Raw genomic sequence first — 113,429 nt, forward strand, 5'->3', positions numbered from 1 at the left:
ATGGACGAGCGGGTAGCTGTCTTCAAGAAAGCCGAGGAAATCATCAAATTCCGCATAACTGAATTGACTATAATCCTGGCGGGAAATGGTGGGATAGGTAATCGCCTTGGAAAACCTGGCAACCGCACCCTCTCCAGGCACGTCGATTTTCACCGGTTGTGGTTCAGGCTGTTTACTGGTCAAGATGAACGTTTTGAAACCTGTTACAATAGTAAATAAAACAAACAAACTTGCTAAACCAAGCAAAACCATTTTCCATTTTTTCATCCCCCAACCCCTTGCTTTATTTCTTTATTATTGTCTATGTTCACATCTTTCCTTTGTTCAGCACTCACACTATAATATGTTTGTTTTTAAGCTGCCATTCCCCCATAAACCAAGCTCCTGCAGAACATATGTCCACAGGAGCCCTTTGCAAAACGCTTGTTATTCGAGGGTTATTTCTTTTCAGCAAGCTGCCTCCCCTTCTGATAAATCACTTCCCGTTCCGAATCAGGTACTAATGCCCCGCCTGTTGCCCAAGCGACATGGACTCCATCCGGCACTGTGTGCGATAAACGTGAATCTTCCTGTATCCGCCTTGGTCCTGACAATCCCGCCGCTGCCGACGGCTCCAAAAAAATACCTTCCTCATTCCATAGCTCATAAGTCAACCGATAAAAAGTATCATCGTTTTCGGTGTAAATTCCGCTTACCGTGTGCTGACTGACAGAGGAAGCAAACCTGGACGGCCTTCCTACCGCAAGGCCGTCCGCTGCGGTCCGGTTATCCAAGCCGAAATCCTGGACAGAAATACCTTCATGAAGACCAGTCGATAGTCCAAGCAAGACTGACGGTGCATGGGTCGGTTCGACAAATAGGCAATGAACCAATCGGCCAAACAGTTGTTTTAAACCATATGCAATGCCTCCCGGCGCCCCGCCGACACCACAGGGCAAATACACAAAAAGCGGTTTTTGTTCACTGATGAAAATATTTTCTGTTTCCAACTGTTGTTTTAATTCAGCTGCTGCTACGCTGTAGCCTAGAAACAAATCTTTCGAATCTTCATCATCGATAAAATAAGCAGCAGGATCCGTTTCTGTCAGCTGTCTCCCTTTTGTGATGGCTTCACTGAAATCTCCTGCATATTCGTGCACATGGGCACCATGTTGTCGCAGCAAGTCTTTTTTCCACTGCTTTGCATCGTTCGACATATGCACATGCACCTGAAAGCCGAGCGCCGTTCCGACAATCCCTATACTGAGAGCTAAGTTACCGGTCGAACCGACTCCAATAGAATGCCGGTTGAAAAATTGCCTGCAGGCTTTGGAAGCGAGTTGACGATAATCATCGTCGAGCTTGAGCAACCCTTTCTGAAGCGCAAGTGATTCGGCATGTTTGAGTACCTCATACATGCCCCCCCTCGCTTTGATCGATCCGGCCACTGGAAGCTGGTTGTCACATTTCAAATAAAAAAGGCAGTCTTCTGTCAGTTCCTCCATGCAGTTCGACTGATACCGTTCCAGCCTGTGGAGCGGTGATACAATTTTCCCTTCTGTTTCTTGCAAGGAAGGGAATAGTTTTTTCAATAAGGGAGCGAATCGCTGCCATCTTTCCGCCGCATCGGTTATATCCTCTCCGTTTAACTTCTCCATTTCTGGAAGGTCTCCACGGACTCTTTTGTTTTCCCAGTATACGGGTTCATATTGTTTGACTTGTGCCAGTAAAGGAATTCGGTGAATCCAGTCACTGATTGTCATTCCTGCAACTTGTCTATCCATTTGTCACCCTCCTCTATTCTTATATTAATCTAATGCCTTTCCCGGTTTCATTTCAAACGTATGCATGATCGTTCTGATAATATGGTTAAAAAAATCCTATGGTCCGACGTTTAAACGGTGATTGAGAATATCCGGGCTTATAATTCAATTGCAAGCATTTTTACGACTATGGCAGTTTTTTCATAGATTGTATGCTTATGCTCGGCCCCCCGCCCCTTAATCTTTATTGATTGGCTGAAGAGCTTTATCGTCGTGCCTTTCTTTCATTTTGATCTTCATCAATCGAATGATAAAGCTTTTTTTACTCGTTTCTTTCGCTCGCTGAAAAAAATTAAAAATTGGTTGTGAGACCGGAATCACAAAAATGCAACCAGTCACTCAGACTTATGCAACTTTTTTTTATTACCTTTTTCGGGTATAACATCAAAGACTGGAACAGACGATAGCAGAAAAAACTCCAGAAGAAAGGATGTAATCCATGAAAGCAGTCATTTTCGACTTTGACGGAACACTGGCGAACACACTTCCCGTCAACATATACGGATTTCAAGAGGTGTTCAAAAAATATGATCAAAAAGACTATTCAAAAGAAGAAATCAAAGAAATGTTCGGCCCGCCGGAACCGGAATTGATCGAACAGAACTTGCAGAGCAATGAGCTGGAGGAGGCTGTCGCTTTTTATTACCAGCAGTATGAAGCAAATCATGACCGGTTGGTCGACAATAATCAGGAAATCGTGCAGATGCTTGCCGAACTAAAAGACAGGGGGGTGAAGCTGGGGGTCGTCACCGGGAAATCCCGGAAAAGCTTTGAATTTTCTCTCGCAGAACTTGATATGAAAAAGTACTTCGATGTACTGATCAGCGGCGATGATGTCAAGGATGCCAAGCCGGCGCCCGAAGGGATACAGCAAGCGTTGAAAAAATTGAACGCCGCACCCGACGAAGCCATGTATATCGGGGACAGTGACGATGATATGAATGCCGGCAATGAGGCAGGCGTTCACATCGGCGCCGCAAAATGGCTGCCCGAATACCAGTCATCGGAATATTCCGTGGAGCCTGAAGCGGTATTCCATGAAGTTTCCGGCCTGATTGATTTCTTGGAAAAAAAGGATGTCGATTGATCGTCGGTCTTTACCAAACCAGTACACTTTTGCATAAAAATACCTGCATTGGGGGAAGGCTACCTTCGACAAACTCAAAAGGAGATGATTCCCCTGAAGCAGCTTTTTTGGATTGCCTTGCTAGGACTCGGCTTGTACTATTACCTTGGAGAGGACGAGCCGGAACGACAACAGCAAACCAGTCCGGCGGATACACCCCCTGTGGAAGAGGTTACTTCCCTTGACGCACGAAGCGAGCAGAAAATCGCAGATGGTGTGGGGAAAGTACTGGAAGTCCTCGAGGAACTGGCAGCCGCTGTCAACAATCAACCTGAACAAACGGAAACCATTAACCAATTGGGGAAAACCCTGTCTGAGGAATGGGACACTATCGAAAAATCAGTGGAAACCAACTTCCCAGACGATTACAAAAACATCGAAGATAGTCTCTATCCTTTGATTGCACATGCACAAAAACAAACACCGGATGTGGACCAAATCAAACAGTTGATTTCAGAAGTGAAAGAAAAACTGACAGCTTTCAAGCAAAAACTGTCTACCTGAGCCAGAGAAGAAATTCCCGCCAAGGCCATAAAATGGTCCGTGGAGAATTTCTTCTTTTTTCGCCTTAGCCTTTTTAGATCACCCGTCTTCTCCCCCCTTTCTATTTTCCTATTCCCCTACTATCTTTCTTACTATTTTTCCATTGAAAGTACTATTTTGCTAGATTTTTCACTATAAATAATAGAAACCGTGTTTAAAAGAATTGCAGACTGGGTAAGATGGTGAAATATCGCGCTAGAAAGCTGCGGCAGGAAAATAGTTTGATAGAAAGGGGTTTTTTGATGAAACGATTAATCACTTTGACAACAGTGGCGGGGTTGATGCTTCTCTTCTTGTTGCTCGCTCCATCGGTGATGGCGGCGGACAACGAGACTTATATGGTGGACGTGGTGGACGGTTCTTCCCTTTTGATCCGTGACGAGCCTTCCGGCAATGGAAAAGTAATCGGGAATCTGCAAAATGGCGATATGGTCACCGTGTTCGATGAAGCTTACGGATGGGCGAAAACTTATTATGACAATCAGGTAGGCTGGGTAGCCTCCCAATACCTTGTCCCGCTGGAACAGGGTCATGATTCTTTACATAAGCGCAAGCAAACAGCAATGTATAAAAAACAAAATGTCAGCAAATCGGCAGAAAATAAAGCAATGCAAAAAGAGAATTCTGACGCTGTCAAAAATGAGCAGGAGCAAAACCAGACAGTCGAGCCATTGACAGGATACACCATCGTCCTGGATGCAGGGCATGGCGGCAAAGATCCTGGCGCCATCGGGTTCGACGGGACATATGAAAAGGATTTAACGCTGACAACGGCTTTCAAAGTGGCCCAAAACCTGGAAGCAAGCGGTGCCAACATTGTCATGACCAGAGAAGATGATACGTATATTTCGCTGGAGAACCGGATCAAGCTCAGCAATCGTTCGAGTACAGATGCATTTATCAGCTTTCACTATAACTCATTTCCGGTCAGTACAGTCGGTGGAATCAGCACCTATCATTATACAGACAGCGAAGACTTGGAATTGGCAGAATACATTCAATCAGGGATAGTCGACCACGTCTCTCTCAAGGACAAAGGAACGAAACGAGCAGACTATCGTGTGCTTAAGAAAAACAGCGATTTGTCGGTTCTGATAGAGCTTGGTTTTATCTCCAATCCTGCAGAGCTTGGGGTAATCAAGACCGAAACCTATCAGGATAAGGTGGCTGCCGGCATCAGCGAAGGAATTCAGCACTATTTCAGCAACTGACACAACAAACCCTCCGGTTTTATGCCGGAGGGTTTCCTGTTTAACAACGCACAGACCTAATTGGCGGCCCCACTCTTCTTTCTAGTCCGTACCAGCGCAAGAGCGGTAATCCACGAAGTGATCGGAATGACGATAGCCACTCCCATCCCCGCACAGAGTATGCCGATCATTTCTTCCGCGAACACCTTGGAGTTGATAATCTCGCCAAGCGAATAAGCCAAATCTTTATACCAAATCAATAGAGCCAAATATCCTCCCATAAAAGCAAAGAATACTGTATTCGTATTGGTGCCCAATATGTCCCTCCCGATACTTATACCAGACACAAACAGCTCTTTTCTGCTCATCGAGGGGTTGTGGTAAAATATTTCCCGCATCGGCGATGAAATCGAAATGGCAACATCCGTTATTGCCCCGATTGTACTCATAATGATGACCGAAGCTGCAATCTTCACATAATCCACGCCAATATGCATCGTAAATACATATAGTTCGCCCATTTCTTCATCACTGAACCCTTGGATCATCGATCTGTCCGTCAGGAAGACAATAAGAAACAGCAACAATACAATGGTGATAACAGTGGAAACAAAAGCCGTTTTGGTCGTGATATTGACTTGGTTAATAAAAAAGAGTGTTATGCAACTAATAAGGGTACTGGCAATGACCGTCAAAATAATCGGATCGTTATCACGCCCGAGCATCATGAACAAGATGACAATCAGCACGCCAAAGTTCAACATGATGGCGAAAAATGATCTTGCTCCCTTTTTCCCTCCAATACCAATCATCAGTAAAAACAATATAACCGCCAGCCAAACTAAAGTGTTCATGATTTCGCCCGCTTTCGATTAACAAAAAATATCGCAGTGTAAAGCCCGATGGGAATGGTCAGTACGATTCCTATTCCACCGGCTAAAGCCCTGGCTAATTCCAAGGAAAGATTCATGGAAAACGTATAGGACACTGGGTACTCATTTTTCAAATACAAAATCATGGTCGGAATCGAGCCACTGATATAAGCAAAAAACAGGATGTTGGTCATCGTGCCCATAATGTCTTTTCCAATCTCCATCCCGGAAGTTCTCAGCGCTTTGACTGCAATGTTTTTATTTTTCTCATACAGTCCGAAAATGGAGGAAGACATCGTAATCGCCACGTCCATGACTGCTCCCAAAGAACCGATCAATATGCCTGCCATGAACACTACTTGTGGCGGTCGTGTCAAAAAGCCCATTTCCTCGTAACGCAGCCCTTTTTCAGCAGTGATCCACATGACGAAATAAGTAATCAGCAAAGAGGTCAATGTTCCTAACAGGGTTGCAGCTATTGCAGCGTATGTTTTTTCGTTAAAGCCGTTGACAAGCAGTAACGAAGTCAAGGTAAATAAAACAACACTGCATGCACACATCAACAACAAGCCGAAATTTGCGTACTGGATATACATATCCAAGGCGTAGGAAATCAACACCGCATTGACGGCCAAGCTGATGACAGAATACAAGCCTTGTTTTTTGCCGACAAGCAATAAAATGAACACAAACAGCCATGCTACAAGCAGGATATACTTGTCTCGTTTGACATCCAGAATAGTTCCGGTCAACTCTGCATTGTCGTCTTGGCTGGCAGGATCGATGGAAACAAATAAATCGTTTCCTTCCCGGTATGCCTGACTATAGGTGGCCGAAGAAGAATATTCATTTGTTAAGCGAAGCTGCTGTCCTTTTTTATCGCCATTCATGATTTCTGCTAAAATCTCTTGTGTAAAAACTTCATCCTTGTTGCCGTGCTCTGCTGTTACTTCTTTGTGATCAATCTGGTTTGTTTCCGTTACTTTGGCAATCGGCCGATCATAAAAGGAATAGTTATGATAAACAAAATACATAGAGCAGGCAACAAGCACAGCAAACAGGACGACAGCCAAAACATTGCTGTATGTAAGTTTCTTCCTTGCCGTTTCTATTACACGGACCATAATACTACCTCCTACATTCTATACGGCATCTCGTGTAAGAGGGTATTTCCGTTTTTCTCAGAGAAGATAAAAACGTGATGAAATATCATTGCACAGGATACCCTATCCACAGGGAAATAATGAAATTAGCATAACAGTCAATCTTTCAGGCCGTCAAGTTAACGCCAACCCCCGGTGCACACGGTATTTGGAGATTATGCGAAAGGTATCTCTGACCCTCTTCAAGGGAGAAATCGCCAACCGGCACCGTTCTTCTATCCTGCCTGGTTATATACTGACCCGCCAGCTTTCTTCGACGCTGAACTGTTCTCCTGTCAGGACAATGACGTCTTCTTTTGGATTTGCCGCTTCCAAAAGGGATGGAAAAAAATTGTCCATATATTGTCGGTGAGCGTATTCGCTTTTCCAGCCTGATAACACAAGAAACTGACTATCAACCTCTCGGGAACGACTGAACACACCACCCAGCATCCCCTCGGCCTGTTGCATGCCAGGATTCCATATATCCTGTTGGTTTTTTATGAATCGGGGAATACATTCACGTTTCACTGTAGCTAGCGCAATCCGTAAAAAATCGGCTTCTGCCAGAACACGGCGGATCGGTAAACCCTTCTCCGATAAAGTGAATTGCTCTTCATACAACTCAATCGTTATGGAATTATATGGTTTTTCTTGAGTGGTTCCGACGATTTGGTCATGGCAGTGATCCATAAAATACTGGTAAGCATGGAACGTTTCCCAAAACGAGTAGATGGAAGCCTTAGATGAATCCGTTTCTTCCCAGCCGCCAAGCTGGCAAAGGAAACCATCACATCGTTTCATGGTATGCCACATGGTTTGTTGTTCATCAAATGACTTTTTCCTTTCAGGAGGTACATGGCATGATATCTTTTTAATAATCAAGTTGGACACCTCTTTTTATCATAATGCTGCAATAGAAGTGGACTGAACTGACGAGCCTGCTTTATCTATTGCTTTACCCAAATTTCTGGTGACGTATATCCTCTGAAGCCGGACATTCATCCGCTGTATTTTAATAAGTTTTGGCAAAACCACCAACTTATAACTCCATATTCATCGTGATGGTCTTTTCTGTATATCCCAGCTTCTTATAAAGGTCGATTGCTTTGTTTTCCGTATAAACACTCAGGCGCACTTCCCTGAACCCATCACTTTTAAAATGGTCACGGACAGTATTCATCAATTGTTCGGCAATTCCTTTTCCTCTATAATCCGGAAGGACAAACAGTTCATAAACAAAGCCGAATGCCTTGTCCGTAAACGAATCTTTTCCGCTGCCAACTAAAGCCCAACCCAGCAATTGGTCTTTTTCAAATGCGGCGCAATAGCGACCACCCTTTTCCAGTACATGCTCAATCAATTTTTTCGTCTTAACTGCATCTGGTGTTGATTCCCCTGTCGTCCCTTCCTTTATCGCTAGTGGGGATAAAGTAAAAATCCATTCCAGCTCAGACTCGTCAGGTTTTCTTATTTCCATCTGATTATTCTCCTTCCCTCTTTCCACAATCGACCTTATGCTGTAGATCACTTCTGTCCTGGGTCGGTCGGCCGTTAACACTAAGACTAGTTTTAATCTTACCATAACCTTCCATCACTCCAAACCACGTAAATCATGATAGGAAAATTCCATTTCTTATCTGCTCATTCCCTTCCTCCCAAAATATGTTAAACTAGAGTTATCAATAGAACAGAAATTAGGCAAGGAGGGGTAGCTTGCTTCAAATCTTTCTCACTATACTCACTGTGATTGCACTTGTTTTCTCTATCAGCATGAACGTAAAAAAAGAAGGAAAGCAGGGGTAACCGGAATGAAGGCCGCATTGACACCGATTTGTTTTTATTTGATCGCTGTCACACAGCTGCTGGCCTACTGGTTGGACTTTTTGGGCATCATCAGCTGGACGATTACCGTGTTATTATTGATAATTGGAGCTTATTTCACAAAATATTTACCGGTCAAGGAAGATGGCGAGATACAGTTTTAACCCTTAGATAAAAAGAACACTACCGAAGAAACCCTATAATAAAAAAACGGAACGAATTCGTTGGAGATAGAATTCGTTCCGCTTTTGTTTTTGTTCCGGACTCTATTCGTTTTCATTTATTGTTCTAATAAGTCTTCGAGACGAACACTTTGTTTTGATTCCGGCTCCTCGAGCGGATGGATGGTTGCCATTCCCGCTCCTTGATCGACGTGTTCAATATACACTTTTCCTCCCTTGTAGGTGACATCCACCATCATCTCGGAGGAAGTGATTTCTTGGGCACGCTGTACATCCATAAATGGACCTCCTTTCCTTTACGTTTTTTGATAGAAGAGGATTTTGTGTTAAGGCTTCAAAACGACTTTAATACAGTCTTCCGTCTTCGTATCAAATATTTCATACCCGTGTTTTGCTTCATGCAATGGCAGCGTGTGCGTTATAATGTCGCTTAAATCAACTTTTCGTCGGGAAATAAGCTCGTGAAGGTATGGCATATAGTGGATGACAGGCGCTTGTCCAGTTCGGATGTTTACATTTCTCTCAAATATATCTCCGAAAGGAAATGCATTATATCTGGCAGAATAGACACCTGTGACTTGAATATTACCACCTTTTCGTACAGCCTGACTGGCCATTACCAATGCCCCCATCGAGCCACCTTGCAGTTTCAATCCGGAAGCGAGAAATTCCAGATCAGTCATTTTTCCATCCATACCCACACAATCTATGACGACATCCGCCCCGCCTTTGGTCATTTCATGAAGATAAGCACCGGCATTTTGATGGTCTTCAAAATTGACGATTTCCACCCGGTTCGTCCGTTTCGCATGTTCCAGTCGATAACCGACGTAGTCAACGGCAATCACTCGTTTTGCCCCTTTCAGCCAGGCGAATTTCTGAGCTAAAAGTCCGACCGGACCACAGCCTAAAATGATGACTGTATCTCCTTCCTTCATGCCGGAGTTATCGACACTCCAGTACGCCGTAGATCCCGCATCCGATAGCAATACCAGGTTATCGTCGTCCACTTCACTATCTTCGGGGATTTTAAACGGAGTGAAGTTACCATAGGGTACCCGCATGTATTCTGCTTGTCCACCAGGGTAGCCTCCAGTAGTGCCTGAGTATCCGAAATAGGCACCCATCTCGCCATTATCATTGGCGTTGTCGCATTGGCTTTCCAACTGGTTTTCACAAAACCAGCACTTTCCGCAGCTGACGTTGAACGGTACCACGACACGGTCGCCTTTTTTCACCTTGGTGACCTCTGGCCCTGCTTCTTCCACGATCCCCATCGGTTCATGTCCTATGATGTAATTTTCTTGGGTGTTGGGAATCATGCCATGTATCAAATGTAAATCGGAGCCACAGATGGCGGTATTGGTCAGTTTCACTATGACGTCATCGGGTTTCTCTATTTTGGGAGCCTCGACGTCTTTGACGACAACATTTTTCACTCCCTGATACGTTACTGCTTTCATGGTCTCTATCTCCTCCGTTTTCCTCTTATTGCGGTGGTGTCGGGAACAGACCTTTCCGGTTATTATTTTCAGGAAACAGGTCGAGGCCGGCAATATCGACCGCGGTCTGAGCGGATTTCAAATCAAGCATTTGCTGTTCGGCAACGTCATATGGATGGAACCATTTTTTCCTTACCATCAAATCAGTGACTTCCGTTTGAAAATCGAGGGCAGCTTCCATTTGGTTCCGAATGGTCGTGCGTACCTCCGGACTGGCAGCCTCCGTCAAAGCTACTGCATGGTTGCGAATGGCTTCCTTGATGGTGATAAGCAAGTCGAGCGCTATCGCTGAATCGATTTTCTCCGGCATGCCGACCGAATTGATTGGATCTAAGTAATCATTCATTTATTACACCTCCATTCACTGTGTCTTTGCGTATGGATAAAGACGCTGAATCTGTTTAATGTCCATAACCGACATTTCGACGTTTTTTTCCAGCAGTGCGCGAAGATCCTGGTCGAATACAATTCCCTGCATCATTTTGGCTTTTAACAAGGCAACAGTCTTTAAATTCAACAATTCATGCAAATCCATGGTTTCATGAAAAGCTAAGTCTTCCTGTCCCATCGGAATCCTCCTAGAATGTAATAAACTAAGTGATAGTTTCTCTCAAGCCGCTAAGTTTATACGCTGAATAATTGCGGTAAAGTGATGCAGTCTAAAAAAAACAAAAAAGATGGGAAGTGAACAAATGACGAATCAATTGGCACTCCATGAACGGTTAGAACTGCATGAAATACTTACGTTCAAAAATTTGTGTCTGACAAAGTCTTCCACCATGCATGGATTGGTAGGATGTAAGCAGTTGAAATCGATCTTGGAAACAGATGTCAGTGAAGGAAAGGTGCATATAGAACAATTGAATCAGTTGTTAGAACAAGAGGGGGAAGGGGCATGACAAACATGCTGCAGAAAGTGGCCGGATTGAGCGGGATGACGGATCAGGTAATCGCAACCGATTTTTTGATTACCACTAAATCCGCTGTACGGAATATGACATTCGCGTTGACTGAGGCCGCAACTCCGGAAGTAAGAGATGTTTTGCGGACCCAATTGAATTACGCCATTGAAGCCCATGAAAAAATCAGCCACTATATGATGGATAAAGGCTACTATCATCCAAGCGATTTGGAAGAGCAGCTCGAGGTGGACTTGAAGACCTCCAAAGCGGCATTAAAATTGGCGGATTGAACGAAAGGACTACAAAAAAGGACCTAGTCTCTTCTATATAGAATTCGAGTGCGCCTGTTTAAGGTGCGCTGGCTAATTCCGCCAGACCTTATGGCAACCTTTTCCGACAAACTTATGACGTGTCTCGACCCGACGTGTCGGTCTTTTGCCACACAGAGACTTAGCTGAAGAACTCAAAGGAATCAGTGCTGAGGCTGGATATCTCTGAATTTTATTCTTATCTTTTAAAAAGTGGCTGGGACAAAAGCTTGGCCACCAAAACAAAAACCGAACGATTCGTTCGGTTTTTATGTTGGTAACGATGCATTTGTCCCAGTTTCTTTTCTTTAAACACGTTGCCCCTTCAGTAACCGGAATCCTCTGAAAAAATATTATCGAAGAAAGTATGTTCATCTTTTTGCAGCGGCTTTTCGGCTGGTCCTTCCACCACTTCTCCCGTATAAGAAAATCTGGACCCATGACATGGACAATCCCACGTGCGGTCACCATGGTTCCAATTCACTTCACACCCCATATGGGTACAGGTCGTATCCACGACATGCACTTCTCCTCGGTCATCCCGATAGGCACCTTTGCGCTTGCCATGGATGGTGACAGCCGCTCCCTGGTCCCTCGACAAGTCATGGACTTTTTTCACCGGCAATTCAAGCTTCCCCTTGATTAAGTGCTTGGCCACGTCTACATTCTCTTTGATGAATTTTCGCGCTCTCGGATCGGCTTGGAAACGTGACGGGGCAAACAAGGAACGGTATGGTGATTTTTTATCCATCACGATGTCCCTCAGCAGCCTCGCTGCTAAAGTGCCGCTAGTCATCCCCCACTTCCGGTATCCAGTGGCGATTAGTACGTTCGGCTGGCCGGCGGTCACCTCCCCGATATAAGGAATTTTATCGAGCGTTGTCAAATCCTGTGCCGACCAGCGATAGAGGATTTGCTTCGAGTGCAAAACTTTCTCACTGAAGGAAACCAGCGCTTTATAATATTCCAGCGTGTCCTTTCCCTGTCCGGTTTTATGACTTTCGCCTCCTACCAGCACGATGTTTTCTTTGCCCGCAGTTGCGGCGCGAAGAGAACGGCTCGGCTGATCGACGCTCAGATACATACCGCCAGGATAGTCTTGTTCCGACTTAACAGCCATCAGATAAGAGCGATCCGCATACATTCTTGTCGAGTATAGGCCTGTGCCCTCATAAAAAGGGAAATGCGTGCAAGCCAAAACATGATCACCTGTCACACGAAAACCGTCTCTTGTTAAAACAGCGGTGCCTTTGTCTGTACGTTCTACATTTACAGCGGTTGTCCTTTCATAGATTTGACCACCTGATTTTTCAGTTGTTTCCAAGAGTTTTACCAGGTAATGCAACGGATGATATTGCGCCTGATTTTTCATGGAAAGGACATTCTCCACCTTTTGATCAAACGGAATTTCACTTTGCAGCTCGCCACTGATTCCGAGTTTTTGATAGGCATCGTATTCTTTTTCCAGCTTTTTGGCATAGTCTGCGCTGGTCGCATACAGATAAGCTTCCTGCCGGATAAATCCGCATTGGATATCATGTTCTTTTACCGTTTCAGCGATAAATTCAAGAGCATCTGTGTTTGCTTGGTAATAATGCCCGGCTGCCTCTTCTCCGAAATGACTGATCAATTCATCGTAAATCAAATTATGCTGGGCCGTTATTTTGGCAGTGGTATGGCCAGTCGTTCCATTCAACAACCGATCGCCTTCCAGCAAAGCGACCTTCACTCCTTCCTTGACGAGCAAATACGCGGCTGTTATTCCAGTAATTCCTCCGCCAACGATGACGACATCGACCTGTATATCTTCTTGTAAAGGAGAGTATTGTGGGATTTCCGAGCTCTCCAGCCAATAAGAGTCCGGAAATTTCGGCAATACCTTTTCGCCTTTCTTCACCATGGGTATCCCTCCAAGTAAAAACTATTCACCTGTATTGTTCACTTGGGAAGGGAGATTATACCATTTTTTACGTTAAACATGATTCACCCATACCAAAGTGGCTTCATTCGATTAAAATGTTGATGGTCCTCCTGGACAACCGCCAACCGCTCGAGCATGTTTTCCAGTTAAAAATATATCAAACCGCTAGTGAAAAAAACGGAAATGAACATGTGAAAACAGAAGCGGGCTGGACAAAGGTCCGCTTCTGTTTTATTCGGATTGCTTGCACTTACATTTGTCACTACGTCGATTTCTGTCCCCTTAGCCTAAGAAGCAGTTACTTGACAAATAGTTTTCGCGGAAAATCGGTCAACGTGGCGCTTCCTGTTTCGGTGACCTGGAACGTCTCACTGATTTCCATCCCGTAGTTGTCGAACCAAATGCCGGGAATCAAATGAAAGGTCATGTTCGGCCGGAGTATCGTTTTGTCGCCTGCACGGAGACTGGCAGTATGCTCGCCCCAGTCAGGAGGATAGCTGAGACCAACAGAGTAACCGATCCGCGAATCTTTGATGAATCCGTGTTTTGCGATGGATCTCCTCCAAACTTCCTCTATTTCCTCACAGGTGAATCCTGGCTTTACAGCGTTCAGGGCGTCATTCAACCCCTCCACCACTACTTCTGCCAAGTCCTTCACTTTTTCCGTCGGCTTTCCAAGACTCACAGTCCGGGCTAACGGAGCGTGGTACCGTTGATAACAACCTGCTAGTTCGACGATTACCGTATCTCTTATCTTGTAAGGCTGATCTGACCAAGTAATGTGCGGAGAAGAGGTCCTTTTCCCTGCCGGAAGAAGCGGAACGATTGCGGGATAATCGCCGCCGAAGCTGGAAGTACCGCTGATTTGGGCATGATAAATGTCGGCCACCGCATCATTTTCCCTGCGTCCGGGCTCGATTGCTTCCACCGCCTTCTCCATTGTCTGCCCGGCAATCATTGCCGCTTTTTGCATGAGGTGAATTTCTTTGTCCGATTTTACCATCCGTAAATAATTGACCAAAAGTGTAGCATCGTGAAATACCGCGTTTGGCAGCCCTATTTCCAGTTGGATCAGCGCTTTGGCGGTGAAGTAATAGTTCTCCAATTCCACACCGATACGGCAGTTTCCTTTTCCCATTTTATCCAGGACCCTGGCAATCGCATCCATCGGGTGCAATATCGCGGATTGGATATAATCCTCGTTATAAAATAAAATATGCCGGTGCTGAAGCCAGGTGGTTTCCTTCGCTGCATTTGCATCCTGCTTCCGGCCAATCCAGCGTGGTTCTTCTTCTTCAGGCAGGACGACCACCATTTGGTGAACGTAAAACGACCATGCATTATAGCCGGTCAGGTAATTCATATTGGATGGATTAGTGACCAGCAGCACTTCGATACCGTCAATCGCCATTTGTTCCTTTGTCCGTTTTAGACGTTCTTTATATTCTTCCTTCGTGAACACAGCCAGCCCCCCTGCCTTCGATTTTCAATAAGTCGTCCCTGCGCCATTTTCAACAAGCAATTGATAGGCATAAGCAGCAATCATTGTATCCTGCACACCTGTTCCAGTTAAATCACAAACAGTGATGGTGTCTAACTCCTTTCTTGCCGGGCTCACTCCCGAAATTATCGCCCCTAATTCCTCGATAGGTGTTCGTCTGTCCAAGGCATTGGCTTTATCGGCATGATGGAGCTCGCCGAGGCTGCGGCACTGCGATTCGCTGTCACAGACAATTCTATCCGCTTTTTTAAAAATAGCAGGATCCAACTCATTCTTGTGCGGGGCATCTGCTCCTACTGCTGTAATATGCAGTCCGGGATGGAGCCATTCTGCCTGAACCAAAGGAGACTCTGCGGATGTCGTGGTGATCACCAGACTGCTCTTTTGGACTACCTCTTCTGCCGTGCCGCAGACAATCACTTCCCCCTCGTAAAAACCTCTTACATCTTCAGCAAATCTACAAACATTAGCAGCATTCCGGCCGTGGACGAACAACTTGGAAAACCGTCGGACTAACTGCAATGCTTCCAGCTGATAGCGCGACTGGGCACCTGTTCCGATCATTCCTACTGCCTCCACTGCCTCATTGGCCAATAAATCAGCTGCAACAGCTCCGGCCGCTGCAGTACGTAAATGTGTCAGATAACCATTGTCCAGCAGTACCGCCAACGGCATGCCTGTTTCCGCACTGAATAGAAGCATCATCCCGTTTCCGCTCGGAAGTCCTAATTGACTATTTTTAAAGAAGCCTGTCGACATTTTCACCGCAAACTGCTCCACACCGTGTATGTAGGCAGATTTAATATCGATTTCTCCATGCTGTTCCGGAAAATCGATACGCATGATGGGCGGCATGGACACCTCCCCTGCAAATAAGCGGGAGAATCCTGTCTCGACAGCTTTCATTATTTGCAGGTTTTGCTGGACATGAGCACGAATTTGGGCTTCCGTACAAACAATCATTCCTGTTCTCCCTCCCTTGCCTTCCTAAATTGTTGCCAATCCAGATTATTGCCGGTAACCATGATGGCAGTGGACTTTTTCCTGGCCGATCGTTCCTTCAACACAGCGGCAACACCTGCCGCTCCCGCCCCCTCCGCCACAATCCGCTCCTGTTCAAGCAAAAAGGTCATCGCCCTGACGATGTTCCGTTCCGAAAGAAGGATTAACCGATCCATATATTGCTGTACCATCGTAAATGTATAAAGATTATCCAGATTGATTCCTCCCAGCAGACTGTCCGCTACCGTTTTTTTCTCTGGCAAGTCGATTGGCTGTCCCTCTTTAAGACTCTCATACATGGCGGATGCCCCTTCGATCGATACTCCTGTTACCAGTACGTCTGGCTTTAGTTGTTTTAATGTAAATCCGATTCCGGCTATCAGTCCTCCCCCTGATACTGGAATAATCACCTCTTCCAGTTCCGGCAGGTCGTCTAACAGTTCAAGAGCGATTGTTCCCTGGCCGGCGATAATGTCCCGATCGTCGAAGGGCGGTATGATCGTCAGGCCATCCTGTTCCTGCAATTGCTGGCAACGTCGGGCCGCATCGTCCTGACCATCGCCGACAATCTCGATTCTCGCCCCCAGCCTTTGAAGGGCTGCTATTTTCGCTTGCGGGACTCGATTGGAAATACAAATCACAGCCGGGATGGACAGCTTCCGGGCGATAAATGAAACAGCCATGCCATGGTTGCCAGTCGAGTAGGTCGTGACCCCCTGCCTGCGTTGTGCTTCTGTAAGCTGCAGCATTTTATTTGCCGCTCCCCTTATTTTGAAAGAGCCAACCTCATTGATTGTTTCTAACTTTAAATATGCGTCCATCCCAGCATGCTCCGAGAGTACAGGTGCTTTAAGCAGCGGAGTTTTTGCGACAAGCTTCGAAATCCGTTCTTGGGCAAGACGTATATCGCTCAATGCCACTTCATGATTGCTATTCATACAGGACCTCCCTGCAAATGGTCATTTCTACATTTATATATCGCGTTCATCCCGTCTATGCTTGTGAATCGATTTTACGCCGGTTCAAATTTTTCTCGTAGACGATAGAGCTGTGATAGGATGAAAACGTTAGGGAATCATTAAAAATACCTGGTGATAAAGGAGTCTTTCATGATGCGAGTGATTACAGTCAAAAAGCCGGGCGGCGCAGAGCAACTACAGCTGAGTGAACGCGAAAAACCAAAATTGAATTCCGGTGAGCTATTGATCAAAGTGGAAGCTGCAGCCATCAATAGGACGGATATTATCAATCGTCAATCTTCTTCGGGCTATTTAAACCTGGATGTATTGGGAATTGAAGTAGCAGGCATCGTGGAGGAAAGCGGCAGCGATACAGCAATCGAGCCTGGCACAAAAGTAATGGGGTTGGTAAATGGCGGAGGGTATGCTGAATATGCCGTGATGCCTGCCGATCGTGCAATGATCATCCCGGACAACCTCTCTTTCGAAGAAGCGGCAGCTATTCCGGAAGTATATTTAACCGCTTATCAAACGTTATTCTGGCTTGGGGAACTGCAAGAGAAAGAAACCGTTCTGATCCACGCAGGCGGAAGCGGTGTCGGAACCGCCGCCATTCAATTGGCCAGACAGCTGGCAGATGCGCATATCATCACGACTGCAGGTTCAAGTGAAAAACTGGATTTTTGTAAGTCCTTAGGCGCTGACCACACCATCAATTATAAACTGCAGGAGTTTGACAAAGAGGTACTGGCTGTTACCGACGGGCAAGGTGCAGCGGTCATCCTCGATTTCATCGGTGCCTCTTATTATCGAAAGAACTTGAACAGTATCCAGATGGATGGCAGGTGGATCTTAATCGGCTTGCTAGGTGGCGCTCAGCTGGAAAATGTGAACTTAATGGAAATGATGAGCAAACGCATCCAATGGAAAGGTACCTTGCTCACTCCGAGGTCTGATCAATATAAGGAAAAACTCACAGCGGACTTCGCAGGAAGAGCTCTTCCCTTGTTTAAACAAGGCAGATTAAAACCGGTCATCGATAAAGTGTTTCCGATGGAAGAAGTCCAAGAAGCACACCGTCGCATGGAGAGCAACCAAAACATCGGTAAGATTATTTTGAAAATGGATTAGTCCATAAGTTTTGCTTCGAAGCGAATCCCCAGGGGTTCGCTTTTTTCCTAAGATTATTTCGCATGGATTGATGCTCTTCAACACTTGGAATAGGTATTATTTACAAAAAAGCATTTGCAGCATACTTTTTCATAAAGGGACACTGGAAAATAAACTTGTGAAATTTTCAGATTGGCCACTGTTGATTCCGGGATTAGAATCGGTCGTGCCTGCGGGAACAGCGCGAGCCGATATCCACTTGGTCAAGTGAACTTCTTGATCTTTTGGATCCGTAGACTTGAAGTATAGAAGCTTGTGCCTCTTCTAATCAAACAGATTATTGGACGGTTTAATCGATTAGCCGTATCATTTAATGGCAGTGATTTACAAAAGGAGTGTAACTATATATGACTACCGATCAGGCAAAGCTTTTTAACAATATACCGTTGTCTGTCCTTGACCTTGCCCCTATCAATGAGGGAAGCGATGCCGGACAATCCTATAAAAATACAGTCAATCTGGCACAGCACGTCGAAAAGTGGGGATACAACCGCTACTGGCTCGCTGAACATCACAACATGCCGGGGATTGCCAGCTCAGCCACTTCTGTCGTAATCGGCCATGTGGCAGGTGCCACCGACCGTATACGGGTTGGCTCAGGAGGCGTCATGCTTCCAAACCATGCGAGCTTGGTAATAGCCGAACAATTCGGAACCCTTGAATCTCTTTATCCGGGACGGATAGACCTGGGTCTGGGTCGTGCCCCGGGTAGTGACCAGGCAACTGCATATGCTTTGCGTCGTACCTTGAACACGACACCAGAGGATTTTCCGCAACAGGTGGAAGAGTTGGAGAGTTACTTTGACGAAAATTCTTCAGCCAGAGTGCGTGCCTATCCAGGGACCGGTTTGAATATCCCGATTTGGCTGCTTGGTTCCAGCGGATTCAGCGCCAGGTTATCTGCCGTGAAAGGATTGCCGTTTTCTTTTGCCAGCCATTTTTCACCTGATTACACTTTGCCAGCTTTAAAAATATATCGGGACAACTTCCAACCTACGGCATCCATGGAAAAACCATATGCCATGCTTGGGGTCAACATCGTGGCAGCCGATACGGACGAACGGGCGCAGTACTTAGCCACTTCGCAGCAACAGCAATTCCTGAGCATTACACGCGGCCAACCGTCCAGACTGCAGCCCCCAGTGGAAAACATCGACGACTTATGGGCTCCACATGAAAAGGCAGCAGTCGCAAAAACGCTCGAATCACCGGCTTCTATTATAGGTGGTCCGGAAACAGTCAAACAAAAGCTGGAAGCATTCATCAAAGAGACCGATGCTGACGAACTGATCATCAATTCTCAAATTTTCCATCACGAAGACCGGCTGCGTTCTTACGAAATTGTCAGCGAATTAATGAAGTAGGCAATACTAATAAATAGCCGGACGGGTTATTTCCCGAAAAACATCAGTGTTCTTATCATACACTGATGTTTTTTCATGCCTGGCCACCGAAGGACATGTGTTTTCTTCTTGGTATATGCGGCTGTTCATGTCGAGCTTGTTTACAGCACGCCTTCCTGCATGGCTTCTATTAAAAAGGGACCAGGATAAAAATATAGCCCAAAACTAATTTCGAACCAAATTCCAAATTGCTAATCGAATACGCTCGGTTAATTTGGCCACTATATTTTTGGCACAGCCCTGTTCCGTATTACGCTACTTATTGTTGCCGTTTAAATTTACTTCCTTTTGACCGGGAACGCACCCGATTCCTTAACATTTCCGACTTCTCTTGGCGGTTTGACGACTTTTGCTTGTCGATTTGAATGTTGAAAATATCTTCACCGTGGACATTAAATTCCAGCCAATCGTTTACTTGTACTCCGTCAGGCAGCCGCCCCTTATTTATTACAAATTCTTTCCCCGCTTCTTCGGCAAGAATGACAGCATACTTTCCTTCTTCGATTCGGTCCAACATTCCTTTCATGCATTCTCAACCTCCTATACAAGCCATTGCTTGGTCTTTAATGTCTTGAAGCCTGGCAGGCCCAATCCCGTTGATTTTGGTCAACTCGTCGATCGATCGAAACGGCCGCAAATCGATTACATCCTGTGCCCGCTCCGGACCGATATGAATAATTTCCTGCACTTGTTCTGAATCGGCACTATTAATATCAATGCATTGTCCAGCTCCGTTGTGACCCGCTTCAGCCGGCTCTGATTCTTTTTCCCGTTCTGACTGCTCCTGCTGGTCGGACTGACCTGCTTTTATCGCTCCATTTTTATGGGTGGTCACCTGATATGACATTCCATCCGTCGTCACCATGATCGTCCCATGCGCATCGGTCCCGTAAAGATCCGCGTCAAAACTCCTAATTCGTTCCAGCACTTCTTGATGTGGATGACCGTATTGGTTATCAGCTCCAGCACTATAAATAGCTGTTTCTGGAGAGACTGCTTCCAAAAAAGCTTTGCTGGTTGAAGTATTGGATCCATGATGGCCCAGTTGAAGAATTTCCGCATCCAAGTCCACGCCGCTTCCGATCATATCTTGTTCTTGTTCACTTTCCGCATCACCGGTGAAAAGAAAGTCAATGTCCCCATAAGACATTTTAAAAGCGAGCGATTCCTGATTCGTTTCTCCGGATATCGACGCTGGATAAAGCACTTCCACCTGTAAATCACCAATATCAAACATATCTCCCATACGTGGTTCTTCATAACCTGTTTGATTGGCATTGATTGCTTTCATGACCCGTTGATACGTATCAGATGAGCTCGTATTGCCAGACATCCACACTTCCCCTACTTCAAATTGGTTGATCACTTTATCTAGCTGTCCGATATGGTCGGCATCGGGATGCGTTCCAATCGCAATATCGATGTGAGAAATGCTTTGAGAATGTAAATAATCAATTACGTCCTGACTATCCCAGTCTCCTGCATCCAGTAGAATCGTATAAGAATCGAATTTAAGCAGCGTCGCATCCGCCTGCCCGACATCGATATAATGGACCTGCATTTCTTGAAGTGAGCCGGACTCTTTGTTTTCTTCATGCACATCATCTTCAGCGTCTGCTTCCTTCAGTGTAGTGTTTTGTCCTGCCTCTGTATCATGTGATGTCTTTTCTTCTGTTTGCTGGTTATCCTGTTTGTCTTGGTCCGTTAAAGCAGAATTCTGTGCCCCCGTACCGCACCCCCCGGCAACCAGCAAAAACAGCAGAAAAATTATGTACAAGAATTGCTTTTTCAATCCTATTCCCCCTTAAACCAGCATTTTACCACTCTTTTTGTCTTTTCTCTATTAAGTATCGTGGAAAAATCCTTATCCTTCAGCTCTGCTTTTGAAGTTCTAACGCCGAACGCCTTCTACTTAAGGATATCATAGCCTTCGCTTTCCGCTTCCCCGCCTTGATTTTGGAAACATGTCCGCTTTTTATATGTTTCCGCCAAACATTTTCCGTTTTTTCTCTCGTCACAAGGGTAAAGTCTATTAGAGTGCCATCGTACTTATTACAAATTCGTGTTGAAACCAGTGTAAGGAAAGGAGCCATGGAGTAAAATGTGGAAAAGGTTTACGCCAGTATTTAAAATATCCGCTGGCATTATGTTAGTATTAGTTATTTTAGGAGTAGCTTGGCCAGATGGACTGGAAACGGCTACCACCAATATTCAAGCTTTTATTGCAAACAAATTCGGCTGGTATTACTTAATCGTGGTAACTATATTTGTCATTGTTTGTTTATTTCTGTTGTTCAGCCCGGTCGGCAGGATCAAGCTGGGGAAACCGGATAGCAAACCGGAATTTTCCCGACCGACTTGGATTGCCATGCTGTTCAGTGCCGGGATGGGGATCGGGCTGGTTTTCTGGGGAACGGCAGAGCCAATTAGTCACTACGCCACCAGTTCACCTACAGGAGAAATAGGAACGGAACAAGGGATAAAAGATGCGTTGCGTTTTACATTTTTTCATTGGGGAATCCATGCCTGGGCTATTTATGGAATTGTGGCCCTTGTACTTGCCTACTTTAATTTTCGGCATGACCGCTCAGGATTGGTCAGTTCGACATTACAGCCGTTAATCGGAAAAACTGCAGAAGGAAACACCGGGAGGGTCATCGACATTCTTGCTGTCATCGCGACTGTCATGGGGGTTGCTACCACTCTTGGATTCGGGGCAGTTCAAATAAACGGCGGGTTGTCTTACTTATATAATATACCGGTAAACATCGTCATCCAGTTTATCATTGTTGCGATTGTCACCGTGTTGTTCATGATTTCCGCCTGGACAGGACTTAGTAAAGGGATTCGTTACCTGAGTAATGCCAACATGGTACTCGCAGCCATCTTGTTCGGAATGATTTTTATTATGGGACCGACTTTGTTCCTCTTGAACATATTCACCAATACACTCGGCTCATACGTGCAACATCTGCCGGAGATGAGCTTCCGGATCGCACCACTTGATCCGGATATCCGCGAATGGATCAATGATTGGACTATCTTTTACTGGGCATGGTGGATCGCCTGGTCTCCGTTTGTCGGAATTTTTATTGCCCGTGTTTCCCGCGGCCGAAGCATACGGGAGTTCGTGTTCACTGTACTGCTTGTCCCATCCGTGATCGGTTTTCTTTGGTTCGCTACTTTTGGAGGTACTGCCATCTCACTTGAACACGAAGGAATCGCCAAGATTTCCGAGCTGGCTACAGAAGAATCCTTGTTCGGAGTTTTTGCCAACTATCCATTCGGTATGATAGCGTCGGTCGTGGCCATGATCCTGATTGGCACGTTCTTTATTACATCTGCCGACTCCGGTACATTTGTACTGGGTATGATGACAACAGGCGGTTCACAGAATCCTGGACACTTCATCAAGCTTACCTGGGGTGTTTTGCTTTCAGCCACCGCACTTGCCCTTTTATACACTGGCGGCTTGCAGGCTCTGCAAAATACAATGATAATAGCAGCCTTGCCATTCTCGATTATCATGCTGCTCATGACGGCAAGCTTTGTCAAATCGCTATACCGGGAGTCACGCGAGCTTGGTATCGGTCGCATTAATCAGGGAAAGGGAAAGAAAAATAAAAAACAATAAAATCAATATAACCGGCAGCTGAACGTGATCAACTGCCGGTTATATTTATGTTGGAACCACCGGAAGTAAAATGTGCGATGGACGATATCGGTCATGGTAGATAACCTGATTGGCAGGAAACATTTCTTTTGAATCAATTGTAGTTTTTCCCGTATTCGGATTGACGTCATACCGCGGAAAGCTGCTTGAGGATATTTCTAAGCGAATGGAGTGACCAGGAAGAAAAACATTGCTGGTGGCCCACAGGTCCAGTCGATAACACGTGCCCTCCGTCTCCCGTTCATAAAAGGGTTCTCCTCGAATGATGCCCTCTGTTAGGTTGTAAGCCTTTCCGTCCGGACAAACATCGACAAGTTTTGCGGTGAAATCAGTTGAAATTGCATCGGTCGATGCCCATAGCACTACCTCTATAGGCCCCGTCACTTCCATCGCCTCTTTCATTGCTTCAGATGTATATACCAGGACATCTTCTCTCTCCTCTACTACATTCTGGTCACATGGACCTGCATTCTCCCCATTATAAAACAAGCCGTTCCCTCCCACAGTCGGGACAGGGTGAGACGGATCATAGAAGAAATGATCTGAGGGCTCTATAAGTGGTTTGACGGTCGAGAGAGTACCAGATTCCGATCCCGCCTTGCCATCGCTGTGGAGATAATAAGGGATAAAGTCTGTCCGTGCAAGCGGCCATTCCCATTCTTCCCGCCATTCATTGATACCCATTACAAATAATTGTACAGGTGCGCCATCCTCGACAAGTACAGAATCGGTTTTCTTTAACCATTTTTCAAACCAGTTCAAGTGCAAGGAAGTAATATCTCTTTCCTGATCCATCCAGTCTCCCGCTGCATGCCCTCCAAAGAACCGCTCCCCTTGAACAGCAGAAAAATCGCCGTGTCCCCAAGGGCCGATGATCAAACGTTGTTCTTCCCCGGCTTTGCACATTTCCTGGTAATTTTCCAAGGTAGACCCGAGAAAGCAGTCATACCAGCCGGCTAAATGATATGCGGGCAATTTAAGGGAAGATAATCGATGTTTTACATTGGCTTTGCCATTAGCTCCATCTGATATTTCCTGGGTAATAAATTGCTGATACAAGATTTGTGCCGGAACGTGATTCATCAAAGGCGGCCACTCGGATAGCGGGACATGATGGAAAGAATCATTGATATGGTGCAGTGATGACTCTATTTCTTTTCTGGCACGGGAGTACTCTTCCGGCCTGTGCCTGCGGATTAAATCCGGGGCAACCGAATCAAGCATCCACGTTGCAAATAAACCATATTCCAACGCACCTTGCCGGAACAGCATATCTTCTTTCAAGCTGCTTCCGGTCTGAGCTGGAAAAATCGCTTTTAAAGACGGCGGTGATTCCGCAGCGGCAAACAGCTGGGTAAAGCCATAATAGGATAAACCGAACATACCTACATTGCCATTACTATATGGTAGGTTTGCAGCCCATTCCACCGCATCATACCCATCTTCCGCTTCATGTATGAATGGAATGAATTCCCCTTCGGAAGAGAAACGCCCGCGCACATCCTGGATGATTACTACGAAACCTTCCGCTGCCAAGCGGAAAGGATCCACATAACGGTGAGAAAAATCGGCGAGATTCTTATTATATGGATGCCTTGTCAGCAAAACTGGATAATTGCCTTCCTCGTCTGGTCGATATACATTTCCATATAAAGTAACACCATCCCGTAACTGACAGGGTATATCTTTTTCAAATAAGACTTGCACTGTTTTTGGCAAAGCTATCACCTCTATCCTAAATTCCACACAGAAAAAAGGCCTGCTACGGCAACTGCCGGGACAGACCTCTTTTTCGCTTATTCACCAGTCATTTCATTTACCTTGTCCTGGTTGTTTTCAATCCACTCACGTGCCACTTCTTTAGGATCCTGGTCTTCTTCTTCGATTTTCACGATCATTTCTTCCACATCGTCAATCGATATGTTCCAGTTGCTCAAGAACTCATATGCTTCTGGTGCATTTTCTTTTAAATCCTTATTGGTTACAACATGGACAGAAGACGTTTCGAAAAAGCCTTTGTCATTCTTCAATACTTTAATATCAAATTTATTGAACATGGTGTGCGGGCGCCAGCCAAAGAAAATGACCGGTTCCTCCTGACTCATCAAACGTTGAGCCTGAGCCAGCATACCGCCTTCTGAGGAAGCGACGTGCTCGATATCAAGACCGTACTCTTCGATCATTTCTTTTGATTCTTTCGTTGCACTGGCACCTTCTTCGATGCCGTACATCTTATTGTCGAATAAATCTTCTTTTCCTTTTAAATCTTCCATGCTATTGATATCTTCCATGTATTCCGGAACGACCCAACCAGTTTCAGCTTCTGGATAGCTTACTGCTGTATCTTCGACAGAATCGGAAAATTTGTCCAGATGAACTTTATGCATCGGGAACCAGGAATCCATGAATACGTCAATGTCGCCGCGGGAAAGTCCCATGAAAACACTGCCCACATCGGCATCTGTTTGTTCTACCGTATAGCCCATATCCTCCAAAATCAAGCTTGCGATTTCGGTCGGAGGTACTGTGCTTGTCCAAGGCGTTACCCCGAATGTGATGGTTTGATCTTTACTCTCACTTGCTTTCTCACCGCTCCCCTCTGATTTATCGTCAGAAGAACATCCGGCAATCACTGCTACAAATAGTGCGGCCATAAGACCTAATAAAAGTTTTTTCATGCTAATTCTCTCCCCTGTTTTATATTTTTAGAATCCGGCCAGTATATAAAAGCTGGCTTAAGATTCATTAAAACCTTTTTCCTAATCCTTGCGTAATGCGGTCTAAGATGATGGCAAGGACCACAATTCCAAGTCCGCCGGTCAAGCCGAGTCCGACGTTTACCGTGGAAATACCGGAAAGGACAGTCGATCCTAAGCCTGGAGCTCCAATCATCGAAGCAATGACAGCCATCGACAGCGCAAGCATGATCGTTTGATTGACTCCGGCCATGATCGTCGACAATGCCAGCGGGAGTTGAACTTTAAACAGAAGCTGCCATTTGGTTGTGCCAAAAGCTCTTGATGCTTCCACCACATCTTCCGGAACTTGTTTGATTCCCAGACTCGTCATGCGGACAGCCGGCGGCGTAGCAAAAATAAAGGTGGAAATAACTGCGGGAACGCCACCAAGGCCGAATAGAAGAATTGCCGGGATTAAATAGACGAAACTTGGCAATGTCTGCATAAAATCCAATATGGGACGGACAATCTTGTCCATGATGGAACTGGTAGCCGTCAATATTCCGACAGGAACACCGATGATTACCGATAATAAAGTCGAAACGAGCACGATCGCCACCGTTTGCATTGCCGCTGGCCACAATTCCACTGATCCTAGATAAATGCATCCGATCAAGGTGAAAAGAGCCAATCCTTTGCCGGCAATCCGCCAGGACAGCACGATCAGAATGAGGACGATCACCTCAGGTGGAATGGCAATCAAAAGGTTGGTGACCGCTTCGATAAAAGCTCCCAGCACATCGCTTATAGCATTGAAAAATCCACCCATGACCGGCAACAGCCAATTATTCACAAATGAATTCGTCCAGTCTTCTAACGGGAAATGGAAGTAGTTCATGATGAAGTCACCTCATCTTTCTCTTTTCCGAGCACCAGACCCGACAGAATCGATACTCGGGAAATGATCCCCAACAGCCTTCCGTCTTCCATCACCGTGATCGGATATTTGGCCTCGACGGCAATTCCGATCAAGTCATGGAGCGGTGTGTGCGGAGCAGCTGAAGCTATCTCCGTAATCAATACCTCTTCCAAATCGATTTTTTCTTTATAAGCTCGGATGGCGTCATCGATGGTCAGCAGCCCTTTGAAATTCTTCTCTTTGTCTACGACAAAAATACTCGACGCTCCGGCTTCTTCCATTTTATGGACGGCAACACGGGGACCGTCTTTATAAGTCATCAGCACTTCCGGCTTTTTCATGACATGGGACGCTTCCAGGACCTTGGACCGGTCTACATCCTTCACAAAGTTGGAGACATATTCATTCGCGGGGTTTTCAAGAATTTCTTCAGAGGTTCCGACTTGAACGATCCGGCCGTCTTTCATGATGGCAATCCTGTCTCCAAGTTTTAACGCTTCATCCAAATCATGCGTAATAAACAAGACCGTTTTTCCGAGCTTGTTTTGCAGATGGAGAATCTCATCCTGCATTTCTTTTCGGATAATCGGATCGAGCGCACTGAATGCCTCATCCATTAAAAGAATATCCGTGTCGTTGGCCAACGCTCTGGCAAGTCCCACGCGCTGCTGCATTCCGCCGCTCAACTGATCTGGATAACTTGATTCATAACCTTTCAATCCTACATCTTCGATCGCTTTCTCGGCTTTCTCGAATCGTTCCTGCTTATCGACTCCTTGAATTTCCAGCCCATAAGCCACGTTATTTAAGACTGTCCGATGTGGCAGCAAGCCAAATTTCTGGAAGACCATACCGAGTTTTTTACGACGGGTTTCGATTAAGCTCGTGGTATCCATTTTCGTGATATCTTTCCCGTCTATCAGAACTTCTCCATCTGTCGGTTCAATCAAACGATTGATCAAGCGGATCAGCGTCGATTTCCCGCTTCCGGATAACCCCATAATCACGAAAAATTCACCTGGTTTTACAGCGAAAGTCGCTTGATTCACACCGACAGTCATACCCGTCTTTTCTAATATTTCATTTTTTTGCTCTCCATCTTTCAAACGTTTCAGTCCCTGTTGGGGATGGGAGCCAAAAATCTTGGTCAGATTATTTACTTCAATCTTATTCACAAGCATTCTCCTCTCCTGAAACCACCGGGCGGGGCAGATCAGCGTTTTATGCCAATGCGCCTGCCCGCTTGTTTCGGTATTGATAATTGTTGCTGAGCCTCGCGCAGACGATCGATGGCAGCAGCGACTGGGTCCGGGAACGGAGCAGCCCTCCCCTGTTCACTATTGATTCCCATCAGCATTTGCTCGCTAGTTGCAAGCAAATCACCTTCAGCATTTTTCATGGTGAAAAATACATGCAGGCGCTTTGCATCATCATCCAGCAACTGAACGTCAAGTGTCAGTTCCTGACCGCGATGTGCTTCCTTCAAGTAGCAAATATGTGTTTCTAAGGTGAAAATGGTATATCCCCAACTGGAACGTGTTTCCTCATCCAGCCCGATATCAACGATAAATGCATCGACGGCCTGACTGAATGCTTTCGCGTAAGCTGCATCGTTCATATGGCCGTTATAATCCACCCACTCATCATGCACACGGTTTTGATAATGAAACGGCTTGTCTCCCACTTTACTCACCTCTTTTTGCAATACTTTTTGTTTCCGGCCAGTAATCCTCTACTAAATCCAGTACTTTTACGAGGAATTCGTTCCGCCTGCTTTCCAATTCAGCAATAGAAACATCACCGGCATGTGATTCACAGCCTTCGATAACCCTTTCTTTCAACGCATCGGTCAGTTCTGGTGCAATCAGTTTTGTCCACGGCTGCTTCAATGCCGGTCCGAATTGCTCAAGCATATGGCGCATACCTTGTTCTCCACCGGCAAGATGGAACGTCATAAACGGCCCCATTTGTGCCCAGCGCAGACCTGCTCCATATATGATGGCGGCATCCACTTCCTCCGTTGTGGCCACTCCGTCATTCACCATGTGAAGTGCTTCGCGCCACAATGCTTCCATCAAGCGGTCGGCTAAATGACCCTCGATTTCTTTCCGTATGACCAATGGCTTCATTTGGATAGCAGCATAAACTTCTTTCGCTGCATCGATTGTTGCCTGACTGGTGGCGTTTCCGCCGACCAATTCCACTAACGGTAAAATATATACCGGGTTGAATGGATGAGCGACAACGAGGCGTTCAGGATGCTGCAAACCTTCCTGCAAGGTCGATGGCATAATGCCGGAAGTACTCGAACCGATAATCGCATCTGTTTTGGCATGCCGATCAATGCTTGCCAACACACTTTTTTTCAGTTCTTCCCGTTCAGGAACGTTTTCTTGAATCAAGTCTGCTTCTGCAACTGCTTCTTCGATGGTAGGCACAAAGCGCAAGCGGTCAATGGTTGCCCCTTCAGCCAAACCGATTTCCTCCAGTGACGGCCATGCCAATTCCACTGCGCGGCGTGTTTTCTCTTCCGCGCCTTCGGCTGGATCAAACGCTACAACCTCGTGACCGTTAGCCAAGAAGCGGGCAACCCAACCGTTACCGATCACTCCGGTACCAATGACTGCGAACTTTTTAGGTGCTATTGTTGTCTTATTCATGATTTATCTCCCTCCGTTCGGGTTTCTCAATCCGTACTGCTCACGAGCTTCTTGTGGTGTCATTACTTCCATTCCGTTCCCATGCAGCATAGTGATTGCCTTTTCGACAAGCTGGTCGTTACGGCCAAAAACTCCTTTGCTTAAATACAGATTGTCTTCCAATCCTACGCGGATATTGCCGCCTAGCATCGCTGCTTGAGCAGCGATCGGAAGTTGCATTCTGCCAATGCCAAATGCGGACCAATGAGCATTTTCCGGCAATCGATTTTTCATGTACGCCATGGTTTCGATATCGGCTTCTGCTCCCCAAGGAATACCCAGGCAAAATTGAAACATTGGATCACCGTCAATCAGCCCTTCACTTATCAGCTGTTTAGCAAAACGAAGGTGACCGGTGTCAAAGCATTCCAGTTCCGGCTTCACTCCACTGTCCTGAACCAGTTTTGCCTGTTGGCGGAGCCAGTCTGTCGGACTAAGGTAAACCATGTTGCCAAAATTTGTACTGCCGCAGTCCAACGTGCACATTTCCGGGAGCAGTTCTCCTACGGGTTCGTGTCTCTCTTCCGGGGTTTGCATATCGGTTCCGTTCCCTCCGGCTGCCGGTGTGTCAAGGCTAGGGATGAAGTCTCCGCCCCCACCCGAAGTAATGTTGATGATCACATCTGTTTCCGACTCGCGGATACGATCTACAATTTCTCGATAATGCTCGACATCATGACTGATTCCTCCGTTTTCCGGATCACGAGCATGGACATGCGCCACTGTGGCTCCGGCTTTCGCGGAAGCAATGGCTGCTTCTGCAATTTCTTTCGGTGTAACAGGTACATGCTTGCTTTTTTTCGTCGTATCACCTGCGCCGGTAACGGCTGCAGTCAATAGAACTTTATTCATGAAGGATTCCTCCCAAACGTAGTTTTCGATTTTTACTATACTGTCCGGACGGTTTAAAACACGATTTAAACTATACCATCCAGACGGTTATCTTTCAAACCGATCATCCATACGTAAGGGGTTTCATATAATTTTTTCATAGAAAAATTTCTGCTCAATCCCTTGTCAGGATTGGGATGAAGGAGAGGGAAGAAATTTTTGAAATTTGTTTTGATTGGTCGAAATACGCAGAAGGAGAGAAAGACTTCAGGAAGCGTTAGATGTAAAGAACCTGGCGGACAATGAAAAACTTAATCCAAGAACGAATAAATACAGGATAGGCCGTGTTAGGAAAGGAACTTTTAATGGGGGCTTCTCTTATGAAAAGCGCGACTATAAAAATTCGCGGATATCTGGAGCGGAAGGAAACACAAATCAACAAAAGAATAAAAAAAGCGGGCGACCTCATTCGTTCGCCCACTCCAATAGTGTCTTGTAAACCTCTGCTTTTTTCTCCGGCTCGATATGATAAATATCAAACAACTCCGCCAGCCAAATACCATCTGAAGCAAGACGGATGATGGTTGCCTTTACAGGATCAAGTCCATCCTCTTCTATCTCTTGCTGCCATTCAGCATACAGCTCCCGGATGGGATCAAGCAGTTTTTCATTGACTGCTTTTGCTGCCAGCAATCCGGCGTTCATATCTTTATTTTGATATACTTGATTAAACGTGACGTTTACATAGGCACGCACCCACTGCCCTTTTTCTTCCGGGTCCATTTCTGCATTGTTAGCTATTTTCTCCCGATAGTTATTGGTCAAATGTTCAACCATCCCTTCTACCAGGGCTTCCTTGGAAGGAAAATGGTACAATAATCCTCCCTTACTGATACCTGCTTCCTCCGCTACAGCTTCCAGAGTCAGGTTAAATATCCCTCGCTCGCTGACGATTTTGGATGCAGCAGTAAGTATTTCTACTTTTCTAGAATGTCTGCCCATGAAACTCTCCTCTTGCTTATCAGATTTTATGCCATTTACTATACTACCTGGACGGTTCGGTTTCAAATAAATTTTATGAAGCAACTCAAATTTCCTCCTTGCCAAAAACGCTAACACCCCTATCTACGATGCCTTTCGCTAAAGAGGAAAATTCTTTCATTTTCAAATGCCAAGAGCCGATTCGATAAATGCTTCCAATCGTTTTTGAAATTCAGCGGTGGCAGCCGCGTAAGCATCCGTATGCCCCGCCCCCGGTACAATCCATAACTGTTTTTCACTATCGGCCGCTTCGTACAGGCGATGCGCCATTTCGGTTGGCACGAGTTCATCTTGGTCTCCATGTATAATAAATAACGGCCGGGTATTGTCTTTGACCTGCTCGATCGCCGAGGCCTCCCCGAACCAGTAACCAGCCCGAAGTTTAGTCATCCCGCTGGTGAGAGATATCAAGGGAAAAGCAGGAAGATGGTACAGGTGCCGAAGTTGATGGGATAATTCTTCGCTTGCATCCGTGTATCCACTATCCGCGATGATCCCCTTCACTTGAGAAGGCAAATCTTCTCCACTGGTCATCAAAACTGATGCCGCTCCCATCGAATTTCCATGTAAAAAAATGCTTTTCATTTTATAGTCATCGATCAGTCGTTGAATCCACCCCTTAATGTCCAGGCGATCGTGCCAGCCATAACCGATATAATCTCCTTGACTTTCCCCATGTCCCCGGGCATCCGGCATAAGAAGCGAAAATCCATGATCATAATAAAATTTGGCCAGATCACCCATTTGCTGACCATAACCCCGGTAGCCATGTGCGAGGATAACCGCTTTACCCGAAGCTTGAGGATGTTGCAAATAATAAGCGCGCAGTTTCAATCCATCATGGGATGTCATTTCGATTTCTGCCAGGCTCTGGACGGAAAACCAGTCCTGTGCTTCTGCAAGTAATTCCTGATCCGTTTCGCTGTTTGGCAGCTCCACAGGTTCTTCACTATAAAGTTCTACTTGTTCCCCACGCTTTATGCCTTGGTTATAAAAGTAATTACTGGCTCCAATGAGCAGCACAGCGAGTAAAAAAACTACACTGCCAGCAATCCAAGCTATCTTCTTTTTCATTCCATCCCCTCTTTTGTCTGTTTCTTCTATCATTATAGCGAAAATAATTTGGAAGCGCAGTCATTTTCTTCTTTCCAAGAAAAATGGAAAAACTATTGTTTTCCAGAACGATTTGGTGTATGGTTAATGACAATCAATCTCAAAATTTAATCATTGCTTATCAAGAGAGGTTAAGGGACTGGCCCGAAGACGCCTCAGCAACCAGCCTGAACGGCATGGTGCTAAATCCAGTAGACATCCGTGTCTAGCAGATAAGGAGAATGTGAATGAAAAGAGCCTTCTTCTTAGAAGGCTCTTTTTTGTTTTGAGATCGCTTCTAAACAGATAAAGAAGATTTCCCCTTTTCTTTCGTTCTGTTTTACGAATGGGGGGCTTAGTGTTTCAAGGAATATCATCGAACCGAAATCGTCCTCAGGCTCATAATTATGGTGCAGGAGCGGCAGGCTGGCGATTGTTCAAAGAAAGAGATCGAGCAAATCCCTCTTTACGAAAAAGCAACAATGCTGAGAAAATTATTTTCAATCACTATTTGAAAGGAAGATTTTTATGGAAAAAAAGCAATTTGATCAAGCTGTAAACGTGCTTCAGAACCCGCCTTTTAAAGGAGATCATGTCGGCAGTCTGCTGCGTCCGGAAAGGCTTAAACAGGCACGTTTGCAACATCAAAATGGAGAAATTACGACAGAAGAACTTCGATACGTGGAAGACGAAGAGATTATCCGGGTAGTGGAAAAACAAAAGGAAGCATGCCTTCAAGCTGTGACAGACGGAGAATTCCGCCGTTCCTGGTGGCACTTCGACTTTCTGGAACAACTCGATGGGGTGGAAGGTTACGTGCCGGAAAGCGGGATTCAATTCCATGGCACAAAAACAAAAGCACGCGGAATTAAAATCACAGGAAAAGTCGGTTTCAGCGGGCACCCTATGGTCCAAGATTATAAATTTTTACATAGCATCGCCGGGGATCATACCGCCAAGATGACGATACCAAGTCCGAATATGCTGTATTTCCGCGGAAAACTGGAGTATCCCCCTTATGAAGACCAGGAAGTGTTTTTCACTGACTTAACCCATGCTTACAAAAAAGCGATCAAAACTTTTTATGATGCCGGCTGCCGTTATTTACAACTCGATGATACTTCCTGGTCGTTGTTTTTCTCGGAAGACGGACGCGCGCGTATACGGGAAAACGGCCAGAATCCAGACGAACTCAGCCGCTTTTTTGCCCGATGTATCAACGAATCGATTGCCGACAAACCAGATGATCTGACAATCACCATGCACATTTGTCGTGGAAACTATCAGTCCACTTGGGCCGCCTCCGGTGGTTATGACGCTGTGTCGGAAATCATTTTCGGCGGTCTGGATGTAGACGGTCTGTTTCTTGAATACGATGACGACCGTTCCGGAGGATTCGAGCCGCTTCGTTTTGTCAATCGTTCAGATTTGCAAATTGTCTTGGGACTGGTCACATCCAAACACGGTAACTTGGAAGACAAAACGTTCATCAAAAAACGGATTCGACAAGCAGCAGAGCATGTAGACAAAAATCAGTTATGCTTGAGTCCGCAATGTGGGTTTGCTTCCACAGAAGAAGGAAACCTGCTGACGGAAGAAGAACAATGGGCGAAATTGCGACACGTCGTAAACATTGCCGATGAAGTATGGAATAGCTGACAACAGAGACTGCCTGCTAGCGCAAAAGCCGTAACCCATTTAAAATAACCAGGATCGTACTGCCTTCATGGCCGATTACTCCTAGAGGCAAGTCGAGAACCTGTATGAAATTGGTCATGATCAATAACAGAATGACTGTGACAGAAAAGAAAACATTTTGTTTAACGATTCTGTTCATTCGACCGGAAAGCGACACGGCGTCGGCGATCTTGCTTAAATCATTTTTCATCAAGACGATATCTGATGTTTCCAAGGCTACATCTGTACCTGCCCCCATGGCTATCCCCACATCAGCCGTAGCCAGGGCGGGTGCATCATTGATGCCGTCACCGACCATGCCGACCGTTCCATACCGGTCTTTCAATCGGTCGATATACGTTAACTTCTCATCAGGCAGGCATCCTGCCGCATAATCATCGATTCCACATTCCGCTGCTATTGCTGCAGCGGTTTTTTCGTTGTCCCCGGTCAGCATAACGGTCGTAATGCCATTTTTCTGCAAGGTGTTTAGTGCTGCCGCTGTTTCCTTCCTGACCGTATCCTTTAGGGCTATCACCGCAGCAATGCCTCGCTCGTCGGCAGCAAAAACAACCGTCTTTCCCTCCGCTGCCAGACTGTCGGCGATACCTTTCCGGAATCCCGCTGCCTCTTCCCTTCCGACGAAGTCGGCACTGCCGATTTTCCAACTCGTTTCTTCCAATACTGCCTTTATACCATGGCCGCGTTCTTCTGTGACCTGTTCCGGCAGAGAAGTGGCATGCCCTTTTTTTGATTCTGCATACCTTACAATAGATTGAGCCAAAGGATGATTCGAGTTCGCTTCTATCTGCCGGATGTTTTCTAGAATGCTGACATCGTCGTCACGGAAATAGGCATCGGTGACGTGAGGTTTCCCTTCTGTCAGGGTACCTGTCTTGTCGAAAGCTATTGCCTTCAAACGGGACAATTTTTCCAAATGGATGCCGCCTTTAAACAGAATGCCGTGGCGGGCACCATTGGAAATCGATGAAAGCATCGCAGGCATGATGGAAGCGACCAATGCACACGGTGATGCTACTACCAGTAGCACCATCGCACGATAAATTGCTTCCTGCCAGCTCCAACCAATGATAAAAGGAGGAATCGTCATCATTAATAGAACAGCGATCAGGACCGCTTTCACATAAGTACCTTCAAACCGCTCTATAAAAAGCTGGGATGGCGACTTTTCACTTTGAGCGGACTGGACTAGATAGATGATTTTTTGGAATAGCGTCTTATCAACAGGCTTGCTGACTTCCACCGTAATGGTGCCATTCATATTGATTGTACCCGCAAATACGTTGTCGCCTTGCTGTTTTCCGACCGGAAATGCTTCACCAGTTATCGCCGATTCATCCAATGAAGTGTTTCCTCTGCTTATTTTTCCATCAGCCGGTACCCTTTCGCCTGCTTTGATGAGAACAAGATCACCCACTGCCAACTCTGATACTGCTACTGCCATTTCTTTTCCGTTTACAAGCCGTACCGCTGACTGAGGCTGCAAATCCATCAAGCCTGAAAGCTCCTTTTGACTTTTATTCATCGTATAAGTCTCCAGGGCCCCGCTCAAAGCAAAGATGAAAATCAAAATGGCTCCTTCTGTCCAGTAACCAATTGCCGCTGAACCTATTGCAGCAAACACCATCAGCATTTCGACATTCAACTTCCTGTCCTGAATGGTTTCAGTCAAGCCTTCCTTCGCTTTTGCATATCCGCCAATCAGAAATGCCGCAAGATGAAGAAAGATAAACATTGGCTCTGTTATTCTCTCCTCCAACGACCAGGCAATCAACACCAGAAATCCACTGCTGATGGCTGCAACAAGTTCACCATGATTTTTCAAACCATCAACCAATTTGCTGATGGGAGTAGACGCTGTTTTTTCTTTAGCCGTCCCTGCCTGAACAACTTCGGAGCTCATCTCCACCACTCCCTCTCTCTTTACAGGATTTATTATTTTATAATTATTATTATCTAACTAATATTATAAATTAAAACGAGAGGAAATCAAGCTTAAACGCTCATTTCTTTATCTTGTGCTTATCACAACTGCTTGTTCATTACCTAGTTTATTTAGATTAAATAACAAGAGTTCGGGCTCTACTGTTCACAATCCAACTAAAAAAGCTGCCTGCAGCATTTTTGCTGCAGACAGCTCACACGGCAATTTTCAAAGAAAAAATCAACCAACCTTTCTTTTTCTTTATTAATCAATCCTGTTACTTTTTAGGCAAATATGCCATCCTATTAACTGAAGTATATCTCCATTATTCAGCGCAAATGATTCAGTTTAATTGCATCCACAATCAAAGAAATGAATCCCAACTGTCCATCTGTTCCGTTTCCTGGGTATGAATCCATCTTGGATTGTTACGATAAATTCCTGCGCCGATCACAACCATCACTTCTTGATCCCTTCTACTCACTAAGCTCCCCCTTTGTAAATGGTTACGTTACTCCAGTTTTGTTTCCATGCCTTGTTTTCCATCCGTTGGTCAAATACCTTTAGCAGCTCTTTATCGAGAAACTTTGGCGTTGGTTTCACTTCAAGGTTTAATAAATCCTCTATTCCATGCGGAGCGGAAAGGACCATATCTCCAAGCTCGTTGATTTTCACCCCGATTGCTGTTGCAGTTTCCGGAAAGTTGGCCATTGCATCCACCGAAGACGTATAGGGAGGAAGTCCATTGATTAGATGCATCCGCGCCTGATTTTTCACCGACCATGGCAGACCGGGAAGAACGAGTGATAACTGTTGCTCCAATTGCTTCTCGTACGCTTCTTCCGGGTGCTCTGGGTCAAAGAAAATTACATCTATATCGGAAAGCGGTGTTCTCCTATTAAATTGATGCAACGTGTCCCAAATTTTCGCCCGGACAAATCCGGCACACACCCACCAATCCGGCAAATGAAGTGTTGCAGCTGCATGGATGACTTCCATCATCCAGCTATCTTCCTCTATCAAACGGATGATATCGCCTTCTGTCTTCATCACTATTTCCCCTTTCCTTTCAGCATAGCCTCGGTGGTTTCGACAAGAAGATCAGGCCTGTCAAGATGAATGGCGTAACTGGCAGTTCTTTGCATCAATAACCTTTTTCATTTCTTCAATGTTTTCCACCATGCCAAATTGTTTCTTCACCTTACTTGTAAGAAACAGCTGCCACTTAAACGATACTCTTACAGTTCCCTGTATTGATCACCATCCTTTACAATGATGCCAACACCATTCGCTTCTCCGCTTTCAATGTATTCTTTCATCCGGGAAGTGTCTATCTCGGCCTCCAAATCCACCCATCTTTCTTCGTTACCCTGCAATGTTATCGAATAAGGAGCACGATTATTCATCAAGGAAACCATCGGCGGACGGTCAAATGGCGGTTCAGTAAATGTCAGCTGATAGGTTACAGGGTCACTGCTGTAATTGACGAAAAAAAGCTCGCACTTTCCTGACAAGTGCGTCTTATCCAGCATTTCAAATTCGCACTTGCTCCGCTCTTTTTCATAATCCAGTGCATAAATCCCCGTAGCCATTGTTCGTTGAAAAGCATGGATAAAAAACGGCGGAGTGAATATCAGGATAACAATGGTCAGCAAGATGAATCGGATTTCGTACTTTTTTAAAGAATTGCTCAAGAAAAACAAACTGCTTGCGAACAAAACCAATAGCAATATTCCTAAATAATGAATCCCTGTGGAAGACCTGGCCGTTAAACCCAGATTAGAAATTAGCACTTCGCCCAAAGGCATATCGTGAGGGAAAGACAAATTCAGAAAATAGACAATCAAGAACAATATCAGTGACAGGATGAAAAACTTTTTTCGGACAATCAAAACCAGACCTCCCCGACTTGATGTCTGTGCGAGCATAGGGATCAGCACCTGCCATTTTGTATTTCTTACCAAAACGGAATAGCAAACTTCCTTATTTAATATTTTTCTGTTTTCCCTATTGAAAACCCTGCGAACAGCCTCCCGCCATACGGCTCCATGACACGGTCGACCAGCTCGATGACCTTTTCTTTCCTGTTATCACGATAAAAGGTTTCAAAAGCCATAATAAAGCACTCAGTAAAAGCTGGGTCATATTGCCGCAAGGCGCGTACGGTCCATTTAGAAGCACCGACCCATTGTCCATTCACGCGCAAGTAAAATTCACTTGTCAACTGAGCTAACGTGTTGGCAATCAGCAAATCTTCCTCGCGAAGCGTACTACCGATAAAATCGTCCAGTGCATCGGTCAAAAAGTATCTCTTCCGTTCTAAATCTTCCTCCGTCCAAGGATTTGGGCCAGCTGCCAAAAGCTCTGCTGCTTCTTTTTTAATCGAACCTACCAAGCTACAACTGTCTTTCAAAATGATTCCTTCTGTAACCATACGAGGCAAGGATGGCCTGGCACGCTCTATATCCTGTTGGAAAAATGCCTTATAAGTATGAAAATTATGTACAAAAGCCTCGATCGGCCAACCAAACTCCATAAACGATTCTCGAAATGAACCAGAATAGCGGGAATCGAAAATCACGATATCCAAATCGGAAGCTGATGTTGCTTCCCCTCTGACAACACTGCCCGCCAACAATGCTCCCTCGCAATGAGTAAAGTACTTCCCGATAAAATTTTTTGCCGCGGTCACAGCGGGCTGCTTCGTTTTTGCCTCCATGTGAATACCTCTCCTCTTCATTCAATCAACGTCACAAGAAAAAGACCAATTAAAGGCTAGCAAATCCTTTTCCACAATCGGATTTCCACCAATTTCCACACATTGATTGGCCGCATTATTGATTTGTAAGTGATTCATGACGGAAGTAGAAAGCAAAAGTAAGATGCCGAGGGAAAGCGCTAATCCGGCTAAAAGATAAACCATTTTTCTTTCAACAGTTCTAGGTTGTTTTTTCATTAACATCCTCCATTTTCTAGTCGTATGTCTGTCCCGTTGTTTTTGCCGTCCAGGTGGTTATTGGAAATTTCTGATAAGATAAGGCTACCATAATCGGGCTTTTCCGGAAACCTTTCATTTTAGAAAAGCAAGAACATGGACGCTTGATATAGAGGAGACGTATGGTCATAAACGAAACAGAATGACAAATGTTAAGGAAGCGGACAGACTGTTTTTCCTGCAACATAAAAGGGTATAACCAAAAAGAAATCAAATGGAAACCTACAAGGAGGCAATAGATATGGATGAATTAAGTAAACAAACTCCCCTGTCTGACGGCATTCCTACCCAGCAGCAATCCCGCCAGCCAGGATTGGAGTCAGAAATGGATCCGAAGCCGATTTATGAGGTGGAAAGCCATGTTGGCAGCGGAAAACTGAAAGACCGTGTTGCACTGATAACTGGAGGCGACAGCGGAATCGGCAAAGCTGTCGCTATTGGGTATGCAAAAGAAGGGGCCCATGTGGCCATTGCCTATTTAGATGAACATAAAGATGCCGAAGCCACCAAACAACGTATTGAACAAGAAGGGGTTACATGCACGCTCCATCCGGGAGATATTGGGGACGAGAATTTTTGCAACCAACTTGTCGAAGATGTTGTCAATCAGCACGGGAAACTGGATATCGTCGTGAACAATGCCGCCCGGCAGGAAGTGAAACAAAACGTGCGTGATATCACTCCTGCGCAATTGCGCAGGACGTTCGACGTCAACTTTTTCTCTATGTTCTACATCACACAGGCGGCCATACCGCATTTAAACACTGGCAGTGCGATTATTAATACCGCTTCGATCAATGCTTATGTCGGCAACAAACAACTGGTCGATTATACATCCACCAAAGGAGCGATAGTCGCTTTCACTCGTTCGATTGCACAAGAGCTCGCACCACAAGGCATCCGTGTGAACGGAGTAGCACCAGGTCCAATCTGGACACCGCTGATTCCAGCGACTATACCTGAGGACCAAATAAGCGAATTTGGATCCAGTACTCCACTCGGGCGCCCGGGACAGCCAGCAGATCATGTAGGCAGCTATATCCTGCTCGCTTCGGACGAAGGGGCCTATATGACCGGACAATTCGTCCATATCAATGGCGGGATGTACACTTCATCATAATCGGAAGTTGTTATTCACACTAAATATAAACTGCGACATAGTTTGGGCGCGTCTTCCTGAACTTACTTTTGTTGAGTTGGAATTCGACGCTGCGAAAATACCCTGCGCTTTCCGCGGGCGGCTGGTGAGCTTCCTCGAGCTAACGCTCTGCGGGATCTCACCGAGGCCTTTCCTCCCGCAGGAGTCTTCGGGTATTTTCTTCGCTAGGAACAGCTTTCTGTTTAGAAACGCCTCGAAATTTTTATTCATGGTACTCTATGCACCGTATCATCAAAAGACATTGCCAGGGAACAAGCAGAAAGTCCAAGAACAGGATAATAAATGGAACTTCAACTATCTATTTATGAAAAGAAGTACACATTTCCTGACAAAAGCTTTTAAGATGGCTTGTTGGGACTCAAAGAAAAAGTCTCTAGGTTTGCGATAACACCATGCTTCTTAGCGTAGGTAGCATGCGTAGACTCCAGCGGGAACAGCGCGAGCTGAAGATCCACTAGGTAAAGCGGTTTTCTTTACCTAGTTAGCTGAAGCCGTGCCCGCGGAAAGCGAAGTATGCTGCCGAAGCGGTGGTTAGCACGCTTTTTGAATAGGCAACGGAGCTTCCCATTACAGTTATGTCGCAGTTTCTATCAACGATGTCGGTTATCCTGTAGTAAGAAAGTGGAAAGTGAAAAATCCCCTGTCACAAAGACAGGGGATTTCTTTCATTCAAAAAGCCAGCCCTATGAAGGACTGGCTGTTCCATATCATGTTTAGAGCCACATTTGCCGTAACCTCTCGTAATAAAGTTTTAAACCACCACTCCTCAAAGTGGGTGTTCGCAGAACCCTTCCTGTCTTCCTCTATCGTGGAGGCTTGACATTCCACATTCAATTTAAAACTCCCTATTACAGTTTAAAGGTTAAAACTTATTATCATTACGAACAACGTAGCTTGTATTCATATAATACAGCAGCATAGCAGAAATTGCAATAACATTGTTTACCAATTTCCGTTTATTTGCTTCCCTCTTTTTTTAGACGCTCATACTTCTTTTGTTGCAAGATAACAATCAATTGATCCAATTGTTCACTGCATCTCAACACTTCTGCACTCGCAATTCCTTTTACTTGAGCTAAATCGTATAGCTCCTTGCGCTTTTCATCTATTTTCGTTTGCATTTCCCCAATCGTTGCCTCATATTTGCGCATATGTAAAACCATCCTCCGGGAAAGTCTATTATGACATTATCTCAGTTTATTGTGGCAAAAGAATGGAAAATTCACGCATAATGTTACAAATTCCCAACACTTGTCTATCTAAGTGCTTTACTCCGATTCTTTCCGTAAGCGGGACGCCAGCCGTCAGTGAAAAGCGAAGGGGCATTTCGCAGCGCCGCCTGAACCCTGCATTTATAAAACATGGACGGCTTTTGCCGTCCATCCTCTTTTAACGTTTCCCGTTCATCCAGCTTGCGCCTTCTTCCATATGAACGAACGGAATGTCAGTATTTACTTCCCCATGTATCCGCTGTTTAGGATAATCTTCCCCATCCAGCCATTCTTTTACGTCTATTTCTGTCGGCTCCTGATCTCCCCCCAATGCAAACCACGCTTTCATCTCCCGGGGGAAATAGGCAGATGTATGGATAGTACCCGCCCAGTTGCGGTACTGATCGGAAAATACCCCCTTATCCGAGTCATTCATCAGTCTGAAAGCATCATACCCGTTTTTAAAAGCTTGTCTTTCTCCGTCAATGATTCCCTTTCTGCGTTCCGAATCCACCAAATAGTTACGGTTTTCCTGTTTCATGATTTCAAAATGATTCGTGCAAACATTGGATTGACGTACTTCCACCCCTCTGGGAGAAGCCTCTACGATAAATGTTTCTCCACCGGCATCATAGACGATATAACTAAACGAATGGCGATGCGGAATCTCCTTCAACATTGCGACTGCTTCCTTCACATTCTTGCATGATTCGAGTACGAGTCTTCCAATCATGGCACATATAAAACCATCACCGGGTTTTTTACGATGCATGAAATTGTAGCCAAGCACCAGCCCCTTTTCGTTCATCCCATCGGGACGCCCGGTTATCCTCTGTGAAGGTCCGACGATCGCATACCCTCCATCGGTCGGCTGGAACATAACATACCGCCCTTCGTACGTTTTAGGATGATAATCATAATTCCGGACAAGATAATTGTCCCCCGTCACGATCGAGCAGCCCGATTTTTCATATTCAACCCGATAGCCGCCAAACTCCATCAATACCCGTTCCATCGGCCAATCCAAAGCATCACGTAGTGCCTGCAGTTCCTTCCACACACCCGGTGAAAATCGGGTGATTGCTTGTTCTGCCTCTTTTCTATCCACTGTAAAACGCGGTTTCCTTACCTTCCATTGCTTTTCACGGTTTTGGACGGTCAAGGAACCCTTCAGTTCTTTTCCTTGCTTCCGGCCGAACTCATAATGAGTGCCACGGTATTGGATGATGTTACTGTAGATTTGTTTCATCTGCTGCTCCCTCTTTATCTGCTATTTATTCCATAAGGATAACGGAAACTAGCAAAACGAGAAAAGGAAAAAGGATTGATTAACCAATAAGACAATTTACAGATATCAGTCTTCCTCATAAGGACTTCTGTCAAAAATCGTCTGATCCTGTTCAGTGATCCATTCCAGTTCATGCTGGCTGCTTCTCTCTTCTGCTTCCATTTTCGCTTCCATCGACAGATAATCGTCGATATCATAATCTTCTTCGCTTTCAGGCTCATACCTTCTTGGCTTGGAGGGCTTGGTGAATACTTCATAGACCTTCTTCAACTTTTCACCACACGAAGGACAAGCGAACTCATCAAACAAATACTTGGTTTTGTTGAATATGCCGACCTCTACAGGAATATGTCTTCCTTGGATATACGGACTGTATTGTTTTAAACGGTCCTCCATAAGGAAATGCCGGGGCAATGGGTAATAAAACGCGCAGCAGTTCTGGCAATATCGCTCATTAAGCCCTGCAGTATATACGACATCCAAGGTACGGTTAAACAATAAGAAATACTCGGTTTGATTGCTGTTCCTCAGCTTATTTTGCTTTTGCAACTGGTCTTTGGCCAGCACGCCCTCGGTAAAGCTCGAACAAACGCTGTAACGAAGCCGCCCCGACTGATACTTCCCGCCAAATGCCGGAAAAACATAATGGTGGACAGCAATGTAAGGATCTTCCTTATCTGTGTCCAGTGGAACAATCACTTTACGACACAAGTGGTCTTCAGCTTTGTTTTCCGTCCACCATTTCCTGTATTCATGCTCTAGTTTATCTTTCAGGACTGTTTCGTCTCCGTTTTTTTCCACCCATTGAACATGATTGCCACAGAGGAGCAACCCCACATAGGTTTTGCCCTCCTCCGGCCCTGTTCCCCGAAGGTGTTCCTTTAACTCAGGCAGCTGTAAATAATCAGCCGTTATTTCTTTTACATCAGGAAAATCCAGATTGGAAATGTACAAGGTTTGGATTGTTTGTTCAGTACATTCTCTGGCAGATACTATTTTATGTCGATAATCTGAATTGTTTTCATATAGCCAACGTTGCACCTGTTCGCTGTCCAGGCAGTCGAACTGCTGATTGACATCATCCACCCTATGTTGTATTTCTTCCGTACTCGGCGTCTGTATCGTATCTTTCTCGTGTCCTATGTAAAACCGGACAGCTTTCAGGTTGCTGACAATCTTCCCCAGGTTTTCCTGTATCACGGGTACCAGACGACCATTCATCCCCGGGCCTTCCAGCTCAAAATCATCTTTCAGAAAAAGTTCGCCAAATGGTGTTCTGGAAGGAGGAAACACCTCCATTCCAGCAATGATGAGAAAATCATCTTTTATTCCCAGCTGCCCAATGTTTTCTGTGACATTCCCGTTTCGAAAATCAATTACCTTGATGCTTTGCTTCTGTAAATTTTTCATGACTGCTCTCCCGTATTCATTCTCATGCTTTTCACCTATTTTACCATACCGACATCCTTCCAGGTATTGTACGAGCTATAAGGGCAAAGTTTTCAATAAGGGCACAAGATATGATAAGATTCATCCTAGTTAACGAATAATCATTCAAAGCAAAAGGAGAATCACATGAACGACTACAAGGTTTTGTTTTTAGACATTGATGGCACAATTCTGCGTCCTGATCATACCATCCAAGACTCCACCAGACAGGCAGTGCTCGAGGTCAAAGAAAAAGGCGTGGAAGTTTTCCTGGCAACTGGCCGTCCACTCCATGAAATCGCTGATATCGCCACGGAGCTCGACATCCATTCCTTTATCGGTTATAACGGCGCTTTTGCCATCTACCGGGATGAGGTAATTGTCGATGAACCGCTGAAAGCAGATACGGTTCGAAAATTCACTGAAACGGCCAGCCGCCATGGACATGAAATGGTGCTTTATACTAGTGAAAGAAATTACTACACCTCGATGGAAGCAGAGGTCGTAAAACGATTCATCGATGTTTTCGAATTAAAGAAAAACGCACTGTTCGGACCGGAAGTGATCGATGATATTTTGGGTGTCACCCTAATGAAACTTTCGAAAACAGATCCCTCTCTTTACAAAGTTGAAGATGACATTGATTTTTCTCAAGTGAACGTAAGCGGACTTGACCACTGCTATGATGTTATCAGAGACAGTGTCAATAAAGGAAAAGCCGTGGCCAAGTTACTCGATAGACTGCAAATCCCGAAAGAAAGCGCGATTGCTTTTGGCGATGGCATGAATGACAAGCAGTTAATGCAGGCAGTCGGCGAAGGGTTTGCCATGGGAAATGCCCACCCTGACCTTTTCCAATATGCCAAGCATCGGACAACGACTGTAGAAGATTCCGGCATTTATAAAGGCCTGCAAAGCTTGGGACTGATAAAATAAGGAAATTGAAGGTGTGGTAAGCTTTTCCCCAAAAAGGGAGCGGTCCGTCTGTTCACGACGATCCGCTCCCTTGTTTTATGTCACGCATGTTCAATCTTTATGGACGGACTTGACCCTTCCAACCTGTCCATCTTCCAAACGGACTTTGATCCCGTGCGGATGCTCGCTTGAATTGGTTAGAATATCCCGCACAACCCCTTTGGTCAAATTTCCGGACCGCTGGTCTTTCTTCAGCACAATATCTACTGAGTCTCCCGGGTTAATAGCACTTCGTTTTCTTCCATCCATCAAAGTCACTCCTTCCAGTATTGCTGTTAGCATCTTACCATTAAAAGCCTGTCGTTTCCATGAAAACCTTATCATTTTCATTCTCTGAATTTTTTTGATTTTTACCAATTAAAATACATTGACAAACATTTATCAGCCAATTATGATAGAATCTATCTTACTTACAAATTACATATCTAATAAATCTTATCCAGAGTGACCGAGGGAACAGGCCTGTCGACGTCACAGCAACCTTCCTTGCGGAGTGGTGCTACCTCCTGCAGAATGGTGATTCATTCTGAAAGATAAGGATTGAATAGTATTTCTTCCCTCTTTCTGAATGAAAGAGGTTTTTTTATTTTTGTACGATGTTTGGGGGGGAACAGGATGATTACAATTGAAAATGTAAGTAAGATGTTCAAAACAAAAGCTGGTTTAGTGACCGGCGTTGATGAAGTTTCCCTGGACATCAGAAAAGGGGAAATTTACGGCATCGTCGGTTACAGCGGAGCCGGAAAAAGCACATTGCTCCGCTGCATGAATATTTTGGAGCGTCCGACTACCGGCAAAGTATGGATCGACAATGTTGATCTGTTGAGCTTATCCAGCAAGGAACTTCGGGAAGCGAGACAATCGATCGGGATGATTTTTCAGGGATTTTACCTGGTTTCATCAAAAACAGTCTTCGAAAATGTCGCTTTTGCCTTAAAAGCTGCCGGAGTCCCAAAATCCAAACGGAAAAATCGCGTCTTGGAATTGCTTGAATTAGTCGGTTTGCGCGAGAAAGCGAACGACTATCCGGCCCAATTGAGCGGCGGCCAAAAACAGCGGGTAAGCATCGCCCGGGCACTCGCGAACAACCCGAAGGTCCTGCTTTGTGATGAAGCCACTTCCGCCCTCGATCCAGGTACGACGAAATCGATATTGAAACTATTGAAAAAAATCAATCAGCAGTTTGGAATTACGATTGTCATCATTACCCATGAAATGGAAGTTGTCAAAGAAATCTGCAACCGTTGTGCGGTCATGCAGGAGGGACGCGTGATCGAAGAAGGATCTACATATGAAATTTTCGCCAATCCGACCGAGCCGCTCACCAAAGCGTTCATTCAAACTGTCCTTAGCTTTGAGCTGCCGGCCAAATTATTGGAAAACTGCACCGGAACCTTGATGCGCCTCCAATTCCGTGGTGACATCGCCGGTGAAGCCGTTGTTTCCGATATGCTGCAGACTTTCTCGGTAAGCGGGAATATCCTGCACGGAAAAGTCGAATACATCGGCGAAACACCACTCGGCATTTTCATTATGGAAATGACCGGTGAACGATCCGAAGTAGACAAAGCGGTTGCTTACTTAAAAGAGCGTGTCAATCAGCTGGAGGTGATTCAGCATGCTTGATCGGATTATCGAACTTTTGCCGGAGTTGAATACAGCTTTTTTGGAAACGATGCTGATGGTGGGGATAAGTCTGCTGGTGGCCGTTCTTATTGGCTTGCCGATGGGGATTTTGCTATACGTCACCGACAAAGGACTTTTTCTGGAAAACAAATTTGTAAAACTGGTTGTCGGAATCATTGTTAATTTAATCCGCTCGATCCCATTTATTATTTTACTTGTTTTCCTGATTCCATTTACGAAGCTGCTGACCAATACAACTATCGGGCCACTGGCTGCATCCGTTTCCTTATCGGTGGCCGCCATTCCGTTCTATGCCCGTATTGTCGAATCGGCCGCCAGAGAAATCGATAAAGGTGTTATCGAAGCTGCTGTTGCAGTCGGAGCTTCCCCATGGATGATTATCAAAGATATCATTTTCCCGGAAGCAAAGCCCGGTTTGATCAGTGGCTTGACCATCACAGCCATCAGCCTTATCGGTTACTCGGCGATGGCGGGAACCGTCGGCGGCGGAGGTATCGGCGACTTGGCTATCCGGTATGGCTATTACCGCTATGACGATACCGTCATGTTCACTACCGTTATCGTATTGATCGTATTGGTCCAATTTGTGCAGTATCTCGGTGACTTCATCGCAAAGGCGGTCAACAAGCGCTGAGAAAATATAAAAAGTTTATCAACGAAGAATGAGGGGGAACAAAAATGAAAAAATTATTAACCTTGCTGACGATTTTATTGCTAACAGTGTTGGCTGCATGCGGCTCAGATGAAGATGACACCGCCAGTAATGGAGAAGGAAGCGACAGCGGCAAAAAAGAGATAACCTTCGGAGCAACTACCGGGCCATACAGCGACATGGTAAACAAAGCCATCGCTCCACTCCTTGAAGAAAAAGGCTACACAGTGGAAAACAAGGAATTCACCGACTATATTCAGCCGAATAATTCTCTGGCAAACGGCGATTTGGACGCCAACCTGTTCCAGCATAAAATTTACATGGAAGCTTTTGCAGAAGAAAATAACATGGATTTATCCGAAGTGATCATTGTACCGACAGCACCGATGGGTCTCTACTCCAACACTTTCGATAGTATAGATGCTATCGAAGACGGCAGTACCATTGTCATCGCCAATGATCCAACAAACTTGGCGAGAACTCTGGTCATGCTTCAGGATGAAGGATTGATTACGATCAGCGAAGACGTCGATCCTTTACGTGCTTCCGTAGATGACATCGCCGAAAATCCTAAGAACCTGAAATTTCAGGAAATCGAAGCCGGTCAGCTTCCACGAGCCGTGGAAAGTGAAGACTTGGCAGCCGTACCTGGGAACTACGCTCTGGCAGCCGATATGGATTTGCTGGATGCCCTGGCGCTAGAAGATATGCCGGACGATTACCGAAACCGGGTAGTGGTGAACACTGAAGATCTAGACAAACAATATGTCAAAGATATAAAAGAAGTAATCGAGTCAGATGAATTTGAACAGATTATCGATGAAGAATTCCAAGGCTTCGGAAAACCGGAGTGGATGAAAGAAGATTAAAAGAAAAGCATCGTGACCAACCAATAACCGAACGATATTCGAACTGCCAAGCACTCGGATTCGTTCGGTTATTTTTATTTTCCTATAAGGGGGAGCCCCTTAGATAGATTTCCTGTTATGCGGCTGTTTGATGGCCGCTTCGCATTGTAGCGGGTACTGCTCCTTTCTTTACTGGCAGTATCTTACGCCGAAATGGAAGGTTGGCAGTTTTCATCGGATTCTGAATACTTTTTCATCCATATGTAAAAGGGCAATGGCACACTGCCGTTGCCCTTTCCCTCTACCGTTCAGCATCTTTCCTGGATGGAGGAGTGAGAAGCTGGCTTATATTGTCCGTTTTAGATACCAAGGGCAGCCAAAACAGCAATTAATAGAATAATTGGTGTAAATACTACAAACCAGAAGAACAACAATAGGATTGCAGCTACGATAGCCATGCCATATCACCTCTATTCTATTAAAAAGTTTTTCGGTGAGGCCTCACATTAACAACCTATGAAATTTTAAAAGCTTGGTATAGACGAAAAAGCCATTCCCGCGCGGAATTACGTAAAAATAGTCAAGTGAACCGTCCAGTCAGGGGGACTAACATCTATTTTCAAAAAAGGCTGTTTCTACTAGACATTCACACGGACGAAACCATTCCCGCTACGTAATTATGTATAGAAAGTATAATTGAAGGATGGTGAAATAATGGCAAAAAGCACTCTTTTTTTCGAAAAAACTTCCGCTGGTTACAGACAAATCACAGATCCGGAAAAACAACGTGCAATGTTGAAAGAAGAAACCGATAACAGCGAGGCATCAGAAGCGGTATTGGTCGACTCCGGATTTTTTCTGGACCGGTTGAAAGCGGAATGGCAGGCAAAACGACTCAACACCGATTCATTGGAAAAACTGCAGGGCTTCTATCAGGCGCTCAATACACCTCAAGTAAGAAACGGACTGCGTCAGGCCTTTCAATATGTGCGAACTCACTTTCCGAAAAACTTTTTGAATGGAGTGGTAGGACAAATGGCAAACAAAGACCTGGGTGAACTGCTGAAAAGCTTCACTTCTAGTGGAGACAGCAGTAAAATGATGGAAAAAGTGCTAAATGATCCGGAGCTTTCCAAACAGGCTTTCGGAGCGATGAAAGACATGCTGAATGACGAGGAAAAGTTCAAGTCGATGACCAAGATGTTAAGTGATATGATGGATGACGAAAGCAAGGAAAACTAGTTTTCACCCCTCTTATCTGCTGGCAATTATAAAAAATGGTTGTATATTCTAGTAGAAACATACTAGCAAACCAGCATTCCCTCCATAAGCTATATTATGAAAGGGGGGAATCAATCATGTTACCAGAAGTAAGCAATCACCGCGCAAAGCTGAAAGAATTGCATGAATCGATACAGGCGAAGAAGCAACGCCTTACCAGCTCAGCGGCCAGCAGAAAAACTAGCTTGAACAGCCTACGCGAACGTGCGGCAGGAGTCGTTCAGGCAGTGAAAAAACAACAGTAGGTATCGGGATTCACAGGCGTTCTCCAATTTTAGTCTCCTTTCTATTATATAAAGGCGAAAAGGCTAGCTCGGGATACTTTCCTTTTCGTCTTTTTTTGCTTTATTCGCTAGATTTCCCCTAACAGGAAAATTGGCGTATAATGGCAGGGTACTATACCCGAAAGGATCGAATACCATGTCAGAAAGAAAACAGTCCGGAAAACTGGCCGGACTTCATACCTTAGTCGCACTTTTACTTCTATTTTTAGCATCTGTTTTTCAATCGGTATCACCGTTCACTTATCTAGCCATATTTTTCTTTTACCTGGGGCTTGTGAATTTGGTAAGCCACTCCAAAACGCTGGTGCCCGTGATCGGAAGTTTGATCATCGGAATTTTTGTATACTTGATTGGTGTATGGATATAGAACTACATTGTATGGTTCCATCGACAATTCTATTTTCAAATATATTGCAGAGACAGAGGCTGAGGTTTTTCGCATGAAAGTTATGTTGAAAAGAATAATCGCTCAACATGGGAAGTGCTTCTTTTCTCCGTGATTCGATCACTCTTATCGACTCTTACCAAGAAATGGGAGTGTCTTCTTCTAAAAAAGCGTCCCTATAGAAAGGAACGCTTTTTGCTTACAGTTTTTTTAATGCCTCTGGAATTTCGTCTTCTCCTTCTATTAAATCAAAGGACTTATGATACGTGTTTTTTTGTTCGAGAGAAGTGACAATCACGTCTGCCACATCGCCCCGACTGATGGAGCCTCTTTCGACGTCTTCAGCAGCCTGCACTTTCCCGGTCGGCTCTTCGTGTGTCAATCCGCCCGGACGGACAATGGTATAAGTTAAACCACTGTTGCGCAAGTGCTCATCCGCCTCCCCTTTCATTTGCAAATAATAGCCGAACGGCCCTTCAGCTACATCGGGCTGGTCAGCGAAAATCGAACTCAACATAACAAAACGGTCGACACCTTGTTTTTTCGCCGTATCGATTAAGTTGATTGCTCCGTCACGATCGACATCTTTGGTCTTTTCCGGTCCTGTTTTCGAACCGGAACCCGCTGCAAAGATGACAGCGTCCATCCCTGTTACAAGATCGGATAAATCTTTTTCCAAATCTCCGGTTACAACATGAGCGCCTATATTTTTAAGACGGGGAGCCTGTTGTTCATCGCGTACCATCCCGTACGCTTCATGTCCACGTTCCACCAAGTATTGCAAAATCAGGCGTCCGGTATGTCCATTGGCACCTGCAACTAATACTTTCATGAGATCAACTCTCCTTTTTATCGGTTTTGGCACGTCATTCAAATTCTTACCCCTCCATAAAAAGAAGGCATACGTTCCATACTCAACTATTTTTCCCCAAATACACAATCGGTAAAACCGACAAGGGTTTTCCGGCATTCATGTAAGCAGATTAAACACGAATAATGGTCGGCGACTATCAGGCTGTTTTCTCAAAAAGAATCGTCACCCATTCATTGGCCTGCCGTTTTTCCTTAATGGAAAATCCCTTCTTCTGAAAATCGGCGACGACACTATCTGCATTCCATTCGACAATGCCGGAAATGAGAAATTCACTGCTTTTTTCAGGCAAAAGATGTCTATCCATTATTTTTATTGTTTCCTCTGCCCCAATATTGATGATGATCAGATTGTAATGTTCTTTTATTCGATAGTCACCTGTTAGCAGATCTCCCTTTACCACCTGCAACGGCTGCTGCAAATCATTCAGCTCGGCATTCAAGCGAATTTCTCTTTCCACCGGTTCATAATCGACAGCGGTCAGTGAACCAGCACCTTTCAACCCAGCCGCAACAGACAATACGCCGGAACCAGTTCCCAAATCCAGTATCGTCCGACCGGATAAATCCTTTGACAACAGGATGCGCAAACAGTCCTGTGTTGTCTCATGAAGGCCGGTCCCGAATGCAGCCTGCGGTTCAAATTTCAGTACTTGCTTGTCTGGATACTTAGCCTCGTTACCCGAATAACAGAGGATCCAGCCATTTCCCAAATCTATATCTGCGAAGGCAGTATCCCACTGCTGCTCGTCCACTTCCCGATGAAGGATGGCTTCTTTCGGCACCTCCAATGCCTGCTCTATCCGCTTGAAATAAGCTTCCGGAAGACCGGGAACACTGTCCTCTTCTGCATACACTTTCAACTCGGCATACTTTTGTTCGATTTCGCGATAATCATAACCATTGTCGACCTGAAAAATTTCAATCGGAGGCTCATAATATAGATTGTAAACACCGAACGCATTTAATTTTTCAATTGCCTGATCGAGACTGTCTGTCGCAATCCGTACTACAAATTCATGTAACATAGTCAAATTCCTTTCCTTTCCAACTTCTATTTAAGTATACGGACTTCTTTCCCGGCTTTTCAACCACCCTGACTTCCTTGAACTTCACAAAAATTTTTCTATAAAAAAGGAAGGAAAACTGATACACTATAATACGGCAATTCTATCAGAAAAATTGATTTTAGGAGTGTTATTTTGCGAAATGCAATCATATATATCCCCATGTTTCTGACAGCGGTCATGGCTGGCTGTCAACCGAGTTCCACCGCCGAAACCCACTCGGAGGATGATCAAATAGAAAGTCAGCTGGAACTCTCTGTAGATGCTGCGAAGCCGGAACAACGCAGTGAAAAGGAAGAAGAAAAGTTGACAAAAGAATTGAATGACTTATACAAAATGGAGGAATTCGGATGGGGCAATTCCGGGCTCCCTAGCATGGAATTCGGACTGGGATCTATCCATTTTCAAAAATTAAACCGTTCAAGTAATGATAGGGAAGCGGATGGGCTGACAACCTTTTTCATGGATATCCGTGAAAAAAATGAAAATACTGTGCTGGGTGATATCGTCAAAGCTCCTGAAGACCGTCCGGAATGGAAAGGAAAAGCTGCCAGTCTGGAAAAAATCGACGAGACCACTGCAGTGCTGACCATTGACGGTGCAGCTTCCTATACGTTTACTGCTTTCGATAACCAAGAGCTGGGTATGTTGTATGGGGACTGGAAAGAAACAGAGTCGGGTGAAACAATCACTTTTACAAAAGGGCTAACTAGCAACCTTCATATTACCACCAATAATCAAGAGCAAGTCCTGGCCGTGAACGATCGTTCTGAGAACACATTCTCCGGTGTACTGCTGTACCGACCAGAGGAAAACGGGAAAACAACCATCTCCACTGAAGTAGGTTTAGAAATTATCGATCAAACCCATATAGTGGTACATAGCCAGGAAGGTGACTATGAGTTGGAAAAAGAGCAGTAAGGCTGGACAAATGCATAGTGACTAAGATAAAAACCGCGCGAATTCGTTTAGCATTCAGAATTCGCGCGGTTTTATTTTGGCCGCCATGCACTACCTTTTCTATCTTGGATGCTGGTTATGATCCTTTGATCTTTTTGAGCAACAACCATTCCTTGTAAGGCAAGCTAGGCACTGTTGTCGTGCATCCGGACTGCTTCGCTCACACTATGTATTGACTCCCCTTTTTCTCTCTTATCTGATAACAATGTAACATAACCTTTTCTTCCTCCCTAATCTATTGTGAATATTTCTGACAAGCTTTTGGATTGGCCTCTTCCTCCTAAAATCAAATCTTTCTGCTAAAAAAGATTACAAATTAGTTAAAATGATGCCAGACTAGTTTTATTTCCTTTTTTGCGAGGTATCGTAATGCAAATTTATTTGAAGCAATCGTACTTCCACTGCCCTGGGACCAGTTCAACATTCAAGGAGGACAACATCATGAAATTTTACAGCTTGCTGAGTACCTCGATCATTTTGGAAACGACCGGTGCCTCGTTCATGAAGTTGGCAGACAACAGCTGGATGGCAGCGGTCATCGTCGCTGTATGCTATGCCATCTCATTCACTTTGTACATCACGATTGCTTATCATTCAGAAATAAGCGTGGTCAACGCGATTTGGTCCGGTGTGGGAACTGCCTTGATCGTCAGCGTCGGAATCTTAGCTTTCGGAGAATCCAATTCTTCTGTGAAGATGGCAGGCACACTGCTTATCATCGCCGGCGTTATTGGATTGAACGTCAGTACAAGACAAAAAGCTCCTACAGCCGGGGAGGGAGCATGATGGCGTATGTTTATTTAATAAGCAGCCTGGTTCTGGCCTTTTTATCGAATTTATCGGTCAAGCTGGCCAGAGGTTATACAAGACCTGTTCCTACTGTTTCGGCCTTTTTGTGCTACGCCCTCTGTCTGACCTGTCTAACGCTGGCTGTCCAACACTTCGAAGTCGGCTTCGTTTATGCGGTCTGGTCTGGAGTCACGGTGGTCTCTACAGCGGTAATCGGCATTTTGTTTTTCCAAGAAACATACAATCGGCTGAAAATCATATCGATATTCATGATCATAGCCGGTGTTGTCCTCCTTCATTTGGAGACAGGCTGAACACACGAGGAATGAATCCGCATCTGGATTGGTGCGGATTTTATTTGGTTATAGTTCTCTACATAAGTTATGTCACAAATGTTTCAATGAATTCCTGGAAAAATTCGCCCTTCCGGTTTTTTTCTCCCGGTATGACATCATATTTTATGGTAATATTGAAGTTTAGCGACTGATCATGTATTTGAGGAGAATGTTATGTCTAAAACAAGTTCACTTCCATTTACCGTTGACAAGACGGAAAATTTTTATGATCGCCTCGGCGACTATGTAGGCGACGTTTTTTACGATATGTTACCGGAACAAGGGTACGAATTGAGAGATGAACAAATTTACATGGCTTTTCAATTGGAACAAGCCTTTAAAAACAAGCGGACCATATTTGCAGAAGCAGGCGTCGGTACGGGAAAAACGTTTGTTTACCTGCTTTATGCCATTTGTTATGCACGCCACCAACGTAAACCTGCTATCATTTCCTGTGCGGATGAAACGTTGATCGAACAACTGGTCAAAAAGGGCGGCGATATCGAAAAGCTGGAGGAAGCTCTCGGTCTCAGCGTCGATGTACGTCTGGCCAAATCCAGGGAGCAATACGTCTGTGTGCGAAAACTGGACGCCCTGGCAAATCGGACCGATGATGAAAGCGTATTGGCTGTCCACGATCAAATACCGGACTTCGTTTTTGACCAGGGGGCATCCATGCAGGCATTCGAGCGCTATGGCGACCGAAAAGAATATCCGTGGGTCTCCAACCAAACATGGGAGAAAATCGCCTGGGATCCTTTACAGCAATGCTCTACTTGTGAGTGGCGACACCGGAGCGGCCAGACACTGAACAGGGAATATTATCGCCATGCCACTGACTTGATTATTTGTTCCCACGACTTCTACATGGAGCATGTCTGGACAAAAGAATCGAGGAAACGGGAAGGCCAAATGCCATTGCTGCCAGAAGCCAGTTGTGTAGTGTTTGATGAGGGACATCTGTTGGAGTTTGCTGCACAAAAAGGCTTGACGTACCGTTTCCATGCCGACACGTTGACCAAGGTGTTGACAGGTTACATGAGTCAGGATGTACGGGAAGAAACCCTTTATTTGATCGAAGATATTCTTGCCCTTCATGAGGATTGGTTTGACCTTTTATCCGAAAAGTCGACGATAGTGGAAGGATCCTCCCGTAAAGAGGTCACGCTTTCGGACAACCTAATGCAAATGGCGCGCACTTTGAATGAAAAAGTACAACAGGTTCTGGAACAGCTGGTGTTCGATTCTGAACTGTTTACCATCGATCCCTACCACATCCGCATCATTGAAGAATATTTGGAGTTTTTCTCTTATGGGTTATCGATTTTGTTAAAAGACGATGAAGGAATATATTGGCTGGAAGAAACCGGAACAGATACGACGCTGGTTATCATGCCGCGTTTAGTGGAAGATGTACTGAAAAAAGAAGTCTTTTCACAAAGCATTCCGTTCATCTTCTCGTCGGCCACCTTATCGCAAGGAGGAGATTTCTCCCACTTGGCAGACAGTTTGGGGATTGCGTCCTATGACTCTTTTTCTGTCTCCTCCCCATTTGATTATGAGAGACAAATGGGTATTTTCGGACACGTCGACAAGGAAGACAAGTGGAGCAGAATCAGGAAACAACTACACGAAAATGAAGGGCGTTCTCTGCTTCTCTTCTCTTCCAAACAAGAGATGGATTTGTTCCGTTCCTGGGCGGACAAGCAAGACTGGACCTTCAGCATGCTTTATGAAGGAGATCGGGAAATCAGTGAAACAGTCCGTAAGTTTCAATTGGATCCGTCTTCGGTGCTGTGTTCCTATCACTTATGGGAAGGGTTGGATGTCCCGGGGGATGCTTTGACGCAGGTAATCATCGTTTCTCTTCCTTTCCCGCCGCATGATCCTGTCTTTCAGGCCAAACGAAAGCATGCTGTCAATCCGATTGAATCGGTTGATGAGCCTTATATGCTTCTCCGGCTTCGGCAAGGGATCGGCAGGTTGATCAGGTCGAGTGACGATAGTGGCACCATCCACATTTGGTTAAAACCAGAAGAAGCCACTAGCTACCAACCAGCTATCGAAAAGGTCCTCCCGGTCGAAATACAATGGTAAAACAAAAACCAAGCTCTAAATTGGAGAGCTTGGTTTTTTTAATCCTGGGAATCATTCTTGCGATATTCCTTCACTGTGCCAACTACCCAAATGAAGCCGCAAACGAGACACAAGATGCCCATCGCCGTATTTCCATCACGAAAAAACATCCAGGTTCCAATCGCGCCAGGGAGAATGACGGCAAAATCTTTCCATTTCCACGTCAAAAAATCAACCCCTCTCATTTTGCAAAACATGCCGGGCCCGGGCTGCATATCTTTTTTTCACCAAAAAGTCATACTGGGTTAAGGTTTCTCCCGTCTTGATCGGTTGAGCCGTCCCGATTGGTACATGGTTTTTCTGGTGGGACGTTATCTTGAAGTGGATTCCATTTTGCTCAAGCCGGGAAGCGATCCTGCTGTATTCTTCTAAGGAGAACGCAGAATGAACTACTTTGAAGCCGATTGCCTTTCTGAATTTCATGGCAATGCTTGCTGCGATAATCAGAAACAGCACTACTGCGGTCAAGGTACCCTCCATTAAAATCCACCTCTCTCTGCAATCTTGCCTTTGGTTAGAAGAAGCGCACGAAGCGGAGTGATTGGTAACGCTCTTCCTGGGAACTTCCATAGTCCGCCTGTCGGGAATGGAATTGAAAACTTCGAGCCTCGTAAAATGGTATCGCCTTTTGGTTACCTTCCGCTACGGACACCCATTGCTTGATTGCACCCAATTGTTTTTGCTGTTCCGTAACTGCCTCTAACAACATGGTTCCAATCCCTTCATTACGCCGTTCCGGATCTAGGTAAAGTACATATATCTCGGCTTCCTTTTCTTCCGTCATTCCCCCGCCCGCTGCTCCGATTACGTTCCCCTCTTCCATCGCTACAAACCAGCCTCCCCAGGATCTGCTGGTTTGTTCGATTTCCTTGAGAATACGCGGCTCGTTATAAAATTCTTCAATGACTCTTTCTATATATGTCGTACTCCGAATGTTCCTGTATGTGGCCCAATTGGCTACCGTACACACACGGGCAATACCCGCAGCATGTTCCGGCTGGGCTTTTTTTATGGTAATCAAATTGCTTCTCCTCTTTTCTTTCAATAACTGATAAGATTTTTTCCGCATCAAGGGTGTAGGATTTAGTGCATAGGGAAATAGAATGACATAAAAGCTTTTAAGGAGATGACTAGCATGCCAGATATCCAGGAAATAGCGAAAACCTTCGGGGACATCCTGGGAGTAGAAACCGAAGTCGAAGACGGGATGTGCGAAGCAGAAAAAGAACGGGACTTGGACGTCACGGTTCAAGGGCGTCCCTTCAAAAGCGAATTATCGATGGAAATTCATTTTGAATCCCTGGAAGAAGACGGTACAGCCTTGAATCATGCTGAAATCGTGGTACTCCCGGAAGAAATACCCGACTTCACCAGGGCACTCGGTAAAAACGATCTTACGATTACTGCTTTGCATAATCACTGGTTGTTCGCTGAGCCGAATATCAAATACCTCCACGTTCAAGCCGTGGAAAAACCGGAAGATTTTGCCCAGAAGCTATCAAACGCCATTTCCGTCTTAAAAGATTAGAATTGTCAAAGGGTTTTCGAATATCTCGAAGACCCTTTTTTAATGGTTTTCACATATTTTGTTGCACCAACATGCTTTCGATACAAATCCTCAGCCCTGTCCATGACTCGAATGCTAACTGATGCTACAACATCCCACTCGTTAACGTGGCACAGCCAGGGTGTTGTATGAACAATATCCGCTGTAGAGAGGTATTCCTCTTATAATAGCTTAGAAGTCCTCGTTCATGTGATACTGCAAATACTGTTCTATATCGGGAGTGCCGGCTGGATTGTTTAGCACCGCCATCACCCAGCAGTCCCTTTCGAAATTCAAAACCTTGAGATCCCACGTACAGGCTATCAGTCCTTTTGGTGTGCAATATTCAAACTGCGGTTTCTCTCCATGTTTTGAAATATACACATGATGGTTTAGTTCATTTTCATTGGACCACCAGTCGATGAAAATAAAATCTGAATCCTTCCCATCGTGCACGCCGATGAACCCGACGCCGTAACGGTCGCTGTTCATCGCCGGAAAAGGCACTGTCTGCAATGCTAATGTTCTGGCTGTATCGACCAGTTCTTTCCTCGGTTGCCCTCCCTGATAGGAAATACCGTAAACCTTCATCCGCCAACCTTGCTTTTGCCAAATTTCCAAAAAGCGAATCGAACGTTTTTTATAGTCCTCAGCCAATTGAACCATCTTACTCCCCCTTCATCCTCTCATTACTCTGATATTTCCTTCTGTTAGAACCAATGACTGATTCTTAAAATAACAACCAGCATCATCGTCTATGCCATAACCAGTGGGAACGGCCGTTTTCCTTAGTGCTTTTTGCAGGTTTGCTTCTTCCTTCCACTTCGTAAAATGGGCACTGATGATAGTATCTTCGATTAGCTTCAAACCAGGAAGAAATAAATGTTTTCCTTCCCGATTGTCGACAGGAGGTATGACACAGTGCTCCGGACTGATCAACGCTCCTGCAGAAAATCCGGCGACCGGCACTCCCGACAGGTAACGCTTCCTTATCCGTTCACCAATCGGCGTATCCACTATGTAGTCACGGTAGCGAACGGTATCTCCTCCGCCGATGACGATTCCGCTGCATGCGTCCAACTGTTCCAATTCACTAGTTGAGACGCGGGGGTGAAGCGGCATGTAAAAGAAGTCCTGCAGACCATGCTCCTTTAACACCGAAGTATACTTCGACATATACTCCCGCCACCCCTCTCTCTCCAAGAATAAAATGGCAACTTTTTTGTTTGCCTGACTGGCAGTTTCAGCAAAAACCTTGCCCAACTCTGGCGTAAATGGCGGGCTGCCGCCGAAAAGAAATAAGTGTTGCATAGAATCCACCGACCTTTTTAAGATTTATAGGTTATCTGGCAATATGGTAAAATAAGACGAAGCTTTTAGATGAAAGGAGATATTTATGCCATACGAACTCGATCACGTTGGAATCGCAGTCCGTGATTTAGAAGCAAGCATTGGATTTTATCAGAACGTTTTGGGCGGAAAACTCATCGACCGTTACCGGAGTGAAGCAAAAGGTGTCGAAAGCGAAATTGCCATTATGGAGGTGAACGGAAGCCGCATCGAGCTGCTAAACCCGACGAATAATGAAACCTCCCCCATCGCCCGATTCATCAGGCAAAAAGGTAAAGGAGTCCATCATATCGCCTATCACGTCCATGACTTGGAGAAAGCCCTGGAGGATCTAAAGGAAAGAGGAATTCGCACTTTGCCCGACAGTTTGCGCGTCAACAAGCATGGGCGGCGTTTGGTATATTTAAATCCAGCTGATACAGATGGCACCATCATCGAATACTGCGATTATCCTGAGCAGCAAGAAGAACATTAGCCACCGAACCCACCACCGGGCGGCAGCTTGTCGAAATGGCTTCTCGCCCTTTCCTCCGCCTGCATTTGAGCAGCCGATTTAGTGGAATCTGGCGACTTCATGTTAAATTTGAACTTTAAAATAATGGCAGCGACTGCTATCAGCGCGATCGCTCCCCAAAAAATCCAGCCAAACATCGTCATGCAGAGTCCCTCCTAATAAATGATTTTAGGTAAAACAATTTATCCATTTCTATACTCCTTGTTACTACTTATACGATCACCCAGCCAAAAAGTTCCAAAAAAATGGAGGGGACAGTCCCCGAAACCGTTTGAAAAACAGTTTTCTGCTTTTATGAGCGTTTCGGGGACTGTCCCTTCTTCTGGTTATTTCGCAGAAGAAAGCGGTTTGGGGTCAGACCCCAAACCGCTCCACACCCTGTCACTCCAATATTTCTGCTTCTCTTTGTCGTGTTAATGAGCAGTTTGGGGTCAGTCCCTCCAAGCGGTCATTTTTTGATTCTGACCGCTTGGAGGGACTGACCCCTCTTCTAGTTCCCCTCTAATAAGATCGCAAGGTTCCTTTGTACAGTTTTTTTCTGGTTATCGGGATGTTTAGCTGGCTGCTATACCGTTTGAGTTTCTTTTCTTCCGGTGCTGTTATGATGGACAGGACTTCTCCACCAGCAGTACCGAGCCTGCCAGTTCGTCCGGCTCGGTGGATATATTGATCCGTCTCTCCAGGCAGGTCGATGTTGATGATATCGGTAATATCCTTGATATCCAGCCCTCTTCCAGCTACATCTGTCGCCAAAAGAAGATCCAATTCACCTGAGCGGAATGCCTTGATTGTTTTCTCCCGTTCCTGCTTCTTAGAATCTCCGTGCAGGATACCAGCGTTGATTCCCTTGTATTCCAGCTTCTCGGCAAGGACGGTGAGACTGCCGATATCATTGCCGAAGGCCAACGCTTTTATATGGTCCTTCCGACGAATCAGTTTGCGCAGCACTTCCAGCTTTTCTCGCGCCTCTACTACTAAATAGCCGTGCTCGACAGGAGGGGTATCTGTTTCTTCTCTGCCAACACGAATAATGGATGGTTCTTCCATCATGTACAAGGCAGCTTCTTCCACTTCCTTGGAAATGGTAGCGGAAAATACCAGCAGCTGCCGTTCGTTCAAGGTGCTTTTGATGATGGACTGGATTGTTTTCTCATGTTCGGAGACCACCAACTGATCTGCTTCATCCAATACGATTGTTTTCACTTCATGCATCTTCAATTTCTTTTTGTTGATTAGTTCTTGCACCCTTCCCGGTGTTCCTGCAATGATTTGCGGCCGTTTTTTCAGCTTTTCCAGCTGGCGTTTAATGTTCGCTCCGCCGATAAGTGATGCACTGCCGATTCCGCTGCCGGCAGCCCAGGTTTGGATTTCCTTATGGATTTGCATGACCAGTTCATGAGAGGAAGCAAGAATCACTGCCTGTACATGCTTTTTCTCAGGATCCACCTTTTGTAAAAGCGGCAATATGTAAGCAAGCGTCTTCCCACTGCCTGTCGGTGATTCTGCAATCACATCTTTTCCTTGCAGTATCTCCGGAATTGCTTTTTTCTGGATTGCTGTCGGCTCTGTGAAACCAGCCTTTTCCCACGCTGAACGCAAATACGGCCGAGGCTCTGAAAATAACATTTCGATTGCTTGTGACATTTATAAAAAATCCTTTCCGTTGTCTCTATTCATTTCGTTTCTAGTATGAGTGCTAAACTTCCACCCTACACTTGTCTATTATAAGCTATAATACAAGCAAACCGTTAACAGGGGGAATAAAACTTGAAAATCCATGAAACCCGCGACTGCCAATCCATCGCAAAACTGAACGAAACCGTACACCAGCTTCACAGCAAGCTTTATCCCGATATTTTCGCTGAATACAATGCCGAAAAAGCGCTTGATTTCTTTGAAAGCATCGTCGATAAACCGGAATTTACCTTTTTACTCGTTGAAGAGGACCAACAGCCAGCCGGCTTTGCCTGGATTGAAAAAAGAACCTATCCTGGCATTGCCTATCTGGAAACACACCAATCCATTTATGTCCATCAAATAAGCATAGAAAACGCTTATCAAGGTAAAGGATTTGGTTCCAGGTTAATGGAAGAAATATTCGACAGGGCCGCGTCTGAAGGAATTAGCCGCATTGAACTGGACTACTGGACCGCCAATGAATCGGCCAAGACTTTTTATCATAACAAAGGCTTCCAGCCATACCGTGAAAGTGTTTATAAGCAGTTATGAATAGCTCCACCTATAGAGAGAATTCCCGCCGTAAGCACATCTTCCTAAGACTAACAAAAACCGGCAGCTTACCTGCCGGTTTTTCAACTTGTCGGATGCTTGCCGAACTCTTCCCGGAGCCCTTTGATCAACGACACAATCATCACGAGAATGATCACTGTGAACGGCATCGCCGTCATGATCGCCACTGCGCGCAGTGCTTCCAGTCCTCCGCTTAGAAGCAAAACCGCTGCCGTGATCGAGATCAGAAAACCCCAGGAAAGCTTCGTCAGCGTCTTAGGATTCAGTGTACCTTTTGAAGACAAAACACTTAACACATAACTTGCAGAATCAGCTGAAGTAATGAAGAAAATCGTAATCAACAAAATACCCAATATATTCAACACCAATCCAATCGGAAGGTTGCCGAGCATCATGAAGAATGCCACTTCCTCATGCTGTTGCGCTCTGGAGGCAATGTCGATGCCTTCGCTGATTTGCATATGCAAGCCGGTGCCGCCCATGATGGAAAACCATATCGCCCCAAGCAAAGCCGGGACAAACAAGACACCGAAAACGAACTCTCTGATCGTCCTGCCTCGTGAAATACGGGCAATAAACGTCCCGACATAGGGTCCCCAGGCAATGACCCAGGCCCAAAAGAAAATCGTCCATTGTCCCCGCCAGGAACCATCCGAATAAGGGGACAACGATAAGCTTAGCGGGATATATTGACCGATATACTGCCCGACCGCCGTCGTAAAGCTTTCCAGCAAAAAGGCGGTCGGGCCGAGAACCAGTACGAAAACCATCAGTACCCCTGCGATGATAATATTGCTTGTGCTTAAGTAGCGCATGCCTTTGTTTACCCCGGAAACCGCCGAGGTGATGAACAAGCCGGTGACAACTGCAATGATAATCAACTGTGTCACTTTACTATTCGGCGTTCCGAAGACTTCGGAAATTCCGCCGCTCACTTGCATGGCGCTGAGTCCAAAGGTGGTGGCCACTCCGATTGCAGTGGCAAGCGTGGCAAAAATGTTGATCACTTTTCCCACTACTCCATCCGTCCGTTCGCCAAGCAAAGGATAAAAGGCATGGCTGATCAACCCGGGCCGATTTCTCCTGAATTTAAAAAACGCCATCGATAAGCCGATGATCGCAAATACTCCCCAGGGCTGGAGCGCCCAATGGAAGACACTGTAAGTCAATGCAGCTTTGGCTGCTTCATTTGTTTCCGCCTCGTAGCCCGGCGGCGGTTCTACATAATGCAGAACCGGTTCTGCCACGCCCCAGAAAACGAGACCGACACCCATCCCGGCCGCGAACAAAAGCCCGAGCCAGGTGAAAAAGGAGTAAGAGGGCTTGCTGTCAGGCTTGCCCAGCTTCAAATGCCGGTAAGGACCGATGGCAAGATACAAGCAAGTCAATACAAAAATGGTCGTAGCCAGCATGTAAAACCAGCTGAAGTAATTGCGCATCCAATGTAGACCGGCTGTCGATGCCTGGCTCAACTGCTCCGGAAAAACGACTCCCCAAGCGACGAACAATACGATGATGCAAAAGCTGACGTAAAAAACGGCACCAGGCGCTTTCTTTTTCGCTCTGTCCATATTTCCACCTCTTTTCTTCGGTACAGCTCATTCTTTATGCTGTACCCATTCCCGAAAAGAGATAAAACAGACGAACATAGTCAACAAAAGAAGTAAGCAGTTATACAGATACACATCACCCCCTGCCCATTCATATAGTGAAACCAACACAACTTACCGGAGGTGCTGTTATGCACATTCTTCCTGCAGCCGATTTGGGAATCATGGCCGAGCACTTATCTGCGCACAAGGGAATCATCCATAAACTGAACGTTTACCAGCGAATGGTCCAGTCGCCACAATTGAAAAAAATCATCCGTCAGCAGGCCAATGCCATGCAGGGTCATGTCCATATCATGCTCGCTTTTATTGATCCTGCTTATCATGAACCAATTGAGGTACCGCCTTTATATGTATTCGAGGAAAAAGGATATGAAAACTGGCAAAATGGAGAAGCGGGAGAAAACGACCAGTGGATTGCCTTGGAGGTCCACTCCACGGCTAAGCAAATGGCTGACGACAATTTTTCTTCTGCTTTGATGATGAAGGACATGGCGGTGAGAAATGCCCATGTAGAGATGGCTCTGCAGCAGACAGAGCTACTTAGAAGATATGACGCCTTTCTGGAGGAAATGGGCTGGATGTATGTTCCACTTTCGGACATAAGATCGCAACAAGACACCTACCGGCATTTCTATCAGGCTTTTTACTCGTAAAAAAACAATCAATCAATTCATATGCAGCAATCGGTAAATCGTTTGCTGTTCACCGAAACGTTCGACTGATCGTGACTCTTCCATTCCCAACCTTTCCAAAAGCCGTCTTGATCGTTCATTTTCCGTTTGTGTTTCTGCCACTATTTCTGGAAGCCCCAAAGCAGCAAACCCATGATCGATTACGGCTTTGACAGCTTCTGTTGCATAGCCCTTCCCCCAAAACACAGGGAGAAATTGATACGATACCTCGGTAGCATGCCCATCGTGATGGAGATCGAGCGAAACCGTGCCGATAAAGCTCTCCGTTGATTTCTCCCTTACCGCCCAATGGCAAGAGGGCGTACCAGAGGCAAATAACTGCTGAAAGTTTTCGCTGATTTTATGTTCCGGTACCGTGCCGCCAAGATATTTTCTCACTTTCTCATTTCGGTAAAGCTGCAGAATCCCTTTGTAATCACCAGGCTGTAACAGTCGCAATATACAATGATTTGTCACTAACACTCCTTGTCAACTCCTTATAGACCGCATAATCGGGATGTTGGCGGCATACATATAAAGCCATACATCAATGGAAGGAACGTGATAGGAATATGGAAGAAAACGATCGTTCCCAGCTGAACACCGAATCAGAAGCACGCAGCGGAACACCTGAAGAAACCCCTGTGATGCTGCAGCCGATTGTCCAGCCGGCATATATCAACCAAATGCCCTCCCCTACCACTCCCGTTTACTCAGTCCCGGCTTTGCCCCAGCCTACACAGTATATGGCCCCTTTCGAACCCGTCTATGTCGATCATCTAAGCCGGCACCAAGGCCAGCAAATCAGCGTGATGACCACTGCAGGAAAAGTGGAGGGGCTGCTTAGTGGCGTTGCTGTGGATCATATCCAATTGAACATAAGTAAAACGCGGGCACTTCATATCCGGATTTCGCAGATTGTATATTTTGAAGGGCTGCCGATTACGTACCGTTAATGCCCAATCGGCTTCTGTATCCATCCCTCCTGCTCTCCTTACAAAATTACTAGTAAAATCACCGAAAATCCTGCAAAATAAAGAAAATTTTTAAAGGAAAGCAGCAGGTTAAGTCGAATTAAATCAGGAGGCAACTATTCGGAATAGAGGTGATTACATGTGCACAACTAAAACCCCTAAACTTCCGCTGACAGCAGAAGAGAGAAGCTGCTTACGAAAAGCGAAGATAAGACTCAATCAGATTGCCAATTTAGAGTTAAAAACGCTATCTGATTTAATGGATATCACTTATGATCGAGCCCGATTGTTAAAAGGATTGGCAACCTTCCAGCAAATACCGTCGATTGGCTGCCGGATGGCTGAAAATCTGGTGCATTACCTCGGGAAGTACTCGTTCGAGGATGTACGTGGCGAAAATCCGGCTGAATTACTGGATTGCCTGGAAAAGAAGCTCCGTACACCAGTTGATCCGTGTGTAGAGGATCAGCTTCGCTGTGTGGTATATTATGCAGAAAACCCGGACAGCAAGAAACAGTGGTTTGAATTTACCGCTGAAAGAAAAAATTATCGTGAGAGACATGGTTACCCATCCTCAAGGCCCAAGCCGGTCGGGTAATCGTCAAGGAGGAATATCTTGAAAATACGTCCATCTTTGCACCAGGATTCACAGCAATTAATGCAGCTGAACAATCTAATCTGGAATGTAGAAAACACACCACACCCACATAAGTGGGAATCGCTTGCCGCTTATGAGGAACGCTGTCCGCCCGGCAGTCAATACGTTGCTGTAATCGATGAATCTGTTGCAGGTTTTATCAGTTATCGGAGTCCTATACCGCTAGATTCCAACCGACACGTTTGGGAGTTGGTGATTGGCGTCCATCCAGACTTTCAGGGACAAAAAGTTGGTTCAACCCTTTTGCGGTTTGTCGAAAAAGAAGCAAAAAAACAGGGCATCCATAAACTATGTCTGCGTGTAATGACAACCAATCTCTCAGCAATCCACTTTTATGAACGCAACGGATATAGAGAACAGGGAAGATTGGTAGATGAGTTTTTTTTAGATGGAATGTATGTCGATGACCTGATGATGTACCGGATACTGAACTGATTTTCACTTAGAAAGAGATAAACAAAAACATGCCAGAGGATTCGACAATTGAAAAACTGAAGGTCTTTGAAAAGTAGAATTTTAAAAAAGTGGTCAGTATGGAACTGAATTTCCATACTGACCACTTTTTATCTAATTTCAAGTGATTTATGCCATCTATTCCTTCATTCGTTTAACGATTCGTTTCACATTAGCTGTGAAAATCGCCATCGATCTTACATCGAATCCCTTCCTTTTATGTATTACTTTCCTGGTACAAGAAAAAAGAGTGACTTTCTTTTATAAATCAAAGAAAATCACTCTTTTTCGTTTTACCATCGGTTGATTCCACGATGAGCGTTCGGTGGTGACGCCTGCGGGAACAGCACGAGCCAAAGATCCACTTGGTCAAGTGATTTTCTTGACCAAGTTAGCTGAGGCCGTGCCCGCGGCAAGCATCCACCGATAAGCGATTCGGGAGAATCAACAACAAACTTTAACAGCTCTCTTAGATTAGAAGGGACTTTTCAGTGTCCTCGAGGATTCCGGCATGTTTTTTCAATGGAATAGATTTTTATATTTTTATGTCACCAAAGCCTGAATCCAGGCGATCCCGGAGGAGCATTTTCGATAATTTCCATAATCGGGATGGTATAAGCGAACAAGATCAATGCGACGCAAACACCGATCCACAGCTTCCAATTTTCCAGGATTGCCGGAGTACGTTCTGCCTGATCCGCCACTTCGCCGATAGGGTACGCTTCCACCCCTTTTGGTGCAAAAAAGCTCAAATGGACGACAATGTAAATCAAGACGAGAATGCCGATAAACAAGAAGCTCCCTCCGACAGCCATTGCCACTTCATAAGGAATCCACCCCAATGCATCGGGGTAATCACCATATGTCGTATAAGCGGTTCTTCTCGGGGCCCCTAACAATCCGACCGTATGCATCGCCCCGGACATCATCGCCATCCCTACTACCCAAATGATTGTCTGGATGTTGGCAAGCAAGTTGATTTTCTTTGTCAAAGTCCGCCCTGTCAAATGCGGGATCAGCCAATAAGCAATTCCGAAAAAGGTCAAAGCGACACTGGTTGCTACCGTCAAGTGAAAATGACCGGTGACCCAAAGCGTGTTATGAATGACTTGATTCAGTTGGTTACTGGCATTGATGATGCCCCCTGCCCCGGCAGGAATGAATATCAGCATTCCCATAAATGGTGCAAAGAACCGTGCATCCTTCCATGGCAATTTTTTCACCCATCCGAACAATCCTCTAGCACCCTTCTGCCTGCCGCTCAATTCAAAGGTGGCAAACAAGGAGAAGGCTGTCATCAACGAAGGGACGATGACCATAAAGGTCAGGGTTACCTGGATAAACTTCCATGTATGCGATACTCCGGATTCGAGCAATTGATGGTGAAAGCCGACCGGGATCGAAAACAGCAAGAACAAGACAAAGGACAATCTGGCCAACGAATCACTGAAAATTTTTCCGCCAATGATTTTCGGAATGATGACATACCAGCAAATATAAGCAGGCAGCAGCCAAAAATAGACAAGCGGATGGCCGAAATACCAAAACAGAGTGCGGCTCAACAGGACATTGATGGTGTCCACCCAGCCGAATGACCATGGAATCAATTGCAGGACGACGGTAGCTGCCACGCCCAGTGTGGCGATCAGCCAAAGCAGCATTGTCATCACTGCCATGAAACTGAATAACGGAGAAAGCTGACCTGGATTGGCTTTTTTCCAATTACGGTACTGACGGAACATGCCGGCTCCGCTGATCCAGCTTCCGATCACGACAAGTGCAAGCCCAATATAAAACCATGGCGAGGCCTGAAGCGGCGCGTAAAATGTGTACAACACACTGGCATCGTTGGTCAAGATCATGATCGTGGTGATCACGGTTCCTGTTGTCATGACATAATAGCCGGCCCAGCCAAGTTTTCGCGGTCCTTCAGCCAGCGTTCCCGTTGTTTTGCTGATGCCCGAGTACAAAAATCCAATTATAAAATAAGTAGTGAATACAAGTGCTAACAGAACGCCATGGGCGGTCAACAGCTGATAATAGCCAATCCCCGCTGGCAATGTGATCGCCCCGCTGCGGACGAAGGTTTGCAGCAGTCCGGCAATCCCTCCAAGCAATACGGCGATAAAGCCTACATAAATGTGGGCAAGACTCAATTTCGCATCTTTCCGATTGATCAACGTGGTTTCCATTTAATTCACCTCTATCCTTCCGCTCATGGCCTGATGTCCGACTCCGCAATATTCATTGCAAATGATCAAAAACTCACCGGCTTCGTCGAACGTGTGGGTAATCGTATTGATATGCCCTGGTGTGATCATCATGTTCACGTTCGTCCCCGGAATCGAAAAACCATGAACCACATCCGCGCTCGTCACCTTGAAATGAACGGTCGCCCCCTTCGGCACTTCTAAGGGTTCCCCGAACATGAACGCCTGGGCAACCATCACCGCTTCATATTCATTGTCCCCGATTTTCTTCAGACCAGGGTCATCGAAAGGTGCTGTTTCCTTCACTTTTTCCGGATCGATTGTCGTCATGTCGCTTGGCGGATGATGTCCCATGGCAAACGCGCTGACGCCGATTACCGACAGGAATACAATCAATGTGATACCGCCAAAAATCAGCCATATTTTTTCATACTTGTGCATGTGCATCTGTTACTCCCCCTTTTCCTACCTGGATAGATAAAGCGCGTACACCCCGATCCAGGATAATATGATAAATCCTCCGACGAGCATGACGGACAACAAGGTTCCGTTAAGCTTCGGTTCTGTTTTCCCGGCGTGCTCTTTTTCGGCTTCGAACGATTTGGCAGAATCCAATTTCGCCATCGTGAACGCTCCCTTCCCTTTAATCTAATTTGATTGTAGCGGAACATGACAGGTCGATTCTGTGATAAATATCACATCCTTTTCAATAAGTCGGGAATGTGACTTCCATTACAGTTTTGTGTTTTCAAAACAGTTATGCTGAACAGGAAAAAACAAGGGAGGGGAAAGGATGAAAAGCGGCATTATAATAGCAGATCGAAGCATCCATCCATATGCGGAAGAAATTGCGTTACAAACGCTGGCCGGTGAAAGACTGATCAACCGGCAAATCAGGGAAATGCAGCAATTTGTCGAAGAAATTGTGCTCGTCACCGAAAATCCGATGACGTTTTTGCCACGGGTCGGATCAGATATCCGCATTGTCACCGTTTTCCACAAAAACAAAGGGGTATTAGGGGCAATTCATGCCGGGTTCTCCCTTGCCAGCCATCCTTTAATCTGGCTGGTCAGCTGTGATATGCCCGCTTTATCCTCTCAAGCGGCAGCAGCGATGAAGGAGAGACTTCAACAAACGGGTCATTCGGCAGTCGTTCCGTATTTCCAAAACACCCCGATTCCGTTTCATGGATTATACCGACGTCAGCAGACGCTGAAAACGGTTTGTGCATGTATAGAAAAACGGAAGCCTGTATCGTTCTACGAATGTTTTCAATTGTTGGAATGGATGGGAATGGATGAGACGGAATTGCAGAGGTATGGATTGAACAGCCAGTTTTTCAGACGATATCCCGATGATAAGCTGTACAAACCCCTTTAGCGTTGAATACTGTAAAGGAGGATGAGGATAAAACGAAGAATTATAGAAAGCTCGCTAGTAGGCTGGGATTTCTATAAGTTTTAAAGATGGTAAAATGAATATCCACCTGTATATCAATTCCTTTTTATCGCTTCTCTTACAACAAAAATGTGATAGAATCAATCGGTAGATAAGCTTGAAAAAGGGGGGAGGTTTCCATTAAAAAAGTAGTTACGCTTGTTATTTTCGCCGCACTCCTCTGTACATTTGTTCTTTCCTGGCCCAGCATACGAAAAAATTACTTTCCGGAAAAGAAGCAGAACATATGATCAATCACTATTACCAATCCCTTATCAATGAAGAATATGAAGAAGCCTTTGAAGTTTTATATCTCTACGATTATCAAGAAAATACGAACGAATACTTGTCTACCGGAACAAAATTAACGAAAGCAGAGGCGAAGGACTTTTATTTGAAAAAAACTGCCTTTTTAGAAGAGCAGAACTACGCCCTCAAAGGCTATGAGATTTCAGAGGTGGAATATGCGGATGGTCATACTTTCTGGTTTCATATTTTAGTAACTGCAGAGGTGAATGGAAAAAAGAAGGAGTACCATGAAATAGCACACATTTGGAAAGGGAAATTACTTGTAGGTGAAAGAGATGATCCATATGTGCGATTCAGAGATGGAAAAATGAACATAACACTTCAAACACCATCCAAGGCAAAATAAGGCTTTATTCTTCCGGAAGGACTAATCCCCACTATCGCTTTCATAAATAAAAAAACCGGGGGTTTCCCCGGGAGACGGATCAACTATAAACGGCAGATGCCAAGCGGGCATTCTTCACAATGGCAGATGGCTTTTAGTTCAGCCAAGTCAAGAATCACGATCCGGCCATGTTCGATGTCGATGATCTGTTGCTTTTTCAATTGGTTCAACATCCGGTTGACCGTCTCGCGGGTAGCGCCGATCAGGCTGGCAAGCTCTGCATTGGTGAATTTTTCAGTGAAGCGGATGGTTCCGCCATCCTGCACGCCATATGTGTTGGCAGCACGAATAAGAGTGGAAGCGAGCGCTCCATTTTTCCCATGGAACATCAAATCTCTCAGCTTCACCTGGGTAAGCTGCTGCATGTATCCGAGCCAGCGGCTGAATTCAATCGCCAAATCACCGTGCTGCCATAACAGGATTTCCAGATCACGCTGCTGGATGACGCCGACCCGCGCATCCTGCAAGACTTCGGCAGTGTATGACATCTGCCCTTCCTGTCCGGGGTATTGGATTTCTCCGAACAAATCACCTTCATGGAAATAATAAAGGCACAAGTCCTTGCCATCATCTGCTGTTTTCACCAGGCGGACGGAGCCACTTTCAAGAAAATAGAGTTTTTCTGCTTCGTCCCCTTCCCAAAACAATGTCGTTCCCGCCGGGAATACGTGTTGATACATGATTCCTTGTATTTTTTCAAAGCTTTCTTTCGTGAACTGCCAGGTGTTGCCGACTGCCTGTTCTTGTTTTACAGCAATCCCCATGTAATCCGCCTCCCCATTTTTCGATGTTGCTGTTTTCATAAATAAGTGTCTACAAGACTACAAAGTAAATGCATGCTTCCTTTGTTACGTTCCTGCTGGATGAAAAAAGAGGGAATGCCAGGAAGCATGTCACCAGCGGAGGAAAAACACGAAATGGCCAGGTGGAGACGGAGAGCGTTAGGAGGCTCACCAACCACCCGCGGAAAGCGCAGTGTTTTTCCATAGCGTACGATTCCCTGACATCTTATAAAAGATGATACATATCCCCTTCTTGATACTTTCATCATACGCCTCGCCCCAGCCTTTTGCATTACCATTTTGTAAAAAAATGTTACGGTATTTTGAACAGCCAGGAAATGTGACATTTCTCACAGCCAGTCATCCGGAAGGTGTTTTACACTAAAAATGTGAAAAGCATTCAAACAATTTTCCGGGAGGTTTTTAACGATGAAAAAAGCACTTTTAGCACTTATGGTCTCGATGTTCATGTTATTGCTGGCGGCTTGCGGCAGTAGTGATGATGCCGGAGCAGCCGAAGGGGATGATGGTGGTTCTGCCGCAGTTGTCGATATTGCTGCAAGCAACTGGCAGTTTGATAAAGAAGAATACACGGCACCCGCTGGAGAAATCACATTCAATCTGACCAATGAAGAAGGCGTCCATGCCATCGAAATCGAAGGAACGGATGTCAAAATTGAAAACGAAGGATCCGCAACAGCTACACTGAAAGCCGGCGAATACATCATCAAGTGTGCATTGCCTTGTGGGGAAGGTCATGAAGACATGAGCTCCACTTTGGTTGTGGAATAATTGGAAAACCTCCGTACCCAAACGGGCACGGAGGTTTTTTTATTCTTCCCAAAACAATTCATCGAGGGTTTTGGACAACGTTTTGCAGATTGCAATGCACAGATTCAGGCTTGGATTATATTTCCCCAGTTCGATCAGTCCAATGGTCTGACGCGATACGCCGACACGCTTGGCCAATTCCTCCTGGGACAGATCCATTTCTGTTCTGGCTACTTTCATCCGGATGTTCTTCATCTTTCCTCATCCTGCTCTTCTTCATCTTCCAATTCCTTCGCAACCGCCTTATCGCTCCTTTTCTTTGCTCCCCAATACGCGAGACCATTCACGATCATCAAGAATGGAATATAGATTATAAAGGAAACAACCGACGTAAGCAGGAAGTAATAAACCGACTGCGTTGTTGTATCAGCGTAGCTCACTGCACTGTGAATCCCTAGAAAGATAGCCAATCCAGCACCAAACAAAGCACCGATCAAAATGGTTTTCACACTCATCGGTCGTTTGTTTGTCTGATCATGCATTTCTACTTCGGCGGAAAAAACCCCCATTCCTGTCGATCGTATCATGTAATAAATTGAAGATCCCAGTAAGATAACCAATTCCAGCCATACGTTCTGAAGATCATCATCACTTGTTACATACTTGATCACCAAAGATAGTACACAGATAGCGATTACGAAAATATAAATTTCCCGATAGATTTTGTTTTGCAGATTGATAATTCGTTCATCCTTCAAACGATTCCTATTGAAAAGACTGTTCATTCTTCACACCCTCTTTTGTGCAGGCTCTTGTTTTATTTTAGCAGGCGGAACGGATTGCGAAAAGCAGTACTTTTACAAATTACTCATGCAATATCCCGTTTGGTGAAAGTCATAAAGGCTGTTCCAAGGAACACTGCCAAGTACAGAAACAGCATGACGATCGAAAATGTCATCGTCATTCCTTCCACAAAAGGAGTCCCACTCACATAACGGTTGAGATCTGTATTGGCAAACAACAAGTACTTGGTCCAATCGAACCGTTCTGCCAGCAAGCTCGTGAAAGTGCCCCCCATCAAATACGCAAACAGCGAAACACCGAGGGATACTGCTGTATTTCTGAAAATCGCGGACAAGGCAAAAGCAAGCGACACCATCATCCATAGGTCGATAGTGGAGAAAAAGAAGTAACGAAGCAGATATACGAGCACATTCTCTTCGGAAACGACTCCGTTGTTGACCGTCAAGTGGATCATGGAATCGCCCGTTCCGAACAGGATTATCCCCACCGCGAGCGAGGCAAGTAAAAGCAGTACCACAAGCAGCAAGCCGTAGGTCAATACTGTCAAATATTTGGCAAGCAGTACTTTCCAACGGGCGGCAGGACGGATCATCATCAGCTTAATCGTTCCCCCGCTGAATTCTCCAGAAACAATTCCTGCCGCAATAATCATCACCAACAAACCGGCAACAGAAATCAAGGGAACATTTTCCACAGTATAAGACCAGACACTCAGCTGTGATCCTGGTTTTATGTCGTGCTCAATCCGATAATCATTGACAGCAATCAAATTCCGGTTGTTTTCTGTCAAAATCGGGTTATTGGCATGCTCCTGGTTTTCTTCCTTCAGCTGCTCGCTTTTCGCAGCCAGATCCTCCTTCCAATTATCGGGCACCGAATGAGCGTCCTCTGTGACTTTGCCAATCATCCCAGTAGCTATGACTAGCAGTACGATAATTATCGCCATTAAATAAATCGAAGGTTTTTTTCTTAATTTAAACCATTCATTGCGAATGAGCGTCAGCATATGCCTCCCCCTTTTCATCGGTTATTTCCAGAAAGCGATCTTCGAGTGATTGCTGGCTGTCTCTGACCCGATATATTGGATGGTCTTGCACCGCCAACAAATGTATCACCTTCGCCGTTGTTTCTTTGTCCGCCTGGATCAAAAGTTCCCGCTGCCCTCTTGATTGTGTCTCAAGCGTTGGCAGCTTTTCTTGAAGAATTTGTTCCGCCTTGCTGCTATCGGCCAGTTCCATCACCACTTGACTGGACGGTTTCACCAGATTCTCTTGATCGGAGGTTTCTTTGATCGTTTCCGTACGGACCAGCCGTCCGTTTTGTATAATCGCTACCCGGTCGCACATCAATTCAATTTCCGATAATAAGTGGCTCGACACGACAATCGTCATATTTTGTTCTCCCGCCAGCCGGCGGATGTACTCCCGGAATTCACGGATGCCGGCTGGATCCAGTCCATTCGTTGGTTCATCCAGTATCAGCACCTTCGGTCGATGCAACAGGCTTTGCGCTAAACCGAGACGCTGTTTCATCCCGAGCGAATAGGTCTTCACTTTTTTCTTTATGCTTTCGGTTAAACCGACAATGCTTACGACTTCGTCGATGGTTTGCCTGCCGATTTTTTTATCCTGAAGCTTGGCGAAGTAACGCAAATTGTCCAACCCGCTCATATAGGAATAAAAGTCAGGATTTTCGACAATTGCTCCAAGCTTTTGAGCTGTAGCAGAACGTTTTTCGGATACAGATAAACCATCAATCAGAATATCTCCCGAGGTCATTTTCATTAATCCGACCATCATCCGGATTGTGGTTGTTTTCCCTGCGCCGTTTGGTCCAAGCAAGCCAACCACCTCACCTTTATGAATGTCGAGCGACAGCTGATCGATAATCGTATTGCTGCCGATTTTTTTCGTCACATTTTTCAGTTGAATGCCTAAGCTCAACTTCTATCCCTCCCTTATCTTGATTCCATCTTGATTATATTATATATTAAATTTGTCTTTTTGCAATATATATTTGTCATATTGATAATTATATTTTTCTTGGAGGCGATTGAAAAGTGACCGGAAGGGACAAAACCATGGCCTCAAAGCAAAAAACCGAGCGAATTTGAACGATCAATCCAATTCGCTCGGTTTTGAATGTTTTTTTGTCTTGGTTAAATAAAAATAAACCCCCTAAAGCGTAGCGATCCGAGCCACGCATCAATTAATAGGATAATAAAAAGTCTATCAAGGAACACAATAAATAGAACCATAGTCTTCTATTGGCGGGTTTCTAAACAATTACGAAGACGAAAGTCAGCATGGAAGTTTTTTTATTTAGAAGGGGAACTTGCGAACCAATTCCATAAGAATAACTTCTCCTGTTTCCATACAGACTGGCTTTCTTCCTATAACGGTATGAGAAAAAAGCAGAAATCAGCCAGGAGTGAGCATCGCCCGTTTGCGAACAATTCCACATGAACGGAGGCAAGGTATGCAGACTCCTGCGGGAGGAGCGCGAGCTGAAGATCCACTTGGTAAAGGACTTTTCTTTCCCAAGTTAGCTGAAGCCGTGCCCGTGGAAAACGAAGTACCTTGCCGGAGTGGAGCGTTGCTCTTTTTAAAAGGGAAGATTAGTACGGTTTATTTTTTCAAACCAAAAAACCGAACGAATGATGGAATCGTTCGGTTCTTGTTTTGTTCACGATACATTTGTCCCAGTCTCTTTTATAACCGGGCGAGGAGTATTCGTTTTACTCCTCTCCCCATTGTCAGGCCAGCATATTTTTCTATCTGCTGCCTGTTATCAATGAAAAGGCACCCTTCTCCGGGTGCCTTTCAACTTTTATTTTTTCAGCTCTGTGCCGCCGATCAATTCTAAATCCCTTTCTTGGGCAGCAAGCTCATTTTTACTATCCTCGTTCAGATTACTGCCGGATTGGCCAGGGACCTTGTCCTTCACTTTGTCGGTCAAATTCATGGTCTGCTGTTTTGTCTGCTGTAGTTTTTGATTCAAATTATCGCGTGTTTTTTTGCCGCTGGCTGGAGCTAACATAAAACCAATGGTGGCTCCGACAATGCTTCCTACAGCTATGCCGTTTACAAGTTGTTTACCTGAGATGCCGCCGGATTTCTTATCGATCGTTCCGGCGCGTTGAAGTCTTTCTTCCACTTCTGTGACGATTTCCTTTACACTTCGTCCGCGGGCGGAAATCAACGGTACATTCATGTGGATGTCTGTCAAGTCTTCCAAATCTCTTACAACGACTGCATCAAACTCCGGCGCATCCACTTTTCGTTCGAGCATTTCCGCTTGATATCCTTTTTTGTTCAATTGCTTTTTCACATCTTCGAATGGTTGTTCCACTGCAACTCTTACCATCTGCATTTCCCTCCTCAGCTTGTGTTGGTTATAATTTGCCCGTTATCTGGATAGAGTAAACAATGTATTTTTCTGAATCTAGTATGTTTAATTTTTTGCACAACGTGAATAGTAGTTATGTAAGCATCATATAACACTCACGAAAGGAGTTTTATAGAATGGCTGACAAGAACAATAACAAGAAAATGTCTGTAGAGGAAGCAGGTCGCAAAGGTGGAGAAACAACTTCCCGTAATCACGACCAGGAATTCTATGAAGAGATTGGGAAAAAAGGCGGAGAAACAACATCTAAAAACCATGACGAAGAATTCTATGAAGAAATCGGCAAAAAAGGCGGAGAAACACGCGGACGCCAACAGCAAAATAAAAACAACAATTCTTAATGGATAATGCAGCAGGAAGGCTGAGGTTTTTCATCTAAATAACAGCCTGCGAAAAACGAGCTTAACACTTAAGCTCGTTTTTCGTTTATTTCAAGGTATTGGTTACTCCCCATATTTTATCCGTCCCCTGATAATCATTGAGGGCGATGTCCAAATCATGGAACATACGGTGCAGGTTTCTTACCGTTTTCTTATCTTCATTGTCTGCAGCTGAACTGGCAAGTTGTTGAATCTTTTCCAAATCATTCTTTAAAGCATCGTCCTCTACTTTCGGCAGCATTTCATCCAGCACAGCAAGGATTTCTTCGGCTTCTGTTTCCTGCTCGGACCAATCGAGATTGTCGATCCGGCCATAACCCGTAGTATCGTTATAAAAGTCATGTGTCTCGGCTACAAAATCACCGACATCCTCGTATTCTTTTCCTACCGACTCTCTTGTTTCCTCTGCTTTTTGTTCCAGTTCCTCCTGGCTTTGTCCCGAATCAGAGGAATCTTCTGCCTGCTGCTCACTCGATTCTGTTTGACGGTCACTAAATAGTCCGATACCTCCCAAGTCAAAGACAAAGGAGAAAAAGGCAACCGCGACCACCAATGTGACACCTAGAGCCGTCAAGGTCCAACCGAACCAGCCCATCCGTTTTCTATTCTCGCTTCTCGGCATTTCTGCAGCATCCTTTCCTAAGCGCTTTTCTGGCAAGTTTCCATGAAAGTTATGTGAATCCCTTGATAATCTACTGCTTATTTTAGCCTTTTTCCTATTTTCAGACTAGTAGTTTGCAATCTTGACATAGAATAAATCAACCACCTGGTGTGTTATAGGTGGTTGATTTATTCGTTTTTCGGCTATAAAAATGCTGATTTAGCAGTTTGCTTTAATGAATTGGATCGCTTTATTCGCGATAACCTCTTTGTCGTTGTCCAAAGTGGCGACATGATAGCTTGCTTCCAAAGGAAACAGCGTTTTTTCTGTCGAAGAGACCGAATCATAAATCAATTGGGAGTTTTCCGGCGGAACGACATGGTCTTCCTTAGAAGAAAAGATCAGGACAGGGGTCGTAATATTGCTTAAGTTTTGCTTGACCTTTTCTGTTAATGTAACGATCTCCCCCATCGATTTAACTGGCGTTTTTTCATAGGCAAGTTCCTTGATTCCCGACCTTTTGATATCGGAGCCGATCCCGTTTACAAATCTAGTATCCGTCTTGGCCAACTCCCGATAGTTTTCGGCCATTTCCGGAATATCCACCGCAGCATTGATAGGCAGGATCCCATTTATTTCCGGGTGCTGCTCCGCTAAATATAATGTCAACGTACCACCCATGGACAGGCCGGCCACAAACAACTTGGAGCATTCTTCCTTCAACGTTGCCAAGCCCGCTTCTACGTTATCAATCCAATCTTGATGAGTAGACGCTTCCATATCCTCCGGATCAGTACCATGGCCTTCCAATCTCGGTCCCAGGACAGTAAAACCTTCCGCCGCGAACTGTTCACCTATATATCGCATACTCTGCGTCGTACCCGTGAATCCGTGGACAACCAGCACTCCAATTTCATTGCCGGCAAAGTAAAATGCTTCTGCATCCTTCATCACACGATAATTAGCCGCCATCATACTACCTCCCTATTTCAAACATGAATATGTATCTGCTTTTAATCGATAACAGTTAAATCTTACCATAACCAAAGAAAAATACAAACCATCAGAAGAAAAGAAAACGACTAGAGAGTCTAGAGAAGGGGTCGAGAAGGGGTCGCGAGAAGGGGGTCAGTCCCCAAAATTAGTCGAAATAGAAATTTTTAATGAATATCGATATATGGGGGACTGACCCCATTCAGGCATATTTTGGTCCGATAGAAACAATTGGACTATTATCCAAATCAGCTAAAACCCTTGGCAGGAGAAGGATCGAGAGTAAGATATAACCCGAGGAGGGACTGACCCCATCGAGAAATAAAACCTCTTTTAGTTGTTTTTGGGGGACTGTCCCCTCCACAACATAAAAAAGACCGCCGTTTCACACAAGGAAGCGGTGGTCTTGATTTTCTATTTACTTGGAAAAGGCGTCAGTTGCTTGGTTTCAGGCTTTTTCGCCAGCTTGACCAACAGATAAGCTATAGGTGTATCAATGAAGGCAATAAGCACTTTAAATAGATACTGTGAACCAATCATTCCGATAAGCACCCCAAAGGGGACTGTCCCTCCAAAAGCAATGGTGACGAAAACAATCGTATCAAGCAACTGGCTTGTCATTGTCGACAAGTTATTGCGCAGCCATAGTTTCCTTGTTCCATGTTTTTGCTTTAAAGAATGGAAGATGGACACATCCAAGTTTTGGCTGGCCAAATATGACACCAAGCTTGCCAGCATCACTCGGAAACTCCCGCCCAGAACCGTTTCAAATTCGATTTGACCTGCAAATACTGGTGCTGCCGGAAGCTGGATCGCAATAACAATAAACAACATTGCCAATAACTGGGTGACAAATCCCGCCTGAACAGTCTTCCGGGCAGCATCCTTGCCATAGACTTCACCGATAACATCCGTTATCAAATAAGTGATGACATAGACTATCACGGCTGCTGGCAGGACAAACCCTCCTACAGCAAACAATTTCACACCCAGCACATTGGATATTACCAAGAGACCGGTGAATAGTGCATTCAAATAAATCAACATAACTTCTTCTCCCTTTCATTTTGAAACAAGGAAAGGATCAAAGTTTTACCCTCTTCAAACTCGAAAATTAACGGTTATCGATTTTTTCGGGATACAGGTCATGATTCATCATCCGATGGTCAGCCATTTGCTCATACTTTGTGCCTGGACGGCCATAGTTGACGTATGGATCGATGGAAATACCTCCGCGCGGTGTGAACTTGCCCCAAACTTCTATATAGCAAGGATCCATTAAGTCAATCAGATCATTCATGATGATGTTCATGCTATCCTCATGAAAATCGCCATGATTGCGGAAGCTAAACAGGTACAACTTCAATGATTTACTCTCCACCATTTTCTCATCCGGAATGTAACTGATATAGACTGTTCCGAAATCGGGCTGCCCTGTTTTAGGACAAAGCGTAGTGAATTCAGGACAATTGAATTTCACAAAATAATCACGACCAGGATGCTTGTTATCAAATGTCTCCAGCACTTCCGGTGTATAGTCAAATTGATAGGTCGTCCCCTGACTTCCCAGTAAAGTTATATCCGTCAGCTCTTCATCTCTTCTTCCTGCCATCTTGAACGCTCCTTTTCACTTGCTTGATTATCAGCAAGTAATAATTCATTTCTTTGTTTCCATAAATCGTCATAAAAAGATCGGAACAAAAAAGGCCATGCCCCTATCGGACATGGCCTTAAACACCTGTTTATGTCCTTAGTTTTTTATAGAGGGTTTACGCTAAGAACCTCTCCCGATCAAACGGATTATCTTTATTATTCCCGACTAATTATAAAGAGCATAGCCATAAAAGTCAACATCGAACAGCAGAACGGGGACGTCCCCAACACCCCATCAGAAGGCTCAACCTGAATGTGGGGGGTCTGTCCCCAAAAGCATGCTTTTCGTGGATTTATTGGCCGGGGGGACTGTCCCCAAAATCCTTAATCCTTGACATCTCAGTCTTTTATATCCTTCTCATCAGGGTCTGTCCCTCAATGGCAACTAATTGTCTGTTTTCCCTCCCGGAGGGACTGACCCCCAAGTGGCACCCCGGAGTCATTCCTCAGGCACTGATATGGGTGGTTTGGCTTGTCTGTTCCATTCCTTCTTTGACACGTTTTCTGGCTCTGTACAATCGGGCTTTGACGGTTCCAAGGGCAAGTCTCAAACTGCCGGCAATTTCCTTATCGGTCCATTCGTTTTGGTATTTCAAGGTAAAGACCTTACGGAGCTTGGGACTCAGCAAGACCACCTGCCGCTTTATTTGTTCTTCGGTCCATTTGTACTCCACTTGTTTTTCAACCACCCGTTCCTCAGAGCTGCTTTCCTGGCTGGTCAAGTACACATCCTCAAGCGGGACAAACGTCCGCTTTTTCTCTTTCCTGATTGCATCGATTGCAGTTCGGTAAGCGATGCTTGTCAACCACGCTCCTAGCTTGTCATGATCACGCAATTTATCAAAGTGCTTGTAAGCTTTTATGAAAGCATCTTGAACAACATCCTCGGCAAGGCAACGGTCTTTTGTTATACCGACCGAAACCAAATACATTCGTTGGTAATACTGTTGATAAACGGCTTCAAAACAAATCCCCTCCCCCGTCTTAGCTTCTTTCATTTCTCTTCTCTCCTTCTCCTTTTACTTGTCCCCAAAATAATCTGTAACGAATGCCGGCACATTGGCTTTGGATATTGGCCTTACAACCGGATTGTTTTTTCCTTCCAGGTAAAACCCTGCATAATAATGAGAAGAATCCTCCGTGCCATAATGCTCACTTGTCACTGTTTCCAGAATCCGACCGATTTTTTGTTTATTTTCGGTGACCAAGCCATTATCACCATTTTTTTCTTCATATAACGTCTCATATACATCTTGGCTTTCATCTCTTTCGTCCAATATGACGGCATAAGATATATCATCAGCCTGGATGATTGTTTGATCATATATCCCCTGATTTTTCAACCAGCTTTGAAAATTTTCATAAGAACGCAATATTGGAAGCTGGTAAAACATGTTTTCTTCCTCGGGAACTTCAATATAAGCCATCGTGTCGCTTGGATGAACAATTTCCTCATACTTTTGATCATAAATATCCTGCTTCAATTGCTGCAGTGCTTCTTTTATTTCAGTTTTCTCCACGATACTAGTGCTGCTAGAACGATCAAATTCACTGGAAATGACCAAGTTGCCAAAGTCATTTTCATCCATCGTCAATATCCGGTTCTTGATTTCCTTATATTCACGGGACTCATAAATCGGTTTCAAGTATTGTTCATACGTTTCGTCCAAATCGATATAGTACTCCCGATTGATCATCTTTCCGTTTTTCAGCTGGTAACTGAAAAACAATTTCTCTTCATTGGATCGGTCATCCGGGAGGATACTGCTCGATTGTTCGATAAGTTGCTGATGCAATTTCTGAACCTGCCTGATTATCCTAGGATCCTCTATCGCCATATCTCGTATATTTTTCGTTGAGCGTTCATCAGAGTAGTACATTGGATTTTCATTAAAATAAACCGATTCAATCTGTTCTGCTTCTGGCAGCCGTTTTTCATAACCTGTAACATCGAAGGAAAGCAGAAGAATGACGGCGCCTGCGACTGCAAGAAACAGAACATATCCCTTCCATTTACCGAATACACGCCATGTTTTTTGCAGGACCATCTCGGCTACAAGATAGCCGATCAATGAACCTACTATATAGCCAAAGACTATCCACCCAAAATGGTTATCGGTTTCGTCGAAATAAAATCCGCCAAACAGCATCATGCAAGTTGTTACACCATACTTGAAAATCGGGCGTACTTGATGGAATGCTAAAGGCTGACCACTTGCTTCGGCCGGCCTTTTGTGATAGACGAACCAGGCCAAGACGTAAAACACCAAGGATAGCAGCATGTAAATACTGAATTTCCAGCCATGGAATTTCCAATCGTACATATCAACAAAGTCTGTAAGTGGTGAATATAAATCCACGTTAGTAAGTTGATAGTAGGAGGATGGAAATCCATCCAATAAGACATCCAGGTTCGAATAAATCAGCACTAAAATGCCTGCAGGAAACAGGAGAAAAATATATGTCAGCACACCCTGTACCGCAGAAACACCAGTAAACATCCCAATCAAAACTCCCGCTGAGAAAAGCAGGAGAGAAAAAGCGACAGAAACGCCAAACCACTCCCAAATGTCTGTCTGGGTGTAAATCATGTACAAATCCATGGCCGGCAGCATCAGTGATAAAGTCACGGCAATCAACAATAAAGGCATTACAATAAGCGCTATTCCAATTAGAAAATGATGGTTAAAGATTTTCCTTCGAGTGATTGGCAGACTGTGTATGAAATCGGCAGCATTTTTTACATGCATGTATCGATATAAAAACACAGCGACCAGTACCGGAATAATATAAAGAAGGAATAACTGAATCTCTGCATTTGAATCAAACAAGCTGTTGAAGGAATAATTCCTCCGTTCATCCGATTCCAGCATCATCAAATTCAACGGAAGTGAAAAAAACAGTCCAGCGAAGTATACAATGCCGATCCATCCTGCACTCATTAAATCCTGCTTCAATAATTGTTTATTAAACAAGGATGTTTTCGATTGCATAACCGGCGTCCCCCATTTCATACACAAATATTTCTTCCAATGTTAACGGCAGGAGATCGAGAATGACTGGTTGATACTGTTCCAGATGAGAAACGATATCTTCTTCCTTCCCTCTCACGATCGCCAAGATCACACTGCCGCGTCTCTCTTTGTATAATACGTCCAGATTATCCCAAACTTCCGTTTCCGGCTTTTGCCGGAAGGCTACCTGGACTTTGTGGATATCGGATTTCAAATCATCGATGTCTTTTTCCAGCAAAAGCTGGCCTTGATGAAGAATGCCGATGTAATCACAAATATCTTCTATTTCCCGCAAGTTGTGGGAAGAAATGATAATAGTCATCTCCCTTTCTGCGACGTCCTGTACAAGCAAGTTTTTTATTTTTTTCCTAATGACGGCATCCAAACCGTCAAATGGTTCATCTAATATGAGATATTCCGGCATGGTGGACAAAGCAAGCCAAAATGCCACTTGTCGCTGCATCCCTTTCGAAAACTGACTTATTTTCTTTTTCCTGTCCAGTTGAAACAGTTGCTGCAGTTTCAAAAAGCGCTCCTGATTCCAGTTAGGGTAAGTATCCCGATAAAAGTCAGCCATTTGTTTGATGGTGTATTGGGAAAAGAAATAAAGGGAATCGGCGAGAAAAAACATTGCCGCCTTCACTTCCGTATCCTCAAAAACTCCTTTTCCGTCAACCGTTATTTCTCCATCATCCGGTCTGACAATCCCGGCAATAATTTTCAATAAAGTCGTTTTGCCGGCCCCATTCGATCCCAGCAAGCCATAAATAGAGCCTTTGTTGACTTGTAACCCAACATGTTGCAACACATGGGATTTTTCGTATTTCTTACTAATACTGTTACTGACGATCATCGCGATCCCCCCTCTTTACTTGCTCCTCTATTTCTTCGATCAATGTCTGTAATTCGTCCTTGGTCATCCCGAAGAACATTGCTTCAGCTATCAATTTTTCCAATTGATCTTTCACTTTCTGCAGTTCTTCCGATTTTTCCGATTTCGCCAGTTTGTTGACAAAACTGCCTTTTCCTTTTACCGAATAAATATAGCCTTGCGTCTCCAATTCTCTATAGGCTTTTTGTATCGTGTTCGGATTGATGGTCAATTGTTGGGCCAGCACCCGTACAGAGGGCAGCTTTTCATCTACTTGGAGCACATCATTGATGATCAGCTCTTTCAGTTTATCGACCAGCTGTTCATATATCGGCTTCCGGCTTCTAATATCGAGATCGAACATCGCTTATCCTCCGCTTCCGGTTAACTGTATTAACTGTATTAACTGTATTAACTGTATTAATATTTGTAATACAGTTAAAGTATATACCAAACATTAGAATTTGAGAAGGAGTATTTTATTTTTTTCAAAATCCCCTGGCGAAAAAACTGATTTGACACACGCTCGGTTTTATAAAAAAGCACAAAGGCAATACTTGGGAAAGAGGAGGTTGCTGGGATGATAAGTTTATTGATCAAAATCGTTATGCTGCCAATTATTATTTTGCTCTTCACATCTACTTATGAAGGAGTACAATTTCAATCTGTGTGGCAGACCATTGCAGCTATCGTTTTGCTAGCGGTTGTTGGAGTGGTGATGGAAGCTTTACTTTTGCGGAGAAAAACATTTTGGCTGAGTATCTTGCTCGATTTCGCAGCCACGATAGGATTACTGCTGCTTATTGCCGCTGTTTTTTCGGATATCCACGTCACCCTGACAGGAGCAATTCTGATTTCGTTAATTGTAGCGATACAAGAATATTTTGTTCATTTATTATTAATTAACAATGATAAATAACCCCGATTGTTAAAGTCTCTCGTTCCTCATTAATTGGCGTATTGGATAGAAACTGCGACATAACTGTAATGGGAAGCTCCGTTGCCTATTCAAAAAGCGTGCTAACCACCGCTTCGGCAGCATACTTCGCTTTCCGCGGGCACGGCTTCAGCTAACTAGGTAAAGAAAACCGCTTTACCTAGTGGATCTTCAGCTCGCGCTGTTCCCGCTGGAGTCTACGCATGCTACCTACGCTAAGAAGCATGGTGTTATCGCAAACCTAGAGACTTTTTCTTTGAGTCCCAACAAGCCATCTTAAAAGCTTTTGTCAGGAAATGTGTACTTCTTTTCATAAATAGATAGTTGAAGTTCCATTTATTATCCTGTTCTTGGACTTTCTGCTTGTTCCCTGGCAATGTCTAGGGTATTTTCGCAGCGTCGAATTCCAACTCAACAAAAGTAAGTTCAGGAAGACGCGCCCAAACTATGTCGCAGTTTATACATTTTGCGCAACAGCAAAAACCCACAGAATACAACCATGATGATAATGGTGTTTTAAACGAGGGGCTTTTTTATATTCTGAATAAAAAAAGTTCCCCCTATTCTGTTATAAAAATAGGTTTAATCCTCCAAAATTAAGGATATTGTATCTATACATCTCATCTAAATGGTTATTCTCTACTTCCTATTGGTGAGGTAGAAGTAAATGAAACTTCCTCCCCCCTTAAAAATAGAGCTAATTACAGGCTCGTCAGACTGCCGGATTTCGGCAGTCTGTTTTTTTAACCATTCACTTTTTCCTTTTCATCAAGACGAGTATTTTGTTATTTACTAAAAATACGATTACTATTGATAATAGAAAGAAAATTAATTATTTGGGAGAGGATTGAAAAAAAGTTGGAGTTATCGGTTCAAGCTTTGATTTTTTTATTTTCTACTATGTTGATCATCGGGGTATTAGCCACAAAATTTTCTTCACGATTAGGGCTTCCCTCGCTCGTACTCTTTCTGTTGGTCGGTATGTTTCTAAACAATTACATATTCTTTGAAAATGCCAAGCTCAGCCAATTGATCGGTATTGTCGCCTTGATTATCATTTTGTTTGAAGGCGGTACGCAAACCAAATGGGGAAATATCCGTCCTGTACTGGGGGCTGCGGGTTCGTTAGCTACGGTTGGCGTGTTGATTACAACAGCGGTGACTGGTTTGGCTGCCATGTATATCCTCGATTTATCCCTGCTTGAAGGAATGCTATTCGGTGCAATCGTCGGGTCTACGGATGCGGCTGCAGTATTTTCTGTCCTTGGCAATAAAAATATTAAACGGCGGATCACCTCTACATTGGAAGCCGAATCCGGCACCAACGATCCGATGGCCGTTTTTTTGACCGTAACGCTCATCGAGGTCATTCAACTGCCGGACAGCTCCATATGGACTGCAATCGGCAGCTTTTTCTGGCAAATGGGAATCGGATTGGTAATCGGTATCCTGCTTGGTAAGGCAACCACGGCTGTGATCAATAAAATTACGCTCGACGCTTCCGGATTGTATCCCGTTCTCGCGCTTGCTTGTGCTATATTCACGTACGCTTTCACCTCTGCTATCGGAGGCAGCGGGCTGCTTGCCGTTTACGTTATGGCAGTATACATCGGCAACAATGATTTGATGTACCGATTTTCCATTTTGCGGTTCAACGAAGGCTTTGCCTGGATGATGCAAATCATCATGTTCATCCTTCTGGGATTACTGGTATTTCCTGAACAACTACTAGATATTTTCTGGCAGGGACTATTGTTATCTGTGGTTTTAATGTTTATCGCACGTCCTGTCGGTGTTTTTCTCAGCATGCTCTTCATGAAGTACACAGGAAAGGAGAAGACCTTCATCTCGTGGGCTGGTTTGAAAGGGGCAGTACCAGTCATTCTCGCCACTTATCCAACGCTCGCCGGAGTTGAAAACAGTCAGTTGATTTTCAACGTTGTATTTTTCGTCGTGCTTACTTCCGCCCTGATTCAAGGAAGTACACTATCCTGGCTTGGAAGCAAGTTGAAATTGACGGAAACAAGGCAGGCAAGCCCTTTTCCAACGATGGAATTGATTACACTGGGGAGATCTGGAGCCGAAATAATGGAGGCAACCATTAGTGAAAATACACCTGCGACAGGTGTGACGCTCGAGGACTTAACACTGCCAGAAGAAACATTGATCACCGCCATCATAAGGGATGGAAAAGTGATCACACCAACCGGAAGTTCGATTCTCGAAACCGGTGATACGTTATATGTTCTAACCCATAAAAAGCAGCGCGACAAAGTCAGGGCTCTTCTTTTTGGGAAGAAGAAAACAAAGAAAGCAGTAGAAGAAAAGGACGAGAAAAAACCAAAAAATGCCCCTGAAGAATAAAAGACATTCGCTTTAAATGAGCGAATGTCTTTTTTATCATTGATGTAGAAATTTCACACACACCGGATTAGGCACAGACACATCCTTTTGCTTTAACTTCAGTTTCCCGGTTTCCGGATTGCGTGTATACAAGGTCAAATTACTGGAGTTTTGGTTGGAAGCAAGTAAGAACCTTTCAGACGGATCCATACTAAAGTCGCGTGGCCAATCCCCTTCTGTCGAATAATGTTCGACAAACGACAGTTTTTCGCCGTCCCCTTCCACGGCAAACAAAGCAATGCTGTCATGGCCTCGATTTCCAGCATACACAAAGCGTCCATCTGAAGAAATATGAATGGCACTTCCCTGGCTGTTTTCCGGAAAGTTTTCCGGAATAGTCGAAATCGCCTGTACTTGGGAGAAACTTCCTTTTGCCTGATCATAAGCAAGGACCAGGACTTCATTGCTCAGCTCCGTCATTACATAGGCAAACTTTCCATTGGGATGAAACACAATATGGCGCGGTCCGCTCCCTGGTTTAGTAGAAAGACTGCTCACTTCCACCAGTTTCCCATCATCGATTTCATATGTTTTTACCGTATCGGAGCCTAAATCAACTACGACAACATATTTTTCATCTGGGGTGTAGCCCGAAAAATGAACATGCGGTTTTTCCTGTCTTTCATGAGGACCGGAACCGGTATGTTCGACAATGGATGAAGCAGCTTCAATTGCTCCTGTTTCCGCATCGACAGGATAGGCATCGACCGTACCTTTATGATAATTGGCCGTAACCAATTGCTGGTTTGAATCGTCAATACTGATATGACAAGGGGCTGCTCCCTCCAGCACCTGCTTGTTCACCAGGGAAAGGGTACCGTTTTCATTAATGGAGTAAGCAGCTGCACCGCCCCCATCCTGTTCCTGCATAACGGAATAAAGGAACCTATTATCTTTGCTTATCGTTAAATAGGTTGGTTTTTCTACATGAGCAGCATCCGCTAGGACGGAAACCTCCCCATTCGATTGATCAAGCGAAAATGAATAAATGCCTAAGCTGTCCCCGTTAGTGTATGTACCAATGTATCCGAGGATTTGTTGTTTAACCATCACTAGTCCACCTCCATAACAAGATACATTCACTATACCATAACAAATAAAATCTGTATTTTTATATGTTTTTCTATCCATTTTCTGAGAAATCACTTATAATGGCGTTAATCTATCGAGAACACACGTTCTGAAAGATAGATAGAAAAGGGGGATGCACATGAAAGAGATAGAGCAAGTAGAAAGGAAAATCGAAACCCTTCGTTCGAGAATGTATCAGGTTTTCACGTGCGATCCAGACAGCCCGGAAATTTTAAGAATATCCCAAACACTAGACGAAGCGTTAAATTTGTTTGATGCTTTGAAAGACCCAAAAGGGACTGAATAACTTCGTTTTGTTCTTTCTGACACCTACATCAACGAGCGCCATCGACAAATATAAAAAACTGTGTCATGGTGAGGAGAGGAATGATAGCGAAAGGATGTGTTGATTATCGTTCGTTTTAACGACGTTTCTTTGGACCATCATGGTATATTCAAGCAAATGATAGAGCAATTGACAGAAGCAATAATCATTCATATCGATGGAGAAATTGTTTATATTAACCATTCAGGGGCTGAGCTCCTTGGAGGAACGGCACAGGATTTCATCGGTAAAGAACTTCTATCTTATATCCATGAAGATTACCACCAAACGGTGCAAGATCGCATCCGTCAGATAGAAGTCCATGGTACTTCTGTATCAACCAGCGAGCAGGCAATCAAACGTACAGACGGCTCTACCGTGGACGTCGAAGTTAATTGCAACCCGCTGAAAATAGAAAATCAACAAGCTGTGCAATCTGTCATACGGGATATAACAGAGCGAAAAGAAACGGAAAAATCGCTCGATAAAGCATTAAAGGAAATTAATGAGCTTGCCACCCCTGTGGTGCCGATACTTGATGGAATTGCCGTTCTACCACTGATCGGTTCCATTGAAACCGAACGAGCTCAGCAGTTTCTGGATCATATTCCCGCCACGGTTGCTGACCAGGATATCGAGTGGTTGATACTGGATTTTTCCGGCATCATCAATCTCGACACTTACGTTGCCGATTATTTGTTTAAAATTAATGAAACCATCCGTTTGCTCGGGGTCGAAACGATCATCACCGGAATGCGGCCGGATTTGGCCCAGGTTGCCACCCAGCTCGGAATCAACTTTTCAATCAAGTCCTTTGGCTCTGTCCGGCAGGCGCTTCATTTTATTGGAGTAAGGGGTTGAGGGAAAGGGAAATAATCATGCCCCTTTATCCAGTGATTCATAGGAGAGGTGAAAGATGGGACTAAAATCAAACATTTACAAGATTCTTCGCATTTGGAATGATATCGACGCTGTCAGAAAAGGGCGCGTCGGAAAAAGAATCGGCAGACGAGCTGCAGGTAAATCGGCCGGTAAAGTACTTAAAAAGCTGTTCAAATGAGGGCAAACGTAGAGACGTCTTAACTTATGTGTATGGTTGTTGCCGGGACCTTGAGCAGGAAGCTTCGAGCAAGCATCATCCTGATCGTTGCCAAAATGATCAGTTAAACAGACTGATCATTTTGGACGGTCAAAGAAATAGACGAGTTGCCTGTCACCGCCACCCTCCGCCTATAAAACCTTTATCGACAAGGTGAAGCCTATTCTTCTCTTCTTACACTTTTTTCAACATTGGTGCTTAAAACATTTTATCACGATCAACTCTTTCCATTATTTTCAGCAACTGAAAAAGCTTTTCCATTCGTTTTCGATAATAGAATGGAAAAGCTCTCAATTATGACTTAATTCGGTTTTGGATTTGTCAAAGCAACATCATAAACACCTGAAAGAATTTTAGGCAAATATGAAGAAACATAATGTTGTATGGCTTCGTTTTCCTTGTGAATACGGCTTAACCATACCTTTTCTCTGTTTACATTGGAACCGATGAAATATAAAAGAATTTCCCCATCGACCTTCTGAGTTCCAATTAACTTGAATCCTTTGCCGCTATGCGGCGGTACTTCCCACTTCATGTTGATTCCCCCTTTCGTCTACTATACACCGATTCGACAATATTTCAATATTCAATTTTCCGAATTTTTAAATATTTGCGGGTGATTACTAATTGAAATTCATGGTATCCTTTTTCAAAAAGAAAACTGTTATCAGCGAAGGGGTTTTCCGTAGCGGAGTGCTATGACTCGATTATAAGTATTATGTGCCCAGAAGCAAGGATGAGGGTGAATGGAATTTTTTCCGAAAACAGCCAGGACCAAAGCCTGGCCACCAAAGCAAAAACCGGAAGAATTCCAAGTGCTGATTGAATTCTTCCGGTTTTTGCTTTGTAGTTCCTTAGATAAGCTTCTTATCATTCTGTTTTTTAGTGAGTTACAGCAAGATACTGTGCTTTCCTTTACCAATTTAGCTGAAGCCGTGCCTGCGGAAAACGAAAGTACCTTGCCGGGTGAAGATTCGCACATTGGTTTATGATATTCACGATGCTTTTTGCCCAGCCTCATTTAGCTTATACTGGTTATATTTGTGATGACAAACCTGCTTTTCGGCAAAGCAGGCATCCGTGCTAAATCAATGCTCTTATCCTGTGGAGGTACTTCATATTCAATCAGCATCAGAAAAGCCAGGCTGGTTTTCATGACTTCAATGGTGACCCATTCACCGGCACAACGATGTCCCATATCGTATTCCCCGCCGCCTTGAGGGATAAAATCGAAAGGGCTCCCTTTCCAATGACGGAAGCGTTCTGGCCGGAACTGTTCAGGCTCCTCCCAGATTTCCGGATGATGATTTGTCCCATAGAGATCGAGCAGGACAAGGGTGCCTTTTTTAAAATCAAATCCATTCCAAGTAAAATCCCGACGCACCTTGGCTCCTGTAAATGGGCCGAATGGATAAAAGCGTCTTATTTCCTGAACGAACCATTGGCGGTAACTCTCTTTATCTTGTCTTAGCTTTTCCTGGATTTCCGGGTGCTCGTGCATTGTCATCGCGCCAAAGGTGATATACCGGGAAATAGCAACGATGGGTCTGATGATGTTCAGTAATTCAACCGCTGCCATTTGCGTGCTTAGCTTTTTATTGCTTAAATCCAGGTGAAAAGCCATCGCATAGGCAGCCGTTTCTTCAGGCGGCTTTAATTTCCCGCTACGCACATCCGTTATAATCTGACGAGCCCATCGTTCCATGCGCGTCCGGGCCCTGCGTCCCTTTTGATAACGGGGGCCGACCGCCCCGAATGCGTCAATCATCGCCCCAAGATCTCCAGCATGTTGTTTCACTTGTCCCTCTTCAACCGGCACACCGGCCCATTTGCAACCAACCCGGTACATGATTTGCCTGGCTTCCTCTAACAAAACTACTTTGTCCTGTTTTTCCCATTCAGTGATGCTCGCCTGCCATTGTTCTGCAGTAATATCATTCAATACCTTCAACCTTTTTTCTGTCATCAGCGACATAAACAATTGCTTTCGATTGTGATGGGCAGCCCCATCCAATGTTTGGACACCATTCATACCGAACAACGTCTTCTGTACCCTTTTCGGTGCAGCGCCTTTACGCTGAAAACGGTCGTTATCATAAAAAATTTCTGCAGCTTCTTCGCCGCTCATGCAAATCGCCTTTTTTCCCAGTAGTCGTGTTTCAAAAATATTGGATTGATACTGGCGGCATCTGTTCGGGATATAGAGATACCCTTCCTGCATGAGCGACAAGCTGTTGTCCAACCCTTTTTCCCGAGGTATGCGAGTGCCTCCGGCCATGGTAACATCTCCTTTTCAAGGGCAGTTGCCAGTCATTTTATGGAATCAATGCAAATCACCTGTTATCAAACAATAGCTTCTCCAGATTGGATACGAATATGTAATAACTGGCAGAAGGACAGTAAAAAAACAGGCCGCCAAGCTTTCACTCGACAGCCCGAAATGACTTATTACCTCGTATATACTCGCACATATGTCGGATTGGCTGTGATATATAGCCCGCTTTTGATTTGATACATATACCCGCCGTCCACGTAGAATCGATCGCGGATTACGGTAAACACTTCACCACGGCTGACTATGACCGCCCTGTCATTCCAATCAGCTGAATTATACGTCCATAAGGAATCAGCAAGAATCTCAATATATTGTTGTCCGGTATTTCCGCCCCCGTCATCTTCAAAGCTGATGCCGAAGAATCTGCAAATAGCTTTAGCGTGGATACGGGCGATATTGGCCACATAAGTAGCTTGTCCCGAACCGAAAATCCGCTGAAAATCAGCATCATTGGTCATGAATCCATTCTCCGTCAGAACTGCAGTCATATTCGTTTCCCGGCAAATGTGAAGATTCGTCCAACTGCCCGGCTGACTGGCATGAAGACCTGTGCCATGCGTGCTGTAACCGGCATTTTGCACTTCCTCGACATACAATTCTGCCAGCCTCCGCGCTTCACTTGCTGTGTACCAGTAAAAGGCGCAACGCCCCTCCGCACTGGCTGAAGAACTTGCATTCGCATGAATCGACCACACCAGATCGACATTCTGGGCATTATAGTAATTTGTACGCTGGGTCAAGCCTACCTCTGGTGAAAATGGCTGCTGATAAAGCAATGTGTCGATCCCGTTATTGCGAAGCTGGCGATCCAGTTCCTGTGCAACAAGAGAATTGAAGTCATGCTCTTCATATACCACTCCATTGCGAATAACCCCTTTTCCTCCACCATTTTCCCACGTATTTGATCCATGCCCGATATCAATCGCTACTCGTACCATCTATACCAGCTCCTTTATAAATGATTGGTAACAAGGGGTGGATCCTTACAACACACTGTCGAAGCGGCGCCGAATCTTCGACAATTCAATGGGTAATCCAACCGCTTGTTACTAAATAAAGAAGACAGGCAGGTCTATTTAACAACCTGTTATTCATTTTTTCTTGGAACGGGGCCGGCATTCGTTAAAAACCGACGGAATACAGCGGAAAAAGCCTCATCTAATAAAACAGCCCAGTGTCGTACACTGTCTGTCCCATTGCGAAAAGGAATTTTTTCCAATTACATATATAGGTAAATAAATATGATTTTTTACTACAAAATAAACATGGTCATCCGAACGAAAGGAATGAAGAACATGAGAAGGAACCTTATTCAGTTCTGGACTTATTCAGATCCCATTTACTTTCAATGCACCCGGCTCTCCTATATCAAAGATAATTCCAACGACTTTCAAAATGTTTTCAGGGTGCGGCTCACTTCTTATCAAGGAAGAGATATTACATTGGCAGATGGCACCTCCATTACCAGAAACGATACATTGATCAAAATCCATCTTCATAATATCCGGTTAATCAATGAAACATCTGCTATTCAGGGCGAGATCCGTAAAGCCAGGCACGTTTATCAAACGGTGCAAGCCTCCCTCCCTGGATTGGCAGCCTATGTACGAGATCATGTGAAGCAGGAGCAAATAAAAGGCATTATCGGGATAACGGTGTTGAACCACAAAATTTGCAGAAGGCTTGGATTTGAAACCCATTCTATCTCCAACCCAGCTTATAAGTTGTTCAAACATGTCATTTTCTCCACAATCAATAAGCTCGCTACGAACACTTCAAGCCTTCATAAGACCAAGCAGGATCCGATGTATTTATTTATGTCTAAACAAAAATTGCTGAGTGCCTATAAAGAGTAGCCCTTTCCAAGAGACTGGAACAAAAGCATCGTGACCACAATGAAGTGGCCGGAAAAGCTTGGGCACCAAAACAAAAACCGAGCGAATTTGATTGATAGTTCAAATTCGCTCGGTTTTTAACCTTTGTCTTCCTAAGATAGACTTCTCATTATCCTGTTGTTTGATGCGTGCTTCGTATCGCTGCGGCAAGATACGTTTTCGGGGGCTGATTTTTATGTGTGCAAGACAAAATAACTAAACAGGGACGAAAATGAAAAACAGTACGGAGGGTAAATCGGAACTTTCGAACCAACAACATAAATAGAAATAAGAAGGACTCCTCTTTCCATACGGTTTAGCTTTCCATGTAACGGTATGAGACAGAAAACAGAAATCAACCAGGAGTGGAGCATCGTTTGTTTGCGAGTAATTCTACGTGAACGGAGGCAAGGTACGCAGACTCCAACGGGAAGAGCGCGAGCTGAAGTTCCACTTGGCAAGGCGGTATTCTTTGCAAAGTAAGCTGAAGCCGTGCCCGCGGAAAGGTGAAGAATAAGAATGGCTTGCTTTGATAAATCAGCCGCTTTAGCCTACTACTTTTTCTTGGATTGCTTCTGCCTCGGACTGTAACCGGTGGATGGTAATTTCCGGTCTGCTTCCGATACGGATATTCAAACCAGTCTGGCCAAGACCTTCACTAATATAAAGAGCCCTGCCCTGATACTGATGTAAACCTTTGATCATATTCATCTTCACCAGCTTGCCCATTTTCACTAAATGGTAAGCTTTGGGGTAAAGAATTTGACCACCGTGAAAATGGCCGGATAGCAGATAATCATACGAATAATCCTTCATTTCCAACACGACGTTGGGATCATGGGTCAATACAAGGCGAAAACCTTTTCCAACACCTTCGAAAGAGGGGGCAAGCTCGCTGTGACCAGTACCATAGTCATCGATACCGATGATATGAAACGGCTGTCCGTCTAAAAGGATGGTTCTGCTTTCATTCTGAAGCACCATACAATTATTCGATTCCAAAACCTCTCGTAAATCTTGAAAACTTTTATTATTCAATACATAATCGTGGTTTCCAAACACAGCATACATTCCGTAAGCAGGCTTCAAAAGATTCAACTTTTGCAAATACGGTTCCAATTTGGGAATCGTTCGTTTTCTGTCAAGAAAATCCCCTGTAAGTGCAATCAAATCGATCGATTCATCTTTTAATTTATCGTAGAGCTGCTGTGGGGATATCGATATATTTTCCAAATGCAAATCTGACAGGTGCAGAATCTGCAGTGGTGCTTCCTGTATGACGCCATTTGTTGATTCGTGATCCAATTGCAATGTATTGATAACCACATGCTTGGTGTTCTGATAAGCTTTTATTCCTATCATCGCCAAAAGGATGGCGACAGTTGTCAACATTAGATACATCGTAAGCACCTCCGCCCTTCATTATACAGGAATCCGATGAAAGCCAGACTAGTAAATACTGGTTTCGTTGCCAGAGAGATACTCATCCCCCCGTGAAAACAAAATGTTTTTTTCATCCATACTAACCTCAGGATAAAAAATGGAGGGAATCCAATGTGAAAAAACTTCTCTTTTTACCATTTTTGCAGCTTCCATCAGGACATCACCAAGTAGCCGATACAATCATCGATCACATCCGGGAACTCGATTCCCGGTTCATTTGCAAAAAAGTCGATCCTCTGGCTTACACTTTCGGTAAACTGGAAAGCCTCATTTCCGGGTCTTATCTAAAGTGGATCCAATACTTGCCGCAGACATATAATTGGCTGTACCGAAAATCGGTATATGATGATGCATCGGCACAAAAAAATTTCCGATTATATGACCTCCTATTCACGAACGCATTCCAAGCACTTTTGGAGGAGGAACGACCAGATGCTGTCATTTGTACGCATTCCCTCCCGTCCTATATCATCGGACGTTTAAAACAGAAGGAACACCTGAATGTTCCGCTCATCAATGTTTATACCGATTTTTTCGCTCACCAAATGTGGGCAAAGAAAGATGCGGATATGCACTTTGTCTCGTCTCGTATTTTCAAAGATGACTTGATTGAAAAAGGGGTGCATCCTGACACCATCTACCTAACGGGAATTCCCACCCACAAGGCTATCAAGCATTCCCGGTTCCGAATACCCGGACAAGGAAAACCGAACCTGCTGATCAGTGGAGGAAGTTTGGGAGTCGGCGGCTTAAAACAGCTGATCGGCAATATATCGGAAAAAAGTTGTACGTATTTTGTGCTTTGCGGAAAAAATGAAAAACTGTACACTAGCTTGCAAAAAGAGCATTCCCGGTCGATTAAACCGTTAAGATATGTCGAGTCCAGGGAAGAGATGAATGAAATATACGAGCAAATCGATGCTGTTATCAGCAAGCCGGGCGGCGTTACCATCAGCGAGTGTACCAAAAAGCGGAAACCGGTCTTTATTTACCATGCTTTGCCAGGACAAGAAGAAATCAATCTGGAACTTATCAAGCAGCTTGGCATCGCCATCGACAGTGTCGGAAGGCAAAACGTGGAGCAGCAGATTTTACAATTTTTCTCCGATGACATGCTAGCTCCCTGTTTGGAAGCAAATCTTGCTGCCTACCAACGCGATCTCTCCGCGGACGCCTCTTCTTTGCTCGCTCAGAAGTTGAACAGCTTGTAAAAAAAATGCTTAAAAAATGTTCTCTCCCTATTAAGATGTTGTAAATTAAGACGATATAATCATAGCGGGCATAAATTAAACGAGGCAACGTTTTATTTTGCAACAAGAACAGGGGGAAAACCAATGAAAAAGAAAAAGAGCGGCAACCGATCATTCAGTTTAAAAAACAGACTGATTATTGCTTTTTTAGGAGTACTATTAATTCCGAGCGTCATCATTGCAGTCAGCTCGTACATAAGCTCCGCAAACAAAGTGGAAAGCCAGATGGAAGAAACCATCAAGAAGAATGTGAACCTTGTCAGTCAGACGGTAGACCAATTCGTCTCCGCCCAACAGGAAAACATCGATTACCTGTCCAATACGATTCAAGCTGCCGACATTGAAAACAACAATGATGCCCGTACGCGGGAATTGCTGGATACTATCCAGGATTCCAAGGCAGATGTGGAGCAGACTTTTGTCGGCACCGAGGCAGGACAATTCATGAATTCACCGACATCTTTCAAAAACCCGCCTGATTACGATCCACGTGAACGACCGTGGTACCAGCAAGCAATGGAGGAAAAAGGCAATGTGATCGTAACCGATCCGTATGTCTCCAAGTCTTCCGAACAGGTAGTGGTGACATTGGCAAAGGCAACTGCCGACAACCAGGGTGTCGTTGCTGTCAACTTGAAACTCGGCAGTCTTACCGATATGACGAACCAGGTTTCGATAGGAAAAGAAGGATATTTATTTTTATTGGATGGCACCAATCATTACATCAGCCACCCGACCAATGAAGCGGGATCTGAAGCAACGGAAGACTTTTTCCAGGATATTCAAAACAATGAATCAGGAAGTTTTGATTACAGCTTCGAAGGAGAACAGAAAAAACTTGCATTCGCGACCAGTGATGTCACCGGCTGGAAAGTCGTCGGCACAATGTTCCAGGACGAAGTCAGTTCAGCAGTAATGCCCATCCTGATTACTACCATCATTGTCATCGCAATAGCAATCTTACTTGGCGGAGCAGTCATCTTCTTTATTATCCGCTCCATCAACAAACCGATAAGCGACCTGGTCAGCGCAGCTGATCGCATCAGTGACGGCGACCTCAGTGTCAGTGTCGATGTCCAACGCAACGATGAACTGGGCAAACTCGGAGAAGCATTCAACAAAATGCGCAACAATCTGAGCAACGTCATTTTGCAAGTACGTGAAAAAGCCAGCGGACTGGCTGCTTCGTCCGAGCAGTTGAACGCCAGCACCGAACAAAACACTTCTGCTACGGAGCAGATCTCGTCCTCCATTCAGGAAGTGGCTTCCGGAATGGACAGCCAATCTTCTCGGATTGTCGAAAGTACGCAAATGGCTGAGGAAATGTCCAAATCGATCCAGCTAATTGCAGAAAGCTCTAATGAAGTTTCATCTACGACAGCAAGTGCATCTTCTGCTGTAAAAGAAGGAAACAAAGCAATTGAAACAACGGTCGGGCAAATGGAATATATCAAGCAAACAGTCAACGAGCTGTCCGGCAGTATTCAAGGTCTTGGCAGCCATTCTAAAGAAATCAGCAAAATAGTCGACGTCATCACTGATATAGCCGAACAAACCAATCTGCTTGCATTAAATGCTGCCATTGAAGCGGCGCGGGCCGGCGAACACGGCAAAGGGTTTGCGGTCGTTGCAGACGAAGTCCGTAAGTTAGCTGAACAATCGGCACAATCGACAGACCAAATCCGTCAAATGATCGGGACCATTCAAACTGAAACATCCAACGCAGTGGAATCGATGAAATCAGGTACGGAAGAAGTCGAAAAAGGGATTACAGTGGTTCACCATGCCGGCGAGTCATTTTCCGAAATTACCGGATTTGTCACCACCGTTTCCCAGCAAATCGAACAGGTCACTTCTAAAATCCAGGAAATCGCCTCTGGTACCGAGCAATTTGTCAGCACATTTGAAGAAGTAGCAAAGGTTGCGGATTTCACTTCAGATGGAGCCCAGAATGTCTCAGCTTCTACTGAAGAGCAGCTGGCATCCATGGAAGAAATCAGTGGATCAGCCACTTCTCTCTCTCAAATGGCCGAAGAGTTACAGGATTTGGTCAAACAATTCAAAATTTAAACAGCACTCTTTTTTCACCCTGTGTAATCCGATTACACAGGGTTTTTCTTTATTTTTCAAACAGGATAGCTGGAGCATGTTTATTCTCCCCTTTTTATCAACAGCTTTCCTCTTTTTTTACAGAAAAAATGAAGAGTCGGGGCTTTTGGCATATATTCCCACCAGGAAACATCCCCTTCCCAATCCTCTTTAATCCAAGTAATTTTCTAGGATTTTCCCAACCTTATTTTAGCAGGAATTCCTAATTTATCGCAGAATTGGTAGATAAATCTTTTAAAGGAGGAATTGTATGAAAAGTTCATTGTTTGCCGGTTTGTCACTTGTTGTCTCTTTGGCCATTTTTCCGTCACTCACCGATGCAGCATCCACAACCGATCAGCTGGAAAAGTCAAAAGAAGCACCCGCTCCAGTAGCATCTGTCGAGAAAGGTAGCTATCAAAAAGGCGAGGTAGTCGTCAAATTCAAAGAGAAAGCGGGAAAATCCCTGCAGAGCAAGACATTGCAGAGTCTGAATGCAAAAGTCCTTCCTGATGAGGATAAGGTGGATTCCCCTTTCAAAGTGCTGCAAGTAGGCAATGTAGAAGCAGTCGTAAAGGCACTCGAGAAAAACCCGAATGTAGAGTATGCAGAGCCGAACTACACATTTAGTGCGACCTGGACACCAAATGATACTTACTATCGCAATTATCAGTATGGACCACAGAACACCTCCACTAACAGAGCATGGGATGTAACGAGAGGTAGCAGCGGCCAGGAAATAGCTATTTTGGATACAGGCGTCGATTACAACCATACTGATTTGGACAGCAAAACGATTAGAGGATACGATTTCGTCGATAACGACTACACACCGATGGACTTGAACGGTCATGGCACTCATGTTGCAGGTACAGCCGCTGCGGAAACAAACAACGGAGCGGGTATCGCAGGCATGTCACCGAATACATCCATTCTAGCTGTCCGGGTATTAGATGCCAACGGTAGTGGTTCACTGGCTGATATCGCTGATGGCATTCGGTATGCTGCCGACTATGGCGCAGAAGTCATCAACTTATCGTTGGGATGTAATTGCGATACACAAACTTTGGAAAATGCCGTGAATTATGCTTGGAATAAAGGTTCCGTAGTTGTGGCAGCCGCTGGCAACGACGGTGTTTCCACCACTTTCGAACCTGCGTCCTACAACAATGTCATCGCTGTCGGAGCGGTTGATCGAAACGATCAAAAGGCATCGTTCTCCAACTATGGTACCTGGGTAGATGTAACAGCTCCAGGTGTAGATATTGCAGCCACTGTCCCTAACAATGGGTATGCATATATGTCCGGAACCTCGATGGCCTCCCCTCACGTCGCAGGTTTAGCCGGATTATTAGCCGGACAAGGAAGAAACAATGTCCAGATCCGTCAGGCCATCGAACAAACAGCCGATCCAATCAGCGGAACTGGTTACTATTTCGAGCATGGCAGAATCAATTCCTATAATGCTGTTAATTATTAATCAAAAGAAACACATGACCCGACCTGCTCCCCCCACGACCATTTTGGCAGGATAAAAAAGGCTTATGACTGTGTAAGAGCAGTCATAAGCCTTTTCGATTTCTGCCAATCCATTTTCTACTTCTGCACCGCCTTTTCTTTGAAAACCAAGAAGCTGTTCCTTGTTGATCACGAATTAAGCATTGCCTTGATGCCGGCAATATTGATTCCTTTGTCGATCAGCTCCTTCACTTCTCGCAGCCTGTTAATGTCGTTCAAGGTATACACCCTTCTATTAGCTTCGTTTCTGGCAGGTTTAATCAATCCATGCTTTTCATAGTACCGAATCTGTCTGGCAGACAAACTTGTTAAATCCTTCACTACACTGATCGGGAAAGCAGCTACATCGTCAGGAATATCACGGCTCAACCCCTTCCCCTCCTTTTACTTCCTCTCCAATGGCAGCCTCATTTGGATGCCAAGTGTGCGTATACTTCCTTTAGGTTTGTAAATCCACGTTTTTGCACCGTTTCAATACATGCCGCCCAAAGGCGTGCGGCGGCAATGGCGTCATGAAGCGCATGATGTCGATGGGGAATTTCTATTCCGAAGTGGGCACAGCATTCATCCAATGTCACCAATTGTGCATCTGGTTCTGCGGTCTTCGTCAAAAAAGATGTATCGATTACCCGGTGTTGGAAGTTCATACGAAGTGACATCCAGGTTGCATGCTTCATAAACTGCTTTTCATGACTGGCGTGATGTGCCACTAACGGGTCGGTTTTGATAAACTGGTAGAATTCCCTTAATACATCATGAATGGTATCAGCCTCTGCAAGCGCCTCATCCGTCAATCCGGTAAGATTCGTTATTTCTTCAGGAAGAGCCGTTTCACAGTTCACGGGAGCATAAAACGTTTCCTTGTCAAGAAGCTGATCACCTCGCATTTTCACAGCCCCGATTGATAGAATCTGATCCCCTTTATACGGAAAAAAACCAGTCGTTTCCAAATCAAAAACGACCACCCTCAATTCTGATAAAGGTACTTCAAGTACCTCTTTGTTTTTCAACTCCCGCTGCAACTCCCGCATGTAAGCTATTTTTCCAGGGTCTGACTGATTCGGAAGCGTTGCATAAGGACTTACTCCAAATTTTCCCGACATCTGTTTCACAAATTGAATCATCTGATCCATGATCATTTCGGGCACGCTTCTTCGATTTTGGATTTCGTTTTGGAAAAAAGCTTATATCCTTTTCTCATCATGTTCTTTAACTCCTGTTTTTCCTGTCTGTTTAAATCCTGAATCGGGACAAGGTGCACTTCCTTATATGTCTTTGCATCTCTGCGAAATTTCAACCGGAAATCCAGAAGTGCTCTAAAGTCTTTTTCATACGTCTTCAAAAAACGGTCTTCCTCGGGCAGCTGGTTGAATCTCGATAAGGTGGAAGGAGCGTAAATCTTATTCTTTAAGGCCAGTAGTCTTAACGCATTGACATACGGAAAAAACGCCTTCTGTTTTAAATGGATGGAGCCGGTCTGTTCCCCTTGTCGTTCAGGAAGCAGCTGTCCGAATATACCGATTCCTTTCCGATAAAAATCAACGTTATCAATGAGACGACGATAAAGGCCCGGCTGCTTTTCAAGGATCGAAAAAGCGGTTTGTTTCAGTTGCGCTAAATAGTCGGTATTCCCTATCAAAACCCGGGAATCAAAGAAAGTGGAAAAATGACGTAAGGACTGCCAGCTGGCTTCCGTCAACCACTCCGTCACTTGCCGATGCCATCCCTCCACGGACTTACACCACAGCGGATTGCAAGACATCACTTCTCCATCGCAGCGCTCATAACCAACCGCCTCCAATGCGTCTGCTATTTCAACTCCTGCCCTTAAAAAATAAGATTTACTCGAATCATCCCCGGCAAAAACAATACCGTGGTCTTGATCGCTCCAAACCGATTGTTCAAACCTGCCGGCACTTCCCATTAAAAAGAAAGCAAAGGGAGCAGGGGGGTCTCCCAGCTCTCCTTTGACTTTTTCAAGTGCCAATCGGACAGTGTTTGCCATCAATTGATCATGGTATGAATTCAGTTTTTGATGATCTGCTGCAGCTGCCATGAGAGATTGGCGCTGAGCGTTGATTTCCTCATAAGATTTCACAACCGAATCCATCCTTTTTGACAACATTACGCTCCTGTCGCTTCCGTATTTTTATTGGTCTGTGGCAAATTTTCAGGATAACCATAGCTGCCATGTTCACTCAAGTCTAGGCCGACGATTTCTTCTTCTTCCGAAACGCGGAGGCCGCCCATGACTTTTTGCATGATTTTCAACAGGATGAAGGCAACAACAAAGGCATACAACCCACTGGTGACAACCCCCATGATTTGAACGCCCAATTGTTCGAAGCCTCCGCCATAGAATAGGCCCGGTCGACCGACACTTGCCAATTCAGGCGTCGCGAATAACCCATTGGACAAGGTTCCCCATACACCTACTGTACCATGAACAGACAATGCGAAGATGGGATCGTCGATTTTTGCTTTGTCGAAAAATTTCATGCTCAAGAAGACGATCAATCCACCGACAAACCCGATGACTACTGCTGCCCAAGGTTCCACGAATGCACAAGATGCCGTGATGGCAACAAGGCCTGCAAGCGCACCATTCAAGGTGGTCGGCACATCCGCTTTTCCAGTGACCGTCCATACAATCAGCATTGCACCGATGGCACCGGCACCTGCTGCCAATTGAGTATTCAGCGCAACATATCCGAAGAACGCATCCGCTACTCCGAGTGTGCTCCCTGCGTTGAACCCAAACCAGCCGATCCAAAGAATCAACACACCTAACGCGGTATATACCTGATTATGACCGGCAATATCATTAGAAGAACCATTTTTGTTATACTTACCGATTCTCGGTTTCAAAATGATGGTTGCTGCCAACGCAGCCATTGCTCCAGTCAAATGGACAACTGTCGATCCAGCGAAATCCTGTTTCCCGTGATCGGCGAGCCAGCCGCCTCCCCAAATCCAATGGGCAACCACCGGGTAAATAAGCGCCGAAAACAGAACAGCGAATACTACATAAGCAGACAATTTCGCCCTTTCCGCGAATCCTCCAAAAGCAATGGTCATCGCGATACAAGCAAATGCCATTTGAAAGAAAAAGTCGGTCGAACCCGCCAATCCCTCGCCCATGGTGGTGGCATCACCAAAAAAGAAATCGCCAAACCCGACTAACGTTCCTTCACTTCCATAGATTAACCCCCAGCCGACTGCCCAGAACACCAAAGAGGTGATTCCGACAGTGAATACTGTCTTGCCTGCAATATGACCGGCGTTCTTCATACGGGTCGAACCTGCCTCCAGCAAGATAAATCCTCCAAGCATCAAAAACACGAGTACTCCGCTAACCATGATCCATACATTATTCATTAAAAAAATAGGATCCATAAGTTCCCCTCCCCTTTCATGTGATGTCTTTTAACATCAAATGTTAAGTATAAATGTAGCAGTATCGGAATTTTCGCGCAATTCCATTGTAAGATTATCTTACAAGGTTTTTTGGGGAAAGGGTTTCCATTTCCGGGTCCTTCTTCCTGTTATTTTCATGTTCTTTCACGACTCGATAAGTCTTTAGAAGCACTTCTCTCCGTTTTTCTCTTTCTTCTGGACATCATCGTTTTTTGCTATTTCAGGGAAATAGTGGAATTCAATCGGGACGTCGACCAAGAAAAAACAAGGGCTGTGCGTAAGTCTTTTATCGACTTATGCACAGCCCTTTTCTTCAATGATTGATAAACAGTTCAAAAATTTCTCCGTAGTCTTTTCTTGTATAAAGCTTTTTCTGACTTTTTAACCAGTCAAATGCTGCCTGGTTGATATCATGGAATTCCTCCGATATACGCGCTTCGCTGCTCCTGCTTTGGTTAAGCGTGGCAGATGCCAGCTCAAGACTTTGCTTCGCGTAATCAAGGTAAAGCTGGTTGTCCTCTGTGATTTCCTCCATTTTCAAAAGAGTCTTATATAAATCTTTTATTTCGGCGATGAACTTTTTATGTACATCGATAGAAAATGCCGTCCCGCCTAACGTGAACTTGATTTCTACATCCAAATCGATGGTTCCTGCTGTTTCCAGTGCCACGTTCGAGACATCCTTTGCATAGTAACTATGTCGATGCAATGTCTTCTTCTTGCTAGTGGCACTCGTGCCATCCAAGTGAATCAACGCCTTGTTTGTGAAGCAATACTCATCTGACTTTGATTTGATCAAAAAGTAGATTTTTTCTCCATCCTCGTGCATCACATAATCATCGGCGTCCGTTTTGTCGTAATCCTCCGGTGTGATCACACTTCCGATATCACTTAATCCCAGCGCATCTGAAGCTACCTTTTTAAACATTTTATTGCCCCTCCTTCATTTATCCACTCATGACTATTGAGAATCGACTATGAACCAAAATAACGCAAAGAACGCAAACAGAATCAAAATAATCCCGATGATGATAACGATAGTCAGAACCCAGCCAATGACTTTTCTCCCTGTCTGGATCCAATAGATTCCAAGCGTCAACAAGCTGAATATAAAGCCTAGTACTCCCCATAAAACCGGGCTCTTTCCATGCTTAGGCGCATCGACCACTAGGTAGATGGTGACCGCCACTGAAATAATCAAACCGATGAATTCCATAACTTTCCCCTTCCGCTTTTCTCAAGCTCACCTATTTTTATTCTTTCTCGTGTACCCGCGTTTTGCTTTCGAATCCAATTTTCTTATGCGTACCGTCACAGAACGGCTTGTTGCTGGAAGCACCGCACCTGCATAAAGAAAATGCGGGTTTTGTTTCATACACATTGCCTTCTGCATCCAACAATTCGACTTCCCCCTTGACTAGGATGGAGCCGTTATCCCTCACTTGAATCATTGTTTTTTGTTTCTCGCTCATCTTCATCCCCCCCTCCTCTAAAATTGTACTTATTGCCGGGCGGACTGTCCAGTCTTCCTCCAGGTTGTCCCCCGAAATGGCTTTTTTTATAGTAGATTCCAAAATACAAAGAAACATGACTGAACAGCCCGACGTTTTGGCAAAAACTGAAAGTTCCATCACAGACTGAATCGGGTATACAACCAAGAGTCTTTATTTTTTAGTATGAATCAGCGTACACAGAAAACCCGAAACTGGAAGAACCGTGTACGCTTTATTGAAAGTGAGGAAACCAACATGGCTGAACAGAATTCCCGAATGAAAAGAAGGAAAAAGAAACCACTTTGGCTGAAACTAATTTTCCTGCTTTTTATATTAGGACTGGCCGGCCTTCTGACTGGTGCCGGTGTGTTTGCTTATTACGCGAACCAGGCTCCGCCTTTAAGTGAAAAGGAATTGGTAGATTCGGCCGCCTCCCAAATCCTTGATAAAGACGGCAACGTGGTGGCAGCGATAGGCAACAAAAAAAGAGAGCAAGTAAATTATGACGAAATCCCCGATTTAGTAGAGGATGCCATTATAGCTACAGAAGATGCCCGATTTTATGATCATTTCGGTGTTGATCCTCTGAGACTTGGCGGAGCGGTGATAGCCAATGTAACCGAAGGATTTGGCTCTGAAGGAGCCAGCACGCTTACACAACAAGTCGTAAAACGCTCCTTTTTATCGTCGGAGAAGACTTTAAAAAGAAAAGCCCAGGAAGCTTGGCTGGCTGTTAAACTGGAGCAGGAATACAGTAAACAGGAAATCTTTGAAATGTATGTCAACAAAATTTATTTCTCCGATAACATATACGGCATCGAGACTGCAGCCGACTACTATTTCGGCAAGGAGCTTGAAGAGCTGACGCTGCCGCAAGCGGCACTGCTTGCCGGTATGCCGCAAAGCCCGAACGGTTACAACCCATACGACCATCCCGAACGCGCCAAGGAAAGACGTAATATCGTCCTCGCTCTAATGGAAGAACACGATAAAATTTCCCATAAGGAACGTGTGGAGGCAGAAAAAACGCCGATCACCGAGGGACTCGTCGAACGGGATGAGGGAGAACGGACTTACTTATCAGCTTCTGATGGGTATGAGGCTTTTATAGACGTTGTCATCAGTGAGGTAGATGCCCTCGGCGATTACAATATTTACGAGGATGGTTTGAAAATCCACACTACCCTGGACCCTGATGCCCAATCAACTGTCGAAAACATACTGGACAAGGAAGAGGTAATTGATTATCCAGAAGATAAGGACGGGCAGCCTTTCCAGGCAGGAATCACATTGCTTGATACAAAAAGCGGGACGATCCGGGCTGTTGGCGGCGGCCGTAACTATGCCAAGGAAACCAAACGCGGTTTCAATTTTGCCACCGATACAAGCAGGCAGCCTGGCTCCGTCATGAAACCGATTTTGGCATACGGACCTGCTATTGAATATAAAAAGTGGTCCACCGCACATATAGTCGACGATGAAAAATTTAAATATGAAAATGGCGAGGAACCACAAAACTGGGATGGGGAATATAAAGGGGAGATCACTATACGCGAAGCATTATGGGATTCGCGAAACATTCCGGCCATCAAAACGTTCAATAAAGCCGGACACGAAAATGCCGCCGATTTCGCCGAAAAGCTTGGTTTGAATTTGGAGGAACCCTTGATGGAAAGTGCAGCAATCGGCGGAATATCAAAAGGCACGAGCCCCCTGGAAATAGCCGGGGCTTATGCCGCATTCGGAAACGGTGGATCATATAACGAACCATACACTGTTACGAAAATCGAAGAAAGAGACGGAGACACATTGGAAACGGAACATGAGAGTCAACAGGCAATGGAAGACTATACCTCTTACATGGTTACCGATATGTTAAAGGATGTCATTAAAAAACCGGCAGCCACAGGATACAAGGCGAATATTCCCGGACTGCCTGTAGCGGGAAAAACCGGCACCACCAATTATTCAGATGAGTCAATAGAAAAATACAATATTCCGGATGACAGCTCACCGGATTCCTGGTTTGCCGGTTACACGACCGATTACACAGCAGCAATTTGGACCGGCTATCAAGATAGAAAAAACCCGTTGACAGGAAATGAAAAAGATATCGCCAAAAAGATATTCAAGCATGTCATGAAAGAGGTTTCCAAGGATACGGACACTGAAGACTTCACTAAGCCGGATAGTGTCGTAGAAAAAGAAATAGAAGAAGGGACCAATCCTCCGAAACTCGCCAGCAGTTTTACTCCTGAAGACAAAATCTCAACCGAACTGTTTGTAAAAGGAGAAGTCCCCAAAGAGGAATCAGAGGAATTCATCCCGGAACTGCCTGCGCCCGAAGAATTGTCTGCAGACTACGTTAAAGAAGAAGCAACGGTCCGATTAGACTGGGACTATGAACAGGAGGAAGACGACGACCGGGAGGTGCATTTTGAGGTGGAGGTATCTGCCGAAGATGGTTCCGCCGCCACAACTAAAGAAACAGACAAAACGGAAATAGACATTCCTGCCATCGATTCGGGTGGTTCCTACACCTTTACTGTCCGGGCCGTCTCGGAAGAAGAGGAAAGCGATCCTGCTTCCATCGTTGTCGACACACATGACGACGCACAAGAAAATTCGGAGAGCAGTTCTGATCAGGAACAAAATAACGGTGGAAATGAATCAAACAATGAAGAGAAAGAGAAAAGCAATTCTTCTTCCCAGGGGGATGAAAATGAAACAGACAACAAGGATCCAAAGAACAATACCGAAACCCAAAAAGATACCGAACAAGAAAATGAAGAGGAACCATCTCCCAACGAAGACACAGAGCAAGATTCGGAGGATCAAGATGAAAGTGAACAGGAAAATTCGAGTGATTCTTCCCAAATCCCCGAAGAAGAGTCTGGTAGTGGAGACTCAAATGAACAAGGACAGAACAAGGAGGAAAACAATTCGGAGTCATCAGATGAATCAAGTGGAAGCACCGAAGAAAACAAGAATGACGAGAAGGATACTGACAGCACCACCAACCAAAATAATGACTCCAATGAAAACAACAATAGTCAGACGGAAAATAATAAGATGGACTTGGGGGAAACCTCCAGCTCCACAGAAGCCGAAAACAGCCAGGATAAAAGCGAGGCAGATCAACCAGGGGGGTCTGACGGTTCAGGAAGTGATGCTGCAAACAAGAAGGATTCAGACGGTTAATAATAGAGAAAGGCAGGAGCCTGCAGCTCCTGCCTTTCTTTTTCTATAACTATGCCATCCATTTTGGCGGCGTATTTTTGTCCCAGTAAATTTCCCCAATCGTGTAGTGCCCTTCAAAGCCGTCCCTGTTTAAATGATAATGGAAATTAAACCAGTATCCTTCCCCAGGACGGTTATCACGCCGAACGTGAAATTTAGCTACATCCTCATCAGTCTGGTAGTCGTGGATATTGAAAATACGTTCGCCATAGCCGCTTCCCGATTGTTCCGTGATGACAAAATAAGGGATTTTGTCATCGCCTGCTTCTGTCAAAATATCATGGACAACTTGTTGAAGCACCGGAAGAATATTGGAAGTGAACTCATCTTCCACTTTGGGATAAATCCTTGGACCAAGTTTTGCAGCCGTTCGCTCAGCTGCTTGTTCCGTGAAAGATGCAATCAACTGGCTATTGTCTGTTGTTCCATCAGTCGGCGGTTCTGCTTCGTCTTCCCTCTCCATCACACCAACAGTAGAAGAAGTATGTGTTTCGGAATCGGATTTTGAGAGAACTTCGTCTTTTTCTGCTGCGCTCGTATCCAGATAGTTCGGAGGGATGTACATACCCAGCGTCATGAATGTTATCAAGATGACAGATATTTTCTTCAACCAGAGCTTCATAGAAATGTCTCCCTTTATGTACTACTTTTAGTTTATCATGTTATGTTGAAAAGTCTATCAAACTTTTTGACCATCCACTGGACATTGTCGAAGTAAACACGTATGATGAATGAAAATTGATTTTTGGAGGGTTATCATGAAAACGGGAAGGACCGATTCACTGCAGATCGCCACTCTTGGCATGGGATGATTCTGGGGTACAGAAGCCCGGTTCGGGCATTTACCTGGAGTCGTTCGCATCCGCACTGGCTATGCCGGCGGGACAACAAATCATCCGACTTATAAAACAATCGGCGATCATACCGAAGTGGTCCAAATCGACTTCGATCCATCGCTTCTTTCCTATGATGCACTGCTTGAACATTTTTGGAATAGCCATAACTCTAACCGCAGAAACTATAAAGGCCGCCAATACTTGTCTTTGTTGTTATATCATGATGCGAATCAGCTGCCTATGATTCAGAGGGTTAAAAAACAGTTGGAAACACTGTCACCGATGACCATTCAAACAGAAATCGCCCCTTTTAACAGCTTCACACTAGCTGAAGAAAGACACCAAAAATACTTTTTAAAAAGATACCCAGACGCAGTGACCAAGTTGCAAAAACTGTACCCTACTTTTGAAGCCTTTAATAACGCCACCTTGACAGCCCGCCTAAACAGTTTTGTGAAAGGCTGGATCACGATGGCGGCGTTGGTGTCAGAAATCAAAACCTGGCAAATCGCTGAAGCAGAGAAGGAAAAAATACTTCATACAATGAAATCAATACGCTGGTGAAATATGAAAATGAGCAGGACCGCCAATCGACAACACAAACGATCGATCGGCGGTCCTTTCTTTTAAACTCTCTCCGGTAAAACCTCGTTTTTGAGTTTTTGGAAAAATTTCAAACGTCACCTCCCTTATCTTACGGCTCCAATTAATGAAAATTTCTGAAACCTTTTCCGGTAACTTGCGTAAAGTGAAAGAGATGTTTTTACAAAGGAACTTTTAAGGAGGGGAAAAATTGATTGAAGTAGCCCGAGTTAGCAAGTCCTATGGCAACCTCCAGGCACTGGCCAGTATCGAGTTTACCATCGACAAAGGAACTTGCTTTGGTCTTGTCGGTCCGAATGGTGCCGGAAAGTCGACATTGATGAAAATTCTTGCTGGCATTTTACAGCATTTTGAAGGTGACATTGTCGTTGACCGTTTTTCTGTAACAAAAGAAAAACAAGCAGTAAAGCAACTGATCGGCTATGTACCGCAGGAACTTTGTCTGGAAGAAACATTGACAGCAAGAGATAATTTGCTGCTATTCGGCCGACTTTACGGACTTTCAGGAAAAGATTTGCATAATCGTATGGAGGATGTTTTGGAAAAAATCGGTTTGGCCGAACGAAGCAAAGACAAAGTGCTGAAATTTTCCGGAGGGATGAAACGTCGGTTGAACATCGGTTGCGCCCTGCTGCATGAACCCGCCATCATTATCATGGATGAACCCACCGTTGGTATAGACCCACAATCACGAAAATCCATTTTCTCCATTATCGAGCAGTTAAAAGCAGACGGCAGCACCATTATTTATTCCAGTCATTACATGGAAGAGGTCGAACACCTTTGTGACAGTATCGGTCTTATCGACAAGGGAGTATTATTGGAAAACGGAACCATGGACAGGTTGTTGGAAAAGTATGGCACCCCTTCTTTATATGTTTCCGGCGATACAATAGAAGCAGAGCATCTCCACCCCTACCCTATCACCTCTAAAGGAGACGGCTTTTTAGTCATCGATGCAGATCCGCTCTTCGTATTGGAGAAGTTGGTCATCCGATTTCGAGAACTGGAACTGCAACCACGTAGATTGGAATTGTATTATCCGAAGCTGGAGGATATTTTCTTTCAATTGACCGGTACAATGCTGCGGGATAACTAAATCAGAAGGAGAGATTAGATTGTGGGCGATAGCAAGGACCGAGTTAAAAAAGAACATACAAGATAAAGGAATATGGTTTTGGACTTTTATTTTGCCAATTTTATTCATTGTTGTTTTTGTTGCTGTTTTTTCCGGCCAGGAAGGTGTGGAATATAAAGAAATCATCACACAGATCATCCCTGGATATGCGGTCATGTTCACCTTTTTCATCATGATTTCCATGGTCATCACCTTCATAAAGGATCGGGAACGCGGGATGGTCGCTCGCATAGCCAGCACTCCCCTGCCTGTCCAAAGCTATTTTTTGGGTAAATGGGTGCCTTTTATGATTATTGTCCTCCTGCAAATCGCTGTTCTGTTCCTATTCGGGTTCCTTGTATACGACCTGCCGCTTGGTGATCCGATGGCACTTATCGTCATGTCCCTTTTTCAGGCTTTTCTTGCAACAAGTTGGGGATTGGCAATGGCAGTCCTGGTGAAAAGCGAAAACATGGGGATCGCACTGACGCAAATCCTTGCATTGGGAGGAGCCTTGCTTGGCGGTTTGTGGATGCCGATCGAAATCATGCCGGACATCATGCAGACCATCTGCAAATTCATCCCGCAATATTGGGGATTGGAAGGCTATAAAGAAATCTTGCTTCATGGCGGCGGCATTTTGGATATATGGGTGCCTTTAACCATCTTGCTTGCCTGCGGGGTGGTCGGCATACTGATTGCCATAAGCGGTTATCGACGGTACTTGCGTTTATCTAAAAGCTGAAGTGAAAGCATTCATCCTGCGCCGAGGCAGGAATGGATGCTTTTTTGAATGTAATCTATTCCGGCTTTTTTTGTTTTCGGAAATACTCCGATAGTTGGATTACCCGGACATCCCGGGGATGAAGTTCGTGATAGATACCCCTGCTGTCTCGAAATGTGACGTAATCATCCCGCTCACTTTGAATCAGCTCTTCGGCCAGTTCCTGGGACTCTGCAAAGATGAACCGGCGGATGTAGTGTTCCTGATCAAAAAAATAGGTTACTTTAAACTCTTTCACCCCTATCCTCTCCTCACCTTAGCTTTTCTACATTTTATCAAATGGGCATGGTTGATTTACAATGAAAAGATAAACAACAAGATATATAGGGTCGGAGGAATGACGATGACAAAGATAAATCGGTTGACGGTTGCTATTATAGGAGCCGGTTCAACTCTACAGGACAATATCCAGGACAAACTGGCTGGAAGTTACAATGCCATGGGACTGCGTAAATTACAATCAGACCTTTTTAACGTAAATGCTATAAAAAGTGAATTGCAAGGGGCAGACTTGGCAGTATTTTCTTACCCTGTTGCATTCCCAGCAGCACGTCTATCCCAGGCGCATCTGCCGGAAATGACGGTGCTGGCAGCTGACAGCTTTACGAGAGCTGCCAGAGAAACAAACTTAAAAAAAATCATTTATTTGAAGCCTGACGGGGGGATACCTTCTGATAGCCCTGCCGAGGTAGAAAAGATACTCCAAACTTCCGGTATACCGGTTAAAACACTCCCACTTCCATCGACCTTATTTGAGGTATCGAAAGTATTTTCCGACCGGACTGCAGGCGTTCGTTCTATTCAGCGTGTCAGACTGACCTATGGAAAAGATGCAGAGTGGACAGCGTTTTATAACCTGAACTGGTTGAATCGAATGGCAAGCCCGCTAATCAACATAAAATGGCGTGGGAGTTCGTGCGAAATACACACCCGTTTTCTGAGCCATCCACTGCTCGTTCTTCAATATTCTTCAGACGCAAGTAGTTCAAATCGAACCGTTTTTCGAATAGCAGGAGGGCTTCTTGCAGCCGACTCTTCAGGCAGACTGGAGTTTTGTCAAGTTCCCAACGACGATTGCATAATTGCTATTCACGGTTATCGGCCATCCCTGCCCTGGTTTGTCTACAAATATAGCCAGGCAATGATCCACCTGTTGGTGATGAAGCTGTTTAAAAAGCATACGGAGCGGATGACTTAGTACAAATGAATTATCACCTTGTTGATTTTCTTTTTAGGGCGAGCCGCTTACCGGAAGTTGATCCTCTTTCCTAGAGAGTCGCTCTTCTTTTTCTACTAGTTGATCTTCTTTCCCGGAGAGTCGCTCTTCTTACCGGAAGTTGATCCTCTTTCCTGGGGAGTCGCTCTTCTTTTTCTACTAGTTGATCTTCTTTCCCGGAGAGCCGCTCTTCTTACCGGAAGTTGATCCTCCTTCCTAGAGAGTTGCTCTTCTTTTTCCACTAGTTGATCTTCTTTCCCGGAGAGTCGCTCTTCTTACCGGAAGTTGATCCTCTTTCCCGGGGAGTCGCTCTTCTTTTTCTACTAGTTGATCTTCTTTCCCGGAGAGCCGCTCTTCTTCTCGAGGTACGTCTTCTTACAAACGTTCACTTCCGATTCTTAGGTTTTCATCTCTTTAATTTGTGGCAAACTATAGGAAAAGTTTGCTATTCATTACGGAAGGAGGAGTGGCTTCATGTATAAAGATTATCCGGTTACTGTTCAATATGCTTCCCGCAA

Annotated in this window: 123 protein-coding genes, 1 other RNA gene, 2 pseudogenes and 3 riboswitches (2 of these 129 cut by a window edge); of the genes and pseudogenes, 49 read left to right on the forward strand and 77 right to left on the reverse strand. The window is 44.8% G+C overall.

Annotated elements, in window-relative coordinates; genetic code table 11:
• Positions 1–267 carry the 5' portion of a M20 family peptidase gene (locus F6X55_RS03695; RefSeq protein ID WP_153462022.1) on the reverse strand. 1,209 nt of this gene lie to the left of the window's left edge, so 267 of the gene's 1,476 nt are visible here — the first part of the coding sequence; the start codon lies at positions 265–267; its stop codon lies beyond the left edge, outside the window.
• Between the two features lie 170 nt (positions 268–437).
• Positions 438–1,763, reverse strand: a complete 1,326-nt coding sequence (locus tag F6X55_RS03700; protein ID WP_202616111.1) for a D-serine ammonia-lyase — start codon at positions 1,761–1,763, stop codon at positions 438–440.
• A 478-nt stretch (positions 1,764–2,241) separates the two neighbouring features.
• Between F6X55_RS03700 and F6X55_RS03705 the strand changes: the two genes are divergently transcribed.
• From F6X55_RS03705 to F6X55_RS03715, 3 genes are all read left to right on the forward strand, one after another.
• Positions 2,242–2,889 (forward strand): HAD family hydrolase, encoded by a 648-nt coding sequence (locus F6X55_RS03705; protein WP_026771544.1) that lies wholly within the window; start codon positions 2,242–2,244, stop codon positions 2,887–2,889.
• A gap of 84 nt (positions 2,890–2,973) precedes the next feature.
• The gene (locus tag F6X55_RS03710; protein ID WP_051382067.1) at positions 2,974–3,432 is read left to right on the forward strand and encodes a hypothetical protein; all 459 of its coding nucleotides are present in this window, start codon (positions 2,974–2,976) and stop codon (positions 3,430–3,432) included.
• Positions 3,433–3,713: 281 nt separating this feature from the next.
• Complete coding sequence (locus tag F6X55_RS03715; RefSeq protein WP_051382068.1) at positions 3,714–4,682, forward strand: N-acetylmuramoyl-L-alanine amidase family protein; 969 nt, start codon at positions 3,714–3,716, stop codon at positions 4,680–4,682.
• Between the two features lie 56 nt (positions 4,683–4,738).
• Here F6X55_RS03715 and F6X55_RS03720 read toward each other — a convergent pair whose 3' ends face one another.
• The 4 genes from F6X55_RS03720 to F6X55_RS03735 form a co-directional block, all read right to left on the reverse strand.
• Positions 4,739–5,515, reverse strand: coding sequence for a YibE/F family protein (locus F6X55_RS03720; protein ID WP_026571934.1), 777 nt, complete (start codon positions 5,513–5,515; stop codon positions 4,739–4,741).
• Positions 5,512–6,657: a YibE/F family protein gene (locus tag F6X55_RS03725; RefSeq protein WP_026771545.1), complete on the reverse strand. Its 1,146-nt coding sequence runs from the start codon at positions 6,655–6,657 to the stop codon at positions 5,512–5,514. The genes F6X55_RS03720 and F6X55_RS03725 overlap by 4 nt, the downstream gene beginning before the upstream one ends.
• A 267-nt stretch (positions 6,658–6,924) precedes the next feature.
• Positions 6,925–7,560, reverse strand: coding sequence for a DUF4937 domain-containing protein (locus F6X55_RS03730; RefSeq protein ID WP_026571936.1), 636 nt, complete (start codon positions 7,558–7,560; stop codon positions 6,925–6,927).
• Between the two features lie 157 nt (positions 7,561–7,717).
• Positions 7,718–8,155, reverse strand: a complete 438-nt coding sequence (locus F6X55_RS03735; RefSeq protein ID WP_026771547.1) for a GNAT family N-acetyltransferase — start codon at positions 8,153–8,155, stop codon at positions 7,718–7,720.
• Between the two features lie 331 nt (positions 8,156–8,486).
• Here F6X55_RS03735 and F6X55_RS03740 point away from each other — a divergent pair, with 331 nt between their 5' ends.
• On the forward strand, positions 8,487–8,663 hold the full coding sequence (locus F6X55_RS03740) for a hypothetical protein (RefSeq protein ID WP_237648591.1): 177 nt from the start codon (positions 8,487–8,489) through the stop codon (positions 8,661–8,663).
• A 116-nt stretch (positions 8,664–8,779) separates the two neighbouring features.
• Here F6X55_RS03740 and F6X55_RS03745 read toward each other — a convergent pair whose 3' ends face one another.
• Genes F6X55_RS03745 through F6X55_RS03760 form a run of 4 tightly spaced genes read right to left on the reverse strand, consistent with a single transcriptional unit; the run spans position 8,780 to position 10,751 of the window.
• The gene (locus F6X55_RS03745) at positions 8,780–8,959 is read right to left on the reverse strand and encodes an H-type small acid-soluble spore protein (RefSeq protein ID WP_026771549.1); all 180 of its coding nucleotides are present in this window, start codon (positions 8,957–8,959) and stop codon (positions 8,780–8,782) included.
• A 48-nt stretch (positions 8,960–9,007) separates the two neighbouring features.
• The gene (locus tag F6X55_RS03750) at positions 9,008–10,144 is read right to left on the reverse strand and encodes a zinc-dependent alcohol dehydrogenase (RefSeq protein ID WP_026571940.1); all 1,137 of its coding nucleotides are present in this window, start codon (positions 10,142–10,144) and stop codon (positions 9,008–9,010) included.
• Between the two features lie 25 nt (positions 10,145–10,169).
• Positions 10,170–10,529 carry a spore coat protein gene (locus tag F6X55_RS03755; RefSeq protein ID WP_026571941.1) on the reverse strand — a complete coding sequence of 120 codons (360 nt, stop codon included), beginning with the start codon at positions 10,527–10,529 and terminating at the stop codon, positions 10,170–10,172.
• 15 nt (positions 10,530–10,544) lie between these two features.
• Positions 10,545–10,751 (reverse strand): hypothetical protein, encoded by a 207-nt coding sequence (locus F6X55_RS03760; protein ID WP_026571942.1) that lies wholly within the window; start codon positions 10,749–10,751, stop codon positions 10,545–10,547.
• 124 nt (positions 10,752–10,875) lie between these two features.
• Between F6X55_RS03760 and F6X55_RS03765 the strand changes: the two genes are divergently transcribed.
• Complete coding sequence (locus F6X55_RS03765; protein WP_153462024.1) at positions 10,876–11,082, forward strand: hypothetical protein; 207 nt, start codon at positions 10,876–10,878, stop codon at positions 11,080–11,082.
• Positions 11,079–11,375 carry a spore coat protein gene (locus tag F6X55_RS03770; RefSeq protein WP_026571944.1) on the forward strand — a complete coding sequence of 99 codons (297 nt, stop codon included), beginning with the start codon at positions 11,079–11,081 and terminating at the stop codon, positions 11,373–11,375. Before F6X55_RS03765 ends, F6X55_RS03770 begins: the two co-directional genes overlap by 4 nt.
• A 343-nt stretch (positions 11,376–11,718) precedes the next feature.
• Here the strand turns inward: F6X55_RS03770 and F6X55_RS03775 are convergent, their stop codons facing one another.
• The 4 genes from F6X55_RS03775 to F6X55_RS03790 all read right to left on the reverse strand — a co-directional run bounded on the left by F6X55_RS03775 (position 11,719) and on the right by F6X55_RS03790 (position 16,755).
• A complete protein-coding gene (locus tag F6X55_RS03775; RefSeq protein WP_153462025.1) occupies positions 11,719–13,293 on the reverse strand; it encodes an FAD-dependent oxidoreductase in 1,575 nt (524 codons plus the stop codon).
• A gap of 319 nt (positions 13,294–13,612) precedes the next feature.
• Positions 13,613–14,782: a M24 family metallopeptidase gene (locus F6X55_RS03780; protein WP_153462027.1), complete on the reverse strand. Its 1,170-nt coding sequence runs from the start codon at positions 14,780–14,782 to the stop codon at positions 13,613–13,615.
• Between the two features lie 18 nt (positions 14,783–14,800).
• A complete protein-coding gene (locus F6X55_RS03785) occupies positions 14,801–15,778 on the reverse strand; it encodes a cyclodeaminase (protein ID WP_153462029.1) in 978 nt (325 codons plus the stop codon).
• Positions 15,775–16,755, reverse strand: a complete 981-nt coding sequence (locus F6X55_RS03790; protein WP_026571948.1) for a pyridoxal-phosphate dependent enzyme — start codon at positions 16,753–16,755, stop codon at positions 15,775–15,777. The genes F6X55_RS03785 and F6X55_RS03790 overlap by 4 nt, the downstream gene beginning before the upstream one ends.
• Positions 16,756–16,929: 174 nt before the next feature.
• Here F6X55_RS03790 and F6X55_RS03795 point away from each other — a divergent pair, with 174 nt between their 5' ends.
• Together F6X55_RS03795 and F6X55_RS03800 are read left to right on the forward strand one after the other, a co-directional pair.
• Positions 16,930–17,907 carry an NAD(P)H-quinone oxidoreductase gene (locus F6X55_RS03795; protein ID WP_026571949.1) on the forward strand — a complete coding sequence of 326 codons (978 nt, stop codon included), beginning with the start codon at positions 16,930–16,932 and terminating at the stop codon, positions 17,905–17,907.
• A 386-nt stretch (positions 17,908–18,293) separates the two neighbouring features.
• Positions 18,294–19,310, forward strand: a complete 1,017-nt coding sequence (locus F6X55_RS03800; protein ID WP_026571951.1) for an LLM class flavin-dependent oxidoreductase — start codon at positions 18,294–18,296, stop codon at positions 19,308–19,310.
• A 298-nt stretch (positions 19,311–19,608) separates the two neighbouring features.
• On the opposite strand, the gene F6X55_RS03805 is transcribed toward F6X55_RS03800, so the two are convergent.
• Together F6X55_RS03805 and F6X55_RS03810 are read right to left on the reverse strand one after the other, a co-directional pair.
• Entirely contained in the window at positions 19,609–19,875 is a 267-nt protein-coding gene (locus F6X55_RS03805; RefSeq protein ID WP_026571952.1) for a DUF3006 domain-containing protein, read from the reverse strand.
• 6 nt (positions 19,876–19,881) lie between these two features.
• Positions 19,882–21,141 (reverse strand): MBL fold metallo-hydrolase, encoded by a 1,260-nt coding sequence (locus tag F6X55_RS03810; protein ID WP_237648592.1) that lies wholly within the window; start codon positions 21,139–21,141, stop codon positions 19,882–19,884.
• Positions 21,142–21,450: 309 nt separating this feature from the next.
• On the opposite strand from F6X55_RS03810, the gene F6X55_RS03815 reads away from it, so the two are divergent.
• Positions 21,451–22,983 (forward strand): glycine betaine uptake BCCT transporter, encoded by a 1,533-nt coding sequence (locus F6X55_RS03815; RefSeq protein WP_026571954.1) that lies wholly within the window; start codon positions 21,451–21,453, stop codon positions 22,981–22,983.
• 45 nt (positions 22,984–23,028) lie between these two features.
• On the opposite strand, the gene F6X55_RS03820 is transcribed toward F6X55_RS03815, so the two are convergent.
• The 9 genes from F6X55_RS03820 to F6X55_RS03860 form a co-directional block, all read right to left on the reverse strand.
• Complete coding sequence (locus tag F6X55_RS03820; RefSeq protein ID WP_153462031.1) at positions 23,029–24,741, reverse strand: CocE/NonD family hydrolase; 1,713 nt, start codon at positions 24,739–24,741, stop codon at positions 23,029–23,031.
• A 77-nt stretch (positions 24,742–24,818) separates the two neighbouring features.
• Positions 24,819–25,700 carry a glycine betaine ABC transporter substrate-binding protein gene (locus F6X55_RS03825; protein WP_026571956.1) on the reverse strand — a complete coding sequence of 294 codons (882 nt, stop codon included), beginning with the start codon at positions 25,698–25,700 and terminating at the stop codon, positions 24,819–24,821.
• Positions 25,701–25,767: 67 nt separating this feature from the next.
• Positions 25,768–26,598, reverse strand: coding sequence for an ABC transporter permease (locus F6X55_RS03830; protein WP_026571957.1), 831 nt, complete (start codon positions 26,596–26,598; stop codon positions 25,768–25,770).
• Positions 26,595–27,794, reverse strand: a complete 1,200-nt coding sequence (locus F6X55_RS03835; protein ID WP_153462033.1) for a quaternary amine ABC transporter ATP-binding protein — start codon at positions 27,792–27,794, stop codon at positions 26,595–26,597. The genes F6X55_RS03830 and F6X55_RS03835 overlap by 4 nt, the downstream gene beginning before the upstream one ends.
• A 38-nt stretch (positions 27,795–27,832) precedes the next feature.
• The gene (locus tag F6X55_RS03840) at positions 27,833–28,303 is read right to left on the reverse strand and encodes a thioesterase family protein (RefSeq protein WP_153462035.1); all 471 of its coding nucleotides are present in this window, start codon (positions 28,301–28,303) and stop codon (positions 27,833–27,835) included.
• Between the two features lies 1 nt (position 28,304).
• Entirely contained in the window at positions 28,305–29,279 is a 975-nt protein-coding gene (locus F6X55_RS03845) for an L-carnitine dehydrogenase (RefSeq protein ID WP_153462037.1), read from the reverse strand.
• Between the two features lie 3 nt (positions 29,280–29,282).
• Positions 29,283–30,170 carry a beta-keto acid cleavage family enzyme gene (locus F6X55_RS03850; protein ID WP_153462039.1) on the reverse strand — a complete coding sequence of 296 codons (888 nt, stop codon included), beginning with the start codon at positions 30,168–30,170 and terminating at the stop codon, positions 29,283–29,285.
• 444 nt (positions 30,171–30,614) lie between these two features.
• On the reverse strand, positions 30,615–31,151 hold the full coding sequence (locus F6X55_RS03855) for a TetR/AcrR family transcriptional regulator (protein ID WP_026571962.1): 537 nt from the start codon (positions 31,149–31,151) through the stop codon (positions 30,615–30,617).
• A gap of 162 nt (positions 31,152–31,313) precedes the next feature.
• Complete coding sequence (locus tag F6X55_RS03860) at positions 31,314–32,264, reverse strand: alpha/beta hydrolase (protein ID WP_026571963.1); 951 nt, start codon at positions 32,262–32,264, stop codon at positions 31,314–31,316.
• 154 nt (positions 32,265–32,418) lie between these two features.
• Positions 32,419–32,522: riboswitch (SAM riboswitch) on the forward strand.
• Positions 32,523–32,810: 288 nt separating this feature from the next.
• On the opposite strand from F6X55_RS03860, the gene F6X55_RS03865 reads away from it, so the two are divergent.
• Entirely contained in the window at positions 32,811–33,941 is a 1,131-nt protein-coding gene (locus F6X55_RS03865; protein ID WP_153462041.1) for a 5-methyltetrahydropteroyltriglutamate--homocysteine S-methyltransferase, read from the forward strand.
• A 16-nt stretch (positions 33,942–33,957) separates the two neighbouring features.
• Here F6X55_RS03865 and F6X55_RS03870 read toward each other — a convergent pair whose 3' ends face one another.
• The 5 genes from F6X55_RS03870 to F6X55_RS03890 all read right to left on the reverse strand — a co-directional run bounded on the left by F6X55_RS03870 (position 33,958) and on the right by F6X55_RS03890 (position 38,860).
• Positions 33,958–35,883, reverse strand: coding sequence for a heavy metal translocating P-type ATPase (locus F6X55_RS03870; RefSeq protein ID WP_026571966.1), 1,926 nt, complete (start codon positions 35,881–35,883; stop codon positions 33,958–33,960).
• A 504-nt stretch (positions 35,884–36,387) separates the two neighbouring features.
• Positions 36,388–36,960 carry a nucleotidyltransferase family protein gene (locus F6X55_RS03875; protein ID WP_026571967.1) on the reverse strand — a complete coding sequence of 191 codons (573 nt, stop codon included), beginning with the start codon at positions 36,958–36,960 and terminating at the stop codon, positions 36,388–36,390.
• Between the two features lie 182 nt (positions 36,961–37,142).
• Positions 37,143–37,796 (reverse strand): hypothetical protein, encoded by a 654-nt coding sequence (locus F6X55_RS03880; protein ID WP_153462043.1) that lies wholly within the window; start codon positions 37,794–37,796, stop codon positions 37,143–37,145.
• Between the two features lie 95 nt (positions 37,797–37,891).
• A complete protein-coding gene (locus F6X55_RS03885; RefSeq protein WP_153462045.1) occupies positions 37,892–38,623 on the reverse strand; it encodes a nucleotidyltransferase domain-containing protein in 732 nt (243 codons plus the stop codon).
• Positions 38,624–38,644: 21 nt separating this feature from the next.
• The gene (locus tag F6X55_RS03890; protein ID WP_153462047.1) at positions 38,645–38,860 is read right to left on the reverse strand and encodes a hypothetical protein; all 216 of its coding nucleotides are present in this window, start codon (positions 38,858–38,860) and stop codon (positions 38,645–38,647) included.
• 280 nt (positions 38,861–39,140) lie between these two features.
• On the opposite strand from F6X55_RS03890, the gene F6X55_RS03895 reads away from it, so the two are divergent.
• Complete coding sequence (locus tag F6X55_RS03895; RefSeq protein WP_035427598.1) at positions 39,141–40,019, forward strand: SDR family oxidoreductase; 879 nt, start codon at positions 39,141–39,143, stop codon at positions 40,017–40,019.
• Positions 40,020–40,770: 751 nt separating this feature from the next.
• On the opposite strand, the gene ssrS is transcribed toward F6X55_RS03895, so the two are convergent.
• The 4 genes from ssrS to F6X55_RS03915 all read right to left on the reverse strand — a co-directional run bounded on the left by ssrS (position 40,771) and on the right by F6X55_RS03915 (position 43,967).
• Positions 40,771–40,957, reverse strand: a non-coding RNA gene (gene ssrS, locus F6X55_RS03900) — 6S RNA.
• A 57-nt stretch (positions 40,958–41,014) separates the two neighbouring features.
• Positions 41,015–41,209 (reverse strand): aspartyl-phosphate phosphatase Spo0E family protein, encoded by a 195-nt coding sequence (locus F6X55_RS03905; RefSeq protein ID WP_035427506.1) that lies wholly within the window; start codon positions 41,207–41,209, stop codon positions 41,015–41,017.
• A gap of 238 nt (positions 41,210–41,447) precedes the next feature.
• The gene (locus tag F6X55_RS03910; protein WP_153462049.1) at positions 41,448–42,518 is read right to left on the reverse strand and encodes a C45 family autoproteolytic acyltransferase/hydrolase; all 1,071 of its coding nucleotides are present in this window, start codon (positions 42,516–42,518) and stop codon (positions 41,448–41,450) included.
• Positions 42,519–42,623: 105 nt separating this feature from the next.
• A complete protein-coding gene (locus F6X55_RS03915; protein ID WP_153462051.1) occupies positions 42,624–43,967 on the reverse strand; it encodes a hypothetical protein in 1,344 nt (447 codons plus the stop codon).
• A gap of 165 nt (positions 43,968–44,132) precedes the next feature.
• Here F6X55_RS03915 and F6X55_RS03920 point away from each other — a divergent pair, with 165 nt between their 5' ends.
• Positions 44,133–44,921: an HAD family hydrolase gene (locus tag F6X55_RS03920; RefSeq protein WP_026571807.1), complete on the forward strand. Its 789-nt coding sequence runs from the start codon at positions 44,133–44,135 to the stop codon at positions 44,919–44,921.
• Between the two features lie 90 nt (positions 44,922–45,011).
• Here the strand turns inward: F6X55_RS03920 and F6X55_RS03925 are convergent, their stop codons facing one another.
• The gene (locus F6X55_RS03925; RefSeq protein ID WP_026571806.1) at positions 45,012–45,209 is read right to left on the reverse strand and encodes a YwbE family protein; all 198 of its coding nucleotides are present in this window, start codon (positions 45,207–45,209) and stop codon (positions 45,012–45,014) included.
• Positions 45,210–45,392: 183 nt separating this feature from the next.
• Positions 45,393–45,500, forward strand: a riboswitch (SAM riboswitch).
• Between the two features lie 75 nt (positions 45,501–45,575).
• Here F6X55_RS03925 and F6X55_RS03930 point away from each other — a divergent pair.
• The 6 genes from F6X55_RS03930 (at position 45,576) to F6X55_RS03955 (ending at position 50,039) form a co-directional block, all read left to right on the forward strand.
• Positions 45,576–46,586: a methionine ABC transporter ATP-binding protein gene (locus F6X55_RS03930; protein ID WP_026571805.1), complete on the forward strand. Its 1,011-nt coding sequence runs from the start codon at positions 45,576–45,578 to the stop codon at positions 46,584–46,586.
• Complete coding sequence (locus F6X55_RS03935) at positions 46,579–47,241, forward strand: methionine ABC transporter permease (protein ID WP_026771567.1); 663 nt, start codon at positions 46,579–46,581, stop codon at positions 47,239–47,241. Before F6X55_RS03930 ends, F6X55_RS03935 begins: the two co-directional genes overlap by 8 nt.
• Positions 47,242–47,285: 44 nt before the next feature.
• Entirely contained in the window at positions 47,286–48,128 is an 843-nt protein-coding gene (locus F6X55_RS03940) for a MetQ/NlpA family ABC transporter substrate-binding protein (protein WP_026571803.1), read from the forward strand.
• Between the two features lie 693 nt (positions 48,129–48,821).
• Positions 48,822–49,349 carry a hypothetical protein gene (locus F6X55_RS03945; RefSeq protein ID WP_026571802.1) on the forward strand — a complete coding sequence of 176 codons (528 nt, stop codon included), beginning with the start codon at positions 48,822–48,824 and terminating at the stop codon, positions 49,347–49,349.
• A gap of 116 nt (positions 49,350–49,465) precedes the next feature.
• A complete protein-coding gene (locus F6X55_RS03950) occupies positions 49,466–49,633 on the forward strand; it encodes a hypothetical protein (protein ID WP_153462053.1) in 168 nt (55 codons plus the stop codon).
• A gap of 175 nt (positions 49,634–49,808) precedes the next feature.
• Complete coding sequence (locus F6X55_RS03955) at positions 49,809–50,039, forward strand: hypothetical protein (protein WP_026571801.1); 231 nt, start codon at positions 49,809–49,811, stop codon at positions 50,037–50,039.
• A 217-nt stretch (positions 50,040–50,256) separates the two neighbouring features.
• Here the strand turns inward: F6X55_RS03955 and F6X55_RS03960 are convergent, their stop codons facing one another.
• Positions 50,257–50,889, reverse strand: a complete 633-nt coding sequence (locus F6X55_RS03960) for an SDR family oxidoreductase (protein WP_026571800.1) — start codon at positions 50,887–50,889, stop codon at positions 50,257–50,259.
• Positions 50,890–51,067: 178 nt separating this feature from the next.
• Positions 51,068–51,955, reverse strand: coding sequence for a 50S ribosomal protein L11 methyltransferase (locus tag F6X55_RS03965; RefSeq protein WP_026571799.1), 888 nt, complete (start codon positions 51,953–51,955; stop codon positions 51,068–51,070).
• A 174-nt stretch (positions 51,956–52,129) separates the two neighbouring features.
• On the opposite strand from F6X55_RS03965, the gene F6X55_RS03970 reads away from it, so the two are divergent.
• From F6X55_RS03970 to F6X55_RS03985, 4 genes are all read left to right on the forward strand, one after another.
• On the forward strand, positions 52,130–52,915 hold the full coding sequence (locus tag F6X55_RS03970) for a hypothetical protein (protein WP_026571798.1): 786 nt from the start codon (positions 52,130–52,132) through the stop codon (positions 52,913–52,915).
• Positions 52,916–53,395: 480 nt separating this feature from the next.
• Positions 53,396–53,740, forward strand: coding sequence for a DMT family transporter (locus F6X55_RS03975; protein WP_161993050.1), 345 nt, complete (start codon positions 53,396–53,398; stop codon positions 53,738–53,740).
• Positions 53,740–54,057 (forward strand): DMT family transporter, encoded by a 318-nt coding sequence (locus F6X55_RS03980; protein WP_026571796.1) that lies wholly within the window; start codon positions 53,740–53,742, stop codon positions 54,055–54,057. The genes F6X55_RS03975 and F6X55_RS03980 overlap by 1 nt, the downstream gene beginning before the upstream one ends.
• Positions 54,058–54,252: 195 nt before the next feature.
• Entirely contained in the window at positions 54,253–56,175 is a 1,923-nt protein-coding gene (locus tag F6X55_RS03985) for an ATP-dependent DNA helicase (protein WP_026571795.1), read from the forward strand.
• Between the two features lie 38 nt (positions 56,176–56,213).
• On the opposite strand, the gene F6X55_RS03990 is transcribed toward F6X55_RS03985, so the two are convergent.
• Genes F6X55_RS03990 through F6X55_RS04000 form a run of 3 tightly spaced genes read right to left on the reverse strand, consistent with a single transcriptional unit; the run spans position 56,214 to position 57,235 of the window.
• A complete protein-coding gene (locus F6X55_RS03990) occupies positions 56,214–56,381 on the reverse strand; it encodes a hypothetical protein (RefSeq protein WP_153462057.1) in 168 nt (55 codons plus the stop codon).
• 4 nt (positions 56,382–56,385) lie between these two features.
• The gene (locus tag F6X55_RS03995) at positions 56,386–56,694 is read right to left on the reverse strand and encodes a hypothetical protein (protein ID WP_026571794.1); all 309 of its coding nucleotides are present in this window, start codon (positions 56,692–56,694) and stop codon (positions 56,386–56,388) included.
• Positions 56,695–56,728: 34 nt separating this feature from the next.
• Entirely contained in the window at positions 56,729–57,235 is a 507-nt protein-coding gene (locus tag F6X55_RS04000) for a GNAT family N-acetyltransferase (RefSeq protein WP_035427498.1), read from the reverse strand.
• A gap of 114 nt (positions 57,236–57,349) precedes the next feature.
• On the opposite strand from F6X55_RS04000, the gene F6X55_RS04005 reads away from it, so the two are divergent.
• Complete coding sequence (locus F6X55_RS04005; protein WP_026571792.1) at positions 57,350–57,742, forward strand: DUF1259 domain-containing protein; 393 nt, start codon at positions 57,350–57,352, stop codon at positions 57,740–57,742.
• Positions 57,743–57,952: 210 nt separating this feature from the next.
• Here F6X55_RS04005 and F6X55_RS20165 read toward each other — a convergent pair whose 3' ends face one another.
• On the reverse strand, positions 57,953–58,426 hold the full coding sequence (locus tag F6X55_RS20165) for an isochorismatase (RefSeq protein ID WP_237648593.1): 474 nt from the start codon (positions 58,424–58,426) through the stop codon (positions 57,953–57,955).
• 12 nt (positions 58,427–58,438) lie between these two features.
• Positions 58,439–59,071: a Type 1 glutamine amidotransferase-like domain-containing protein gene (locus F6X55_RS04015; protein ID WP_237648594.1), complete on the reverse strand. Its 633-nt coding sequence runs from the start codon at positions 59,069–59,071 to the stop codon at positions 58,439–58,441.
• An 85-nt stretch (positions 59,072–59,156) separates the two neighbouring features.
• Here F6X55_RS04015 and mce point away from each other — a divergent pair, with 85 nt between their 5' ends.
• The gene (gene mce / locus F6X55_RS04020) at positions 59,157–59,585 is read left to right on the forward strand and encodes a methylmalonyl-CoA epimerase (RefSeq protein WP_026571790.1); all 429 of its coding nucleotides are present in this window, start codon (positions 59,157–59,159) and stop codon (positions 59,583–59,585) included.
• Here mce and F6X55_RS04025 read toward each other — a convergent pair.
• Together F6X55_RS04025 and F6X55_RS04030 are read right to left on the reverse strand one after the other, a co-directional pair.
• Positions 59,582–59,767 carry a hypothetical protein gene (locus F6X55_RS04025; RefSeq protein WP_026571789.1) on the reverse strand — a complete coding sequence of 62 codons (186 nt, stop codon included), beginning with the start codon at positions 59,765–59,767 and terminating at the stop codon, positions 59,582–59,584. The genes mce and F6X55_RS04025 overlap by 4 nt on opposite strands.
• Positions 59,768–60,125: 358 nt before the next feature.
• Entirely contained in the window at positions 60,126–61,268 is a 1,143-nt protein-coding gene (locus F6X55_RS04030) for a DEAD/DEAH box helicase (protein WP_026571788.1), read from the reverse strand.
• 123 nt (positions 61,269–61,391) lie between these two features.
• On the opposite strand from F6X55_RS04030, the gene F6X55_RS04035 reads away from it, so the two are divergent.
• Positions 61,392–61,853 carry a GNAT family N-acetyltransferase gene (locus F6X55_RS04035; RefSeq protein ID WP_153462061.1) on the forward strand — a complete coding sequence of 154 codons (462 nt, stop codon included), beginning with the start codon at positions 61,392–61,394 and terminating at the stop codon, positions 61,851–61,853.
• Positions 61,854–61,936: 83 nt separating this feature from the next.
• Here the strand turns inward: F6X55_RS04035 and F6X55_RS04040 are convergent, their stop codons facing one another.
• Entirely contained in the window at positions 61,937–63,445 is a 1,509-nt protein-coding gene (locus tag F6X55_RS04040; protein ID WP_153462063.1) for a BCCT family transporter, read from the reverse strand.
• Between the two features lie 170 nt (positions 63,446–63,615).
• Between F6X55_RS04040 and F6X55_RS04045 the strand changes: the two genes are divergently transcribed.
• The gene (locus tag F6X55_RS04045; RefSeq protein WP_026571786.1) at positions 63,616–64,140 is read left to right on the forward strand and encodes a hypothetical protein; all 525 of its coding nucleotides are present in this window, start codon (positions 63,616–63,618) and stop codon (positions 64,138–64,140) included.
• Positions 64,141–64,152: 12 nt separating this feature from the next.
• Here the strand turns inward: F6X55_RS04045 and F6X55_RS04050 are convergent, their stop codons facing one another.
• Entirely contained in the window at positions 64,153–64,641 is a 489-nt protein-coding gene (locus F6X55_RS04050) for a GNAT family N-acetyltransferase (protein ID WP_026571785.1), read from the reverse strand.
• A gap of 89 nt (positions 64,642–64,730) precedes the next feature.
• Here F6X55_RS04050 and F6X55_RS04055 point away from each other — a divergent pair, with 89 nt between their 5' ends.
• The 3 genes from F6X55_RS04055 (at position 64,731) to F6X55_RS04065 (ending at position 66,225) form a co-directional block, all read left to right on the forward strand.
• On the forward strand, positions 64,731–65,114 hold the full coding sequence (locus F6X55_RS04055) for a DUF2642 domain-containing protein (RefSeq protein ID WP_081718234.1): 384 nt from the start codon (positions 64,731–64,733) through the stop codon (positions 65,112–65,114).
• 157 nt (positions 65,115–65,271) lie between these two features.
• The gene (locus tag F6X55_RS04060) at positions 65,272–65,730 is read left to right on the forward strand and encodes a helix-hairpin-helix domain-containing protein (protein ID WP_026571783.1); all 459 of its coding nucleotides are present in this window, start codon (positions 65,272–65,274) and stop codon (positions 65,728–65,730) included.
• A gap of 18 nt (positions 65,731–65,748) precedes the next feature.
• The gene (locus F6X55_RS04065) at positions 65,749–66,225 is read left to right on the forward strand and encodes a GNAT family N-acetyltransferase (protein WP_026571782.1); all 477 of its coding nucleotides are present in this window, start codon (positions 65,749–65,751) and stop codon (positions 66,223–66,225) included.
• Positions 66,226–66,791: 566 nt separating this feature from the next.
• Here F6X55_RS04065 and F6X55_RS04070 read toward each other — a convergent pair.
• The 3 genes from F6X55_RS04070 to F6X55_RS04080 are packed head-to-tail and all read right to left on the reverse strand — an operon-like array spanning position 66,792 to position 69,077.
• A complete protein-coding gene (locus tag F6X55_RS04070; protein WP_026571781.1) occupies positions 66,792–68,435 on the reverse strand; it encodes a b(o/a)3-type cytochrome-c oxidase subunit 1 in 1,644 nt (547 codons plus the stop codon).
• Positions 68,436–68,900, reverse strand: a complete 465-nt coding sequence (locus F6X55_RS04075; protein WP_026571780.1) for a cytochrome c oxidase subunit II — start codon at positions 68,898–68,900, stop codon at positions 68,436–68,438.
• Positions 68,901–68,918: 18 nt separating this feature from the next.
• On the reverse strand, positions 68,919–69,077 hold the full coding sequence (locus F6X55_RS04080; protein ID WP_152525524.1) for a cytochrome c oxidase subunit 2A: 159 nt from the start codon (positions 69,075–69,077) through the stop codon (positions 68,919–68,921).
• A 169-nt stretch (positions 69,078–69,246) separates the two neighbouring features.
• On the opposite strand from F6X55_RS04080, the gene mobA reads away from it, so the two are divergent.
• Positions 69,247–69,834, forward strand: coding sequence for a molybdenum cofactor guanylyltransferase (gene mobA / locus F6X55_RS04085; RefSeq protein WP_153462065.1), 588 nt, complete (start codon positions 69,247–69,249; stop codon positions 69,832–69,834).
• A 304-nt stretch (positions 69,835–70,138) separates the two neighbouring features.
• The gene (locus F6X55_RS04090) at positions 70,139–70,546 is read left to right on the forward strand and encodes a hypothetical protein (RefSeq protein WP_153462067.1); all 408 of its coding nucleotides are present in this window, start codon (positions 70,139–70,141) and stop codon (positions 70,544–70,546) included.
• 83 nt (positions 70,547–70,629) lie between these two features.
• Here F6X55_RS04090 and F6X55_RS04095 read toward each other — a convergent pair whose 3' ends face one another.
• Complete coding sequence (locus F6X55_RS04095; RefSeq protein WP_051390517.1) at positions 70,630–71,349, reverse strand: Crp/Fnr family transcriptional regulator; 720 nt, start codon at positions 71,347–71,349, stop codon at positions 70,630–70,632.
• A gap of 447 nt (positions 71,350–71,796) precedes the next feature.
• Here F6X55_RS04095 and F6X55_RS04100 point away from each other — a divergent pair, with 447 nt between their 5' ends.
• Positions 71,797–72,159 (forward strand): cupredoxin domain-containing protein, encoded by a 363-nt coding sequence (locus F6X55_RS04100; protein ID WP_153462069.1) that lies wholly within the window; start codon positions 71,797–71,799, stop codon positions 72,157–72,159.
• A gap of 39 nt (positions 72,160–72,198) precedes the next feature.
• Here the strand turns inward: F6X55_RS04100 and F6X55_RS04105 are convergent, their stop codons facing one another.
• The 5 genes from F6X55_RS04105 to F6X55_RS04125 all read right to left on the reverse strand — a co-directional run bounded on the left by F6X55_RS04105 (position 72,199) and on the right by F6X55_RS04125 (position 76,308).
• A complete protein-coding gene (locus F6X55_RS04105; RefSeq protein WP_026571775.1) occupies positions 72,199–72,393 on the reverse strand; it encodes a helix-turn-helix transcriptional regulator in 195 nt (64 codons plus the stop codon).
• Entirely contained in the window at positions 72,390–72,923 is a 534-nt protein-coding gene (locus F6X55_RS04110) for a DUF6773 family protein (RefSeq protein WP_026571774.1), read from the reverse strand. Before F6X55_RS04110 ends, F6X55_RS04105 begins: the two co-directional genes overlap by 4 nt.
• 83 nt (positions 72,924–73,006) lie before the next feature.
• A complete protein-coding gene (locus F6X55_RS04115; protein ID WP_026571773.1) occupies positions 73,007–73,948 on the reverse strand; it encodes an ABC transporter permease in 942 nt (313 codons plus the stop codon).
• Complete coding sequence (locus F6X55_RS04120; RefSeq protein ID WP_026571772.1) at positions 73,926–74,885, reverse strand: ABC transporter ATP-binding protein; 960 nt, start codon at positions 74,883–74,885, stop codon at positions 73,926–73,928. The genes F6X55_RS04115 and F6X55_RS04120 overlap by 23 nt, the downstream gene beginning before the upstream one ends.
• Positions 74,886–75,771: 886 nt before the next feature.
• A complete protein-coding gene (locus F6X55_RS04125) occupies positions 75,772–76,308 on the reverse strand; it encodes a YkuS family protein (RefSeq protein WP_051382073.1) in 537 nt (178 codons plus the stop codon).
• 158 nt (positions 76,309–76,466) lie between these two features.
• Here F6X55_RS04125 and F6X55_RS04130 point away from each other — a divergent pair, with 158 nt between their 5' ends.
• Positions 76,467–76,691 carry a KGG domain-containing protein gene (locus F6X55_RS04130; RefSeq protein ID WP_026571743.1) on the forward strand — a complete coding sequence of 75 codons (225 nt, stop codon included), beginning with the start codon at positions 76,467–76,469 and terminating at the stop codon, positions 76,689–76,691.
• Between the two features lie 85 nt (positions 76,692–76,776).
• Here the strand turns inward: F6X55_RS04130 and F6X55_RS04135 are convergent, their stop codons facing one another.
• The 8 genes from F6X55_RS04135 to F6X55_RS04170 form a co-directional block, all read right to left on the reverse strand.
• A complete protein-coding gene (locus tag F6X55_RS04135; RefSeq protein ID WP_026571742.1) occupies positions 76,777–77,352 on the reverse strand; it encodes a hypothetical protein in 576 nt (191 codons plus the stop codon).
• 198 nt (positions 77,353–77,550) lie between these two features.
• Positions 77,551–78,303 carry an alpha/beta hydrolase gene (locus F6X55_RS04140; protein WP_026571741.1) on the reverse strand — a complete coding sequence of 251 codons (753 nt, stop codon included), beginning with the start codon at positions 78,301–78,303 and terminating at the stop codon, positions 77,551–77,553.
• A 435-nt stretch (positions 78,304–78,738) separates the two neighbouring features.
• Positions 78,739–79,371, reverse strand: coding sequence for a queuosine precursor transporter (locus tag F6X55_RS04145; RefSeq protein WP_153462071.1), 633 nt, complete (start codon positions 79,369–79,371; stop codon positions 78,739–78,741).
• A 67-nt stretch (positions 79,372–79,438) separates the two neighbouring features.
• Entirely contained in the window at positions 79,439–79,936 is a 498-nt protein-coding gene (gene queF / locus F6X55_RS04150; RefSeq protein ID WP_153462073.1) for a preQ(1) synthase, read from the reverse strand.
• A gap of 132 nt (positions 79,937–80,068) precedes the next feature.
• A riboswitch (PreQ1 riboswitch) is annotated at positions 80,069–80,115 on the reverse strand.
• A gap of 308 nt (positions 80,116–80,423) precedes the next feature.
• Entirely contained in the window at positions 80,424–80,975 is a 552-nt protein-coding gene (locus F6X55_RS04155; RefSeq protein WP_026571738.1) for an RNA polymerase sigma factor, read from the reverse strand.
• A gap of 21 nt (positions 80,976–80,996) precedes the next feature.
• Positions 80,997–82,970, reverse strand: a complete 1,974-nt coding sequence (locus tag F6X55_RS04160) for a DUF6449 domain-containing protein (RefSeq protein WP_026571737.1) — start codon at positions 82,968–82,970, stop codon at positions 80,997–80,999.
• Entirely contained in the window at positions 82,945–83,844 is a 900-nt protein-coding gene (locus tag F6X55_RS04165) for an ABC transporter ATP-binding protein (protein WP_153462075.1), read from the reverse strand. The genes F6X55_RS04160 and F6X55_RS04165 overlap by 26 nt, the downstream gene beginning before the upstream one ends.
• Positions 83,831–84,226, reverse strand: a complete 396-nt coding sequence (locus F6X55_RS04170; protein WP_026571735.1) for a GntR family transcriptional regulator — start codon at positions 84,224–84,226, stop codon at positions 83,831–83,833. Before F6X55_RS04170 ends, F6X55_RS04165 begins: the two co-directional genes overlap by 14 nt.
• Before the next feature lie 216 nt (positions 84,227–84,442).
• On the opposite strand from F6X55_RS04170, the gene F6X55_RS04175 reads away from it, so the two are divergent.
• Both F6X55_RS04175 and F6X55_RS04180 read left to right on the forward strand, forming a co-directional pair.
• The gene (locus F6X55_RS04175; protein WP_051390505.1) at positions 84,443–84,781 is read left to right on the forward strand and encodes a hypothetical protein; all 339 of its coding nucleotides are present in this window, start codon (positions 84,443–84,445) and stop codon (positions 84,779–84,781) included.
• Positions 84,782–85,657: 876 nt separating this feature from the next.
• Positions 85,658–87,163, forward strand: coding sequence for a potassium/proton antiporter (locus F6X55_RS04180; RefSeq protein ID WP_026571733.1), 1,506 nt, complete (start codon positions 85,658–85,660; stop codon positions 87,161–87,163).
• A 36-nt stretch (positions 87,164–87,199) separates the two neighbouring features.
• Here F6X55_RS04180 and F6X55_RS04185 read toward each other — a convergent pair whose 3' ends face one another.
• Positions 87,200–88,252, reverse strand: a complete 1,053-nt coding sequence (locus tag F6X55_RS04185; RefSeq protein ID WP_035427408.1) for a lactonase family protein — start codon at positions 88,250–88,252, stop codon at positions 87,200–87,202.
• 160 nt (positions 88,253–88,412) lie between these two features.
• On the opposite strand from F6X55_RS04185, the gene F6X55_RS04190 reads away from it, so the two are divergent.
• From F6X55_RS04190 to F6X55_RS20030, 3 genes are all read left to right on the forward strand, one after another.
• On the forward strand, positions 88,413–88,580 hold the full coding sequence (locus tag F6X55_RS04190) for an aspartyl-phosphate phosphatase Spo0E family protein (RefSeq protein WP_161629537.1): 168 nt from the start codon (positions 88,413–88,415) through the stop codon (positions 88,578–88,580).
• A 96-nt stretch (positions 88,581–88,676) separates the two neighbouring features.
• On the forward strand, positions 88,677–89,459 hold the full coding sequence (locus F6X55_RS04195; protein ID WP_051390504.1) for a PAS domain S-box protein: 783 nt from the start codon (positions 88,677–88,679) through the stop codon (positions 89,457–89,459).
• A 55-nt stretch (positions 89,460–89,514) separates the two neighbouring features.
• Entirely contained in the window at positions 89,515–89,658 is a 144-nt protein-coding gene (locus tag F6X55_RS20030) for a hypothetical protein (protein ID WP_162832886.1), read from the forward strand.
• A gap of 340 nt (positions 89,659–89,998) precedes the next feature.
• Here the strand turns inward: F6X55_RS20030 and F6X55_RS04200 are convergent, their stop codons facing one another.
• Positions 89,999–90,232, reverse strand: a complete 234-nt coding sequence (locus F6X55_RS04200) for a hypothetical protein (protein ID WP_026571730.1) — start codon at positions 90,230–90,232, stop codon at positions 89,999–90,001.
• 211 nt (positions 90,233–90,443) lie between these two features.
• Between F6X55_RS04200 and F6X55_RS04205 the strand changes: the two genes are divergently transcribed.
• Complete coding sequence (locus tag F6X55_RS04205) at positions 90,444–90,689, forward strand: hypothetical protein (RefSeq protein ID WP_026571729.1); 246 nt, start codon at positions 90,444–90,446, stop codon at positions 90,687–90,689.
• Positions 90,690–90,718: 29 nt separating this feature from the next.
• On the opposite strand, the gene F6X55_RS04210 is transcribed toward F6X55_RS04205, so the two are convergent.
• Positions 90,719–91,975 carry a CYP152 family fatty-acid peroxygenase CypC gene (locus F6X55_RS04210; RefSeq protein ID WP_153462077.1) on the reverse strand — a complete coding sequence of 419 codons (1,257 nt, stop codon included), beginning with the start codon at positions 91,973–91,975 and terminating at the stop codon, positions 90,719–90,721.
• Positions 91,976–92,145: 170 nt separating this feature from the next.
• Entirely contained in the window at positions 92,146–92,970 is an 825-nt protein-coding gene (locus F6X55_RS04215) for an N-acetylmuramoyl-L-alanine amidase (protein ID WP_051382075.1), read from the reverse strand.
• A 357-nt stretch (positions 92,971–93,327) separates the two neighbouring features.
• Here F6X55_RS04215 and F6X55_RS04220 point away from each other — a divergent pair, with 357 nt between their 5' ends.
• Complete coding sequence (locus F6X55_RS04220) at positions 93,328–93,888, forward strand: YkoP family protein (RefSeq protein WP_153462079.1); 561 nt, start codon at positions 93,328–93,330, stop codon at positions 93,886–93,888.
• Between the two features lie 564 nt (positions 93,889–94,452).
• Here F6X55_RS04220 and F6X55_RS04225 read toward each other — a convergent pair.
• On the reverse strand, positions 94,453–95,307 hold the full coding sequence (locus F6X55_RS04225) for a metallophosphoesterase (protein WP_153462080.1): 855 nt from the start codon (positions 95,305–95,307) through the stop codon (positions 94,453–94,455).
• A 155-nt stretch (positions 95,308–95,462) separates the two neighbouring features.
• On the opposite strand from F6X55_RS04225, the gene F6X55_RS04230 reads away from it, so the two are divergent.
• From F6X55_RS04230 to F6X55_RS04240, 3 genes are all read left to right on the forward strand, one after another.
• Entirely contained in the window at positions 95,463–96,560 is a 1,098-nt protein-coding gene (locus F6X55_RS04230; RefSeq protein WP_153462082.1) for an MGDG synthase family glycosyltransferase, read from the forward strand.
• A gap of 123 nt (positions 96,561–96,683) precedes the next feature.
• On the forward strand, positions 96,684–98,669 hold the full coding sequence (locus F6X55_RS04235; RefSeq protein WP_026571725.1) for a methyl-accepting chemotaxis protein: 1,986 nt from the start codon (positions 96,684–96,686) through the stop codon (positions 98,667–98,669).
• A gap of 289 nt (positions 98,670–98,958) precedes the next feature.
• Positions 98,959–100,167 (forward strand): S8 family peptidase, encoded by a 1,209-nt coding sequence (locus tag F6X55_RS04240; protein ID WP_026571724.1) that lies wholly within the window; start codon positions 98,959–98,961, stop codon positions 100,165–100,167.
• Positions 100,168–100,352: 185 nt separating this feature from the next.
• Here F6X55_RS04240 and F6X55_RS04245 read toward each other — a convergent pair.
• The 7 genes and pseudogenes from F6X55_RS04245 to F6X55_RS04275 form a co-directional block, all read right to left on the reverse strand.
• Positions 100,353–100,574, reverse strand: a pseudogene (locus F6X55_RS04245) (MerR family transcriptional regulator); the annotation flags it as partial.
• 38 nt (positions 100,575–100,612) lie between these two features.
• Positions 100,613–101,344: an exonuclease domain-containing protein gene (locus tag F6X55_RS04250; RefSeq protein ID WP_026571723.1), complete on the reverse strand. Its 732-nt coding sequence runs from the start codon at positions 101,342–101,344 to the stop codon at positions 100,613–100,615.
• On the reverse strand, positions 101,341–102,303 hold the full coding sequence (locus F6X55_RS04255; RefSeq protein ID WP_237648595.1) for a DUF294 nucleotidyltransferase-like domain-containing protein: 963 nt from the start codon (positions 102,301–102,303) through the stop codon (positions 101,341–101,343). The genes F6X55_RS04250 and F6X55_RS04255 overlap by 4 nt, the downstream gene beginning before the upstream one ends.
• A 26-nt stretch (positions 102,304–102,329) precedes the next feature.
• Positions 102,330–103,601, reverse strand: a complete 1,272-nt coding sequence (locus tag F6X55_RS04260) for an ammonium transporter (protein ID WP_026571721.1) — start codon at positions 103,599–103,601, stop codon at positions 102,330–102,332.
• Between the two features lie 334 nt (positions 103,602–103,935).
• Positions 103,936–104,550: a PH domain-containing protein gene (locus F6X55_RS04265; protein ID WP_153462084.1), complete on the reverse strand. Its 615-nt coding sequence runs from the start codon at positions 104,548–104,550 to the stop codon at positions 103,936–103,938.
• 33 nt (positions 104,551–104,583) lie between these two features.
• On the reverse strand, positions 104,584–104,838 hold the full coding sequence (locus F6X55_RS04270; protein ID WP_026771609.1) for a hypothetical protein: 255 nt from the start codon (positions 104,836–104,838) through the stop codon (positions 104,584–104,586).
• A gap of 37 nt (positions 104,839–104,875) precedes the next feature.
• Positions 104,876–105,094, reverse strand: a complete 219-nt coding sequence (locus F6X55_RS04275) for a CDGSH iron-sulfur domain-containing protein (protein WP_026571718.1) — start codon at positions 105,092–105,094, stop codon at positions 104,876–104,878.
• Between the two features lie 276 nt (positions 105,095–105,370).
• On the opposite strand from F6X55_RS04275, the gene F6X55_RS04280 reads away from it, so the two are divergent.
• Positions 105,371–108,316 carry a penicillin-binding protein 1A gene (locus F6X55_RS04280; RefSeq protein ID WP_161993051.1) on the forward strand — a complete coding sequence of 982 codons (2,946 nt, stop codon included), beginning with the start codon at positions 105,371–105,373 and terminating at the stop codon, positions 108,314–108,316.
• A 49-nt stretch (positions 108,317–108,365) separates the two neighbouring features.
• Here F6X55_RS04280 and F6X55_RS04285 read toward each other — a convergent pair whose 3' ends face one another.
• Entirely contained in the window at positions 108,366–108,977 is a 612-nt protein-coding gene (locus F6X55_RS04285; protein ID WP_026571717.1) for a YpjP family protein, read from the reverse strand.
• A gap of 202 nt (positions 108,978–109,179) precedes the next feature.
• On the opposite strand from F6X55_RS04285, the pseudogene F6X55_RS04290 reads away from it, so the two are divergent.
• The 3 genes and pseudogenes from F6X55_RS04290 to F6X55_RS04300 form a co-directional block, all read left to right on the forward strand.
• Positions 109,180–109,755: pseudogene (locus F6X55_RS04290) on the forward strand (peptide-methionine (S)-S-oxide reductase MsrA); the annotation flags it as partial.
• A gap of 229 nt (positions 109,756–109,984) precedes the next feature.
• Positions 109,985–110,893, forward strand: coding sequence for an ABC transporter ATP-binding protein (locus tag F6X55_RS04295; protein WP_153462090.1), 909 nt, complete (start codon positions 109,985–109,987; stop codon positions 110,891–110,893).
• Between the two features lie 19 nt (positions 110,894–110,912).
• Complete coding sequence (locus F6X55_RS04300; protein ID WP_026571715.1) at positions 110,913–111,656, forward strand: ABC transporter permease; 744 nt, start codon at positions 110,913–110,915, stop codon at positions 111,654–111,656.
• A 55-nt stretch (positions 111,657–111,711) separates the two neighbouring features.
• Here the strand turns inward: F6X55_RS04300 and F6X55_RS04305 are convergent, their stop codons facing one another.
• Complete coding sequence (locus F6X55_RS04305) at positions 111,712–111,933, reverse strand: hypothetical protein (protein WP_026771612.1); 222 nt, start codon at positions 111,931–111,933, stop codon at positions 111,712–111,714.
• Between the two features lie 105 nt (positions 111,934–112,038).
• Between F6X55_RS04305 and F6X55_RS04310 the strand changes: the two genes are divergently transcribed.
• Together F6X55_RS04310 and F6X55_RS04315 are read left to right on the forward strand one after the other, a co-directional pair.
• Positions 112,039–112,893 carry a Rossmann-fold NAD(P)-binding domain-containing protein gene (locus tag F6X55_RS04310; RefSeq protein WP_153462092.1) on the forward strand — a complete coding sequence of 285 codons (855 nt, stop codon included), beginning with the start codon at positions 112,039–112,041 and terminating at the stop codon, positions 112,891–112,893.
• 492 nt (positions 112,894–113,385) lie between these two features.
• On the forward strand, positions 113,386–113,429 hold the beginning of the coding sequence (locus F6X55_RS04315) for a DUF2243 domain-containing protein (protein ID WP_026571712.1). The gene runs 427 nt beyond the window's last position; 44 of the gene's 471 nt are visible here — the first part of the coding sequence; its start codon is at positions 113,386–113,388; its stop codon lies off the right edge, out of view.

Origin of the sequence: Sediminibacillus terrae (assembly GCF_009602435.1) — a bacterium.
Lineage (GTDB): Bacteria > Bacillota > Bacilli > Bacillales > Amphibacillaceae > Sediminibacillus > Sediminibacillus terrae.

Excerpts from the sequence above, each read along its gene's own strand:
- F6X55_RS03930 (WP_026571805.1), top strand. The coding sequence starts at position 45,576 with ATGATTACAATTGAAAATGTAAGTAAGATGTTCAAAACAAAAGCTGGT.
- F6X55_RS03920 (WP_026571807.1), top strand. The coding sequence starts at position 44,133 with ATGAACGACTACAAGGTTTTGTTTTTAGACATTGATGGCACAATTCTG.
- F6X55_RS03925 (WP_026571806.1), bottom strand. The coding sequence starts at position 45,209 with ATGGATGGAAGAAAACGAAGTGCTATTAACCCGGGAGACTCAGTAGAT.
- F6X55_RS04100 (WP_153462069.1), top strand. The coding sequence starts at position 71,797 with ATGAAAAAAGCACTTTTAGCACTTATGGTCTCGATGTTCATGTTATTG.
- F6X55_RS03865 (WP_153462041.1), top strand. The coding sequence starts at position 32,811 with ATGGAAAAAAAGCAATTTGATCAAGCTGTAAACGTGCTTCAGAACCCG.
- F6X55_RS04090 (WP_153462067.1), top strand. The coding sequence starts at position 70,139 with ATGATCAATCACTATTACCAATCCCTTATCAATGAAGAATATGAAGAA.
- F6X55_RS04260 (WP_026571721.1), bottom strand. The coding sequence starts at position 103,601 with ATGGATCCTATTTTTTTAATGAATAATGTATGGATCATGGTTAGCGGA.
- F6X55_RS04310 (WP_153462092.1), top strand. The coding sequence starts at position 112,039 with ATGACAAAGATAAATCGGTTGACGGTTGCTATTATAGGAGCCGGTTCA.
- F6X55_RS04205 (WP_026571729.1), top strand. The coding sequence starts at position 90,444 with ATGGAATTTTTTCCGAAAACAGCCAGGACCAAAGCCTGGCCACCAAAG.
- F6X55_RS04165 (WP_153462075.1), bottom strand. The coding sequence starts at position 83,844 with ATGATCGTCAGTAACAGTATTAGTAAGAAATACGAAAAATCCCATGTG.
- F6X55_RS03795 (WP_026571949.1), top strand. The coding sequence starts at position 16,930 with ATGCGAGTGATTACAGTCAAAAAGCCGGGCGGCGCAGAGCAACTACAG.
- F6X55_RS03945 (WP_026571802.1), top strand. The coding sequence starts at position 48,822 with ATGGCAAAAAGCACTCTTTTTTTCGAAAAAACTTCCGCTGGTTACAGA.
- F6X55_RS03765 (WP_153462024.1), top strand. The coding sequence starts at position 10,876 with ATGACGAATCAATTGGCACTCCATGAACGGTTAGAACTGCATGAAATA.
- F6X55_RS04105 (WP_026571775.1), bottom strand. The coding sequence starts at position 72,393 with ATGAAGAACATCCGGATGAAAGTAGCCAGAACAGAAATGGATCTGTCC.
- F6X55_RS03965 (WP_026571799.1), bottom strand. The coding sequence starts at position 51,955 with ATGTTACATGAATTTGTAGTACGGATTGCGACAGACAGTCTCGATCAG.
- queF (WP_153462073.1), bottom strand. The coding sequence starts at position 79,936 with ATGGCAGGAAGAAGAGATGAAGAGCTGACGGATATAACTTTACTGGGA.
- F6X55_RS04075 (WP_026571780.1), bottom strand. The coding sequence starts at position 68,900 with ATGCACATGCACAAGTATGAAAAAATATGGCTGATTTTTGGCGGTATC.
- F6X55_RS03955 (WP_026571801.1), top strand. The coding sequence starts at position 49,809 with ATGTCAGAAAGAAAACAGTCCGGAAAACTGGCCGGACTTCATACCTTA.
- F6X55_RS03720 (WP_026571934.1), bottom strand. The coding sequence starts at position 5,515 with ATGAACACTTTAGTTTGGCTGGCGGTTATATTGTTTTTACTGATGATT.
- F6X55_RS04280 (WP_161993051.1), top strand. The coding sequence starts at position 105,371 with ATGGCTGAACAGAATTCCCGAATGAAAAGAAGGAAAAAGAAACCACTT.
- F6X55_RS04220 (WP_153462079.1), top strand. The coding sequence starts at position 93,328 with ATGAGAAGGAACCTTATTCAGTTCTGGACTTATTCAGATCCCATTTAC.
- F6X55_RS03790 (WP_026571948.1), bottom strand. The coding sequence starts at position 16,755 with ATGAATAGCAATCATGAAGTGGCATTGAGCGATATACGTCTTGCCCAA.
- F6X55_RS03715 (WP_051382068.1), top strand. The coding sequence starts at position 3,714 with ATGAAACGATTAATCACTTTGACAACAGTGGCGGGGTTGATGCTTCTC.
- F6X55_RS04215 (WP_051382075.1), bottom strand. The coding sequence starts at position 92,970 with ATGGTACGAGTAGCGATTGATATCGGGCATGGATCAAATACGTGGGAA.
- F6X55_RS03755 (WP_026571941.1), bottom strand. The coding sequence starts at position 10,529 with ATGAATGATTACTTAGATCCAATCAATTCGGTCGGCATGCCGGAGAAA.
- F6X55_RS03800 (WP_026571951.1), top strand. The coding sequence starts at position 18,294 with ATGACTACCGATCAGGCAAAGCTTTTTAACAATATACCGTTGTCTGTC.
- F6X55_RS03980 (WP_026571796.1), top strand. The coding sequence starts at position 53,740 with ATGGCGTATGTTTATTTAATAAGCAGCCTGGTTCTGGCCTTTTTATCG.
- F6X55_RS04275 (WP_026571718.1), bottom strand. The coding sequence starts at position 105,094 with ATGAGCGAGAAACAAAAAACAATGATTCAAGTGAGGGATAACGGCTCC.
- F6X55_RS04005 (WP_026571792.1), top strand. The coding sequence starts at position 57,350 with ATGCCAGATATCCAGGAAATAGCGAAAACCTTCGGGGACATCCTGGGA.
- F6X55_RS03740 (WP_237648591.1), top strand. The coding sequence starts at position 8,487 with ATGAAGGCCGCATTGACACCGATTTGTTTTTATTTGATCGCTGTCACA.
- F6X55_RS03960 (WP_026571800.1), bottom strand. The coding sequence starts at position 50,889 with ATGAAAGTATTAGTTGCAGGTGCCAATGGACATACCGGACGCCTGATT.
- F6X55_RS04115 (WP_026571773.1), bottom strand. The coding sequence starts at position 73,948 with ATGCTGACGCTCATTCGCAATGAATGGTTTAAATTAAGAAAAAAACCT.
- F6X55_RS04045 (WP_026571786.1), top strand. The coding sequence starts at position 63,616 with ATGCACATTCTTCCTGCAGCCGATTTGGGAATCATGGCCGAGCACTTA.
- F6X55_RS04200 (WP_026571730.1), bottom strand. The coding sequence starts at position 90,232 with ATGAAGTGGGAAGTACCGCCGCATAGCGGCAAAGGATTCAAGTTAATT.
- F6X55_RS03915 (WP_153462051.1), bottom strand. The coding sequence starts at position 43,967 with ATGAAAAATTTACAGAAGCAAAGCATCAAGGTAATTGATTTTCGAAAC.
- mobA (WP_153462065.1), top strand. The coding sequence starts at position 69,247 with ATGAAAAGCGGCATTATAATAGCAGATCGAAGCATCCATCCATATGCG.
- F6X55_RS04145 (WP_153462071.1), bottom strand. The coding sequence starts at position 79,371 with ATGTTGATTTATTTGAATGCACTATTCACCGGTCTCTTGGTAATATCC.
- F6X55_RS04225 (WP_153462080.1), bottom strand. The coding sequence starts at position 95,307 with ATGTATCTAATGTTGACAACTGTCGCCATCCTTTTGGCGATGATAGGA.
- F6X55_RS04030 (WP_026571788.1), bottom strand. The coding sequence starts at position 61,268 with ATGTCACAAGCAATCGAAATGTTATTTTCAGAGCCTCGGCCGTATTTG.
- F6X55_RS04070 (WP_026571781.1), bottom strand. The coding sequence starts at position 68,435 with ATGGAAACCACGTTGATCAATCGGAAAGATGCGAAATTGAGTCTTGCC.
- F6X55_RS04135 (WP_026571742.1), bottom strand. The coding sequence starts at position 77,352 with ATGCCGAGAAGCGAGAATAGAAAACGGATGGGCTGGTTCGGTTGGACC.
- F6X55_RS04140 (WP_026571741.1), bottom strand. The coding sequence starts at position 78,303 with ATGGCGGCTAATTATCGTGTGATGAAGGATGCAGAAGCATTTTACTTT.
- F6X55_RS03855 (WP_026571962.1), bottom strand. The coding sequence starts at position 31,151 with ATGGGCAGACATTCTAGAAAAGTAGAAATACTTACTGCTGCATCCAAA.
- F6X55_RS04250 (WP_026571723.1), bottom strand. The coding sequence starts at position 101,344 with ATGATCATGGATCAGATGATTCAATTTGTGAAACAGATGTCGGGAAAA.
- F6X55_RS03850 (WP_153462039.1), bottom strand. The coding sequence starts at position 30,170 with ATGAATAAAGTTCTATTGACTGCAGCCGTTACCGGCGCAGGTGATACG.
- F6X55_RS03935 (WP_026771567.1), top strand. The coding sequence starts at position 46,579 with ATGCTTGATCGGATTATCGAACTTTTGCCGGAGTTGAATACAGCTTTT.
- F6X55_RS03700 (WP_202616111.1), bottom strand. The coding sequence starts at position 1,763 with ATGGATAGACAAGTTGCAGGAATGACAATCAGTGACTGGATTCACCGA.
- F6X55_RS04285 (WP_026571717.1), bottom strand. The coding sequence starts at position 108,977 with ATGAAGCTCTGGTTGAAGAAAATATCTGTCATCTTGATAACATTCATG.
- F6X55_RS03845 (WP_153462037.1), bottom strand. The coding sequence starts at position 29,279 with ATGAATAAGACAACAATAGCACCTAAAAAGTTCGCAGTCATTGGTACC.
- F6X55_RS03825 (WP_026571956.1), bottom strand. The coding sequence starts at position 25,700 with ATGAAAAAACTTTTATTAGGTCTTATGGCCGCACTATTTGTAGCAGTG.
- F6X55_RS04095 (WP_051390517.1), bottom strand. The coding sequence starts at position 71,349 with ATGGGGATTGCTGTAAAACAAGAACAGGCAGTCGGCAACACCTGGCAG.
- F6X55_RS03950 (WP_153462053.1), top strand. The coding sequence starts at position 49,466 with ATGTTACCAGAAGTAAGCAATCACCGCGCAAAGCTGAAAGAATTGCAT.
- F6X55_RS04170 (WP_026571735.1), bottom strand. The coding sequence starts at position 84,226 with ATGTTCGATCTCGATATTAGAAGCCGGAAGCCGATATATGAACAGCTG.
- F6X55_RS03760 (WP_026571942.1), bottom strand. The coding sequence starts at position 10,751 with ATGGGACAGGAAGACTTAGCTTTTCATGAAACCATGGATTTGCATGAA.
- F6X55_RS03705 (WP_026771544.1), top strand. The coding sequence starts at position 2,242 with ATGAAAGCAGTCATTTTCGACTTTGACGGAACACTGGCGAACACACTT.
- F6X55_RS03885 (WP_153462045.1), bottom strand. The coding sequence starts at position 38,623 with ATGGAGGCAAAAACGAAGCAGCCCGCTGTGACCGCGGCAAAAAATTTT.
- F6X55_RS03775 (WP_153462025.1), bottom strand. The coding sequence starts at position 13,293 with ATGGTGAAGAAAGGCGAAAAGGTATTGCCGAAATTTCCGGACTCTTAT.
- F6X55_RS04055 (WP_081718234.1), top strand. The coding sequence starts at position 64,731 with ATGGAAGAAAACGATCGTTCCCAGCTGAACACCGAATCAGAAGCACGC.
- F6X55_RS20165 (WP_237648593.1), bottom strand. The coding sequence starts at position 58,426 with ATGGTTCAATTGGCTGAGGACTATAAAAAACGTTCGATTCGCTTTTTG.
- F6X55_RS03975 (WP_161993050.1), top strand. The coding sequence starts at position 53,396 with ATGAAATTTTACAGCTTGCTGAGTACCTCGATCATTTTGGAAACGACC.
- F6X55_RS03785 (WP_153462029.1), bottom strand. The coding sequence starts at position 15,778 with ATGATTGTTTGTACGGAAGCCCAAATTCGTGCTCATGTCCAGCAAAAC.
- F6X55_RS04060 (WP_026571783.1), top strand. The coding sequence starts at position 65,272 with ATGTGCACAACTAAAACCCCTAAACTTCCGCTGACAGCAGAAGAGAGA.
- F6X55_RS04130 (WP_026571743.1), top strand. The coding sequence starts at position 76,467 with ATGGCTGACAAGAACAATAACAAGAAAATGTCTGTAGAGGAAGCAGGT.
- F6X55_RS03995 (WP_026571794.1), bottom strand. The coding sequence starts at position 56,694 with ATGGAGGGTACCTTGACCGCAGTAGTGCTGTTTCTGATTATCGCAGCA.
- F6X55_RS04015 (WP_237648594.1), bottom strand. The coding sequence starts at position 59,071 with ATGCAACACTTATTTCTTTTCGGCGGCAGCCCGCCATTTACGCCAGAG.
- F6X55_RS03735 (WP_026771547.1), bottom strand. The coding sequence starts at position 8,155 with ATGGAAATAAGAAAACCTGACGAGTCTGAGCTGGAATGGATTTTTACT.
- F6X55_RS04270 (WP_026771609.1), bottom strand. The coding sequence starts at position 104,838 with ATGGAATTCATCGGTTTGATTATTTCAGTGGCGGTCACCATCTACCTA.
- F6X55_RS03750 (WP_026571940.1), bottom strand. The coding sequence starts at position 10,144 with ATGAAAGCAGTAACGTATCAGGGAGTGAAAAATGTTGTCGTCAAAGAC.
- F6X55_RS03860 (WP_026571963.1), bottom strand. The coding sequence starts at position 32,264 with ATGAAAAAGAAGATAGCTTGGATTGCTGGCAGTGTAGTTTTTTTACTC.
- F6X55_RS03770 (WP_026571944.1), top strand. The coding sequence starts at position 11,079 with ATGACAAACATGCTGCAGAAAGTGGCCGGATTGAGCGGGATGACGGAT.
- F6X55_RS04235 (WP_026571725.1), top strand. The coding sequence starts at position 96,684 with ATGAAAAAGAAAAAGAGCGGCAACCGATCATTCAGTTTAAAAAACAGA.
- F6X55_RS20030 (WP_162832886.1), top strand. The coding sequence starts at position 89,515 with ATGGGACTAAAATCAAACATTTACAAGATTCTTCGCATTTGGAATGAT.
- F6X55_RS03895 (WP_035427598.1), top strand. The coding sequence starts at position 39,141 with ATGGATGAATTAAGTAAACAAACTCCCCTGTCTGACGGCATTCCTACC.
- F6X55_RS04265 (WP_153462084.1), bottom strand. The coding sequence starts at position 104,550 with ATGTTTAAAAAGGTAGCTTCAGATGCGCTGGGATTAAGTGATATCGGA.
- F6X55_RS03905 (WP_035427506.1), bottom strand. The coding sequence starts at position 41,209 with ATGCGCAAATATGAGGCAACGATTGGGGAAATGCAAACGAAAATAGAT.
- F6X55_RS04210 (WP_153462077.1), bottom strand. The coding sequence starts at position 91,975 with ATGGCCGGAGGCACTCGCATACCTCGGGAAAAAGGGTTGGACAACAGC.
- F6X55_RS04025 (WP_026571789.1), bottom strand. The coding sequence starts at position 59,767 with ATGACGATGTTTGGCTGGATTTTTTGGGGAGCGATCGCGCTGATAGCA.
- F6X55_RS04040 (WP_153462063.1), bottom strand. The coding sequence starts at position 63,445 with ATGGACAGAGCGAAAAAGAAAGCGCCTGGTGCCGTTTTTTACGTCAGC.
- F6X55_RS03725 (WP_026771545.1), bottom strand. The coding sequence starts at position 6,657 with ATGGTCCGTGTAATAGAAACGGCAAGGAAGAAACTTACATACAGCAAT.
- F6X55_RS03805 (WP_026571952.1), bottom strand. The coding sequence starts at position 19,875 with ATGAAAGGAATGTTGGACCGAATCGAAGAAGGAAAGTATGCTGTCATT.
- F6X55_RS04155 (WP_026571738.1), bottom strand. The coding sequence starts at position 80,975 with ATGAAAGAAGCTAAGACGGGGGAGGGGATTTGTTTTGAAGCCGTTTAT.
- F6X55_RS03815 (WP_026571954.1), top strand. The coding sequence starts at position 21,451 with ATGTGGAAAAGGTTTACGCCAGTATTTAAAATATCCGCTGGCATTATG.
- F6X55_RS04080 (WP_152525524.1), bottom strand. The coding sequence starts at position 69,077 with ATGGCGAAATTGGATTCTGCCAAATCGTTCGAAGCCGAAAAAGAGCAC.
- F6X55_RS03890 (WP_153462047.1), bottom strand. The coding sequence starts at position 38,860 with ATGAAAAAACAACCTAGAACTGTTGAAAGAAAAATGGTTTATCTTTTA.
- F6X55_RS04240 (WP_026571724.1), top strand. The coding sequence starts at position 98,959 with ATGAAAAGTTCATTGTTTGCCGGTTTGTCACTTGTTGTCTCTTTGGCC.
- F6X55_RS04125 (WP_051382073.1), bottom strand. The coding sequence starts at position 76,308 with ATGGTAAGAGTTGCAGTGGAACAACCATTCGAAGATGTGAAAAAGCAA.
- F6X55_RS04160 (WP_026571737.1), bottom strand. The coding sequence starts at position 82,970 with ATGCAATCGAAAACATCCTTGTTTAATAAACAATTATTGAAGCAGGAT.
- F6X55_RS03870 (WP_026571966.1), bottom strand. The coding sequence starts at position 35,883 with ATGAGCTCCGAAGTTGTTCAGGCAGGGACGGCTAAAGAAAAAACAGCG.
- F6X55_RS03745 (WP_026771549.1), bottom strand. The coding sequence starts at position 8,959 with ATGGATGTACAGCGTGCCCAAGAAATCACTTCCTCCGAGATGATGGTG.
- mce (WP_026571790.1), top strand. The coding sequence starts at position 59,157 with ATGCCATACGAACTCGATCACGTTGGAATCGCAGTCCGTGATTTAGAA.
- F6X55_RS04175 (WP_051390505.1), top strand. The coding sequence starts at position 84,443 with ATGATAAGTTTATTGATCAAAATCGTTATGCTGCCAATTATTATTTTG.
- F6X55_RS04185 (WP_035427408.1), bottom strand. The coding sequence starts at position 88,252 with ATGGTTAAACAACAAATCCTCGGATACATTGGTACATACACTAACGGG.
- F6X55_RS03830 (WP_026571957.1), bottom strand. The coding sequence starts at position 26,598 with ATGAACTACTTCCATTTCCCGTTAGAAGACTGGACGAATTCATTTGTG.
- F6X55_RS03710 (WP_051382067.1), top strand. The coding sequence starts at position 2,974 with ATGATTCCCCTGAAGCAGCTTTTTTGGATTGCCTTGCTAGGACTCGGC.
- F6X55_RS03940 (WP_026571803.1), top strand. The coding sequence starts at position 47,286 with ATGAAAAAATTATTAACCTTGCTGACGATTTTATTGCTAACAGTGTTG.
- F6X55_RS03985 (WP_026571795.1), top strand. The coding sequence starts at position 54,253 with ATGTCTAAAACAAGTTCACTTCCATTTACCGTTGACAAGACGGAAAAT.
- F6X55_RS04110 (WP_026571774.1), bottom strand. The coding sequence starts at position 72,923 with ATGAACAGTCTTTTCAATAGGAATCGTTTGAAGGATGAACGAATTATC.
- F6X55_RS04190 (WP_161629537.1), top strand. The coding sequence starts at position 88,413 with ATGAAAGAGATAGAGCAAGTAGAAAGGAAAATCGAAACCCTTCGTTCG.
- F6X55_RS03910 (WP_153462049.1), bottom strand. The coding sequence starts at position 42,518 with ATGAAACAAATCTACAGTAACATCATCCAATACCGTGGCACTCATTAT.